Below are 112,179 nucleotides of genomic sequence, written 5' to 3' on the forward strand. Positions count from 1 at the left end.
TGGCTTGGCTTGGCTTGGCTTGGCTTGGCTTGGCTTGGCTTGGCTTGGCTTGGCTTGGCTTGGCTTGGCTTGGCTTGGCTTGGCTTGGCTTGGCTGGGGTGATGCTGCCCCGACGCGATCAGCCTTCACCTCATAGATCTCCATCTCTGTCTTTGTGCCCACCTGCGGCACCGCCCTCTTCCATGTTCGCTGTTTGCCAAGCGGGCATGAAAAAGCCCTCCGTAGAGGGCTGGGTTGCTAGGCTGCTTTTTGCCTTCTGCTGAAGACGCCAGCAACGCCTATCGTCAGCATCGACAGCAGCCCCAGGCCCCAGCCTGCCAGGCCTGGGACGGGGGTGGCCACTCCCGGCTCGGGTGGGATGACCTTGGCAGGGATGTGCAGGGTCACGGTGACGGGCTGGTCGGTGCAGGCGGGTGTCGGGGTCGAGGTGTCGCAGACCGAATACTGGAAGGACACATCGCCAAAGTAGACGCCATCAGGGGTGTAGAGGATCAACTCGGGGTGGCTGGGATCGGGGATGCTCAGCGTCCCATACTGGGGAGCGCTCAGCAATTGGACGGATGCCTTGTTGATTGATGTGCCGCCACCTTGCACGTAGTCGTTGGTGGTGATATCAGGAATGGCGAACGCGTCCGAGATCGTGGGCAGCGTGTGTTCGTCATCCACCCCCTTGACCACCTCGGTCGCGGGAACCTGGGAGGCGGTCACCAAAATGTTGTCGAAGGCTGCATACGAGTTGTCCGAATCGAGCGCCCACACCACGCCCAGGCGCTGGGAGGGGCTGTTAAAGCCCATCGCGCCCATGTCCAGCACATACTGCATGGCATGCCAGTCAAAGGACAGGCCTGTCGCCGAGGTGGTCGAAAACGGAAACACCTCAGTGCGAACGGCAGTGGCTGGCACCCCATTGACTTGCACCACGGCTTCCGCTGCGCCGCCGTCCACCAAGCTCAGGCTGTCACTGGCTTCCAGCTTGAAGAAGCGGAACTTGACGGCGTAGTCTTTGTTGGGGCGATTGACCCACAGCTTGTTGTAGAAGCCGGTGGGATTCGTCGGGTCTTCGCCTGCCAGCTGCATGGCAAGTCCCGACCAATCCATGGACAGGTTCATGAACTGCTGGCCTTGGGTCGGAAAAACCAGGCCCACGGTTTCGATGTACCGGTGGTCGCCGGATTGGCGCACTATGCCGCCCGCGAACTTGTTGGCTGGCCTCAGGTCGTCGGCATAGCCTGTCCCCTGCCAGGCGGGTGTATGCGTCGGGTTGGCGCTGGCGTTATTGATCGACTTGGTGCACAAGCGATCGGCCGTATTGATTTGCTGGAAGATGAAGCCGTTGGCCGCATCGTCATAGTTCTGGGAGAGAGTTCCGTAGGAACTGTTCGTTGGTGTACCCCCGCCATCCCGACAGATTTCAACCGCCAGTTGGGCCGCGTTGGGCGTTTCAAAATCGTTTTGGTACACCGTGATGAGGCCCTGAGCAAAGATGCCCGAAGTGGCGAGCAACATGGCCGAGGAAACCAGGAGGTTTCGGGCACTTCGCTGACGAGTCATATAACGTCCTTGGCAATGGTATGAGGCATGATCAATACAAATGATCGAGTCAATAAAGCAAAAGTCAGAGTCTATTTTGCAATTCGTCAAGAAGCCCAAAACGAAGGTCAAACAAGGTGAATCACCTGGGGCCGCTGACTGTCGAACCGACAGTAATATAGTGTAAATGTATTTTTTTTGTTTCGTTCACAAGGCCTGTGATCTGGAGCGCTGGGGATACGACTTCGGTCCCGGCCTATGGCGCAGACACACCGAACCTTTTGCAAAGCGGCTCTAATGCAACAAAAATAAATGGAAACGGCCGGCCGCCTTGCTTGCCACTCGCCTGCTGCAAGCGATTCGGCCGTGCTGCTTTAGCGAATTCCCAGAAACTTGAAGGCCTGCGCAGGCTGGAACGAGGCAGTGGCATCGCCGGCAAAGGCATGGTTCTGGTTGGGCCCCAGATCGAGCTTCATCACCTTGCCGCTGTCGTGGCTGAAGTTCAGCGCATTCAGGTCCACCCAGAAGGTATTGGGCGTGAGGGCGGATTCGAAGAAGTACAGCTTGCGTTTGTGGTCAAACACCGTGCGCCAGCGGGTAGACGAGATATTGGGCTCGCCCGGCGTCGTCAGGCCATAGGGCACCGAGACATTGCGAATCACGCTGAACACGCTTGCCAACGCCAGGTTGGGCTCCTGGTCCTGGGGCACGGCATTGATGTAGAAGGCAGCGCGCGCAAAGCGGTCTGCGGCGCGGTTGGTGCCGGGCAGCATCACCGTGCCGCCAATCTGCTTCCAGTAGCTGTTCAGTGCCAGCTGCTGGTCAAAAAGCGGCGAGTTGGTCATCACCTGGTAGCTGCGGCTGTGGTGGATGACCTGGCGGCCGCCAATGTATTCCACGATGGCGCTGTCGCCACTGGCATCCGACATCGACAGGTGCAAGGTCGTGAGCCGGTCTTCGCCGGGCACGTTATCAGAAACGATGGTAAAGGGCTGCTGCTCCAACGCCTTCACGGCCTCGGCCACCGTCGCGAAGTTGTCGAGCACATACTGGGCCCAGGCGGCAATCGTCAGCCCTGGTTTGCTCTTGTCATCAAACTTGGGGTATTGCGACTCCACCAGCCACAGCAGGTTGGCGCTCAAACCCGCTTCATTGACGCCATCGGTGGTCGAGATGTCATAGCCCGAGGTCACCACGCTGCCGTAGCGCGAAGTCCAGCGCAGCGAGTTGGGCCCCGCCTCGCCACTGCGCGCCATGCCACGCGGCAGCACCCACAGATTGCTGGTGATATCGCTCTTCCAGTCCATCGAGCGCGCGGTGATCACCTGGTCATTGGCGCCCAGGTAGACCACCCGCGTGCAGGCAATGGCGCTGCTGATGGTGCTCAGGCTCAGCACGCCTGCCAGCATGGCCACCCCCAGCTGGCGCGCAGTCCGTCGATTCTTTTTATGCGTCATTGGAAATCTCCCTCCCATCGGTTGATTGGCTCTGTCAGACAAGCCAGCAGGCCGCGCCTACCGAGTCGGGCAAGTGCGAGCCGCTGCATTGTTACTGGGCGCTGGCCTTCCAGGTTCCGTTGGGCTGCTTGCAGAACCAGAACTGCCACTCCTCCTTGAGCTTGCCATGGGGCCGGCTGGCTTCCACATTCAGCAGGCGGCAGGTATCGGCCTTCTGGGTCTGGCTGGTTTGCAGGGGCGTCAGGGCCATCTGCACCTGGCGGTTGCGCGGGCCCTGGCTGCTGGTCCACTGCGTGGTGCTTTTGTCGGCAGCGTTGTTCAGCACATCGCCCACGGCTTTGCGCAGTGCCGGCACATCCTTAGTGGGCACGCTGGCGGTGATGGTCTGGTTCAAAAACGTCATCGATGCGGCAGAAGCGGCAAAGGCCAGACCGCCCAAGACAGTGGCAAGAACCACGGATGGCAGGTGGCGCGCAGCAGACTTTTTCATGGTGTCATATCCTCTCATTGAATTTTTCGGGGCGATCAGGTGCGCCGTTCCCTGTCTGCGCTGCAGACAGGCAAAGCGGACTGCGCTCCGACCGCGTTATCAGCAAGTTGATCATATTCCATATAGCCTGATCAACCCACTCTATGACATCGACCTCCACCACCGGCCAGACGCCCCACGCAGGACCTTTCCATGCCGCGCGAAAACATCAATGACTTGCTGGCCTTTGTCGCGGTAGCGCGGGAAGGCAGCTTCACCAAGGCCGCCGCGCAGCTGGGCGTGTCGCAATCGGCGCTCAGCCATACCATCCGGGGTTTGGAGACGCACATGGGCCTGCGCCTGCTCAGCCGCACCACGCGCAGCGTCTCGCCCACCGAGGCGGGCAGCTACCTGCTGGCCCGCATTGGCCCGGGGTTTGACGAGATTGAATCGGGCGTCGCAGCGCTGAGCGATTTTCGGGACACACCACGCGGCCATGTCCGGATCACCACTGCCGAGCATGCGGCCAACACCGTGCTGTGGCCCAAGCTGTCGGCCGTTATGCAGCGCTACCCGGATATCGCCATCGAGATCCATGTCGACTATGGCCTGGGCGACATCGTCGCGCAGCGTTTTGACATGGGGGTGCGCCTGGGCGAGCAGGTGGCCAAGGACATGGTCGCGGTGCGCATCGGGCCCGACTGGCGCATGGCCGTGGTCGCAGCGCCTTCGTACCTGGAGCGCATGCCCGCGCCGCAAACGCCGCAGGATTTGGCGGCCCACCAGTGCATCACCCTGCGCCTGCCCACCCATGGCGGCCTGATGGCCTGGGAGCTGGAGAAAGACGGCAATGCGGTACAGGTGCGGGTGCAGGGGCAATGGGTGTTCAACGGCAGCCGGCCCATGCTGCGCGCCGCGCTGGCCGGTTACGGCCTCACCTATGTGCCCGAGGACATGGCAGCGCCCCACCTGGCGCAGGGCGAGTTGCTGCGGGTGCTGGATGACTGGTGCCCGCCCTTCAGCGGCTACCACCTCTACTACCCGCACCGGCGCGGCATGTCGCCCGCGATGCGGGTGGTAGTAGATGCGCTGCGCCACCACGAACACTGACACCGCCAGTGCCAGTGCAGCCTTAGAGAGCGTTCTCCCAAAATGGCTACGCCTGAAAACAATCGTAAATGATAATCATTTTCATATAGAATGGCATTTTTCAAGCGCCAGCAATAACAACACCTTGCCTTGAGCCTGCATCATCCGCATGCAGCACGGGTCAGTAGCCAGCCGTCTTTCCTTCCCTTCTCGCTTTATCTGGCTAGACCCTATGGCTTCTCGCACCGCTTCCAAGGCGCAGCATCTCCCTGCGCGCGCCACTGCTACTTTCCAACCCCGTTACCTTGCCGCCGCTGTAGCGGCACTGGCATCAGCCGGTGCCATGGGGCAGCAGGTTGCCCCGGAACCGTCTGTGCAACTGGCACAGGCCGAATCGACGATGCCGCAAGTGACGGTGCTGGGCAAAGCTGAAAAGGCCCCCGGCACGATCACGGTGATCACCGGCGAGGAGCTGGAAAAAGCCAACAGCATGGCGGACATTGCGCGCTACCAGCCCCTGGTGTCGGCCCCCGGCACGGCATCGGGCACCAGCCGCAACCGCAGCAGCTTTGACCGCTCGGGCACCACGGGCTACAACATTCGCGGTATCGAGGGCAACCGCATCGGCATGGATGTGGACGGCATTGAAATGCCCGATGCCAGCACCCGCCCCTATGTGAGCCGCGCCGGCAGCAACAGCTTTGGCATTGGCCGCGACTTTATTGACCCGGAGATGTTCTCCTCGGTCGGCATCCAGTCGGGCACCACCACGGCCCGGCGCGCAGCGGGCGGCATTGGTGGCGCCGTCAGCTTCAAGACCAAGTCGGCCAGCGACTTCTTGCGCAATGGCAACACCCGCTACTTCGGCGGCAAGCTCGGCTTTGATTCGGCCGACCATTCCTGGAATGAGAGCTTCACCGCAGCCGGCAAATCGGGCAGCCTGGATGGCCTGATCGCCTTCTCGCGCCGCGATGGCAAGGAGACGCAGAACAACAGTGCCCTGGGCATCAAGGCATCGCCGGAAGATTGGCATTCCAACGCACTGCTGATGAAAGGCGGCCTGCAGATCGATGCGGAGAACCGCCTGGAGCTGTCGGCCGACCTGTACCGCCGCAGCAACCGCAACCAGTTCTATGGCTGGAGCAGCGACAACAGCACTATCACGCAAAGCAATAGGCAAGACAGCGACACCAGCCGCAACACGCTGCAGCTGTCGCACCTGTGGACACCTGCCAGCGCCTTGGTCGATCAGCTGGACACACGCCTGTTCTTCCAGAACACCGATACCAAGGACCTGACCGACACCACCACCCTGGCTAGCGGCGCCGTCACGCACAACCAGTCGCAAAACAAGACCAAGGCCTGGGGCATCTCAACAACGGGCGACAAGCGCATCGACCGCCACCGCATCAGCTTTGGCTTGAACGCGCAGACGCAGAGCCAGGAGCGCCCCTGGAACGTGCCAGGCTACATGAAGCCGCAGCCCGACACCGACACCATGCGCCTGGGGGCCTTTATTCAGGATGACATCGGTTTTGATGTGGGCGGCAAGCGCCTGGGCGTGATCCCGGCGCTGCGCGTTGACCGGGTCAAGGTGGAGCCCAAGCACCTGGGCGATTTTGCCGAAGGCGCGTTGACCGAAGACGCGGCCGCCAAGCTGTACAGCAACCTCAGCAGCACCATCTGGAGCCCGAGCCTGGGCCTGACCTATGCGCTGACGCCCAAGTTCACCGCCTACGCCCAGTACAAGCGCAGTGGCCGTGCACCGACGGCCGGTGAAGTGTTCGGCTCGTGGAACATGGACCAGAACTATGCGGGCTCTGCCCAGTACGCGCTGATCGGCAACAGCAACCTCAAGCAGGAAACCAGCAACGCCTTGGAGCTGGGGGTCAAGGGATCGCCCGCCGACGGCGTGCTGTTCAATGCATCGACCTTCTACACGCGCTACAAGGATTTCATCGGCTACACCCGCTACACCCGCGCGACGGCGCCTGACAAGTTCAGCAATGTGCCTGCGCACATCGGCACCATCTACCAGGCCGAGAACCGCGACCAGGCGACGATCTATGGCCTGGAGATGAGCGCCCGTCTGGACCATGGCCAGTGGGCACCTGCCGTCAAGGGCCTGTACTCGACCTGGGCGCTGGGCCTGGCCCATGGCACCTCCAAATCCAACTACGCGGGTGACAAGGATGTGGCGCTGGATACCGTCCAGCCACGCAAGGCCGTCATCGGCGTGGGCTATGACGCGCCCATGCGCGCCTGGGGCTTGAACATGACCGGCACCTTTGTCGCCGGCAAACAGGCCCAGGCCACCAACCGCGAAAGCTATACCAATGCCGGCAGCAATATTGCCGACGCCAGCATCGAGCAGTTCCGCGTGCCCGGCTATGCGCTGCTCGATCTGTCGGGCTACTGGCAGATCAACAAGAACGCCCGCCTGAACGTCGGCATCTACAACCTGACGGACAAGCGCTACTGGGACTACGCCAGCAGCCGCAGCCTGCAGCCGGCCGTGGCCAAGGACCAGCGAGACATCCAACTGCTGACCAACCCGGGCCGCACCTACGCTGTTTCTCTAAACGTCAATTTCTAACCCGATCTCCATCCACGAAAGGACCCCAGCATGAGCCGAATCTCCGCCGCCATGACCGCCGTTGCAGTAGCCGCGTTGCTCGCCGCCTGCGCCAGCCAGGACACCAAGACCGCAGCGCCCGGAGCTGCCGCCAGCACGGAAGCCAAAGGCCCGACCACCCCCGTTGGCGGCCACGGCCACCATGCCTTCATCGGCGGCTACGACGCCAACCGCGACGGCGTCGTCACCCGTGAGGAATACGACACCGTGCGCAAGCAGCGCTTCGTCGCAGCCGACACCAACCAAGATGGCTGGCTGAGCGAGGCCGAATACGTGGCCGAGTTCGAGGCACGCCTCAAGGCCCAATACGCGGCCGCAGGCAAGCAGCCCGACCAGCAATACCAAGGCAGCATCAAGCAGGCCCATGTGCGCTTCGGCATTCTCGATAGCAACAAGGATGGCAAGCTGGGCATCGAAGAAGAAATCGATATCGCGAACAAGACCTTCAAGAACGCCGACCGCAACGGCGACGGCGTGGTCAACGCTGCCGATATCGCCGGCCAGTAAACCATTCAAGCGCGCCACCTGTTTGCAGCGCTTGCGGCGGCGTTCAGCCTGAACGTCGCCCAGGCCCGCATGCCCTGTCTGCTGCCCAGTGTGTTGGATGTGCCGCCCACATCCCCCATCAGTGTGAACGCGGGCTTTGCGGAAAAACTGTTGCTGTCCGAGGTCCCATTCGGCGCTACGCAGTTCAGCGTCACCACGCCGTCGGGCACCGTACTGCCCTTTAGCGAGGTGCAGCAGTTCAAGACACGAACGGTGGCAGCGCAAAAGGTCAGCATCTCTGTGGGGCTTGCTCAATCCCTTGCAAGTTCCCCGCGAGGCCATCGCTCGCCTGACTTGACCAATCACCAGCTGGCATCCGCCCTTCCCGGTGGGCGCTGGGGCGCAAACACATCGACCAGATGGTCCACCAGCGCCTTGGTCTTGGCGGGCAGATGGGCGCCACCATGGAACTGCACATAGATGTCGGCGGGAGGCAGCCGCCATTCCGGCAGCACCCGCTGGAGCTGACCCGCGCGCACGAGTGGGCCGACCTCCCACTCTGAGCGCATGAGGATGCCGTGCCCCGCCATCGCCCAGGCCGTGGCTGCCTCTCCATCGTTGGCGCTCAGCGGCCCCCGGACTTTCACGGTTTCTGTCTGCGTTCCATGCCGGAGATGCCAAGTCCCAAATGCCTCGTCGCCCTCGCGGATGAAGAGGCAGGCGTGGCGCGTCAGCTCCTGCGGTGTGGATGGCGCCCCCGCCTCTTGCAGATAGCGCGGAGCGGCACAGAGCACGCGGCGGTTGCGTGCCAGCACTCTGGCCGTCCAGCGGGAATCCGGCATATCGCCCATGCGGATGACCACGTCAAAACGGTCCTCCAGGAGGTTGGCAGGACGGTCGCTTAGCTGGAGCTGCACCTCCACTTGCGGAAAGCGGCGTGCAAACATTCCCAGCGCAGGCGCAATGTGCCGACGGCCAAAGCCGAAGGTGGCATTGACACGTACCAGGCCCTGCGGCACGGCGGCCGCCCCACCAATGGCGCGCTCCAGCGAACCGAGTTCCAAGAGCAGACGCGCGCCCTCCACAAGGTAGCGCTCGCCCTCAGGCGTGAGGCTCATGCGGCGGGTGGTTCTCTGCATAAGCCGAGCGCCGAGCCGTGCTTCGAGCGCCGCAAGACGCTTGCTGACAGCCGGACCCGTGACACCCAGCTGCTGGGCGGCGCTGCGCATGCTGCCCTCTTTGCTGAGCAGCGCAAAAAAGGCGATGTCAGAAAATCCATCCATTCGTAACTCCAACGACCGAAAGTCGTTCTCTGCCACGCATTGTATATTTTCACTTCACCTGTGAGACTGGGGGCAAGTAACGACACAGAGCACCCACATGCACCGCACCCTTTACCGCAAGCTGGTCGACACCCATACCGTCGCCCAGCTCGACGCGCAGAACGTCTTGCTGTTCTGTGATCTGCATTTGATGAACGAGTACACCAGCCCCCAGGCCTTCGCCGGCCTGGACACGCAAGGGCGTCAGGTGCTGATGCCGGGCCAGAACATGGCCGTCGTCAGCCACGTCATTCCGACAGACCCGGGGGTGATCCGCGTCATCCGAGATACCGCGCCAGCGCTGCAGGCCAGCAACCTGCGCAAGAACTGCGAGCAGCATGGCATCCCCTTGTTCGACACCCAGGATGCGCTGCAAGGCATCGAGCACGTCGTAGCGCCTGAGCACGGCATGGTCCGGCCCGGCATGGTGGTCATTTGCGGCGACTCGCACACCACCACCTATGGTGCGCTGGGCGCGCTGGGCTTTGGCATCGGCACGTCGGAGGTCGAGCATGTGCTGGCCACGCAGACCTTGGTGTACCGGCTGGCCAAGGATATGCGCATCCACATCGATGGCGTACTGCCGGTAGGCACCACCGCCAAAGACCTGATTCTCATGGTCATCGGGCATATCGGTGCCCAAGGTGCCCGGGGCCACGTCATCGAGTTCTGCGGCACGGCGTTCGACGCCATGTCCATCGAAGCACGCTTTACCGTGTGCAACATGGCCGTGGAGGCGGGAGCGCGTGGCGCCTTGATCGCGCCCGACCAGAAGGCCGCAGACTATGTGCTTGCACGTTCTGCGGACCTGGGCGGCGCCATGCAGGAAGCCGCCCTGCAGCACTGGGCCAGCCTGCGCAGCGATGCAGGCGCGGTGTTCGATGTGGAGCACCGTTTTGACGCCAGCGACGTGCCCCCGCACGTCACCTGGGGCACCAGCCCTGACCAGGTGGCGCCCATTGGCGGCGCGGTGCCTGACCCCGCGATGCAGGCCTCTGGGCCGATGCGCCGCAGTACCGAGCAGGCGCTGCGCTACACCGGGCTGGCAGCAGGCACGCCGCTGGAAGGCATCGCCATCCAGCATGTCTTCATCGGCTCCTGCACCAACGCCCGCATGGAAGACCTGCGGGCCGTCGCCGAGGTGGTGCGCGGGCGCCAGGTCGCCAAAGGGGTCCGTGCCATGGTGGTGCCGGGCTCGGGCGCGGTCAAGCAGCAAGCAGAAGCAGAAGGCATCGCCAGGCTGCTGCTGGATGCCGGCTTCGAATGGCGAGAGCCGGGTTGTTCCATGTGCCTGGCGATGAATGGCGACATCCTGGCCGACGGTGTGCGCTGCGCCTCCACCACCAATCGCAATTTCGAGGGGCGCCAGGGACGCGGCGCCATCACCCACTTGATGAGCCCTGCGATGGCCGCCGCCGCTGCCGTCACCGGCACCATTACCGACGTTCGACGTCTGGAGACCCTGCATGCGTGAGCAACATATCCTGAGCGGCAAGATGGCCGCTCTGGCCATCGAGAACCTGGACACCGACCAGATCATGCCCAAGCAGTTTCTGCACGGCATCGACAAGGCCGGGCTGGACAAAGGCCTGCTGTATGACCTGCGCTTTGATGCCGAAGGCCAGCAGCGCCCAGGCTTTGTGCTGAACCAGCCCGAGCGCGCCGATGTTGAAATCCTGGTGGCCGGCGCCAACTTTGGCTGCGGCTCCAGCCGAGAGCACGCCGTCTGGGGGCTGCAGCAGTACGGCATCCAAGCCATCATCGCGCCCAGCTTCGGAGAAATTTTCTACTCCAATGCGATGAACAACCAGTTGCTGCTGGTCATGCTGCCTGAGCCGGACATCGCCCAGCTCATGGCCGATGCCCATAGCCTGGAGACCGCGCATGTCCATATCGACCTCCAGACGCTCCGGGTCAAGAGCCAGAGCGTGGATGCCGCCTTCAGCCTGTCAGAGCGCCACCACCGTATGCAGCTGGAGCGCAGAGACCTGATCGGCATGTCGCTGACGTACCAGGCAGAGATCCGGCATTTTGCGCAGCGCCACTGGGAGGCCTATCCTTGGCTCAAAGACGTGGCCCTGCGCACCCGCCAGCACCTGGGCGCTACGCCACGCGCACAGCAACCGGCAAGCTTTGGAGGAAAAGCCTGATGTTCGACAGTTTTGACACCCGCGATGTACCCGTCAATGGCACCGTGCTGCGTTGCCGCATCGGCGGCTCCGGCCCCGCGCTGCTGCTGCTGCACGGCCACCCGCAAACCCATGTGATGTGGCACCGCGTGGCACCGACGCTGGCCGAGACATTCACGGTCGTCTGCGCCGACCTGCGAGGCTATGGCGACTCGGCACGCCCCGGGGCCAGCCCGCAAAACGAGGCCTACAGCAAGCGCACCATGGCCCAGGACATGGCCGAGCTGATGTCCAACCTGGGCTTCCCGCAGTTCCGCCTCGCCGCGCATGACCGGGGCGCCCGTGTAGCCCACCGACTGCTGCTGGACCATCCTGACCGGGTGCAACGCGCCATGCTGCTGGACATTGCACCGACCTTGGCCATGTACGAGCAAACGACGGAAGCCTTTGCCAAGGCCTACTGGCACTGGTTCTTTCTGATCCAGCCAGCACCACTGCCCGAGCGGCTGATTGATGCCGACCCCGCCGCCTACCTTCGCGATGTGATGGGACGCCGCCACGCGGGCCTGGGCGCCTTCACGCCCGAGGCGCTGCAAGAGTACCTGCGCTGCATTGCCATCCCGGGCACCGCCACCGCCATCTGCGAGGACTACCGCGCATCCGCAGGCATCGACCTGGAGCACGACCGCGCCGACAGGGCCAAGCGCCACCAGGTGACGGCCCCGCTGCGCGTGCTCTGGGGCGCGGAAGGCGCTGTGGGGCGCTGCTTCCCGGTGCTGGACCTGTGGCGCGAGGCGGCCTCCGACGTCAGCGGCAAAGCGCTCGACTGCGGCCACTACATCGCCGAAGAGCAGCCGGCGCAGTTGCTGGCGGAGATGCGGGAGTTCTTTGCCGTCTGATGCGGTGGGAACTGCGAAGCCCGCTGAGGCCATCAGCGGGCTTTTCTTTGGGTGGGTGCTATCGACAAGCGGTTGGCTCTGGGATGGTTGAACCGGGTGCACGAGTGACAGCTTCTGGCCGACTGCAGTCTCTAACCCTTGCAATGCGGGCGCTGCTTTTTGGCGGCGAGCACGCGCTTCGCGCACCCTGTTCCTGAAGCCCGTCACCACATGTCTTTTCTGCAGCTCCATCCCACATGCAGGGGCGACCATGGATACCGGGCTTCATGCCCATCTCCTTAAATTGATCCAGCACGCCCTCCACAAACCGATCCGGGCAATAGAAGGTACGGCCGCTGGATAATTCACTTCCCATCAACAGCTTCCAGCCGCCCAGCGGAACGAAGCAGTTCCGACCAAAGTACCAGAACCGTGTGGAGACCAGCGCGTTCTTGCCGCTGGTGTCATGAAGTGCTTCATCGCACCTGTGCGAGTTGTTAGGGATCTGTCGGTACAGCCCATCTGCATCTCGCCAATAGATGTTGTCACCCGATCGAACCTCAGGGTCGGGCGAGTCCAGAACCGGTCGCTTCTTGAGAAAGCGTGCATCGTTGAAATACTCTGATAACTCCAGAGGCTCCTCGGTGAGCTGCATCAGGTACACGAGTCCGCCATAGGGGATGGACACGCCGTGTGCGCGGGCGTTCTGAACCAGCGCCTTGGAGGCGAATCCTGCCACCCAATCGTCCTTGACGCGTGTGCGGCGTATAGCGGGCTTGCAGGTGGCCAGAGTGATGGCGCCATGAAACGGATTAGGAGCAAATCCAGTGTCGTGGGTCATCTTGTAGCCGATTGCTTTGTTCATCTTTCAAGTGCTCTCTATCAGGTTGTTACTGCATCAACGACACCAGCCAGTCTTGCGCGGCAGCACTGGTGGCGGTGTCCATGACGAATTCCTGCCCCTTGCCAACTGTCTGAAGGTGCAAAGTACCGTCTAGCCGCGACCAGCGGCTTGCAGCGTTATGGTATGAGAGCTTCAATCCGGAGGTATCCGGGTCCATCCAGTCAGGCACACGCCACAGGGAGCGAGAACGGCCCGGCACAGTCAACTGCAGGCGCTCAGTCCAGTGGGCAAATACGCCGGCGCCCGGAAACCGGCCACCAAGCATGGACTTCGCCCCAACGTAGATCGTATTGCTCTTGCCGATGGTGTCGGAAAACGCAACATGCGGATGGTCCTCCAACCAGGGATAGCGTTGCGCGCAATCAGGCGCGCAAGCGTCTATCACCGCAGCGATCTGCAACCACCCGAAAAGGCTGTGAATGTCGGGCGATCCCGGCACATACCGCCACCGCCCACCGATAACTTCAGCCTGTCGGTACCAGCCGAAGAAAAGGAACAGATCCCCCTCGCCCACACCTTGTCGGGCCAGATGACCTTGAGCCGCCGCCACCTGCCCCAACGATGGTTGCCAACCAGCCAACCTGGGAATCGCAGGGCTCTGAAGATCAGGGTCCAGATGGACCAGGGTGTCCGGTCCGATCTTGCCGCCCGTAAGGTCCGAGACCAGCATGTGCAGAGGGCCGGCTGAACTCTGGATGTCCCCAAGCGGTCGACCTTGCGTTGAAGGGATCGGCAGCGGCAGCAAGGTGCCATCCGGCAATATGGGGCTGGGCACACCCCCATATTGCGAGTCAAAGCCTTTGCGGCTGAAGATGATTTTCATGAGAGGTGGTGTCAGTCGATCGTTTGCGCGCGCCCGGCTGCGATGGTACCTCGGCATTACGACGCTCAGATTATTAGCTGTCAGCTGTCAGTCAACACAACGCCCCCATTCATGAGCCCTGCTCATGGCGGCATGCGCCCTAAAGGGCTCAATCAAAAGCCGCTAAATCTCTAGCATGCAAGCCATGGATCACCCGGCCGCGCCAGCGGCCCTACCCTGGAGTTGACTATGCAGACTTACGGCTATGCCGCCCACAGCCGAGGCACGTTCGTGCCCACCCAAAACTTTGACAACGGCCAGCACTGCGCCGAGCAGGAGGCCCAATGGGCAAACGCTTGATAGCAGCAGGCGCCTCGGTGCTGATCAGCACCAGCATGGCCCAAGCCCAGGGCATCCCCATCAGCCCGGCCGGCACGCCCACCACGATGATCGGCGCGGCGCAGAACTTCAGCGGCCATGTCGCGGTCGACATCAAGGCTGCGGGTGACAGCGCGCAGCAAGGCAGCGTGGGCATGGTGGACTTTGCACCGGGGGCCCGCACGGCCTGGCACACCCACCCCGCCGGGCAGCTGCTGGTGGTGACGGATGGCAAGGGCTGGATTCAGCAGGACGGCCAGCCCCGGCAAAACATCCAGGCCGGTGATGTTGTCTGGATCGATGCCGATGTGCGCCACTGGCATGGCGCTGCCACCACCACCGGCATGCGCCATTTGGCGGTGACCTATCTCAAAAACGGCAAGAACGCCGACTGGAAGGAGCTTGTCAGCGATGCGCAATACAACCCCCACTAAATACCTGCAGCAGCTGATGTGTGCGGCCGGGATGGTGGTGATGGCGGGAGAATCATTGGCACAGAGCACGGCGGCCAGCCCGGCGCTGGCCAAGACCTTGGCAGCGTCAGCCAGCCCGGGGCGCTAACGCCCTACTTCCCCTGCGCCTGCTGCTCCTGCTCCTGTCCCCAGCCTCCACCCAGCGCCTTGTACAAGGCCACGCTGGCGCGCAGCCGCTCCTGGTGCAGCTGCACCGCCAGGTCCTGGGCCTGGTAGAGCGAGCGCTGGGTATCGAGCAGCACCAGCTGCGTCTCGGCGCCTGCGCGGTAGCGGGCCTCCGCCAAGGCCAGCGCCCTGCGGGCCTGGCGCAGTTCCTCTTCTTGCGCCAGTGCCTGCTGCTGCACACCAGCAACGGCGTTCAAGGCGGTCTGCACATCGCTGAAGGCCTGGACAATGCTCTGGCGGTAGGCCAGCAACAGCTCCTCGCGCTGGGCCATCACCAAGTCACGGTTGGCGGCCAGGCGGCCGGCATCAAAAATGGGCGCAGCCAAGCCTGCAGCCAGCGCGTACAGCGGGTTGTCCAGCACGCGGTGCAGCTGCCGGCCCTGCGCGCCCAGCTCGGCGGTCAAGGTCAGGCGCGGCAGCATGGCAGCGCGCGCGGCCTCCAAGTCGCCATCTGCTGCCTGCAAGCGCGCCTCGGCACGGGCAATGTCGGGCCTGCGGGTGACCAGCGCGATGGGTTCGCCCTGGTCGATGCGCGGCACCTGCAAGGCCAGCACACTGCTTTGCGCAATGGCAGGGCCTTGCACCCGGCCCAGCAGCAAGGCCAGGCTGCGCTGGGCATCGGCCTGCTGCTGGGCCAGCGCGGCCAGCGCACGGCGCTGCGCCGCCACCAGGCCGCGCTGCTGCGCCAGCTCCAGCGCCGTGGCAGCCCCCAAGCTGGCCTTGGATTGCACCAGCACCAGCAGGCGCTCGGCCGTTTGCAGATTGCGCTGGGCAATGTCGCCGCGCTCGCGCAGGCCCACATTCAGCAGCCAGGCATCGGCCACAGCGGCGGTGACCGACAAGCGCACCGTGTCGTGGTCAAAACTGCTGGCGCGCAAGCTGGCCCCTGCCGCATCGCGCTGCGACTGCAGTCGGCCCCACAGGTCGAGCTCATAGCTGGCCGCCAGGCCGACGGACAGGTTGCGGCCCGTCGTATCGGCATGGCCACCCAGCCGGCCCTGGTGCCCGGCCTGCGCCGAGGCGTTGACCGTGGGCAGCAGGTCGGCCCCGGCATAGCGGGCGCTGGCCTGCGCTTGCTGCACCCGCGCCATCGCTGCGGCCACCTCCAGGCTTTGCTGCTGGGCATCGGCCACCAGGGCATCGAGCTCGGCGCTGCCAAAGCTGCGCCACCAGCCCTGGTTGACCGGGTCGCCCTGGCCACCCGCGCTGTCACTGCCTGCTGCGCCCGCAGCGCCCTGCCACTGGGCCGGCATATCCAGCGCCTGCAGCGGCGACGGCTGCACCAACGGCGGGGCAGACACACAGCCGGCCAGCACCAAGGCCGCTGCCAGCACGCCGGCTGTTTTGAAGATCTGCATACTCACTCTCCTGCCAGGGCCCGAACCGGGTCCAGGCGCGCAGCCGTCTTGGCCGGCATATAACCAAAGACCAGACCGGTGACCACCGCGCAGGCAAAGGCACCGGCCATGGCCCGGATTGAAAACACCACCGGCACGCCGGCCAACACCAGCACGGCGCCCACCAGCGCACCCACCACCAGCCCCACGGTGCCGCCCGACAGGGTCACCAGGCTGGCCTCGGTCAAAAACTGGCGCAGGATATCGCTCTGCCGCGCACCCACGGCCATGCGGATGCCAATCTCGCGCGTGCGCTCGCGCACCGTCATCAGCATCACATTCATCACGCCAATGCCGCCCACCACCAGTGACACGGCAGCAATCAGCCCCAGCATCACCGCCATGCTCTGGCGCGTGGCCGCCTCGGCCTGGATGCGCGCGGCGGCATTGCCAATGCCAAAGTCCTCGCGGCCGCCATGGCGCGCCAGCAGCACCCGGTGCATGGCGGCCTCGGCCTCGTTGACCACCTCGGAGGACATGGCCTCCACCACCACATAATCCGGCTGGGTCTGCGCCTGGTAGACCCGCGCCCGGCCCGATTGGTAGGGGATGAAGACCATGTCGTCATAGTTCTGCGCGCCCGAGTCCGCACCGCGCTCGCTCATCACGCCAATCACCTCGAAGGCCGAGGTGCCAATGATCAGTTGCCGCCCCAGCGGGTTGGGGGTGTCGGGGAAGAAGTGCTGGTGCGCCTTGTGGCCCAGCACCACCAAGGGTGCCAGGTCGCGGTCCTCGGCCTCCGTGTAGTAGCGGCCCAGTTTGGGCTTCCAGTGGTGCACCAGCGGCATCTCTTCGCTGGCGGCAAACACATAGATCTGCTTGTCGGCACTGCCGTAGCGCACGGTGATCGGGTCGCCAATCACCGGCATCACGCGCCGTATCTCGGGCAGCTCGCGCACGGCGGCCAGGTCTTCTTCGGTGATCTGGCCTGCGGGCCCACCGGTCGCAGGCGGCTTGCTGCCCATGTAGAGAATCGCCGTGCCCATGGTGCCCATCTGCTCGACCACCTTGCGCCTTGCGCCCTCACCAATAGCCAGCATCACAATCACCGAGACCACGCCAATCACAATGCCCAGCAGGGTCAAACTGGTGCGCACGCGGTTCAAGCGCATGCCCCGCCAGGCCGAGCGCGCGGCCTCCAGCAGCTCAGCCACCAGCGGCGCGGCCGAGGCACTGCCGCCTTGGGGCACCGGTGCCAGCTGGCCAGGCGCAGCTGTGGTCGCAGCACGCGGTGCAGCGGGCTGTGCCGTGCCGCCGCCATCGCGCGCACTGTCGCCCACAATGCGGCCGTCGCTGATCTCGATCACCCGCTCGGCCTGCGCGGCCACATCGCGGTCGTGCGTGATGAGGATGATGGTGTGGCCAGCGGCGGCCAGCTCGCGCAGCAGCACCATCACCTCGGCGCCGCTGTGCGAATCGAGCGCGCCCGTGGGCTCGTCGGCCAGGATGATCTGGCCGCCATTCATCAGCGCACGGGCAATCGACACCCGCTGCTGCTGCCCGCCCGAGAGCTGGTTGGGCCGGTTGCCCAGGCGCTCGCCCAGGCCCAGGCGCTGCAGCAAGGCATGGGCGCGCTGCACCCGCGCGTCCTTGGGCAGGCCCGCGTAGATGGCCGGCATCTCCACGTTCTCACTGGCGCTTTCGCTGGCGATCAGGTGGTAGCCCTGGAAGACAAAGCCAAAGGCCTCGCGCCGCAGCCAGGCCAGCGCGTCCGAATCGAACTGCGCTACATCCTGGCCCTGGAAGTGGTAGCTACCGGCGCTGGGCCGGTCCAGGCAGCCGAGGATGTTCATCAAGGTGGACTTGCCCGAGCCCGAGCTGCCCACCACGGCCACAAATTCGCCGGCGTAGATGTCCAGGTCAATGCCATGCAGCACGGTCACCAGGGGCTGGCCGCTGGCCGGGTCGCCATAGTGTTTGCGGATGCCCCGCAGTGCGATCAGTGGCGGGCTTGGTTCAGCCGGGCCGCTCACCATTGCAGCCACCTGGGGCCGCGCTCCAGCGGGGTCTCGCCGATGACGACCTTCTCCCCTTCGGCCAGGCCTTCCAGCACCTCCACCTGGTGGCGGCTGCGTATGCCTAGCCTCACCTTGCGGGTCTGCGGTTGGCCGCCCGCATCCAGCACGCGGGCCACATGCGCGCCGTCGCCGGCCTTGTCCTCTTCTACCGCTGTCAGCGCCACCGTCAGCGCCTGGCTGGCACTGGCGCTGACAAACACCACCTGCGCCGTCATCTGCGGCATCAGCTCGGCGTCGTCGTTGTCCACATCAAACAGCACGGTGTAGGCCACGGCCTTGGTAGCGGCCGCCGGGGCCTGCCCGCTGCTGGCCGGCTGGGCCGGGTTGGCGGCAGGTGCGGGCAGCACTTGGCGTACCTGGCCCTTCCAGCGCCGGGGCTTGGTCTGGCCGGCGCCCCCCAAGGTGGTGAAGTACACCGCCATGCCCTCCTTGACCCGGCGCACATCGGCCTCGGACACCTCGGTCCAGACCGTCATCGCCGACAGATCGGCAATGCGCAGAATATTGGGCGTCTGGTAGGTGGCATTCAAGGTCTGGCCCGCACGCGCCTCGACCGACACCACGGTGCCCGCCATCGGCGCATAGATGCGGGTGTAGCCCAGGCGCGCCTCATCGGCTTGCAGCGATGCCTGGGTCTGGCTGATCTGGGCCTTGAGGTGGTCCATGCGCGCCACGGCCATCGCCAGGTTGGCCTGCGCCGTTTGCAGGTCTTCCTCGCGCGTGGCCTCGTGCGCGCTCAGCTGCTGCTGGCGCTGCAGCTGCTGGCCCGCCAGCCGGTGCTGGGCCTGCTGCTCGGCCAGCTGGGCCCGCAGGCCCGCCAACGATGCACGGCCGGCATCCACGGTGGCCCGTTGCACGCTGGGGTCAATCTCCACCAGCAAATCGCCCTTGGCCACCTGGGCACCGGGCTCCACCCGCAGCTTCAGGATCTGGCCCGACACCTGGGCGCCCACATCCACATAGCTGCGCGGCTGCAAGGTGCCAATGGCCGTCACCGTGGCCTCGATATCGTGGCGCGCCACCGGCTCGCTCTGGTAGGCCATGGCCGGGCGGCCCGACCACCACAGCACCGCCGCTGCCACCACCGCCGCCACAGCGACCGCTGCCACTCCCACACGCGAGGCCTTCATGAGCGTTCCCCCGCGGCCACGTCCACCCACTGCTTGTGCACACCCGTCATTGCTTCCCCCACCATAGCGCCCTCACTTATTCGTTAGCAGGCCATCAGGCCCACCGCCACATCAAACCCAACAAGGCCAGCGGCGCCAGCGCAGCCGCTGCACGCGCCGCCCAGCGCGGCGCAGCCGCAATCCACAACACGGCGACCAAGGCCCCGGCCGATATCCAGCCCAGCCAGGCGACCACCCCCACGGTGGCACCCCAGCCGCCCACGCTGGGCAGCAGGGCGGCTGCCAACAGCGCCGCGCCCAGCAGGCGCAGCAGCCTGCTGCGCCGTCGCGGTATTGCACGCTCACCCGTCAACTGCTCATGGTGGCGTTCCATGGCAAAAGCCAGCGCCGTCATCCCGGCAAAAGCCAGAGCCAGCGCATACCACGATGCTTGCCAACTGCTCATGCGCCCACCTGTACGTTGTTGGTTGACGATGCTGCCTTGTCGGCCACCAAGGCGCGGCGCCGCCACAGCACACGGCAGGCCCAGGCAGCGGCCAGGCCAAAGGCCCAGGCGCCCAGCTCCACGCCAGCGCTTTCCCAGTCGCCGCGCAGCAGCTGCGCGGGCCAGTGGTCGCCCACGGTCACGGCATTGAGCACCGGCAGCAGCAGGCACAGCGCGGCCAGCAGCGCCATCTGCTCCAGCCAGGCCTTGGCGGGAGCACGCAGCAGGCCATGCAGCAAGGCGGCAAACCACAGGCCAAAGAAAACGCCCAGCTCCCACTCCACCCGATGTGCGATGCCCAGCGGCACCAAACGGTTGGCCCAAAAGTAGCCCATGCAGGCGACGCCCAGGCCGGCAATGGCCGCCACGTTCAGCCCCTCGATCAAGCGGTAGACGGCAGCGGTGGCGCTGCCAAACTCGCCCAGGTGTTTGCTGCGGCGCTTGACGACAAACAAGATGGCGCCGGTGGCCATCATGGCGGTGCCGGCCAGCCCGCAGAGAAAGTAGACCCACTTCATCGGCCAGCCGCCAAACTTGACCATGTGCAGCCCGCCCATCACCGATTGGGCGAGCGACGCACCACCGCCCTCGGCCTGGCCGGGCATGCGCAGCTGCAGCAGCTCGCCGCTGGCAGCCGAGAACATGGCCATGCCGGTGTTGGGGCTCAGGCGCTTGTTGGCATCGGCATCGCTGTTCCAGCCATAGATGCCAACGCGGGCCGCCGCATCGCCGGGGTGGTCCACCACCACCGCACGCACGGGCTGGCCCATCAGCGCCTGGCCGCGCGCGGCAAAGGGCTCCAGATCGGGCACCGCCATGGCCTGGCCGGAGCGCGGAGGTTTGCCCGGATCGCCCAGCTCGGCGGCATAGGTCTGGCGCGCGGCAGGCTCCATGCCGTACTGGCTCCAGATGCCCGCCGGCATAAAGCTCATCGCCGATATCGCAATGCCGGTATAGGCAATCATCAGCTGGAACGGCAGGGTCAATACCGCCACGGCATTGTGCGCATCCAGCCAGCTGCGCTGGCCCTTGCGCGCGCGGAAGGTGAAAAAGTCCTGAAATATCCGCTTGTGCGTGATCACGCCACTGATCAGCGCCACCAGCATGGCCATGCCGGCAACACCCACCACCCACAGCCCTGCCTGGCCCGCATGCAGCTGGTAGTGGAAGTCGACAAAATGGTTTCCGCCTTCGGTGGCACGGCCCACGCCGTGGTGGTCAGCAGCCATGGGCTCGCCGGTGGCGGTGTCCAGCTCGGCATCGGCGTACTCGCGCTGTTTGTCGAACCAGAACACCTTCAGCTCGCCGCCGCCCTTGGCATCGGTGGGCCAGATCTCCCACATCTCGGCGCCCTGGTGGTATTTCTCCATAAAGGCCGCGCCCCAAGCCAAGCGCTGGCCCCGGCTGGACGCCTGGCCAGTGGCCTGCGCAGCTGCTTGCGCCGCCTCCTGGGCCGCTTCTTCGGCATGGTGCTCGGGCGTCATCCAGTGGCTGATAGCCTCCTGGAACACCGCCAAGGTGCCCGTCAAAAACACCGCATACAGCAGCCAGGAGAACCACAGCCCGCACCAGGTGTGCAGCCAGGCCTGCGCCTGGCGCAAACCGCCACGGCCCGCGCCGCTGCCCGGCCTTTTATCGATTGCTGTCGTGCCCATGTCAGTGCCCCAGCAGTGCCGCGCCCGCTGCCAGCAGCAGCGTGGGCAGCGCAATGCCCAGCCAGACCTTGCCCGGCGAGACGGGTGCAAACGCCCACACTGCCGCCAGCGCATGCAGCGCAAAGCTCCACTGCATGCCGGCCAGCACGGCCTCGGCACGGGCAGCAGGCAGCACAGCGGCCAAAAAGACAGCCAAGGCGCTCGCCAGCAGGTAACCGCCCACAACGGCGGCCAGCAAGCGGCTTAAAACAGACAGGCCCGGGTGGGCAGTAGGTAAAGGATTCATGGACAGTGGCATCGTGGTGGTGCTAGGGCTCATAACAATTCTTCTGTGGCTAGCGGCGCTTTCAGGGCCCCTCCCCTTACATGACAAACGAGACGCGAAAAAGGGCCATCTGGTTTGTAAGCACCTGTCGGGAGCCCTCCCCGCGCCGGTGGCGCCGGCGGGGCTCCCGACAGGTTGTGTCTCGCACCAGCGGCTTCGCTGGTTTAGAAAGTCCCCCGCAAAGTGAGCATCGCGCTGCGCGGGCTGCCGTAGTAGTTGCTGCCGCTCGCGTAACCCACCGACTGGTAGTAGGTCTTGTCGAACAGGTTGTTGACGTTCAGGGTCACGGTCCAACGCGGGTCGACTTTGTACTGCAGCATGGCATTCCACACTGCGTAGCCGCCCTGGCTGAATGCATAGCTGCGCACCGGGTTCCAGTCCGCGTCGTACAAGCTGTCCTTCACATAGTGCTTGCTCTGGATGTGGGCGCTCGCCCCCACACGCCAGGCAGACAGCTCGCCGGGCAAGGTGTAGGCCGTGCTCAGCTTGAGCAAATGGCGCGGCGTGATGCTGCTGAACGGCGCGCCTTCGGTTTGGTCGCGGGTGGAGACATAGGTGTAGCCCGCAGAAGTCTGCCAGCCCGGGCGCAGCTCGCCGCCCACCTCGACATCAAAGCCCCGGCTGGTGACCCGGCCCTGCGGCAGGTAGCAGCAGTTGCCCGACCACTCTTCGTGGTTGTTGGGGTAGCGCGTATCGACCACGGCCGTGCCGGTGCGCTCCACATTGAAGAGGCTGAAGGTGGCATTGAGCTTGCCCTCCATCAGCTCGCCCTTGAGGCCTGCCTCATAGCTTTTGCCCTTGACGGGCGCCAGCGAGTCGCCCGGCGGCGGGCCGGCTTTGGACAGCGCCTGCGGCTTGAGAATGGACGAGTAGCTGACATAGGCAGACCACTGGCCATTGAGGTCATAGATCAGCCCGCCATAGGGGCTGAACTTGGCTGGCTCGCTAAACCGGCTGCCTGATGCCAACTCCCAATTGCCGCTCGTATCCAGCGACTCGTAGATCTGGTTGAACTTGTACTTGGCATAGCGCCCGCCCAGGATGACATGCAGCCGGTCCGTGGGGTGCAGGCGCAGCACGCCGTAGCCACCCATCTGCTTTTGGCCCCAGGGGTTGTAGCGGCGCGAGACGGGGCCGGCCGCTGATGGCTGCCAGCTGCCGGGGTTGAACACATCGATGGGCACGACACCCGAGGGGTCGCTGGAGTAGCCCACATTCCAGAAGCTCTCAACGCTTTGGCGGTCCACGCCCAGCACCAGTTCATGCGTACGGCCCAGCAGCGAGAAATTGCCCGACAGGCTGGCATCGGCCACCGTCTGGGTGTTCTGGTACACGTAGTGGCCGCCGCCGTTCCAGGTCACGCCAGTGCCGGTATCACGGTCCAGCGCACCATAGCCAAAGGCCGTGGTGCCGTCATAGTCCGAGGTGCTGCGCGTCACATTCAGCTTGGCGCGCCAGTTCTGGTTCAGCCGGTGCTCCAGCGCGGCAAACAGCTCGTCCTTCTTGGTGTGGCCCCTGGCCCAGGGCTGGGTCAAGCTGGTGTTGCGCGGCAGGCCGATGTCGCTGCCATCGTTGTAGCGCGGCACATCGCCCCCGCCCTCTCCGCGCGTGCGGGTGTTGGCGCGGCTCATGCCGGCGGTCAGCAAAGTGTCGGGCGTCAGATCGGCCTCGATGATGCCGTAGAACTGCGGCGAGCGCTTGTGCTTGATGTCGATGTAGGAATCACTGTCGATATAGGACAGCACCGCGCGGCCACGGACCCGGCCTTCCAGCGCCAGCGGGCCGGTCACATCGAGCATGCTGCGGTAGTTGTTCCAGCTGCCCAGCGATTGCTGCACCGTGATGCGCGGCTGTGCCAAAGGCTTTTTGCGCACCACATTGATGATGCCGCCCGGATCACCCACACCGCCGAGCAGACCCGATGCACCGCGCATCACCTCGACCCGGTCGTAGAAGTCCAGATTCTGGGTGGCACTGTAGGTATAGCTGGCAATGTTCAGCGGCGCGCCGCCATCCACCTGCATGCTGTCGATCTGGAAACCGCGCGAGAAAAAATTGGTGGACTCGAAATTGGTCTGTGATGTGGTGATGCCCGGCGTCGCGGCCAGCGCATCGCGCACTTCGACCAGGCGGCGGTCATCGAGCTGGGCACGCGTGACCACCGACACCGATTGCGGAATCTCGCGGAACGCCAGGTCCGACTTGGACGCGATGCTGGTCACCCGGCTGGTGTAGGAGCCCGTGTCCTCGGTGGTGCCATCCATCGCGCGGCGGGCCTGCACGCGCACCTCGGCCAAGGTGCTTTCGCGCGTGGGCGCCGTCTCTACCGTCAAGGTGCCATCCTGCATGCGGCCATGCAGGCCGCTGTTTTTGAGCAGCGCATCCAGCGCCTCGCGCAGCGGCAGCCGGCCATGCAGCGCAGGGGCCTGGCGGCCGGCGGCCAGCTCGGGGGCAAACACCAGTTGCAGGCCCGCCTGGCGGGCAAACTGGTCCAGCGCGGCGGCCAGCGGTTGGGCGGCCATGTCAAAGCGCTGGGTCTGGGCGGGGGCGCCCGTTTGCGCCTGCGCGCTCTGCAGCGGCAGCGCCAGGCCCAGCAAGAGCGCAGCATGGGCCAGCGGCGAGCGCCGGGCACGGAAAAGCAATGAATGCATGAAAATCGTCCTTGTGATGAGGGGGTGAAAGCAAAGGCTCACCACAAGGACGACTGGGCCCGAAAGTTCCTGAAAAATAAGGGGATCGCGGCTGCCGCAGCCCGCGTAGTGCAGTGCCATAGGTCCGCCCTGCACCATCAAGACCGGTTGCGGCGGCTGAGCACCAGGCTGCCATCGCTTTGCTGCTGCACCTGCACCGGCAAGGCCCGGGGCAGTGCCTGTAACCATGCCTGCGCCTCGCCAATGCGCACCCGGCCGCTGAGCGGCAGGCGTGCCGCATCAGGCGTGACCTCGATCGCAAACGGCGCATAGCGCGCCAGCCGCTCCAGCGCCTGGCCCAGGGTGCTGTGCCTGAACACCAGCTCGCCATGGCGCCAGGAGGCGGCCGATTCCACCGGCGACAGCTCGGGGCTGCGGTCGCCCGCCGCCCACTGCAGCGCCTGGCCGGCCTCCAGCGTCTGCACAAAACCACCACCTTGCGCTTGCAGCACGGCTTCGCCCTCGGCGACCAACGGCTCCACCCGCACCCGGCCCGATTCGACCTGCACACTGACCTGGCTGGGCCCCCGGCCCATGGGCGTGATCTCCACCCCAAAGCGCGTGCCCAGCACGGTAATGCGCAGGCCTGCGGCCTGCACTTCAAAGGGCCGACTCTCATCACGCGCCACCTCAAAAAAGGCCGCGCCCTGCAGCAGCTGCACCGATCGGCGCGCCGCAAAATACTGCAACTGCGCCTGGCTGAGCGCATCGAGCAGCAGGCTGGAGCCATCGGGCAACGCATGTCGCACCTGCTGGCCGCGCGGGCTGTGCCAGCGAGCCTGCCACTGCACATGCTGCTGGCGGTACTGCTGCCACTGCTGCCAGCCCAGATGGCCCCCGACGCCCACACCGGCCAGGCTCAGCAACGCCGCCAGGCTGCGGCGCCGGCCAGCACGCCGGGCTGTGGCCAGGCTATTGCCGCGCCAGCGCTGCAGCGCGTCTTCGACACAGGCACTGGCCTGGATCAGATCGCGCTCCACGGTGTTCAGGGAGACGCCCAGCTGCTGGGCAATCACGGGCTGCTTATCGCCATGGATGCGGTGGGCCACAAAGGCGGCACGGCTACGCGCGGGCAGGCCTGCCAGTGCGGCCTCCAGCACCGCCAGCGCCTGGCGGTACATGACGGAATCGGCCACATCGGGCGCATGGCTGGGCGCCAGCTGCTCGTGCAGCACGGCTGCATCCAGATAGCGCCCATGGCGCTGGCGGCGGCGGTGTGCATCCAGCGCCATATGCTGGGTCATCACCGCCAGGTAGGCGGTGGTGTCATCCGGCTGCTCGCCGGGCGCATCCACCTGGCCGCACACCGGTTTGGCTGCCTGCGCATGCTCGGCCAGTTTCAGCCAGGTCTCATGCACCAGCTCGCCCGCCTTCTCGCGGCTGCCGGTGCTGCGCGTGGCCGCCCGCACCAGGTCGGCATAGGCCCGGTCAAAGCCGGACAACAGCGCGCGGGTGAAGGAGGCTGACAATTGCATGGGGCTGGATCATAAGTCATGTAAAGAGAATCATTCTCAATATCCATACTGATTTTCTGTCCTCTTCCCCAGGAGCGCGCTTTTCTACCAACGCGCACTTAGAAGTAGTACTTGACGCTCACAGTCGCCTCGCGGTCCACGCCCCGGAAAATGCCTGCGTAGTAGGTCTTGTTAAAGAGGTTGTTGACGTTGAGCGCCACGCGGTACTTGGGCGTCTCATAGGCCAGCGCCAGATCGGCCACGGTGACTGAATCGTTGTAGTTCAGGCTGCCGTTCGCGGCCAGGTTATAGGGCGAGCGGCCCTTGTAGCGCAGGCCGCCGCCCACCATCACGCCCGGCAGGCTGCGGGGGCGGTAGTCCAGCCACAGGCTGGCCATGTGGCGGGAGGTCTGCAGGGTCTGCCGGCCGATTTCTGCCGGGCGGCTGCTTTGGGTGGTGCGCGGGTCCAGGTAGGTGTAGCCCAGCATGCCCTGGATCTCGGCCGTCAGCGCGACCTGGGCTTCGAGCTCCAAGCCCGTCGAGCGCACCTCACCGGTCTGCACGCTAAAGCGCGGGTGGTCCGGGTCCTGGGTGGTCACATTGGTCTGGCGCAGGTCAAAGACCGAGGCGGTGATGACGCTCTTGCTGCCCGGCGGCTGGTACTTGATGCCGACCTCGTACTGCTTGCCCTTGCGCGGCGCAAAGGCGCTGCCGTCAAAGGCCAGGCCGGTGGTCGGGTCGAACGAGGTGGCGTAGCTGGCATACGGTGCCAGGCCGTTGGCCATCTGGTAGAGCAGCCCAACGCTACCGGTGGTGGCGCTGTCGCGCATGCGTGGCTGGGTGGCACTGTTCTGCGTGGTGCGGGCCGCATCGTGGCGCAGGCTGAGGTTGGCAATCCAGGGCCCACTCTTGAATTGGTTGAGCGTGTAGATGCCAGTCTGGCGCAGGTCGCTGTTGCTGTCTTCCAGCTCAGGCATGGGAATGGACTGGCCATAGACCGGCGCGCTCAGGCTGAGGTTGGGAACATCCCAGCCAAAACCCAGGCCGCCGCGCTCTTTGTATTTGCTGACGTCCACGCCCCAGGCCATGCGGTGCTCCACATCGCCCCAGCGCAGGTCTTTTTGCGCCCGGCTGTCCATCGCCAGGGTCTTGCCCTTGGTGCGCTGGGCCAGGCTGGCGCGGGTGATGCTGTCGCCATCGGCCAGCACGTCCATCGCATAGATGTGGCGGTAGTCGATGTCGATCGTGGAGTAGCGCAGGTTTTGCGTGAAGGTCCAGCCGTTGTCGCTCTGGTGCGAGAAGGCATAGCCCAGCGAGCGGGTGTCGCGGTCAAAGCGGTCAAAGTCCGGGTCGCCCGCCGTCAGCTTGGGCGATACCTGCTTGATCTGCGGGTAGGCAAACAGGCTGGGCCACCAGGGCTTGGGCGTGCTGCGCTCACGCGAGTAGTTGGCCAGCACCGTCAGCTGGGTCTGGCTGGAAATATTCCACTGCAGCGATGGCGCAATGGCCAGGCGGTCATCGCGCGAGCCCATGGCGCGGCCATCGCTGTCGCGGCCCTTGAGGTTCAGGCGGTAGAGCAGCTTGCCATCGGCATCCAGCGCGCCGCCCAAATCGGCCGTGAGCTGGGCGCGGTGGTAGCGCCCATAGGAGGCGCCCACGCTGTTGACATGGTCCGCCTCCGGCCGTTTGGACAGCACATGGATGACGCCGCCAGGCCGGCCCTGGCCAAACAGCATGGAGGCGGGGCCCTTGATGACTTCCAGGCTCTCGATCTCGTCGATCTCGTCGTTCCAGGAGCCGTAGGTGCCGGCGGCAAACTGCCGCAGCCCATCCTTGTAGTAGGAGCTGCCATCGCTAAAGCCCCGGATGATGGCGCCGGTCATGCGTACATCGGCGCCCGTCACTTCGGTGGCCACGCCGGGTGTATAGGACAGCGCCTGCTCAATGCTCTTGGGCGCCTGGGCTTGCAGCTGCGCCTGGCTCACGACCGAGATGCTGCGCGGCGTCTCCATCAGCGAGGTGCCCAGCTTGGTGGCAGCTACGGGGCCGGGGCTGGCATAGGCTGGCTGCGCCTGGCCGCGCTGCGAGGTCACGGTGACCGCCGGCAAGGTGGTATCGGCCGCGCTGCCGGCGCTGGCCGGTGCCACTGCAGGGCGCGGCGCGGCTTGCAGAATATAGGCGCCGCCGGCCGTGTGCTGCAGCGCCAGGCCCGTGCCGGCCAGCAGGCGCTGCAGGGCCTCATCGGGCGCGTAGCTGCCTTGCAGACCTGCGCTGCGCAAGCCCTGCACTTGCGCCTGGGTGAAGGACAGCAGCAGGCCCGATTCGCGCCCAAAGCGGTTGAGCGCATCTTCCAGCGTGCCCGCCGGGATCTGGTAGCTGCGGCTGGCCCCCACGGCCTGCGATGCCGCTGGTTGCTGGGCATGGCTGCTAGCCATGCCCGCACAGGCCAGCGCCAGCACCAGGCTGCGGCAGGCCCAGGCGTGGGTGGCAGAAGGAGCGCTAAACGAGGGCAGCCCGGCAAGGGGGCGCAGATGGGCAGAGGACTTGGCCATGGTGATCACACAGAAAAGAGGACGGGTGGCAGGAGCGCCGTGCAAGGCGGCGCCATGCCGCTTTCCTTAGACATGTCCCGCGAGAACTTAAAACAGACCAGGGCGACCAAAAAATGTTTGAAAATTTTTCGCCATGCCTTCGATCTGTCTCAGCCAGCCCTCTCCACCACCACCTCGCGCTGCCCCCACCAGCGCACCAGGGCGCGCACCTGCAAGCCCGGCAAGGCATCGAGCGTGGCCAGCACCCGCGCCACATCGGCCAGCGGATAGGTGCCCGACATGCGCAGTGCCGCCACCGCCGGGTCGCAGACCAGGCGCTCGGCACTGTAGGGCTGCAGCGCGGCCAGCATGTCGGCCAGCGGCATGCCGCGTGCCACCAGCATGCCGTCGGTCCAGGCCAGGCTGTCTTCGACCACCGCTTGCGGCGCAGACACCGACGCTGGCTGCAGCGTGGCGCTAAAACCAGCCTGCAGCACCGGGCCGGCTGCCCCTGCTTGCGCAGGGCTCAGGCGCACGGCGCCCTCAAACACACTGACCAGGCTGCCGCCGCCCGCCAGGCTGCGCACCGAAAAGCGCGTGCCCAGCGCCTGGGCCAGGCCCTCACGGGTCTGTACGACAAAATCACGCGCAGGCATCTGGCCATCCGGTGCGGTGGTGATCAGCACCTCCCCCTCAACCAATCGCAGGCGGCGCAGGCCGGCGCTGTAGTCGATGTTGAGGGCCGTGGCACCGTTGAGCACGATCTGGGTGCCGTCCTGCAAGCGCATGTGTTTGCGCTCGGCTCGGGCCGTGCGCACATCGGCATTCCAGCGCCGCCAAGGCCATTGCTGCTCGGCCTGCCAGGCCACACCTGCGCCAAACACCAGCACAGCCAAGGTCTGCACCACCCGGCGGCGGCGGGCGGAACCCCGGGGCGCCAAGGCCGCCCGTGCCACCTCGGCAGCGCCAGCGCTGCCAGGCGCTGCCAATGCGCCGAGTTTGTCGTTGACCCGGGCCAGGTGCTGCCAAGCTGTTTCATGCAAGGGGTCCGCATCGCGCCAGGCCTGCCAGGCTTGGCGCTGGCCCTCGCTCAGCGCGCCCTCTTGCTGCTGCAGCCACCATTCCACGGCGCTGCGCGCCACCTCGGGCGGTAGGGCCAAGGCGCCGGGCCCCGTCATGGCGCCACCGCAAAAAAGCAGCGCATGCCCGCCTGCACCAGGTAGCGCTTGACGGTGGTGAGCGACACGCCCAGCGCCTGCGCAATTTCGGCCTGCTTCATGCCTTCGAGCTGGGCCATCAAAAAAGCCCGGCGCACGGGCGCGGGCAGGCCATCGAGCAGGCGGTCGACCTCGTCGAGCGCCTCCAAGAGCAGCGCCCGCTCTTCGGGCGAGATGGCCGTGGCCTGCGGCACCTGGGCCAGCGCCTCCAGATAGGCGCGTTCGAGCTGCTGGCGCCGGTAGTGGTTGGCCAGCACGCGCTGGGCCACCGTCGTCAAAAACGCCCGGGGCTCGCGCGCCTGTACGGGCTCCTCGCGGGTCAGCAGCCGCATAAAGGTGTCCTGCGCCAGATCGGCCGCCTGGTGCACATCGCCCAGCTTGCGGCGCAACCAGCCCTGCAGCCAGCCATGGTGGTCGGCATAGAGCGTGGCAACTTCTGAATGCACAGGGGGTTCGGCGGTGGACATAGGGCTGGGAGCATGCAAGCACGCCCAAAGACAATGCAAATAGGAATTAATCGCATTGTAACGATGCGTGTTTGACCCCTTTGGCATCTGCACCACGGCGGCGCTCCCCACAGAGACCTCAGCCCATACCCGCAACGCAGCACGGGGAAGCCAGGGTCGCCACAATATCAGCCAAACATGGCTAGCTGAAGATTGTGATAAGCATGCGAGATATCAAGAAAATGGACCTCAACCTGCTCAAGGCGCTGGATGCACTGCTGGATGAGCGCAGCGTGACCCGTGCGGCCGGCAGGCTGGGGCTGACCCAGCCGGCGATGAGCGGCATGCTGCAGCGCCTGCGCGAGAGTTTTGCCGACCCCTTGTTTGCCCGGGCGCAGCGCGGCATGGTGCCCACCCAGCGCGCACTGGATTTGGCGCTGCCCATCAAGCAGATGCTGTGCGAGATCGATGCGCTGCTGCAGCCGCCGGTGTTCGACCCCAGCACGGCTCGGCTCACCTTCCGCATCGCCGCCACCGACTATGCGCTGCGCGCCATTGCCGTGCCTTTTCTGGCAGCGCTAAAGCGCCAGGCGCCGCACATCCGCGTCTCGCTGATCCCGCTGGAGCCTCGCCTGGTGCAGGGCCAGCTGGAACGCGGCGATATCGACCTGGCGTTTTTGACCGGCGAGAACACCCCCCAGGACATGCATGCGCGCGAGCTGTTCCAGGAGCACTATGTCTGCGTGATGCGCGAAGGTCACCCGGCCGCGGGCCGCAAGCTCAGCATCAAACAGTTCTGCGCGCTGGACCATGCGCTGGTCTCGTACGAGGGCGGCGGCTTTCATGGCGTGGTGGACGAAGCGCTGGAGAAACTGGGCCAGCGCCGCGATGTCACCTTGTCGCTCAAATGCTTTGTGGTGCTGCCCGATATCCTGCGCTCCAGCGACCTGGTCGCCGTGCTGCCCAGCCGCCTGGTGGCGGGTATGGAGGGCTTGTCGGTCTGCGAGCCGCCGGTAGAGGTGCCCGGCTTTGGCAAGCTGGCCGTATGGCACGAGCGCAGCCACCACGACCCGGCGCAGCGCTGGTTGCGCGAGTTGCTGTTTGCATCGACGCTGCCATAAGCGGGGCCGATGGGCCGGGAAGGGATAGTCTGATATCAGCCAGGCAAATGGCCGCCATAAAAAACCCGCATTTGATTTATGGCCCAGCCGCCTCAACTGCCATGGATGGACGGCCCGGTCAGCGGCCGCGCCATTCTTGTTTCCCTTATCCAAAAGCATTTCCATGTCCGCCCTGTTTACCCCCTTTACCCTCAAAGACGTCACCCTGCGCAACCGCATTGCCGTGCCCCCAATGTGCCAGTACAGCGCCACCGATGGCTTTACCAATGACTGGCACCAGGTGCACTACCCATCGATCGCCCGGGGCGGCGCAGGCCTGGTGATTGTCGAAGCCACCGGCGTCTCGGCGGACGGGCGCATCAGCCCCTCTTGCCTGGGCCTGTGGGATGACGCCCATGTGCCCGGCCTGGCACGGATTGCCGCCGGCATCGAGGCCGCAGGCGCCGTGCCCGGCATCCAGATTGCGCATGCAGGCCGCAAGGCCAGCGCCAACAGCCCTTGGGAAGGCGACGACCATATCCCCGAGAGCGACCCGCGCGCCTGGCAGCCCATTGCGCCGTCGGCCATCGCCTTTGGCGGCGACCTGGGCCGCGTGCCCCGCGAGATGAGCCTGGCCGATATCGAACGTGTGAAGGCCGACTTTGTCGCCGCTGCCCGCCGTGCGCTGGCCGCAGGCTTCAAGTGGCTGGAGCTGCACTTTGCCCATGGCTACCTGGCCCAGAGCTTTTTCTCGGCCCACGCCAACCAGCGCAGCGATGCCTATGGCGGCAGCTTTGACAACCGCGCCCGCTTTGCGCTGGAGACCCTGGCCGCCGTGCGCGCCGTCTGGCCCGAGAACCTGCCGCTGACCGCCCGTTTTGGCGTGATTGAATACGATGGCCGCGATGAAGAGACCCTGGCTGAATCCATCGAGCTGGTGCGCCGCATGCGCGAAGGCGGCCTGGATCTGCTCAACGTCAGCGTGAACTTTGTCATCCCCGGCGTGCAGATCCCTTGGGGCGAGCCGGCCTTTCTGGCGCCGATTGCCGCGCGTGTCAGCCGCGAGGCAGGCCTGCCCGTCGCATCGAGCTGGGGCATTGACGATGCCGAGCTGGCCGAACGCGTGGTGGCCGACGGACAAATGTCGCTGGTGATGATGGGCCGCTCGATGCTGGCCAACCCGCACTACCCCTACGCCCTGGCCCAGCAACTCAAAGCCGCCCGGCCAGACTGGGTGCTGCCGGCCCCCTACGCCCATTGGTTGGAGCGCTACCGAGGTGCGGGCAAGCAGGCGGCGGTGGCGGCCTAAGCGGCCCTCACCCTCCAAGACCGGCCAAGCCTCTCCCGGCCGGTCCGCGCTACCGTTTTGTAGAACGCGTAGCGCGCCCTGCAGCCCGCCAGCGGGCGCAGGCGAGGGAGGCACCGGGCAGCGGCTAGCTGGTCCGGTGCATGGAGGACCGGCGCGGTGCAACCCCAGCGCAGCGGCATGCACACCAGCAGCCGGCTTTCTTCATCCAAGCCAATCCCCCTTGTACCCATCGGCCAGATCTATAAGCATGCTCTGTACTGTGGCAAGAACACATCAGCACGGCCAGCTTCCCCGCCCGTAAAAATCAGCAACGACCAGCCCGTTTGCGGCGCCCAAGCGGGGTTTGGATCGCCCTGTTGCGGGTGTTCACTCACTGATGCGCCAGCGCAGAGCAAGCACCAAACACCGGCTCTGCACCTGCGATAGGCCATGCTAAATCCTTGAAAAAGTTCAATTTCTGATCTACGACAAGCGCAGCGCATTCAGCGGCTTTGTCAGCCCCCTCCTACATGCAGATTTTCGCGTACTCGGTTAATGTGGCAGCACCCCATTGCAAACAATTCCTAACAAGCTGTACACCGGGCGACTTTGGAGATAGCCGGTAGAGCAGCCCTTCTTTTGACCTGAAAGGCTCTTATGGATTGGCTCAGAGGTATCTTGCACCAGGCGCCCGAGATCGCGCTGTTTGCATCACTGGCACTTGGCTACGGGGTCGGCAAGCTGCGTTTTGGCTCGTTCCAACTGGGAGGCGTGGCGGGCTCGCTGCTGGCAGCGGTGCTGATCAGCCAGGTGGGGGTGCAGATCGATTCCGGCATCAAGGCGGTGCTGTTTGCGCTGTTTATCTATGCCGTGGGTTTTGAGAGCGGGCCGCAGTTCTTTCGCTCGCTGGGCCGGCAATCGATCAAAGAGATTTTGATGGCCGCCGTGGTGGCCATCTCCGGCCTGGTCACCGTGGTGGTGCTGGCGCGGGTGTTCCACCTGGACAAGGGCCTGGCAGCGGGCTTGGCCGCCGGCGGTATGACGCAGTCGGCCATCATCGGCACGGCAGGCTCGGCCATCGAGAAGCTGGGCCTGGCGGCCGATGAGGTGCAGCGCATGCAGGCCAATGTGGCGATTGGCTATGCGGTGACCTATATCTTTGGCTCCTTTGGTGCCATCTTGCTGTGCGTGAATGTGCTGCAGTGGCTGACCGGCCGCAAAATCCATGACGATGCCATCCAGGCCGAGCAGGAAATGCTCAAGGGTGTGCATGTCTATGGCGCGGGTGAGTTTCCGGCGGTGCCGGACCTGGTGGGCCGCATTTTCAAGGTCAGGCAGTCGGGCCGCACAGTGGCCGAGCTGGAGGCCAGCGCGCCCAAAGGCTCGGCTACGGTCGAGCGGATCCGCCGCAAAAATGCGCTGGTCGGGGTGGATCCGCAGCTGGTGCTGGAGGCGGGCGACATTGTGTTGCTGGTTGGCCGGCGCGCGGCGGTGGTGGCGCTGGGCGCAACCGTTGGCGATGAGCTGCAAAGCGCCGAAGACATGGACGTGGTCATGGTGCGCCGTGATGTGTCCATCACCAACAGCCAGTACCTCAACCGCAGCGTCAAGGACATCCTGGACAGCCTTACGCCCGAGTTCAAGCACGGCGTTTATGCGGTGGCGCTGACGCGCTCGGGCTCGCCCTTGCCGATCACGCCCACCACCTTGATCATCCCCGGCGATGTGGTGACCCTGTTTGGCACACCCCAGGATGTGCAGAATGCCGCGCAGTCGGTGGGTCCCATCCTCATCCCCAGCGACAAGACGGATTTTGTCTTCCACGGCTTGGGCATCACGGTGGGGCTGCTGATTGGCCTGCTGGTGATTCGCCTCGGCTCGATCCCCATTACCTTGGGCAGCGGCGGCGGCGCCTTGCTGTCGGGCCTGCTGTTTGGCTGGTGGCGCAGCCGCAAGCACACCTTGGGCAATATGCCCACCGCTGCCTCTGCCCTGCTGCGCGACCTGGGCCTGGCCGGCTTTGTGGCCATGGTGGGCCTGCAGTCGGGCCAGCAGGCGGTGAGCACGGTGATGGAGCAGGGCCTGAGCCTGTTTTTGATGGGCATGGTGGTGACTATCGTGCCGCTGCTGATCGCCATGCTGTTTGGCAAATACGTGCTGCGCTACGACAACGTCGCCATCTTTGCCGGGGCCCTGTCGGGCGCGCGCAGTGCCAACCCGGCCTTTGGCGAGGTACTGGACAAAGCGGGCAACACCATCCCCACCGTGCCGTTTGCGATCACCTATGCGCTGGCCAATGTGTTTTTGACCCTGTTGGGCCCGCTGGTCATCGCCTTTGCCTGAGCGGCGCTGCTGCGCCCTCTTTGCTATGGACATTCAGGCGGCGCTGCGCCGCCTCCCCCCTCTTTCCGTTTATCCCGTTTATCAACGACTGCAAGGAGTTGCACCATGTCTCAGGACTACCAGCGTCTGGCCCATTTGAGCCCGTTCGAGCTCAAGGATGAATTGATCAAGGTGGCATCGGGCAAGGCCAATCGGCTGATGCTCAATGCCGGTCGCGGCAACCCGAACTTTCTGGCGACCACGCCCCGTCGTGCGTTCTTTCGCCTGGGGCTGTTTGCGGCGGCCGAGTCCGAGCTGTCGTATTCGTACATGACGGTAGGGGTCGGCGGCCTGGCCAAGATTGAAGGCATTGAGAGCCGTTTTGAGCGCTACACGGCCGAGCACCGCGACCAGGAAGGCGTGCGTTTTCTGGCCAAGTCACTCAGCTATGTGCGCGACCAGCTGGGCCTGGACCCGGCCGCCTTCCTGCACGAGATGGTGGAGGGCATTCTGGGCTGCAACTACCCGGTGCCCCCGCGCATGCTGACCGTGAGCGAGAAAATTGTGCGCCAGTACATCGTGCGCGAGATGGCGGGCGGCGCGGTGCCGGTGGAGTCGGTGGATCTGTTTGCCGTAGAAGGCGGCACCGCCGCCATGGCCTATATCTTCGAGAGCCTGCGCATCAGCGGCCTGCTCAAGGCGGGCGACAAGGTGGCCATCGGCATGCCGGTGTTCACGCCCTATATCGAGATCCCGGAGCTGGCCCAGTACGCGCTGCAAGAGGTGCCCATCCATGCCGACCCGGACAATGGCTGGCAGTATTCCGATGCCGAGCTGGACAAGCTCAAGGACCCGGCCGTCAAGATCTTCTTCTGCGTCAACCCCAGCAACCCGCCATCGGTCAAGATGGACCAGCGCAGCCTGGACCGCATCAACGCCATCATTGCCGATCACCGGCCCGATCTGATGGTGCTGACTGACGATGTCTACGGCACCTTTGCCGACGACTTCCAGTCGCTGTTCTCGGTCTGCCCGCACAACACCTTGCTGGTCTATTCCTTCTCCAAGTACTTTGGCGCTACCGGCTGGCGCCTGGGCGTGATTGCCGCGCACAAGGAGAACATCTTTGACAAGGCCCTGGCCCAGCTGCCCGAAAGCGCCAAGGTCGAGCTGGACCACCGCTACCGCTCGCTGCTGCCCGATGTGCGCTCGCTCAAGTTCATCGACCGGCTGGTGGCCGACAGCCGGGTGGTGGCGCTGAACCACACGGCCGGCCTGTCGACCCCGCAGCAGGTGCAGATGGTGCTGTTCTCGCTGTTTGCGCTGATCGATGAAGCCGATGCCTACAAGCAGGCGCTCAAGCAGCTCATCCGCCGCCGCGAAGCCACCTTGTACCGCGAGCTGGGCATGCCTCCAGTGCACAACCCCAACTCCGTCAACTACTACAGTTTGATTGACCTGCAAAGCGTGACCTGCCGGCTCTATGGCCAGGCGTTTTCGGACTGGGCGGTGCAGCAGTCGTCGACCGGCGACATGCTGTTCCGCATTGCCGACGAGACCGGCATTGTGCTGCTGCCGGGCCGGGGCTTTGGCTCGGACAGACCCTCGGGCCGGGCGTCGCTGGCCAACCTGAACGAGTACGAGTACGCCGCCATTGGCCGCGCCCTGCGCAAGCTGGTGGACGAGTTGTACGCGCAGTTCCAGGCCCAGTCAGGGGGCAAGCCCTGAGCGCTCCAATCCCTGCGGCAAGCCCCGCCGCAGGCCGCTAGAACAGCGCCTGCTGCAAGGAGGTGAGGCTGTTGAAATCCTCACCCAGGGGCTGCAGGATGGCATCGGCAATCGGCTGCAGCTGCTTGCTCAGGTAGTGCTCGTAGTCGATGGGGGACTGGCGCACCTCCAAGGGTTCGGGCCCGTTCTTGCCCATCACATAGCGAATCCAGCCACCGCTTTGGTACTGCAGCGGCCGGCCCAGGCGCCGGTTGTAGTCATCGGCCATGCGGGCGGCGCGCACCTGGGGCGGCAGGTTGGCCACATAGGCATCCAGCCGGTGGCGCAGGCGCTTGCGGTAGATGAGCAAGTCATCCTTCTTGCCTGCCAAGGTGGCCTGCGCGTAGTCGATCACAAAGTCACGGTAAGGCTCGCCCTGGAACACGCGCGAGAGCAGGCCTTCCTGGAACTGGCGCGCCAGCGGCGTCCAGTCGCTGCGTGCCATCTCCAGGCCCCGGTAGACCATGGCCTCCTTGCCATCCGCATCCACACTCAGACCCGCGTAGCGCTTTTTGCTGCCCACATCCGAGCCCCGGATGGTGGGCATGAAGAACTTCTTGTAGTGCGTGTCAAACTCGATTTCGAGAAAGCTCTCCAGGTTCTGCTGCTGGCGCAGGCCCTGGGTCCACCAGGCATTGATATCGCCGGCCAGCGACGCGGCAACCGCATGGGCCTCCTGGTTGCTGTGGGCGCGCCCCAGCCAGATGAAGATGGAATCCGTATCGCCGTAGATAACCTCGTAGCCGCGCTGCTGCACCAGCTCCTTGGTGCGCTTGACCATCTCATGGCCGCGCAAGGTGATCGAGGAGATCAGCGCCGGGTTGAAAAAGCGGCACTCCGTTGCACCCAGCACCCCGGCAAAGGAGTTCATCACCAGCTTGAGCGCCTGGGACAAGGGCTCGTTGCGGGCGCGCTTGGCCTCATCCCGGGCACGCCAGAGCGTGGTGACAATTTCGGGCAGGCAGTGCTTGTCGCGCGAGAAGCGCGTGTCCATCGGCCCGCGAATCAGGGACGCGGTATCGCTGGCGTGCAGGCCTTCTGCCAGGCCCACCGGGTCGACCAGGTAGGTGCGGATGATCGAGGGGTAGAGGCTTTTGTAATCGAGCACCACCACCGAGTCATAAAAGCCCGGCCGCGAGTCCAGCACATAGCCACCGGGTGAGGACTTGCCCCGCACATCGCCCACATTGGGCGCCACATACCCCTGGCGGTGCATGCGCGGCAGGTAGTGGTGGCTGAACGCGGCAATGGAGCCGCCAAACTGGTCCAGCTGCAGGCCGGTGGCATGGGCCCGCTCCATCGCAAACTGCAGCAGCTTGGCCTTGTCAAAAATGCGCAGCACCAGCGCGCAATCGCGGATGTTGTACGCCGCCAGCGCGGGCTTGTCTTCTTGGTAGCGGCGCTCGATCTCGGCCATCTTGTCGTACTCGTCGCCGATGTCCTTGCCTTCCCCCAGCATGGCCTGGGCCACGTTCTCCAGGCTGAACGACGGAAAGCTCCACACCGCCGCCCGCAAGGCCTCGATGCCATCGATCACCGCCCGCCCCGGCATGGGCGCGAACCAATAGTCTTGCTTGCCCGGGTGCGCCCGCCAGGCAATGGGCCGGCCCTCACGTCCCAGCAGCAGCGGGGTGGCGCAATCGTCCGCCGTCTTTTGCAGCACCCGCAGGTCAAACTGGATCACATTCCAGCCGACGATGACATCCGGGTCATGGCACGCAAACCAGCCGTTGAGCTGCTCGATCATGGCCTTGCGGCTAGCGCAGTAGATGAGGGTGAAATCACGGGCCTGGTCTGCTTGCGCTGCTTGTTCTGCTTGTTCTGCTTGTTTTGCTTGTTTTGCTTGTTTTGCTTGTTTTGCTTGCTCTGCTTGCTCTGCTTGTTCTGCTTGTTCTGCTTGTGCAGCTTGTGCAGCTGGCGCAGGTGCTTCGCCCAGCATGAACACCACGCGCTCGCCCACGCCATCCAGCGCTATCGAGTACAGATCCTGGTGTTGGCTGGTTTCAATATCGAGCGACACGACTTTGAGCGCAGGCCGGTAGGCTGGCGCGGGCAACAGCTTGCAGTCCACCACGGCCCCGCCCTGCAGCTGCCCGCCCTCGATCTGAACCCCAGCGGTGATAAAGCGCTCCATCAAATAGCGCTCATGGGGCCGCACATCGGCTTCGAGCAGCGATACATCGAGCTGCTTCAAGCCACGCGCGAGTTTGCCCAACTGCCGGTAGTGCTTGGCATAGACGCCCAGCACCGGCTCTTGCTGAAAGCTTTTCAGGGCCAGCTCCCGCAACTCCATTCCGGGCATGGCCAGCAGCTGGGTTTGCACAGTGACCCGGTGCCGGGCCTCGACGAAGGCCACCGACACCTGCTTTGTCAGCACCACCTTCAGCGGGCCGGCTTCACTTGCTAGCCAGTACTCAATCTCGGTGCCCGCAGCTGTGTCCCGCCAGTGGCGGGTCAGGATGAATCCTTGGCGGGGGGTGGTGGGCACGGTAGAGGGGGCGAAGCAGAAGGGCGCTGACGGCAGCTCCTTCTATTGTCGTCGCTCGGTGCAGCCATCGTGCCTGGCTAGCTGAATTCTGCGATGGCGCTGGTCCTTCTTGGTTCCTCAAAGAAAGGGAGTTGCTGAACCTATCCTGCAGGGGCCGCTGGGATAAGAAATTTTTCAACAAAAGCGGAATTCGCTCGCTTTCGAGAAAATAAAAATGCATAAACCAGAAATCGCTTGCAATTCAAAAAATGCATTCATCCAAATTTTTGTCAACGCATATTACCTCCGCAACACGAATGCGTTTCGATGCACTTGGGTTGAATGCTAATCCCCAGCACATTAAAATAATAATTATCAACTGCTGTTGAATCTGACTTTCGTGGTGAATTAATATATTCAATCTTTACTTTTCCCTCAACTAAAGGAGCAAGCAACCTCGACACATTATTTAAACGTTCATCAGAAATACTTTTACTCATTTCACTTTAGTCATCATAATAAACATAAACCAAAATCGAACTAATTCCATCAATATCTCGCCAATCAATAAACCACAAGGCAATATTCTTTGCAGTGGAAGCACCTATGGTTGTATTACCCTTCTCGTACTCAATATACTTCTCAAGGCCAAATGGCTTGCATGCCATTGCAGAAAAACTCATCACCAACAATAAATTAAACAGCATTAACCTTATAGCATTCATTTCCCACCCCTCAAATAACCAAAACTATAAAATTGCACAAAAATATAGAAAGCTAATTTTCACATAAGAGAATTTTGAAAAAATCAGAAATTTCTCGCAATTAAAAATACACCCATCTAAATTCTCCGTCAGCGCATATTACCTCCGCAACACGAATGCGTTTCGATGCACTTGGGTTGAATGCTAATTCCCAGCGTATTGAAATAATAATTATCAACTACTTTTGAATCTGGCTTCTTGGGCCAATTAAGATATTCAATTTTTACCTTTTGCGCCACAAGTGGAGCAAGCAATTCAGAGACATTGCTTAAGCGCATATTTGAAATATTGTGACTTGCATTATTATCTTCATTGTAATGAGTAACAACCAAAACCGAACTAATACCATCAATATCTCGCCAATCAATAACCACAATGCAATATCTCTCGCTCTTGAGGCTCCTATAGTTGTACTGTCCTTCTCAAATTCAATGAACTTCTCGAGATTTCCAAGCTTACATGCTACGGCATTGGAATTAGCAATCAAGAAAACAATCATCAACACATATTTAATAACACCCATTTCACCTCCTTGTGAATAGTGAACATTCAAGCTATCGCCAAAATATATGCCGCCAAGTTATCAGCATTCATCCTCGCTTTGACATTCGCAACGTTTCTAGTCGCATTGTTAACACCATAAAAATCATCAATAGAACTTGCAACATCATGAAAATGCGTCACTTCATGAATAAGTGTCAGCAACTGCGAATCTCTAAATCCAAAACTGTGACTTTCATATAGATAACCCATTTTCGGCGCTTCAAAAAACCCCATATTTATAGCTATGCGATGCTCTACGATATCGACTGCGCATACCGAAGCAAGAACTCCAGTCAAGACCATGCCTTGCCCAGGCAAGCAACCTGCTTGAACGTTGTTTTCCGCTGTGTCGTAAACAAAATTCTCAGGGGCAAGAGACTTCAGGACTCTTATCACTGAATCAAGAATAGGAAGCAGGTAGTCGCGGATTTCATCGTCTGAACTATTGAACCATCTTTTGGTTCGTGCTTTACTGATTTCATCCCAACGCGATAGCTCAGCGCGCCTGTCTTGTGTATAGCTTATCGCAGAGTCTCGCAAACTCATCATCAACTCACCAAACCGCTGCCCTTTGACGTCATAGCAAATATTAACGACCCCATCCCACTCAGGAGCATCTAAAGGAGACTGCTTGTGCGCCATGTAATGAGGCTGCATCGCATGGTAGGGATCGCAGCCGCCATTAGAACCACAACTAGGTGCTTGGTGTATTCCGTTGATATTAAATGGACCTCTTCCGAGACTCCCTGCCCCTGGAACATCCACACCTAAAGGACCAGGCACCCTAAATATTGGCATAACTCCTCCATTGATAATACATCAAGCATATGAAAATCATCAAAAAACTCAACCTAAAGGAAATAGCAATTTATCAATATATGCATAACGCAATAGACCAATGAATTAGCACATCACCTCAATGTCAAGATAATTTTCAATCAACCTAATGATATGCAATTCATGGCAGCCATTTAAAGACAAAATGTAAAATTCAAAAAAATATGCTTTGATATAGCCCTAGTAATTATAGATAGATATTTAGAATAACTCGCAAAAAATACAAGCCTTTATATCTTTTATTTATAATAATATCGCTCACTCTATCCAATGTGAAATTAACAAAAACTTTGTGACCAAGAACAGACTTGGTAACATATTTCACAATGAGTATGGCAAGAGTCATTTACCATCGAAGACTTCATGGAAATTTTTACCCAGACAATTTCATTTGTAAACATGTGCGTGTATAGCAATCGCTATCATACTGAACGAACCCAAGTTTTCACTTGGCTATGAAAGAAAATATCCAGAACTTATCTGACTCAAGAGAATTCGGGCAAATACATATTAAAAAACTATTTAATTTACTACCTAAACCAAGAATCAGCATAAATTAAAAAGCCATACCATTTGGAATTAATTTTTTGAAAAGTTATGAAAATTTTAAAATCCATCATTTTTAGCATTTCCTTCGTCATCACATTTTCAGCTAAAGGATGCGTGATACCCGACTTGCAACACTATATTAATTTTGACCCTACAGATACAACGATAGGAAGCAAAAAGGCTAAAGAGATTGCTAAGTGGTTAATATTTTGGAGAGAAGGAGAAGGAATTAAATATATTATCATCTTCTCAGAATCAATAGAAAATAACCAGCATTTCAACGCCATTTCCAACCAAAGGGTTCAAAATATTACTTCTTTAATTACACCGTTGCTTGAAGAACAAACAGAAATAAAATATGGCCAAACATCTCATGATCCGTCTGCATCACTAGAAAAAACCAAAACCATAAATGAAATTCAAATATCTATTCAACCTCAGTGCAAAAGGAGTGGAAATTGCTGCGGAGGCAACAGCAGGTGAGTAGAAGATTGGTCAGATCCCAAAAATTAAAAAATCACACTTTGGATCGTTGTTAAAATCAGACTTATCTTTATGCATTGGATTAAGCTTTCCTAACATTAACTTAGAGCAAGGAAAGAGATATGACTGCACTCCTCAGCAGCCGGGAAAATCATCGGATCCAGACAAATGACATCGATAGCGTCGTCAATGGCAAAGTGCTTTATTCACCAGCCAAGTCTCTGTGGCTTAGCTTCATGCTGGTCGCTGCGCTGTTGGGAGGCATCCTCACATTTAGCTGGGGTGCGTTCGTCGTTTTCCTAGTGACGACAGCCACTGTCCTTCTTCTTGGGCATTCTCTTGGCAGCCATCGCAAGCTAATCCATGACAGCTATCAGTGTCCCAAGTGGCTGGAATATGCATTTGTGTATTGCGGCGTACAAGTTGGCCTCGCCGGCCCACTGGGTTTACTAAGCCAGCATGACTTACGCGACTTTGCCCAGCGATTGCCAAAATGCCACGAATACCTTCGCCACGGTAGCTCCTTTTGGCGTGATGCATGGTGGCAGTTCCACTGCGATTTGCATTTGAGTAACCCGCCGCAGTTAAAGATTGAGTCAAGGATTGCTAGCGACCGGTTTTACCAATTTCTCGAACGCACTTGGATGCTGCAACAACTACCTTTAGCATTGCTGTTTTACGCATTAGGCGGGTGGGGATTTGTGTTCTGGGGAAGTTGCGCCCGCGTCACTGCAGGCGTCATTGGCCACTGGATGATTGGATACTTTGCTCACAACCATGGCTCAATGCACTATGAAGTTCATGGCGCAGCGGTACAGGGGCGCAACATCCGCTTCACATCGCTGCTCACCATGGGCGAGTCATGGCATAACAACCACCATGCCTTTCCGGCGTCAGCTCGCCTTGGATTATTCCCAGGGGAATGGGATCCCGGCTGGTGGGCGTTAGTGGTGCTACAAAAGCTTGGTCTGGTTTGGGAGATACGACTGCCGGCTGCACTTCCCGAACGAGCTGAATTGCGAGCCTACGATGGTATCGGCGCTATTGAACTGGATCGCCGCCGGAGATCAGCTACCGCGGAGGACCTATAAGCGGAACCGAATAATTGCCTTACCCCTTGCCTGTGGCTTAAGGAAGCCGTGGGGCATTGACGCTGACGGGACAAGGTCACGGTCTCCAGCAATGGTATGCGCCAATTTCGACCGATTTACCCTATACAGATCCCAAGGTCCGGACAAAAGAAAAAGGACTTAGCTCTTTCGAGCTAAGTCCTTGTCTTTTTGGTCGGAATGGCGGGATTCGAACTCGCGACCCCTTGCACCCCATGCAAGTGCGCTACCAGGCTGCGCTACATTCCGAAGACTTGAATTATATACCTAGTTTTCGGGGTCTCCGGAAAGAATGCGACGAATTTCTTGCAACTCCAGCGCGGCTTGCTGCCAGTTGATGGGTTCGATGGATTCTCGCGTGCCATCGGCCAGGGTGGCAGCGCCCTCTTCCTGCAGTGCGAACATGTTGTCGTCTTCCAGCGCATCGAACATAGCCTGGCCTCTTGGCAGCGACTGGAGCTGGTTGCGCGCGCCACTGATGGTGAAGCCGCGCTCATAGAGCAGCTCACGGATGCGGCGGATCATAAGCACCTCATGGTGCTGGTAGTAGCGGCGGTTGCCCCGGCGCTTGACCGGGCGCAGCTGCGTGAACTCCTGCTCCCAGTAGCGCAGCACATGCGGCTTGACGTCGCACAGCACAGCCACCTCACCGATGGTGAAATAGCGCTTGGCAGGAATGGGGGGCAGCTGTTTTTCCATGGACAAATTGTAAACAGCCGCGAAAGCGGCCGTGTTGCATATAGGCGAAAGCGGGCGACGGTTTGACTGGCAGCACGTTAGCACTGCCATTCGCGGTGCCTGCAGGCTGGCCTTATGCCATGTCTGCAGGCGCCTGCACCGAGTCCTTGAGCTTGCCGCTGGCATGGAAGGTCACCACGCGGCGCGCCTCGATCGGCACCTCTTCACCGGTGCGCGGGTTGCGGCCGGGGCGGGCTTTTTTCATGCGCACCTGAAAATTGCCAAAGCTCGACAATTTCACATCTTCGCCTTTGATCAAGCTCTCCGAGATCAGGTCGAAAAAGGCGTCGACCATGTCCTTGGCTTCGCGCTTGTTCAGGCCAATGTTGTCAAACAGCATATCGGCCAGCTGCGCCTTGGTCAGCGCAGGTTGTTCCAGGCTCTCGACGGTGAATTCCATATAGCAATCCTCGCGTGTGGGATCAGCGCAGACGCGCGCCCAGGCTTTGTTGGAGTTGTTCAACCACGGCCTGCACGGCCGCTTCGATCTCGGTGTCTTCCAGCGCGCGCTCGTCATGGCCGAGGCTCAGACGCACGGCCAGGCTCTTCTCGTCCTGGGCCAGGCTGCCGGCAGCGGCTTCTTCGCCGGCCTTGAGCTTCTTGGGCCGGAACACGTCAAACAGCACAGCACTGCGCAGGATAGCAGCTGCGCTGGCTGCCGTGATGGCCTGCATGATCTGGGCATGGGTGACGGCCTCTTTGACCACGACGGCGATATCGCGCTCGACCATCTGGTGCTTGGCCACGGGTGCGAACACCGGCACCTGGCGTGCCAGCACGGCATCCAGGGCCAGCTCAAACATCACGGGCGCTTGTGCCAGATCCCATTCCTGGCGCCATTGGGGATGCAGCTCGCCGACAAAGCCGATGGCCTTGCCGTCCAGCAGCACACGGGCGCAGCGGCCGGGGTGCAATGCGGGGTGTTCGGCGGCTTCAAACACGGGCTTGAGCGGGGCGAGCAGCGCCTCGACATCGCCCTTGACGTCGTAGAAATCGACCTTGGCCTCGCTCTGGCCCCATTGCAGCTGGTCAGCTGCGCCATAGGCCAGGCCGGCCACGCGCATGGGCTGGTGGAAGCCCTTGACGGTGGTATCGGATTCGACCACCGCGTCGTCCTTGAAGAACACGCGACCCAGCTCGAACACGCGCACACGCTGAGCTTTCCGGTCCACATTGAACTTGAGCACTTGCAGCAGCGAGCCCAGCAACGAAGAGCGCATCACGCTCAGGTGGCTGGCGATGGGGTTGAGCAGCTTGATGGCCTGGTGGTTACCAGCCAGCTCCTGCTCCCACTTCTCTTCGACAAAGCTGAAGTTGATCGTCTCTTGGTAGCCCAGGCCTGCCAGCGCATGGCGCACGGCGTAGGGGCTGCGAGAGTTCTCGGCACGCAGCTTGGGCGAGATGGGCGCGAGGGGCTTGCTGGTGGGCAGGTTCTCGTAGCCAACCATCCGCGCAATTTCTTCAACCAGGTCTTCTTCCAGATTGATGTCAAAGCGGAAGGTCGGCGCGGTCACGCTGATCACGCCCTCCTGCGCCACAGTGGCAGGCAGGCCCAGGCCATTGAGGGCGTCGAGGCACTGCTGCTGGGTCACCGGCATGCCGATGACCTTGGCCGCACGTGCCACGCGCAATTGCACCGTCTTGGGCGCAGGCATGTTGGGCTGCTGGTCGTCCATCACGGCGACCTGGGTCTCGGGGGTGCCGCAGATCTCCAGCACCAGCTGGGTGATGCGCTCGATGTGCTCGGTGGTGAACTGGGGATCGACACCGCGCTCGAAGCGGTGGCCCGCGTCGGTCGAGAAGTTGAAGTGGCGCGAGCGACCGGCGACGGCCTTGGGGTACCAGAAGGCCGCTTCGATATAGATGTTCTTGGTGTCGTCCGACACAGCCGTTGCGTCGCCACCCATGATGCCGGCCAGCGATTCGAGGCCGTGTGCATCGGCGATCACGCCGACTTGGAGCACATCAGCAATTTCGATGGTGTTGCCATTGAGCAGCTTGAGGCTCTCGCCCTGCTTGCCCCAGCGCACGCTCAAACCGCCGCTGATCTTGTCCAGATCGAAGATGTGGCTGGGGCGACCCAGCTCAAACATCACATAGTTGGAGATGTCCACCAGAGGGCTGACAGCGCGCTGGCCACAGCGGGCCAGGCGGTCGACCATCCACTGCGGGGTCTTGACCTGGGTGTTGACGTTGCGCACGATGCGGCCGGAGAAACGACCGCAGAGATCCGTCGCCTCAATCTTGACCGGCAGCTTGTCTTGCGAAGCCACAGCAGCGGCCGGGAAGGACAGCGCCTTGAGCGGCGTGCCGGTCAGCGCCGACAGCTCGCGCGCCACGCCGTAGACCGACAAGCAGTGCGCCAGGTTGGGCGTGAGCTTGAGGGTGAACAAGGTGTCGTCGAGGTTCAGGTACTCGCGCACATTCTGGCCCAGCGGCGCATCAGCAGGCAGCTCCAGCAGGCCGCCGTGGTCGTCGGCAATGCCCAGCTCCTTGGCCGAGCACAGCATGCCAAAGCTTTGCACGCCGCGCAGCTTGCCGATCTTGATCTTGAAGGGCTTGCCATCCGCACCGGGTGGCAGCTCGGCGCCCACCGTGGCGCAAGGGATGCGAATGCCCACGCGCGCATTGGGCGCGCCGCAGACGATGCTCAGCAGCTCGGTGCCACCGACATCGACCTGGCAGATGCGCAGGCGGTCGGCATCGGGGTGCTGCACGGCTTCTTTGATCTCACCGACCACGATGCCGGTGAAGGGAGGGGCCACGGGGTCGAGCTCTTCGACCTCGAGACCAGCCATGGTCAAGGTATCGGCCAGCTCTTGGGTGGTCAGCGACGGGTTGCAGTATTGGCGCAACCAGGATTCAGGAAATTGCATAGTCGGACTCTTTGGCGTTCAGGCCTGCTGCGCCATTTAGGGCATCGGCGGGCCGGGCGTTCTGGCTTTTCAATAGGGAGCGGTTGGCGGTGCGAGCCGCCGGGTGGCTGGGGATTGCTTCGCAGATCTGCAGCACCGTCCGCTCCGTTTTCATGACTGAAACTGCGAGAGGAAACGGATGTCACCGTCAAAGAACAGGCGCAGGTCGTTGACGCCATAGCGCAGCATGGTCAGGCGATCAGGGCCCATGCCAAAGGCAAAGCCAATGTATTTCTCGGGGTCCAGGCCCATGTTGCGCACCACGTTGGGGTGCACCTGTCCGGCGCCCGATACTTCCAGCCAGCGGCCGGCCAGCGGCCCGCTTTGGAACTGGATGTCGATCTCGGCGGAGGGCTCGGTGAACGGGAAGAAGCTGGGGCGGAAGCGCAGCACCAGGTCTTCCTGCTCGAAGAAGGTCTTGCAGAAATCAGTGAACACGACCTTCAAGTCCTTGAAGCTCACGTTCTCGCCGATCCACAGGCCTTCGCACTGGTGGAACATCGGCGAGTGGGTGGCGTCCGAATCGACGCGGTAGGTACGGCCCGGCGCAATCACCCGGATCTCGGGCATGGTCTGGCCGGCATCGAGCAGGTTGCGGTAGCGCTTGACGTGCTGGACTGCGTGGCGCACCTGCATGGGGCTGGTGTGCGTGCGCAGCAGATTGGGCGCCTGCGCTGTGCCGCCTTCTACATAGAAGGTGTCGTGCATGGAACGCGCAGGATGGTCTTCCGGCGTGTTGAGCGCGGTGAAGTTGAACCAGTCGGACTCGATCTCGGGGCCTTCGGCCACATCGAAACCCATGGAGCCGAAGATGCCTTCGATGCGTTCCATCGTGATCGACACCGGGTGCAGACCACCGCTGCCTCGGCGACGGCCGGGCAAGGTCACATCCAGCACTTCGGCCTTCAGGTGGGCTTGCAGCTCGGCATCGGCCAGCGCCTTGCGGCGGGCGGTCAGTGCCGCTTCAATCGCCTGCTTGGCCACGTTGATGGCAGCGCCGCGCGATTTTTTCTCTTCGACGGAAAGCTGCGCCATGCCCTTCATGAGCTCGGTCATCTTGCCCGACTTGCCCAAAAACTGCGCCTTGGCGTTTTCGAGATCAGCAGGGGTATGGGCCTGCGCAAACAGTTGCTGCGCGCTTTCGACCAGAGAATCCAACTCGTTCATATCGACTCTTATCGGCTTTAATGCCGAGGCCGCCAAAAGCAGCCTGGCGATAAAAAAACAAGGGCTAGCGCCTTTTCAAGCCCTAGCCCTTGCTGTGTGTGCACCAGCAGCTACTAAATCAACAGTAACTACCGATCGTGACCTTAGGCAGCCAGCTTGGCCTTGACTTGGTCGACGATAGCTGCAAAAGCAGCCTTGTCGTGCACGGCGATATCGGCCAGCATCTTGCGGTCGATCTCAATGGCAGCCTTCTTCAGGCCGTTGGCGAACTGGCTGTAGGTCAGGCCCAGTTCACGGGAAGCGGCATTGATACGGGCGATCCACAATTGGCGGAACACGCGCTTCTTGGTACGACGGTCACGGTAGGCGTACTGGCCTGCCTTCATTACCGCTTGCTTAGCAACGCGGAAGACGTTACCACGGCGACCGCGGAAACCCTTAGCAAGGGCCAGAACTTTTTTGTGACGGGCGCGTGCCGTTACACCACGTTTGACGCGAGGCATGTGTTTTCTCCTAGTTCGTCAGTGAATTACAAGCCCATGCCGGGCAACATTTGTGCCATGTGACCCATATTGGTCTCATGCACAGCGGTTGCACCACGCAGATGGCGCTTGTTCTTGGTGCTCTTCTTGGTCAAGATGTGACGCTTGAAGGCTTGACCGCGCTTGACGGTACCACCTGGACGAACGCGAAAACGCTTCTTCGCGCTGCTTTTGGTCTTCATTTTGGGCATATTAATGCTCCTTATGTTTGTGCTCGTGAGGCGTTCCATCCACATGACAGAACTTGTTTTGGCCCCGAGCCACTTCTGTGACAGACCTAGATCAGATCTACTCTATCAATGCGCAAGGTGTTGGCTGCACTGCTGGAAGCCCTAAAGCCCCACCATTGCTGCCGCTGCCCTGCTAAAAACCGAAAGCGGCCTAAGCCGCTTGTCGGTAATCCGGTATTCTAACCGCTTCTTTAAGCCGTGGCTACTGGCGAGGAATTCCCCTCACCCATAGGCTTGCTCGCCACAGGGGCGCCAGGCTTCTTGCGCGCCGGGGCGATCATCATGATCATCTGGCGGCCTTCGAGCTTGGGAAACTGCTCAACCTGGATCAGGTCGACCAATTCGTCACGAATGCGGTTGAGCAAATCCATGCCCAGATTCTGGTGGGTGATTTCACGACCACGGAAACGCAGGGTCACCTTGACCTTGTCGCCTTCGGCCAGGAAGCGGCGGATGTTGCGCATCTTGACGTTGTAGTCGCCATCATCGGTGCCTGGGCGGAATTTGACTTCCTTGATTTCGATGACGGTCTGCTTGGCCTTGGCCTCAGCCGCCTTCTTTTGCTCCAGGTACTTGAACTTGCCGTAGTCCATCAAGCGGCACACGGGAGGCGTGGCCGTGGCGACAATTTCCACCAGGTCAACGTCCATCTCACCGGCCATGCGCAGCGCTTCCATCAGCGGCACGATACCCATTGGTTCATTTTCAGGACCGGACAGACGCACTTCAGAGGCTTGAATCTCACGGTTCAAGCGGTGTTTGCGTTCTTCACGGTGGCGACGATCACGGAATTCAGTAGCTATGGCTTTCACCCTAATAATTTAAAAGCTACGACAGCGTAGCTGCTAATGACGCAGTCCACGCTGTCCAAAGCTTCAAGTGCCTCAAAAGGCCTATTACGCTTTAGCGGCAATGTCCTTGGCAATCAATTCGACGAATGCATCGACGGACATCACACCGAGGTCTTTTCCGCCTCGGGCGCGCACTGCTACGGCTCCGGCTACCTTTTCCTTATCGCCAGCGACAAGGATATAGGGCAGCTTTTGCAACGAATGCTCCCGTATTTTATACGTAATCTTCTCGTTGCGCAGATCGGTAACCACACGCAACCCTTGGAATGGCAAGGCCTTACGCAGTTTGTCGGCCACTTCCTGCACATAAGCGCCTTGCGCATCGGTGATGTTGAGCACCGCAATCTGCGTGGGCGCCAGCCAGGCGGGCAGCGCGCCAGCGTGCTGCTCGATCAGGATGCCGATGAAGCGCTCCAGCGAGCCAACGATGGCACGGTGCAGCATGATGGGGCGGTGGCGTTCGCCATCTTCACCGACAAACTCCGCATCCAGACGCTCGGGCAGGTTCGGGTCGACCTGGATGGTGCCGCACTGCCATTCGCGGCCCAGTGCGTCCTTCAAGGTGTACTCGATCTTGGGACCGTAGAACGCACCCTCACCCGGCAGGTATTCAAACTCGCAACCCGAGGCGCGCAGGCCTTCGGCCAGTGCCGCTTCGGCCGCGTCCCAGCTCTCATCGGAGCCAATGCGCTTTTCAGGGCGGGTCGACAAGCGGTAGAGAATGTTGTGGAAGCCAAAGTCGGCATAGACCTTTTGCAGCAGCGCGGTGAACGCAGTCACCTCGGCCTGGATCTGGTCGGGCATGCAGAAAATGTGGCCATCATCTTGCGTAAAGGCGCGCACACGCATGATGCCGTGCAGCGAGCCCGTGGGTTCGTTGCGGTGGCAGGCGCCAAACTCACCAAAGCGCAGCGGCAGATCGCGGTAGCTCTTGATGCCTTGCTTGTAGATGAGGATGTGGCCGGGGCAGTTCATCGGCTTGAGCGCGTATTCGCGCTTTTCCGACTCGGTGGTGAACATGTTCTCGCGGTACTTGTCCCAGTGGCCCGTCTTCTCCCACAGGCTCTTGTCCAGAATCTGGGGGCCCTTGACCTCCTGGTAACCGTTGTCGCGGTAGACCTGGCGCATGTACTGCTCCACCTCTTGCCAGATGCTCCAGCCCTTGGGGTGCCAGAACACGGTGCCGGGCGAATGCTCGTCGATGTGGAACAGGTCCAATTCGCGGCCCAGCTTGCGGTGGTCGCGCTTTTCGGCCTCTTCCAGCATGGTCAGGTACTGCTGCAGCTCATCTTTGCTGGTCCAGGCCGTGCCGTAGATGCGTTGCAGCATCTCGTTGTTGTGGTCGCCGCGCCAGTAAGCGCCGGCCACCTTCATCAGCTTGAAGTGCTTGAGCTTGCCGGTGCTGGGCACGTGGGGGCCACGGCAGAGGTCTTCAAACGCGCCTTCACGGTACAGGCTCACATCTTCATTGCTCGGGATCGACGCAATGATTTCGGCCTTGTAGTTCTCGCCCAGGCCCTTGAAGTAAGCCACGGCTTCATCACGCGGCAGCACGCGGCGCACAATGGCCTCGTCCTTGCTGGCCAGTTCGGACATGCGCTTTTCGATGGCGACCAGGTCTTCCGGCGTGAAGGGACGCTTGTAGGCGAAGTCGTAGTAGAAGCCGTTTTCAATCACCGGGCCAATGGTGACCTGGGCTTCAGGGAACAGCTCCTTGACCGCGTAGGCCAGCAAGTGGGCGGTGGAGTGGCGGATCACTTCCAGGCCATCGGCATCCTTGGCCGTCACGATGGCCAGTGGCATGTCGCGGTCAATGACAAAGCTGGTGTCTACCACCTTGGCGTTGTCACCCAGACCCACCTTGCCCGCCAGCGCGGCCTTGGCCAGGCCAGCGCCAATCGATGCAGCGACCTCTGCCACCGACACGGGGCCGGGATAGTCGCGCTTGGAACCATCGGGAAGCGTAATTTGAACCATGAGAAATCCTAAATATTCGTGAGCGGAGACCCAACCGCGCCGCCAAAAAAGCAAAAAGCGCGGAACTTGTCCGCGCTTTGGTGTGAGGAGACGAAATCGTCGTACAGGCGCGAACCACCGGCCTTACTGGCCAGTCAAACCCCAAGTGGTTGTAGTTCGCGGTGTCATAACCGATCTTGCCTTTCTCGCTCTTACCAGTGGATGTAATCTAAAACGACTGTCATTTTCCCACATTCTGATGCAATCTGCTGGTCTTCCCGCAATCGATGCGCTACCAGGCTTGCCATAATCAAAACGATAGCAGTCCTTGACGATTTGATATGCCCTATCGCTACGCCCGATCTGTTGGAATGTCCGCCTGCCTGGCTGCGTTATTGCTGCAAGGGGGCTGCTCCAGCACCCCCGCCACCCGTGGCAAAGTCCCCGAGCGCGACATGCAGGCCCAGGAATGGGGCCAGTCCGATGTGAACCGCATGGCCACCTTGAGCATGCGCGCCAACCTGCAAAGCCTCTATGTGCTGATGGACAAGCTTTACCGCCGCAATCCGCAGGAATGGCGCAAAGGCGGCTTTGACAACCGCGAGGCGGCGATGAAAGCCGTGCGCGAAGCGATAGAAAACCAGCAGCCCTGGCCGGAACTGTTGGATCAACGCGACATTGCCGGCATGAGCATGGCCTTGGCACCCGAGTTTGCCGGCGACCGGGTCGCTGCCTTCACCTGGGCCACCGCCGACATGCTGATCACCGCCTATGGCGGCCGCACCACCTTTTACATGATCCATGGGCTCGATGCCCAGTCGGTCTACAACGCCTCGCGCAATCTGGAGATTGCCAACTGGATGCTGGCCCACCGCAAGCTGGGCAATGGGCAGGCCATGCTGCTGAGCAACGAGCTCAACACCAGCGAGCGCAACCTGAGCTTTGAGCGCGAGTTTGGCAAGATGATTGCCCGCAATGACCTGATGGCCGATGTTGTGTCTGAAAAATACCGGCGTGCAGTGATTGGCTATGTGCAGGGGCTCGCCGGTGGCAGTTTGCTGCAGTTTCTGCCGGTGCAGGCCGTGGCGCGCTAAGCGCCCTGCCCTTCCCCCAAAAAATTTCAGCGCACCGGCAGCGGCAAATGCAGGCTGCGCTTGAGCGTGGCCAGCGCGATCGAGGTGGTAAAGCGCTGGACGTTCTGGTCCCCGTCAAACAGCCGCTGGGTGATGGCCTGGTACTCCTGCATGTCACGGGCGGTCACCACCAGCAGGTAGTCGGTCTGGCCGGTGACCGCATAGCACTGCTGCACCGCCGCTTCGGCCGCCACCCGGGCGCGGAAGCCCTGGGTCAGCGCATCGAGCTCATTGACCAGTTGCACCTCGATAAAGATGGTCAGCGGCCGGCCAACGGCCTCGGGGCTCAGTTGCGCCGTGTTGGCCGCAATCACGCCGCTGTCTTGCAGGCGGCGAATACGGCGCTGCACAGCGGCCGGTGACAGGTTGACCAGCTCGGCCACCTCGCGCTGGGGGCGCAGGTTGTCGCGCTGCAGGATGGCCAAAATGGCCAGGTCGAAGGCATCGAGTTCAGCATTCATCACAGGGTCCTGAGGGAGCGCTGCACGGCAAGAGTGAAACTTGCATTTGGCAGTGATTTTTCGCGCAATTTACTTGGTGCATCTGCAATATTATCTCGGCCATGCAAGATTCTCTTTGGCAGCGCCTGCTGCCCTCCTTGGCCGTGTTGGGCTCGGTCAGTGCGCTGTGCCTGGGCACCAGCTTTGCCAAACACCTGTTCCCCGTCGTGGGTGCGCAGGGCACCACCGCCCTGCGTGTGGGCTTTTCTGCGCTGCTGCTGCTGCTCATCTGGCGCCCATGGCGCTTTGGCCCTAGCAAGGCAAACCTGGGGCAGATCGCGATTTTTGGCGTGGTGCTGGGGCTCATGAACCTGCTGTTCTACATGGCGATCAAGCGCCTGCCCTTTGGCGTAACGGTGGCTATCGAATTTGTCGGCCCGCTGTCGGTGGCGGTGTGGACCTCGCGCCGGCTGCTCGATCTGGTCTGGCTGGGCCTGGCGGCCTTGGGCCTGTTCTTGCTGCTGGTGCTGCCGATGTTTGGCGTGCAAACCAGCACGCTCGATCCGGTAGGCCTGTGCTACGCCATCATGGCCTCGGCCTGCTGGGCTGGCTATATTGTGCTGGGCAAGCGCGCTGGCCATATGCATGGCGGCATGGTGGTGTCGCTGGCCTTGCTGACCGCCGCCGTGGTCGTGGTGCCCTTTGGCATTGCCGAGGCGGGCGCCAAACTGCTGCAGCCCTCCATCTTGCTCTATGGCCTGGCGGTGGCGGCCATCTCCAGCGCCCTTCCCTATACCTTGGAGATGTTTGCGCTCAAACGGCTGAGCTCAGGTGCCTTTTCGACCATGCTGGCGACGGAGCCGGCCATTGCGGCGATTGCCGGCATGCTGGTGCTGGGCGAGCTGCTCAGCGCCACCCAGTGGTCGGCGATTGGGCTGATCATGTTTGCGGCCATGGGCAGCGCACTGACGGCCAAGCCTTCTACACCGCAACCGGCGGCGGCCAAGGCCGAGGGGCCGGCGGTCGCCTGACCGGTTCTTGACGCGATAAAAAAGCGCCTGCCGTCTACACGGCAAGCGCTTTTTTGTTGGCTACAGGCTGCTAGCTTAGTTCTCGCCCGCCCACTCCACCTTGGCGCCCAGGCTCTGCAGGTTCTCCACAAAGCGCGGGTGTGCGCGCTTGATGGGCGCGGCATTGCGGATTTCGGAGCGGCCTTCAATGCTGGCGGCCACCATGAACAAGGCAATGGCCACGCGGATGATGTAGGGGCTCTCGACCACGGCAGGGCTCAGCGGGTTGCCGCCCAGCGTGACGATGCGGTGAGGGTCAGACGAGAACACATGGGCGCCGAACTTGGACAGCTCGCCGGTCCAGCCCAGCGCGCCGTCATAGACCTTGTTCCAGAACATGGCATTGCCCTCAGCGCGCACGCCCAGCGCGATGAAGATCGGCAGCAGATCGACCGGGAAATAAGGCCAGGGAGCGGCCTCCACCTTAGTCAGCACATTGCGGGTGAAAGGCGTCTCGACCTTGAGCGGGCCCTTGCGGATGGCACGCGACCAGCCGTCCTTGTGCTCGATCTGCACGCCAAACTTGGCAAAGGTGCGGTCGATCAGCGGGAAGTTGTCAGGCGTGCGGTTGCGCACCTGCACATCGCCACCGGTGATGGCGCCCAGCGCCAGGAAGGTGGTGATCTCGTGGAAGTCTTCCTCGAAGTGGAATTCACCCCCGCCCAGCTGCGCCACGCCATGCACGGTCAGACGCGAGGTGCCGATGCCCTCGATCTGGGCACCCAGCATGGCCATGAAACGGCAGAACTCCTGCACATGCGGCTCGCAGGCGGCATTGGTCAGCACCGAGCTGCCCTGGCCGGTGGCTGCGCACAGCACAAAATTCTCAGTGGTGGTGACCGAGGCATAGTCCAGCCAATGCTGGGTGGCCTGCAGCGGGCCATCGCAGCGCACGATCAGCGAGCCCTCGCCATGCTCGACCCGGCCCCCAAAGCGGCGGAACACCTCGATGTGCGGATCGATCTCGCGCACACCCAGGGTGCAGCCCTTGACGTTGTCCTCCAGCCGCGCCACGCCAAAGCGGGCCAGCAGCGGCGGCACCAGCATGATGGACGATCGCATCTCCTCGGGCAGGTGGTGCTTGCAGGCATCAAAATGCGTATCGCGGTGGTGCAGTTGGAGCACGCCGCTGGCGTAGTCCATCTCCACACTGGACCCGAGCTTGCCGAAAATGTCCAGGATCTTGCGCACATCGGTGATGTCGGGCACGCCGTGGAGCACCAGGGGCTGGTCCGTCAGCAAGGTGGCACACAGCACGGGCAAGACTGCATTCTTGTTGGACGAGGGAATGATGCGGCCCTGCAAAGGGGTGCCGCCGTGCACGATGAGTTTGGACATGGATGGGGGGAGGTCGCGAATTCTGGAGTGGCCCGTGGCAGTGTGCGCTATCCGGGCCGACCCTGCATGGTACAGCGTCCAAAACAACAAAAGGCACTCGGTTAGAGTGCCTTTTGTAAATAGCCGTCAACAAAGTGTTTTGTCTGGTGCCATGCCCTGGCTGGGCAAGTCCTTACCTGCTTAGAACGCAGGCACGACAGCGCCCTTGTACTTTTCCAGGATGAACTTCTTCACATCCTCGCCATGCAAGGCGCGGGTCAGCTTGGCAATGGCTTCGTCATTGGCGCGGTCAGCACGTGCAGCAATGATGTTGGTGTAGGGCGAATCAGCGCCTTCGATGAACAGCGCATCCTTGGTCGGATTGAGCTTGGCTTCAATCGCGTAGTTGGTGTTGATCAGGGCCAGATCCACATCACCCAGCGCGCGGGGCAGCAGGGGCGCTTCGAGTTCCTTGAACTTGAGCTTCTTGGGGTTCTTGGCGATATCCAGCGGGGTGGAGGTCAGCTTGGACGCGTCCTTGAGCTCGATCAGGCCGTGCTTTTGCAGCAGCAGCAAGGCCCGGCCGCCATTGGACGGGTCATTGGGAATGGCCACCGTCGCGCCATCCTTCAGATCCTTGATGTTCTTGATTTTTTTGGAGTAGGCACCAAAGGGCTCCACATGCACCTTGCCGTTGGGCACTTGCACCAGCGAGCTCTTGCGGTCCTTGTTGTAGCTGTCCAGGTAAGGCTGGTGCTGGAAGAAGTTGGCATCGAGCTGCTTGTCTTCCACGGCGGCATTGGGCTGGATGTAGTCGCTGAATTCGCGCACTTGCAGATCCACACCCTCGGCCTTCAGCTTGGGCTTGATGAAATTGAGAATCTCGGCATGTGGCACCGGCGAGGCCGCCACTTTCAGCACCACATCAGCAGCATGGGCAGACACGGCCAGGGCCGCGATGGCAAGAACGGAAAGCGTTTTTTTGAACATGGTTTTTTTGACAAATGAGAAAGACCAGCCCGGCTATGACACGAGATTTTTCTTGATGGGACTGAATCAAGACAACACAAGTCTAGCCCTAATCAGCATATCGATCAAAGAATATAAAGAGATTTGGTTATAAAGAATTTGATCTTTATACCCACCCAACGCAGTCAGCGGGCGGTGTGATCGCGCTATGCTTTCGCCCATGTCTACCCCGTTTGACCCCGAGCAGCTGCTGCGCCTGCTCACCACCCCCATGCCCTTTGGCAAGTACCAGGGCCGTGCGATTGCCGACTTGCCGGGCAACTACCTCAACTGGTTTGCGCGTGAAGGCTTTCCCAAAGGGGACCTGGGCCGGCTGCTGGCGCTGATGCACGAGATCGACCACAACGGCCTGGGCGAGCTGCTGCAGCCTTTGCGCGCCAGCCTGCCTCCCCCCGCCACGCCACCGCGCCATTAAAAAACCCGCAGGCTGCAAGCAGCTGCGGGTCGTTTGGTGCAGGCCTGGCTGGAACAGCACAGGCCTGGGACGGCTGGTTTACTTGACGGCAGAGCGGGCTGCGTCGGCCTTGGCCTTGGCTTCATCTGCTTTTTTCTGCAGATCGGCGGCTTCGGTTTCAGCCTTCTTGGCTTCGGCTTCCTTGGCTGCGGTTTCTTCCTTGCTCTTGTCACCGCCCATGGCGCCCGCCATGGCACTGCCGGCCATGGTGCCAGCAACGGCGCCCACGGCAGCCGCGCCCATGGTGCCCATCATGCCGGAGCCGCCGGCGGCCGGTGCCGCAGCCGCTGGTGCTGCCGCAGCGGGGGCAGCCGCTGCAGGTGCAGCCGCTGCTGGCGTTGCAGGCTTGGCGGCAGGGGCTGGTGCCGCCTTTTGCGTGGCTGCGGGGCGCTTGACACCGCCACCCATGCGCTTGGCGTGGGCCAGACCTGGCAAAACCAGGCCGGCGATGGTCAAAGCAAGAACGGATGCAGAGGTGCGAAAAGAGGGGTTCACGACGAATTTTCCAAATAAAAGGCCAGGGCTGCAGGCGTGGTGCCTGCGTGCCTACCAGGGGTACATGAGGGGAAGCGCTGAGAATTCAAGTGCTTGGAAGCACCTGCCGGCAGCGGTATGGCTCGGCTTTGGTTATTCGTTATGCGTAGCGCGCAGCTACAAATATTGTAGAGCAAGCGCACGGCAGGGGGCGATCTGCAAGGCTTTCGCCGCCGCCTGCCTGCGCTTTGGTCAGGCGCCCCCCGTGCTCTCCAGGCCGCTGTACACCCACCAGGCCAGCGCCAACATCATCACGCCGGTAAAGCCATCCATCACGCGCCAGGCCAGAGGCTTGGCAAACAGGGTTTGCAGGCGTCGGCCGGCACTGGCCAGCATCACAAACCAGGCCAGGCTGGCGCAGGCCGCACCCAGCACAAAGATCCATTTCAGGCTGCCATCCTGGCGCGCACCGATCGTGCCCACCAGCACCACCGTGTCCAGGTAGACATGGGGGTTGAACAAGGTGATGACCACCAAGGCACCGAGCACGCGCCACAAACCGCGCCGCGCTGCCGCAGTGGGCGCCGCCGGGCCATCGGTTGCAGATGCAGCGCCAGCCGGCACGGCCATGCGCCACAGGGCCATCAGGCCGTAGGCCAGCAAAAAGATCGCACCGCCCAAAGTCAGGTAGTAGGCCAGGGTGGGCGATTCGCCCAGCACCTGGGCCATGCCGGCCACGCCGATGCCGATCAGCAGCGCATCACTGACCACGCACCAGGCGACGCAGGCGCGCACATGCTCGCCGCTCACTGCCTGGCGCAGCACATACAGGTTTTGCGCACCGATCGAGACGATCAAGGACAGGCAAACCGTAAAGCCTGCCAGCCAAGTTGAAGCCATTGTTGTTGTCCACATGGCAGCCATTGTGCGGCGCGTCATTAAATAAGTAAAATTAAAGAATCTTAGTCAAATGAAGCAAAACTAAATGCTGGATTATCTTGGACTGGCGGCTCTGGCGGCCGTGGTGCGCGAAGGCAGCTTTGAGCGCGCAGCCAAAAAACTCCATGTCACGCCGTCGGCGGTGTCGCAGCGCATCAAGCAATTGGAGGAGCGCACCGGCCAGGTGCTGGTGCAGCGCGGCAACCCCTGCACGGGCACCGAGGCGGGCCTGCGCCTGTGCCTGCACCTGGAGCAGGTCGCGCTGCTGGAGAACGCCTTGCGCCGCAGCAACCCCGATCTGCTGCCCGACGCGCCGGTCGCCCCCACCATCAAGCTGGCCGTCAATGCCGATTCGCTCTCGACCTGGTTCATGGAGGCGATGGCCGAGTTCACCGCCGCCGGCAACGAGCTGTTGGACCTGCGCGTCGACGACCAGGACCACACCGCGCAGGCACTGCGCGAAGGCGCCGTGCTGGGTGCCGTCACCGGCACCAGCGGCCAGATCCCCGGCTGCAACAGCTGGCCGCTGGGCACCATGCGCTATGTGGCAGCGGCCAGCCCTGGGTTCATGGCGCGTTATTTTGCGCAGGGCGTCAACACCCAGAGTTTGGCGCAGGCCCCGATCATGACCTTTGACCGCAAGGACCGGCTCCAGGACCAGTGGCTGCAAGCCCATGGCCTGGCATCGCGGGGCAGCGGGCCCCGGCATTTTCTGCCCTCCAACCAGGGCTATGTGCGCGCCTGCGAGATTGGCATGGGCTGGGGCATGCACCCCACGGTGCTGATTGCCGACCAGCTTGCACGCGGCATCTTGGTGCCGCTGGTGCCCGATAACCCGCTTGATGTGCCGCTGTACTGGGCCTTGCCGCGCAGCGCGCAAGCCAGCCTGGCACGCCTGACCGACTGCGTCATGCGGGCTGCCAGCCGGGTGCTCACGCCCGCGCCTTGATCTTCAGCACCCGTCTGTCAGCCTGGTGCAGGCCGCTGCACCTATGATGCGAACAGGCGCAGCGGCTGCGCTGCCGCAGAGGGAGGCATTCATGGTTTTCATTGGAAAGAGCACAGCATGATTGAGGTGCAGGATCTCATCGTCGACTACCCCGGCCACCGCGCGCTGCATGGCGTGAGCCTGCAGATCGAGGCGGGCACCGTCACCGCCTTGGTGGGCCCCAACGGCGCGGGAAAATCCACCCTGCTGCGCTGTATCACCGGGCTGGAATCCCCGCTGAGCGGCAGCACCCGGGTGGCGGGCATCGATGTGCAGCAAGCGCCCCGCCGCGCCCACGAGCACATGGGCTATCTGTCCGATTTCTTCGGGCTCTACGAGACCCTGAGCGTGGCCCAGTGCCTGCAATACGCGGCCGAAAGCCAGGGCCTGAGCCGCAAGGCCGCCACCGCGCGCGTGCATGCCGTGGCCGAGCAATTGGCGCTGACTGCCAAGCTGGGCAATGCCACGCGCAACCTCTCGCGCGGCCAGCGCCAGCGCGTGGCCATTGGCCAGGCCATCATCCATGAGCCCCAGGTGCTGCTGCTCGATGAGCCGGCCAGCGGGCTCGATCCGGAGGCGCGCAGCAGCCTCTCCAGCCTGTTCCGCCAGCTGCAGGCGCAAGGCATGACCTTGGTGGTCTCCAGCCACATCCTGAGCGAGCTGGACGAGTACTGCAGCCATATTCTGTCGATCCGCGAAGGCCGCATCACCAGCCATGGCCCCTTGAATGGCATGGCGGGCACTGGCGGCACAGGCGCCCTGCCCGCCGAGCTGGTGATGCAAGTGGCGCTGGCCGCGCCGCTGGCCCAGCCCGATGCGGCGCTGGCCGGCTACCGCCTGGTCGACATGCGTGCGGGCCGCGATGGCAGCGCCTCTCATATCTTGTGGATTGGCATGCCCGCACAAGACACCGCTGCCCGGGTGCAGCTGCTGCAGCAATTGGTGGGCCACGGCGCGCAGGTGCTGGGCTACCAAGAGGCGCGTACCAGCCTGCAGGAGCGCTACCAGCAAAGCCTGCAAGCCCCCGTCGATCCCCAAGCGCTGTTTGCCAAGGAGTGGCCATGAATCCGGAATTTCGCCGCCAGCTCAGCCTGGAGCTGAGCCCTGCGCGCCTGGTGCTGATGCCCGCCATCTTGCTGATGCTGGCCATCTGCGTCTTCGTGATCGAGGGCCAGCAGCCCCTGGTGTATGTACACAAAGGCGCGCTGACCCTGGTCGGCCTGCTGGCCGCCTGCGTGGGCACCTTCACCGCGCTGTCTAGCATCAATGACGAGCTGAGCGAGCGCACCTGGGACCAGCAGCGCATGAGCGCCATGGGCCCCTGGCGCATGGCCTGGGGCAAGTTGCTGGGCGGCCCCAGCTATGCCTGGTACGGGGCCTTGCTGTGCGCGGCCGCTGCATTGCTGAGCGGCATCTGGTTGGGCGAGACGGCCGATACCCTGCTGGTGCTCTTCCTGACCCTGGTCGGCGCCTGCGCGCTGCACAGCGCCATGATGGCCAGCCGCCTCTACAGCATGGACCCCAACAAACCGGCCTCCAGCCGCAGCATCTGGGTACTGGTGGTGCTGGTGTTCTTGCTGCTGCAGCTGGTCAGCAGCCTGGTGGTGGGGCTGGACGCGCTGCTGGGCGGCCAGCACGGCGGCGCTTGGTGGGGCTTGCCCCTGAACGCTGCCAGCTTGCTGCTGATTTTTGCCATCGCCAGTTTGCTGCTGGGCCTGTTGGCGCTGTGGCGGGCGATGTCCATGCAGCTGTCGGTGCCCACCACGCCCTGGGCCTGGGCGCTGGGCAATGCTGCGGTCTGCCTGCTGCTGGTGGGCCTGGTGCCCAGTGGCACCGGCCGGGCACTCACCGGCATGCTGCTGCTGGCCCTGGCCACCTACTACGCCGCAGCGCTGGAGAGCCAGGTCGCCCAGCGCTGGCGCACCCTGCTGTACAGCGCGCAGCACGGCCAGTGGCGGCGCTTTTGGCAGAACATGCCGCTGTGGCCCATCAGCTGGTGCATGGCCTTTGCCGTGCTGCTGCCCGCCTATTTGGTCTGGAACGCGGATCCGCTGTCCAACCGCTCGCAGCTGGGTCCGCTGGCGCTGATGGTGCTGCTGCATGTGCTGCGCGACTGCGGCATCTACCTGGTCTTCTCACTGCGCAAAAGCAGCCGCTCGCCGCTGGGCATGACCTTGCTGGTGGTGTTTGTGCTCAGCGCCATCTTGCCGGCCATGTTCTGGTCGCTGGGCCTGGCACCGCTGTTCGAGCCCTTGTTTGGTGCCTTTGATGCGCGCCTGTCCTCCAACTTCCAGCATGCCCCGGCGCTGGGCTGGCTGGCCTGGAGCGGCATGCTGCTGCAGCTGGCCGTGCTGGCCGTGGCGCTGGTGTGGCGGCTCAAGGCCATCACGCCGCGCAGTGGGGGCAAGGACGATATCTTTGCGCTGTAAGGCGCTCACAAGCCGTGGCTAGCAGCTGTCAGCGGTGGCTAGTGGCTGCAAATGATTGCAAATGGCTGCCAGCTGCTGCCAGCGGCCGCTGGGCGCCTCATGCCTGGGGCACAAACCCATCCTGGCGTGCGGCTTCCAGCGCCGTCTTGCGCTGCGGGGCAGCGGCAGGGCTTGCGGTGCTGCCGGGCACCTGGGCTGCCGCACTGCATGCGACGCTGGCCGGCTGGCGCAGCGGGTGAAAGTTCAGCAGCTGCGTGGCCATCATGGTCTCGACCATAAAGCAGCACAGCGCCGAGACAAAGCTGACCACACCCAGGCCAAAGCTGAACATCGCCGCCAGCGACCAGCTATTGGCATCGATCTCGGTCTTGGTGGTTTGGCCGATGAACAGCAAGATGATGGTCAGCGCGATCAGCGCACCACACAGGGTCAGCAGGCCAATGCAGAGGTTGGCCAGGCGCCCACGCCGGCGCAGAAAGTTCAGCTCCAGCAAGGAGCGCTGCACATACTCCTCGTCCTTGGAGGCCATCATGCGGTCCTCCAGCACGCGGCCCCGGTCGATGATGCGCGCCAGCCGGCCGGCGACGGCGCCGATCATGCCCGCCACCCCGGTGAGAAAGAAAACGGGAGCCACAGCCAGCTGGATGCTGTGGGTGATGTTGCTGACGTCGATGGACATGGTGTTAGGGCAGAGATGGTGGACAAACTGCGCTGCAGCACACGCCTTGTGCAGGCTGCAACGCCTGCAATGAACACTGCAAAATTCAAGCCAACATTCTCGCACCAAATAGGTGCAAACCCTAATACCCTTCTTGCCCCGTTTCTGGGCTGATTTGAAGCAAATTGTGTTTTCAGTAGTGCGGCGGCAGTTCGTCGCGTGCACCTGACGCAACACCACCGCCCTCGGGCATGCGCTGCTGCAGGTCTTTGACCAGGTGCAGCAGGCGGTCGATCTGCTGCTGTTGCTTGTAGATCGTCAGGTTCAGCTCTTCGAGCAGGTCATCGGCATAGGCGGCCTTGATCTCCAAGGCTTCAAGGCGCTGCTGCAGGGGTTCGAGGGTCGACATGGCGGCTCCTGGCATGGGGGTGGGGAATCAAAGAATAACGCCGGCATGTGACAGCGCACATGCCGGCGTTGGGGTGTCAGAAAGACTAAAAGACTTACAGCGCCTTGGCCAGGCGGGCAATGCCCTCTTCGATGCGGGCAATGTCCGCCGTGGCAAACGATAGACGCAGGGTCGAGGGATCGGGGTTCTGCGCAAAGAACGGGGTGCCGGGCACAAAGGCCACGCCCTGCTCGATGGCACGCTTGGCCAGCGCATTGCCGTCCTTTTCCTGGCCACGGGCACCCGTCAGCTGCACCCAGATGAACATGCCGCCTTGCGGCTGCACAAAGCGCACGGCATCGCCCAGCTGGCTGCGCAGGCCATCGCCCATGGCCTTGCTGCGTGCGGCGTAGGTGCTGCGCACGCGGGCCAAGGTGGCGGGCATGCGGCCGGCTTTCAGGTACTGGGCGGCAGTGGCTTGGCTGAAGGTGCTGGTGTGGGCATCGCTGAACTGCTTGCACATGACGCACTTGCCCAGCAGCTCGGCCGGCGCAATCAGCCAGCCCAGGCGCAGGCCGGGGCTGAGCACCTTGCTCATGCTGCCGCAGTGGGCCAGGTAGTCGCGGCTGCCCGGCACCTCGTCCGACAGCGCCAGCATGCTGGGTGGTGGCGGCACGTCGAAATACAGGTCGCCATAGGGGTCGTCCTCGACCACCAGGGTCTGGTGGCGCACGGCCATTTCCAGAATCTGGCGGCGGCGCTCCAGGCTCAGCAGCACGCCGCTGGGGTTGCCAAAGGTGGGAATCAGGTAGACCAGCTTGGGCTGGTGCTCGGCAATCAGCTGCTCCAGCGCTTCGGGGATGACGCCGTTCTCATCGGTGGGCGCACTGATGACTTCAGCGCCATAGAGGCGGAAGCACTGGATGGTGGCCAAAAAGGTCGGGCCTTCGACGATCACCTTGTCGCCGGGAGAGATCATCGTCTTGCCCAGCAGGTCCAGCGCCTGCTGGCTGCCGGTGGTGACGATCAGCTGCTCTGGCGTCAGCGACTGCACGCCCTTGGCCGCCATCAGGCCGACGATCTGCTCGCGAAACGGCTGGTAGCCCTCGGTGGCACCGTACTGCAGCGCAGCGCCCGGCTCTTCGGTCAGCGCCGCATTGGCGGCCTCACGCACCCCTTCCACATCAAACATGGCCGCATCCGGAAAGCCCCCGGCAAAACTGATGATGCCGGGCTTGCCCAGCAGCTTGAACAGTTCACGGATGGCGGACGTCTCGACATTGTCGAGGCGGGAGGCAAAGCGCAGTGTCATGGAGTGTTCTCTCAAATCAAAAAAAGCGCAGCCAGATCGCTATCAACCGGCTGCTCTGGCATTTTGCTACTTTTTACCGGCCCCATGCGTCGCTGTGGCATCCCTGAGGGCCCTTAGGGATCCTCTGCAAAACCCTCGCCCAAAGGGATGGACGCGGATCGGGATGAGCCGCAAGGCGTCTTTTGCAGTCAATAGCAGGCTATTGACAAGAAAGACAACGTAGCGGATCGCCCGAAACCGCGTTCAGACCACGGCAGGGAGTTTTGCAGAGGGCCCTTAGTCCTTTATCGCCGCCGCCTATCGACTATGCTTGCGCTCCAAAGGATTTTGTCACCATGCGCATTGCCGCTTTCTTTATTGTTCTGCTCAAGCTGCTGGCCTCGCTGCTCATGCTGCTGGGTGTGGTCTGGGCCTGTGGCGCCCTGTGGTTTCAGCTGGCGCAGTCGGTCAAATCGGGCTCGGCCCGGGGTCTGCTGCTGGGGGTTTGGGTGGGGGTGGGCCTGTACTGCGTCTACCTGCTGTGGCAGCAGCGCGCGCCTCGGGGCCTGCTGATCTATGGGCTGCTGTTTGCGGCCATTCTGGCCTGGTGGGCCAGCATCCAGCCCTCCAACACCCGCCGGTGGGCGCCGGATGTGGCGCAGCAGCTGTCGGGCACCGTGCAGGGCGACCTGGTGAGCCTGCACAATGTACGCAATTTTGACTGGCAAACGGCAGACAAGGCCAGCGCCCGCTGGGAAGACCGCGACTATGACCTGCGCCAGCTCGTCTCCGTGGACATGGCCACCTCGTACTGGATGGGGCCGGCCATTGCCCACACCCTGGTGTCCTTTGGCTTTGACGACGGCAAGGGCCCGCGCCGCTATGTGACCTTCTCGGTGGAGATTCGCAAGGAACAGGGCGAACAGTTCTCCGCCGTGGGCGGCTTCTTCAAGCAGTTTGAGCTCAGCCTGGTGGCCGCTGAAGAGCGCGACATCCTGCGTGTGCGCAGCAATATGCGCGGGGAAGAGGTCTACCTCTACAGCGTGGCCATGCCGCGCGCTGCCATGCGCTCGCTGTTTATCGCCTATGTGGACAAAGCCAATGCGCTGGTCGAAACGCCGCAGTTCTACCACACGCTGTTTGCCAACTGCACCACCATCGTTTTCGACATGGTGCGCCGCATTGTGCCGGGCCTGCCGATGGACTGGCGCCTGCTGGCCAGCGGCTACCTGCCCCAGTATGTGGACAGCCTGGGCGCCCTCGCCCAGCCGAATGACTTCGATGCCATCCAGGCGGCGGCGCATATCAATGCCCGCGCCAAGGCGCTGCGCCCGGATGCGGATTTCTCGGCCGCCATCCGCCAAGGCGTGCCGCAGGCGCCGCTGCCCCCGCCTTGATGGAACGCGCGGTACCACCCGGCCGCCGTGCCAGATAATGGCCGGCGAGCCTGCACAAAAACACGATGAAAACCGCTGATATCCAACCCTTCTTCGCCACCTTGAAGGCGGCCAACCCCTCGCCCCAGACCGAGCTGGAGTACACCTCCGTGTTCGAGCTGCTCGCTGCCGTGCTGCTGTCGGCCCAGGCCACCGATGTGGGGGTGAACAAGGCCACCCGCAAGCTGTTCCCGGTCGCCAACACCCCGCAGGCCATCTTGGCGCTGGGGCTCGAAGGCCTGGAGGGCTATATCAAGACCATCGGGCTGTTTCGCAGCAAGGCCAAGCACCTGATGGAGACCTGCCGCATCCTGGTCGAGCAGCATGGCGGCCGGGTGCCCGACACCCGCGAAGCCCTGGAAGCCCTGCCCGGCGTGGGCCGCAAGACCGCCAATGTGGTGCTGAATGTGGCCTTTGGCCAGCCCACGATGGCGGTGGACACCCACATCTTCCGCGTCAGCAACCGCACCGGCCTGGCGCCCGGCAAGAACCCGCTGGAAGTGGAAAAGCAGCTGATGCAGCGCGTGCCGGGCGACTATGCCGTCGACTCGCACCACTGGCTGATTCTGCTGGGCCGCTATTTCTGCCAGGCGCGCAAGCCGCGCTGCTGGGAATGCCTGGTCAGCAGCTACTGCGATTTCACGCCCAAGACACCGCCGCCCCAAGGCAGCTTGCGCTGACAGGTCTGCGGCGGTTCAAGAAGCGCTCTGGGTGCTGACACCGGCCGATGCAAAACTGGCCATGTCACGCAGCACCGCGCAGGCCGATTCCAGCAAGGGCCAGGCCAGTGCCGCCCCTGAGCCTTCGCCCAGGCGCAACTGCCAATCCAGCAAGGGCTGGGCTTGCAGGGCCGCCAGCAAATGGCTATGGCCCGGCTCACCGGAGCGGTGGGCATACACACAGCGCTCCAACACCGCCGGCTGCAGGCGCGATGCCACCAGCACCGCCGCGCTGGTGATAAAGCCATCGACCACAATCACGCGGCGCTCCAGCGCGGCCTGCAGCACGGCGCCCACCATGGTGGCCACTTCCAGCCCGCCCATCGCCGCCAGCACGTCCAAAGGCTCGTGCACATCGGCATGGCGCGCCAGCACCCGGCGCAGCACCGCAGCCTTGCGGGCCACGCCCTCACCGCTCAGCCCCGTGCCTGCGCCGGTGACGGTTTCCACATCCAGGTTGCACAGCCGCGCCAGCAACAGCGATGCGCTGGAGGTATTGCCAATGCCCATCTCGCCCAGCAGCAAGGCATTGCCCGGCAAGGCCTGCAGCAGCGCGCGGCCATTGGCAATCGCGGCTTCGCACTGCGCCATGGTCATCGCCGGGCCCTGGCTGCTGTCCTGGGTGCCGGGGGCCACCTTGCGCAGCCACAGGCGGGGGGCGCCCACAGGCAGCGCATCGGTCTGGGGTTCAAAATCGCGGGCCACGCCGCAGTCCACCACATGCAGTGCCACGCCATGCTGGCGCGACAGCACACTCACCGCTGCCCCGCCGGCCAGAAAATTGCCCACCATCTGCCAGGTCACATCAGCGGGGTAGGCCGACACACCCTGCGCCACCAGGCCGTGGTCCGCCGCAAACACCAGCATCTGAGGATCTGCCAAACGTGGCTGGGTGCTGCCCAGGATGCAGGCGATGCGCAGCGCCACCGCTTCCAGCAGGCCCAGCGAGCCCAGCGGCTTGGTCTTGTTGTCCAGCAGTTGCTGCACTTGCTGGCGAAAGGCGGCGTCCTCGATCGAGGCAATGGGAGGGATGAGCGGGGAGAACAGGGATTCGGACATGGTCAAGGTACTGAACGGGGCACGGCGTTGCGCCAAGCCGCCAGTATCGCGCTGCCCGCCCCGGTTTGCAGCCGCATGCGCGCAAACCAATCAAAAACGCTCTGCGCAGCAAAAGCTGGGCAGAGCGTGTTCAGGAAATGGATGCGGCCGTCGCCAGTTGGCTTACTTGGCAGGCACCGTGTAGGTGTACTCACGCAAAATGCCACCGCCTTGTACCGAGCCGCTGTCCTGGCCCTGGGCCACGCGGCCTACACAGGCGCGGCGGTCTTCCTCGGTTTTGAAGACGCCGCAGCGTGCGGTAGCGTTGTCGCGGAAGCCCTGGCCGGGATCCGTCAACTGGCCCTGGCGGGAAGCCTGGCGCGCAGCAGCCGCTTCGCGGGCATTGGAGCTGCCTTCGGCCACATCGGCATTGGCGCGGGCATCGCCACGCGCTTCACCGCGCTTATGGTGGTGAGCACCGTGCGGGCCATGGGGCATGGGCTTCATGTGCTTGGCAGGGGGTGGCGGAGGTGGCGGTGCAGATTGGGCGCTGGCAAAGCCGGCGGTGCCCAACGCAAGGGCCATCGCGGCCATTTGCAGAGACTGGCGGAACATGTTTTTCATAGCGATCATCCTTATCGGTGATGAGAAGCAACACGAACAGCATGCCTGCGCTGCAAGCGGGCCCCTATCGGCCCAATCCGCCAGTGCTTGCCATATTTGGCCTACAGCAGCCACCATGCCCACTCAGGGCAGCCGGTCCCCAAACCACTCAGCGACGCCCTTGGCCATGCGCGCAAACACCTCGTCCAAACTGGGCGCATCCTGGCCAAACAGCGCATGGATGACGGCGGCATTCTCGAACAGGCCATGCACATAGCTGCCCAGCACCTGCGGCGCACCGCCCTGCCACAGCAGGCCAGGCAGCAGCTCCTGCGCGGGCTGGGCGGCACCGGCCTGCATATCGGCGCGCAGCTGGGTCTGGCCATGGTGGATTTCGTAACCGCTCACCTCCAGGCCGCTCAGCGCCTGCCAGGGTGCTTGCACCTCAGGCAGCACCAGGCGCGTGGGTTGCACATTTTTTTGCTGCGCAAACAAGGTCACCAAGGGCAGCAGCCCCAGGCCGGCGGCATTGCCATCCACGCCATGCAGATCGACCAGCGCCTCGCCCAGCATCTGCAGGCCGCCGCAAATACCCAGCACCCGTTTGCCGGCCTGGGCATGGCGGGCCACGGCCGCATCCAGCCCCTGCTGGCGCATCCAGGCCAGGTCGGCGGCGGTGGCCTTGCTGCCCGGCAGAATCACCCAGTCCGCATCGCTCAGCTGCGCGGGCGTGCGGGCCCAGACCACGCGCACACCAGGCAGCTGCAGCAGCGGCTGGAACTCGTCCAAGTTGCTGATGCGCGGGTAGGCCACGATGGCAATGCAGGTGTGCACCGCCTGGCCCATGCCGCCGCTGCCTCGGTCATCAAACACGCCGTCTTCTTCCGGCAGGCCGTGCTGGAACTGCATCGGAATGCAGGCCACCGTGGGCACACCAGTCATATCTTGGAGCATCTGCGGCGCAGGCGCCAGCAAGGCGGCATCGCCCCGAAACTTGTTGAGCACAAAGCCCTTGATGAGGCTTTGCTCATCGGGCGGCAGCAGCGCCCAGGTGCCGTAGAGGTGGGCAAAGGCGCCGCCCCGGTCGATATCGGCCACCAGCAGGCAGTGGGCATCGCAGTGGCGCGCCACGCGCATATTGACCACATCGCTGCTGTGCAGGTTGATCTCGGCGGGCGAGCCTGCCCCCTCGATCACCACCACATCGTTCTCGGCACGCAGCGCATCGAGCGCCTGCGCAATCTGCGGCCAGACCTTGAGGCTGCGGCCGCGCCAGGGCATTTGCGACAGCGCCTCGTCCACCTGGCCAAACAGCACCACCTGGCTGCGCGTGTCGGCCTCGGGCTTGAGCAGCAGCGGGTTCATGCGCACATCGGGCACGGCCCCCGCAGCCAGCGCCTGCAGGTACTGGGCGGTGCCGATCTCGCCCCACTGGCCATCAGGCGTGGCGACCACGCGGGCGTTGTTGCTCATGTTCTGCGCCTTGAAGGGCGCCACCTTGTAGCCCTGGGCCCGGTACCAGGCGCACAGCGCCGTGGCCACCCAGCTTTTGCCAGCGCCACTGCTGGTGCCCAGCACCATGATGCAGCGCGCGCTCATGGCTGCACGCTGCCCGCCAGTGGCAACACCATGCGCGCCATGATGCGCTCCAGCGCCGAGCCCGCATCGCTGCACAGCCCCGTGTGTACCGGCGAGGTCTGGATCATGCTGCTGCGCTTGGCCGTTAGCCAGTGAAAGCGCGCACGGTACGGCAGCTGGCCGATGGGCCCGGCCTCGGGCACACCGGCGCAGATCGCCACAATGCTGCCCAGGTGGCGGTAGACCAGCTGCAGATCGACCTGCGGATCGAGCGCCAGCAGGCGCGCTTCATCAAGCGCCATCGCTGCTTGCAGGTAGCCGCTGCGCTGGCAGGACACAATCACCCCCGCGTTGATAAACTCCTCACGCTCGACCCGGGGCATCACACGCACGATCGCGTAGTCATACACATCATGCGCGTGCATCGATGGCTCCTTGCAACCAACGGCCACGCGCTTGCAGGCGGGCCAGAAAATAATTCACATAAGCGGCGCGGTGCGCCTGCGGATCGGCCAGCAGCGGGCTGCTGAGGTCTTCGGCCGCCTGGGCCAAAAAGCAGTCGGGCACCTGGGCCAAAATCGCTTCGAGCACGGCTTGGGTCAGCGTTGCGGCCATGCCCGCATCCACCTCGGCCAGCGCGCTGGCCTGGGCCAGCAGCACATGGTCGGCAATCGGGGCAAAGGGCTTGGCCGGGTCTGCCACCGTGCCATCCCAGGCATGGTGGAAGGTCAGGGTCGCGCCATGGTCAATCAACCAGGGCTTGCGCTGCCACATCAGCATATTGGTGTTGCGGGCCGTGCGGTCCACATTGCTGACCAGCGCATCGAACCAGACCAGGCGCGAGGCGAAATCGTCGCTGACCGCATCGACGGCCGGGTCAAAGTTGATGGAGCCCGGCAGGTAGTCCAGCCCCACATTGAGGCCATCGCTGGCCCGGATCAGGTCCTGGATCTCCGGATCGGGCTCGGTCTGCGCCAGTTTGGCGTGGAGCATGGCCAGCACCAGCTCGGGCAGCGGCAGGCCCAGCGCACGGGCGATGCCGCCGCAAATGAGCTCGCCCATCAGTGCGCGCACGCCCTGGCCGGCGCCCCGGAACTTGAGCACATACATGCCCAAATCGTCGGCCTCGATGACGGCCGGCATCGAGCCGCCCTCGCGCAGCGGCGTCACATAGCGCTCCACCAAAACGGTGCGCAGTTGGAAAGTTTGTAAATCCATACCAAATGGTAGCGGTTGCGGCATGTCCTCGGCCTTTAGAACGTGTTTATGCGCCCGCTTTATGCCTCTGCAGCCAGCGACAGCCAAGCCCGCTCCAAAGCCGCCTGTGCCACCGGCGCCATCACGCCCAGGCGCACATGGCCGGGCAGGCCAAAGCTGCGTGCATCGCGCAGCTTGATGCCCTGGCTGCGCAGCGCAGCCAGGCGCGCGGGCATATCTGCCTCAGCCAATGGCAAGCGCGCCACAAAGTAGTTGGCCTGGTGGCCGGGCAGCACCGCCCAGCCCAGGCGCTCGCACAGGTCCAGCTGCCGCGCCTTCCACTGGCGCAAGGTCTCCAGGCTGCGTGCCAGCCAGGCCTGCACCTCGGGCGTGACCCAGGCTTGCAGCATGGCCACGCCATGGGCACCCACCACCCACGAAGGCGCCAGTGCGCGCAGCGCATCCAGCTGCGCCTCGCCGGTCCCCAGCGGCGCAATCGCATAGGCGGCCCGCACCCCCGTCATGCCCAGCGCCTTGTTGGGCGTCCACAGCTGCCACAGCGCGGCCATATCGCGCTGCGGCGCTTCGCCCTCCAGCCACAGCGGCCGGTAGGCGCAATCCAGCACCAGGCCGTGGTGGCTGGCGTCTGCAGGCAGCGCTTGCCACATATCCTCGGCGCGGCCCAGCGGGCTCGATGGCTCGCAGGCCCAGTGCAGGCCTTCGCCCCAAGCCGGGTGGCGCGCGCTGCTGCGCAGGCCCCAAACTTCTGCCGCCTGGCCATAGTCGCCATAGCAATGGCGCGGCAGACTGACGCGGGTGGCCCCCTGGCGCAGCGCATGCTGGGTCAGCCGGTGGATCAGCTCACTGCTGCTGCCGCCGATCAGCAAGCGCTCGGGCGCAACCGCATGGAAGGCCGCCAGCTGCAGGCGCAGGGCCGTGTACTGCGGATCGGGGTACTGCGCCAGATGCGCGGCCTGCAAAGCCGCCACCGCCTCCGGGCAGGGGCCGCAGGCATTGCGGTTGGTGGAAAAATCATGCGCCGGCACGCCCAGCGCGTCGCTGCCACCATGTTCTACATCAGCCATGGGCAAAGTCTCCTTGCCCCATCGAGGCGATTCCTAGGATCACGGCCAGGCCCAGGGCCAGCAGCAAGGCGCACAGTGCCTGCGCCCCCACCACCCGGCCCGCCAAGGCCAGGGCACGCTGCATATCGCCCGCCTGTGGCGGCCTGCCTTGCGGGTTGAGCTGGTAGACGCCGGGTTTGGAAAGCCGAACACCCAGCGCCCGCGCCATGGCACCCATCGGCCAGCCGCCATTGGGCGATGGCGTTACCGCCGCATCGCGCCGCAAACCGGGCCAGGACAGGCCCCCGGCTAGCAGCGCCAGCCAGGCGGCCGTGATGCGGGCCGGCAGCCAGTTCAGCACATCATCGGCACGCGCAGCCCATTTGCCCGCCCACTGCCAGTGGCGGCGCTGCGCCCCCTGGCCGCGCCAGCCCGGGTAGCCCCACATGGCATCGGCCGTGTTGGCCAGCCGGTACAGTGCCGCACCCGGCAGGCCAGCCACGGCAAACCAGAACAGCGGCGCCAGCACCGAGTCACTCAGGTTCTCGGCCAGGGTCTCGATGGCGCTCTCACGCACCGTGGCAGCATCGAGCTGCGCGGTATCGCGGCTCACCAGCCAGGACAGGCGGGCCCGGCCCGCGTCCAGCGATTCACCCAGCGCGGCCTCCACCGCCAGCACCTCACGCTGCAGCATGCGCCAGGACAGCAGCGGTTTGAGCAGCAGTCCAGCCACAAGGCCATTCAGCCACCAAGGCGCTGCCTGCAGCAGATACACGAGAGCTGCATAAACCAACCAAGCACCGCCAGCCAGTGCGCACCAGGCCAGTGCCGTCAGCACAAAGCGCCCATAAGCGCGCTCCTGCGCCTGGCGCGGCGCAATCGCCTGGCCCAGCAGGCCCAGCAACTTACCCATATAGACAACCGGGTGCAGCCGCAGCGGTGGCTCGCCCCAGAGCCGGTCCACCAGCAACGCCACCAACACGGCCAGCAAGGCCGCCATTGGCGCCTGCCAGGGCATGTCCAGGCCAGCCTGCGACAGGGCGCGGGCCAGCTGCAGCACAGGGCTGCCACCGGCCAGTGCCAGCTCCCACAGCCCATCTGCATTCATGGCTGCGGCCTCTTCGCTTCAGCCGTGTCCGCCCCAGCGTCATGCCAGTGCTCGTCCATCAGCATGTCCTCCAAGGGTGCGCGGTTGGCCCAGCGCTCTTGCTGCAGCATGGGCTCGGCATAAAAGGCCTCCACAGGGCCCAGGCACAACACCGCCAACGGATGGGCGCCTGCAGGCATGGCCAGCAGCTGGGCCAGCGCCTGGGGCTCAAACAGCGATACCCAGCCCATCCCCAGCCCTTCCGCGCGCGCCGCCAGCCACAGGTTCTGGATCGCGCAGGCGGTGCTGGCCACATCCATCTCGGGCAAGGTGCGGCGGCCAAACACATGGGCCTCCCGCCCCGGCGGCATGGCCACCACCAGCACCTCGGCCGCCTGCAGCACGCCCTGCACCTTGAGCCGCATAAAGTCCGCCTGCCTCTCCCCCATCGCCTGGGCGGTGCGCAGGCGCTCGTCTTCGACCAGCGCATGGATGCGGCCGCGCATCTGCGCATCGCGCACGCGGATAAAGCGCCAGGGCTGCATAAAGCCGACGCTGGGCGCATGGTGCGCCGCCCGCAGCAGGCGCAGCAACACGGCATCGTCGACCTGGCCACCGGCAAAGTGGCGCATGTCGCGCCGCTCATGGATGACACGGTAGACGGCGGCGCGCTCGGCCTCGCTAAAGGCCGTAGCGGCAATGGTGGGGGCGTTGATAGGGGCGGAGTGGGTGTCGCGCATACCAGCCATCAGCTGCGGGGGCTCAGTCTTCAATGCCGCGCTGCGCAGGGATGCCAGCCTTGAACGCATGCTTGACCATCGTCATCTCGGTGACCGTGTCGGCCACATCGATGATCTCCTGCGGGCAGCGCCGGCCGGTGATGCAGACATGCACCTCCTTGGGGCGCGCGGCCAGGGTGTCCAGCACCTCCTGCAAGGGCAGCCAGCCGTAGATCAGCGGGTAAGTCACCTCATCGAGCACCACCAGGAAATACTCACCCGAGAGGATGGCGGCCTTGGCCTTTTCCCAGCCTTCGCGCGCCAGCTGGCCGCTGTGGTCGAGATCGCGGCTCTTCCAGCTGAAGCCATCCCCCAGGCCTTCGACCGGCAGGCCCACCTGCTCGGACAGGCGGTGCTCGCCAAACCGGGCCGTGGGCACCTTCATGAACTGGTAGACCTTCACCGCCTTGCCCCGGCCGGTGGCGCGGAAGGCCAGGCCAAAGGCCGCCGTGGTCTTGCCCTTGCCATCGCCGGTGTTGACGATCACCAGGCCACGGCGCTCGCCCTCGGGCTTTTCATAAGGCTTTTCGCTGGGGGGCGTTTCAATCTGCATCGGAAGTCTTTCGTTGAGTCGTTGTGTCTTTGGAAACTGGGCCAGGCCCCGTTTCACAGGGGTTCAGCGGGGGCGCCTATCGCGCCTGCGCCGCAGTGGCGGTGCGTGGCAAGGCCATCCAGACGCCATCAATGGCACGCACCTGGATGCGGTGGTCAAACACCGCCTCCAGCGCGGCATGCGTGGCCGGGTCGTCGCAGCGGCCCTGGTGCAGCACCCGGCCGGCATGCAGCACCAGCATATGGTCGGCCAGCAGCGCCACCGATATTTCATGGAGCACGCTGACCACGGTGGTGCCCTGCGCCGCCAAGGCGCGCATGCTGTCCACCCAGTCAGTCTGGTGCGGCGGGTCGAGGTTGGCCAGCGGTTCATCCAGCAGCAGCACCTGGGCCTGCACGGCCATGGCCCGGGCCAGCATCACCCGCTGGCGCTCGCCGCCCGATAGTTCGGCCACCGGCCGGTGGCGCCAGTCCCAGGCATGCGCTGCGCGCAGGCATTGCTCCACCACCGCATGGTCTTGGCTGCTGGGTGCGGCAAACCAGGCCTGGTGCGGCAAGCGGCCCAGCATGGCCACATCCATAACGGTCAGCTCCTGCGTCACCACCTCGCCCTGGCCCAGCCAGGCCAAGGCCTGGGCGCGCTGCTTGCGCGGCCAGCGCTGCACATCCTTGCCCAGCAGCGTTACCTGGCCGTGGCACTGCGCAGCCGGCCACAGCCCGCCCAGCACCTTGAGCAGGCTGGATTTGCCCGCGCCATTGGGGCCGACGATGCTGGTCCAGCAGCCCTTTGCAAACGCGGCGTTGACCCCGTGCAGAATCGGCCGCGCATGCACCCCGGCATGGATATCGGTAGCGGCCAATGCGGCGCCAGTGGGTGTGCTTTGCATCAGATGCCCCCCACCGACCGCGTGCTGCGGTGCATGCGCCATAGCAGATAGGTACCGCCCAGCGCGGCGGTGAGCACGCCCACCGGCAACTCCTGCGGCGCTACCAGCCAGCGCGCCAAAATATCAGCCGCCAGCAACAGCACACCGCCCATGGCGGCGGCCAGCACCGTGCTGCGGCCATGGCCCACCTGCACCAGGCTGCGTACCAGGTGCGGGGCGGCCAGGCCCACAAAAGCAATCAGCCCGGTCTGCGCAACGGAGGTGCCGGTGGCCAAGGCCAGCACCGCCACCAGGCCATAGCGCAGCGGTGCCAGCGGCAGGCCCAGACTGGCAGCGGTGGCCTCGCCCAAAGTCAGGCCGTCCAGCACCCGGGCGCAGCACCAGGTGGCCAGCACGCAGGCCAGCAGCACAGCGGCCATCAGCGCGCAGCCCTCCCAACCAACAAAGGCCGAGGTGCCCAAGGTAAAGGCCTGCATGGCCTGCAGAATATCGGGGTGGCGCAGCTCCAGCAGATCGCGCATGGCACCCAGCACCACGCCCACAATCACGCCGGCCAGCAGCAGGCGCAAGGTGTTTTGCACATTGCGTGCCAGCACCACCGTCAGCGCCACCGCGCAGGCAGCACCGACAAAGGCCATGCCCGTCATGCCCAGGCGGTAAAACAGATTGAGGCTGGTGACCGAGCCACCCAGCAGCACCAGGCCCAGCGCACTGCCCAAGGAGGCGCCCGAGGCACTGCCCAGCAAATAGGGATCGGCCAGCGGGTTGCGAAACAGGCCCTGGGCCACGGCCCCTGCCAGGCCCAGCAGGCCACCGGCCAGCCAGGCGCCCAGCGAGCGCGGCAAACGGATATCGACGACGATCTGCCAGGAGGTCGGGTCATCGCGCATGCGCAGCACGCTCTCCCAGCCGGTGCTGCCCACACTGGCGCCCACCAGCAGCAACAAGACGCTGAGCACCAGCAGCACCAGCGCCAGCCAGGCACTGCGGCGCAGGCCGGGTGCGGCATCGCGCAGCGCTGCGGATGCAGCTGTGGGCAAAGCGGCCATCAGCGCGCCACCGCCGCCTTGCCCGGCGCCTTGTCGGCCAGGCAGCGTGCCATCAGCGCCGCCGCCTGGGCCATGCGCGGGCCGGGTCGCACGATCGCGAAGGACTCTTCATCCGTGAACACACAGACCCGCCCGGCCTTCACGGCCTGGAGGTTGTTCCAGCCCGGGTAGCTGGTGGCAGCCTGCATGCTGCGGTTGCCCAGCATGATCACATCGGGTTGGGCGCGCAGCAAAAACTCCGGGCTCAGCCGGGGGAAGGGGCCCAGTTCAGCGGGCACCACATTGTCCACGCCCAGCTGGGTCAGGGTCTCGCCAATAAAGGACTGCGGGCCGGCGGCATAAGGGCCACGGCTGACTTCAAAGTACACCCGGGTATGGCGCGTGCGCTCGGGCAGCCCGCGCACAACGGCATCAATGCCCGATTCCAAGTCACGCCAGACCCGGTCTGCGCCCTGCGCCTGCGGCACACCCAGCAACCGGCCCAGAGTGCCCAGCACCCGGTGGATGTCGGCCTTGGACTTCACATCCAGCGCCACCACCTTCAGGCCCAGGGCCTGCAGCCGCTCGGCCGCTTTGGAGGCATCCGACAGCAGCACCACATCGGGCTTGAGCGCCACGACCGATTCCACACTCGGGTCCAGCCCCCCGCCCACGATGGGCAGTTTTTTGACCGAGGCGGGCCAGTCCGAATAGCGGTCCACCCCCACCAGGCGCTCACACAGGCCCAGCGCGCAGGTGCTCTCAGTGAGGGATGGCAACAGGCTGACAATGCGCTGGGGCGGCTTGTCCAGCTGCACCTTGCGGCCCCGGTCATCGACGATGCCAGCGGGGGCGACCAGGTCCTGGTCCTTCCAGACCGGTGCATGGGCAAAGGGTTGGAGCCGCAGTTCATCGACACTGGCGGATGGCGCGGCATGCGCCAGGGGCAGCCCGACTGCCAGCGCCATGCCGGCAATGCCAGCCCATGCCTGCGCTTTCCGCAGGATGCTTGCCGGGATAAGAGAAAAAGCCATCATTTCATCTGCAGCGGCAAGCCCGCTGCCATCAGTTGAACCCGGTTGCACACCGCCGCCGCCTGTTGGTTGAGCAGGCCCAGCGCATCGACAAAGGCGCGCACCTCGCGGCCCATCGGAATGACGCCCAGGCCAATCTCATTGCTGACCAGAATGACGGGGCCTGGCGCGGTCTGCAAGGCGGCGATAAAAGCATTGCACTGTGCTTGCCAATCCTCCAGCAGTGATGGCGCCTGCTCCGGTTCGACAGGTGCTATCGGCATCAGCCAGTTGGTGAGCCACAAGGTCAGGCAATCGACCACCAGCAGGTGCTCTGGCCGGCTGATGGCTTGCAGCTGCTGGGCGACCTCGCGAGGGGCTTCCAAGGTCGCCAATTGGGGCACGCGGGCCAGCCGATCGCGCTGGTGGCGCGCAATGCGCTCCTGCATCTCGGCGTCATACGCGGTGCCGGTGGCGACCAGGCTGGCGCTGCGGCCGGCATCGGCCTGCAGCCATTGGCGCGCCAGCAGCTCAGCCTGGCGCGATTTGCCCGATTTTTGCCCGCCCAGCAGCAGCAGCTTCAGCGGTGCGCCATCGACTTGGAAAATAGATGCATCCATGCCGCGCATCTTAGGCGTTCAACGCCAAGGTCTGCCAGGCTTGCGGATCGACCACGGGCATGCCCACCCCCAGCAAGGCGGCCACCGCCTGCGGGCAAGAAGGAAACCAGGCATGGAAGTAGCTGGCATGGATGCTGCCCTGCCGGTAGACGGCCTCGCCCTTGCCGCTGTCGGCCACCTGGCCGGGGCGGCTGCTGCGTGCCACTTCCAGGGCCTCACTCTGCAGCTTGGAGTAGTGGAAGGTGTGGCCGCGCAGCATGCCCCAGGGCGTCAGCAACTGCTGCATGCCCAGGCCCGCCAAACGTTGCTGCATCACAGCCTGCGCCGGTAGCAAACCCCATAGGCTGTGCCAACGGCTTTCCAGATCGGTGAGGCCTTCGGCCAGCGCCACCATGCCGCCGCACTCGGCCCAGACGGGCTTGCGCTGCTCCAGGTGGGCCTGCAGATCGAGCTGCAGGCCGGCATTGGCTTTGAGCGCATGCAGGTGCAGCTCCGGGTAGCCGCCGGGCAACCACAGCGCATCACAGGCGGGCAGGCGCTCCCCTGCAATCGGCGCGAAAAAGGCCAGCTCGGCGCCCATGGCCTGCAGGCATTCCAGGTTGGCGGTGTAGATAAAGCTGAAGGCGGCATCGCGCGCCACGGCAATGCGCCGGCCGGCCAGCCAGGCGGGCAGCGCAGGGGCTTGGGCTGGCGCATCAAATGCCACGCTCCAGCGCTGCTGCCACTGCGCCCAGTCCAGCTGGCCCAGCGGCGTTTGGGCCAGTACATCGGCGGCGGCATCCAGGCGCTCGGCGGCATCGTGCAGCTCGTGGGCGGCTACCAGTCCCAGGTGGCGTTCGGGCAGCAGGTTGGCGCGGGGCTTGGCGGCATCCAGGCTGATCTGGTGCATGGCACCCAGCCACAGGGCCGGGTCGCGCAGGCCGCCCCGCAGCATCTCGCCATGGTGGGCGGTGGCCACACGGTTGGCCAGCACACCGGCCAGCTTCAGGCCCGGGTCGTAGTGCTGCAAGCCATGGGCAATGGCACCAAAGGTGGCGGCCATGGCCGATGCATCTACCACCACCACAGCAGATATGCCCAGCGACTTGGCCAGCTCGGCGGCGCTGTTGGCGCCGTCAAACAAGCCCATCACGCCTTCGATCAGCAGCACATCATTGCTTTGCGCAGCCTGGAACAGGCGGGCACGCACGTCGGCTTCGCCATTCATCCAGCGGTCCAGCGCATGCACCGGCTGGCCACTGGCCAAGCGCAGCCACTGCGGGTCGAGAAAATCCGGGCCGCACTTGAACACCTGCACCCGCCGCCCCTGGCGGGCATGCAAACGCGCCAGGGCCGCAGTCACCGTGGTCTTGCCCTGGCCCGAGGCGGGCGCTGCAATCAACAGCGCTACACAGTGGGCCACGGGGCTGTTCTGAACTGTCATGTCGGTCATGCTTGCACTACCTGGTTGGCACTCATTGCGGCATCCACTTGACGCCCACATACACGCTGCGCCCTTCGCTGGCATAGGTGCGCGCCGTCTGGTAGCGCTTGTCCGCCAGGTTGTTGATCCGGGCGATCAGGTTGACATCCTTGGCCAACTCGGTCTGCGCCGACAGGTTGAACAAGGTATAGCCGCCCAGCAAGTTGGTGTTGGCGGCATTGTCAAAGCGCTTGGCGCTGGTCTGCAGGTCGGCGGCCCAGGTCCATCCTGCTGCACGGGTCTCGGCGCCCAAAGTGGCATAGCGCTTGGCGCGGCGCGCCAGCAGCTTGTCGTTTTCGGTATCGCGCGGGTTCTGGAAATCTACCGAGCCATGCAGGTTGAAGGCACCCAGCTTGGTGGTGCCCGCCAAGGTAATGCCTTCCAGCCGCGCCTTGCCCACATTGGCATAGCAGCCGAATGCGCTGTCGCAGCTACCCGGAGACGAGAAATTGATCAGGTTGGTGATCCGGTTGCGGTAAGCCGTGGCCGAGAAGCTGTCGGCACCTTGCGCCCAGCGCAGGCCCAGCTCAGCATTGCGGCTTTTCTCGGGTTGCAAGGAGGCATCGCCGTATTCGCTAAAGCGCTGGTAGAGCGTGGGCACACGGAAGGCGGTACCCACCGTCGCCGTGGCGCGCCAGTGCGTCGCAAAAGCGTAGCCGTAGGCGGCGCTGCCGGTGGTCTTGCCGCCAAACTCGCTGTCGTCATCCCGGCGCAGGTTCAGCTGCACCGTGTGCGGGCCGGTGTTCAGGCCATAGCCCAGCGCCAGCGCATTCTGGTGGCGGTCACGGTCAATGCCGCCATTGGTCAGCGCGTCGTCGCGGCGCTCCAAGGCGGCGGTCGCAGTGTGGATGCCCAGGCGCCATTCGTTCTGGAACAGGACGTTGTGCAGGCGGGTATCGGTCTTGTAGGGCGCGGGCCGGGTCTCGTAAAAATCACGCGATTCGCTGATCTGCAGCTTGGTGCTGTAGTGATCCGTCCATTGCGCATGCCAGTTCAGGCCCAGCGCATGCATTTTGTTGAGACTGCGGTCGTCCTCGGTCAGGCTGTTGTCATAGCCGGAGTTCACATCGCTGGCCAGCAAGGTGGCTTCCAGCCGGTGCTGGCGGTTGATCTGGTAGCCCAGTCGCCCGCTGATGGCATTGCTGCGGTAGTCGTCCTTGTCCGGGTTGGCAGTCGCCACAGTGCGCGCATTGAAGCCGTCGGTCTGCGAGCGGTTGAGGCCCAGCGCGTAATCCCAGCCGTTTGCGCCGCCAGAGATACCGGCCTCGGCCGTGAACGTGCCCCGGTTGCCAAAGCCCAGGCCCACATAGGGCTGGGCGGGGCCTTCGCCTTTTTTGGTGAAGATCTGCACCACGCCACCCATGGCATCTGAGCCATACACGGCAGCAGCCGAGCCACGCAACACCTCGATGCGGTCGATCAAGGCCAAGGGGATGGATTGCCAGGAGGCGCCGCCGGTCGACTGCGAATCCATGCGTACGCCGTCAACATAGACGGCGGTAAAGCGCGAGTCCGCACCGCGCAGAAACACACTGGTGGTGCTGCCCGGCCCGCCATTGCGTGTGATCTGAATACCGGGCACCCGCGCCAGCACATCGGCCACGCTGCCCGGGCCCTGGCGCGCAATGGTCTGCGCATCGATGATGGACATGTCGGCCACCAGATCGGACAGCGGCTGCGCAATGCGGTTGGCAGTCACTACCATCTCTTTCAGGTTTTTACCCTCTGTTTCTGCGCCCGGCTGGCTTGGCTGCGCCTGCGCGGTCAGCGCAAAGAACGGCAGCACCGAGGCCAGGGCCAAAGCCGTGACGGATGGGGATGGAACAAGGGTGTGACCGGGCGTGAAAGCGAGACCCGCGCAAGGGCGTGTCAAAGGCATCGAGGACAACATGGACTGAGCTGGCGATAAACCACCCCGCGCCAGCCTCCCCGCCGGCAATGGGGAACACAGAAGCTGCAGCAGCCCTTGGGCCGCGCGCCTCCACTATGTTGGCCGGTATCCGGGCTGGCGATGACACAGCGCGCGCCTTCCCAAACACTTGTTCAAGGTATTCAGTGGCATAGTTGCGGCTGTGGATGGCGCAAAAGCCAACCATCGCTTACCGTTGCGGGGGCAGCGCAGGTTGCGAGAGAACCTGTTTACGATCTCTGCGCAGCCGCTTTGGAGGAGATCGCAAACAGGTTCCTGGGCTTGTAGGGCACAAGCCCCGCTCCTGCTTCCCGTTGAACTGCCCCCATGTGAACCACCAGGGCGAGCACCAACGGGTACAATTTTAGCGTTAAACCCATTGCGCACTTACGAAGACTGTCTCTCTATGGCCACTACGCCTTCTATGGATCTGATGCTTGAGCGGGTGGAGGCACTGCTGAGCCAGCATGAGGCTTTGCAACGCTCCCATGCCCAATTGCAAGAGCAAGTCACCACCCTGACCCAGGAGCGTGACTCCCTCCAATCGCGCCTGACAGCGGCCCGCGCCCGCGTGGATGCGCTGATCGAACGCCTGCCCAAGACCTTTGACCAGGACGAATGATGAAGCAGCTTGAAGTACACATCATGCAGCAAAGCTATATGCTGGGCTGCCCCGAAGGCCAGGAAGCACGCCTGCTGGCCGCCGTCAAGCATGTGGATGGGGCCATGAGCGGCATCCGCGACGCAGGCAAGATCCGTGGCCGCGAGCGTATCGCCGTATTGGCGGCACTCAATGTGGCCTTTGATCTGCTGGACCTGCAGGTACAGAACAGCGAATTGAGCCAGACTACCGATGCCTTGCAGGCGCAATCTGCGGCCATGGCCGAGGCGCAATCAGCCCCCGGCCCGCAAGCGACGCTGGACTGGGATGAGCCACGACTGCAATCCGTCATGCAGCGGCTCGATGCCGCGCTGGCACCAGCGCAGGCCCAGACCGCAGCAGCGACCCCAACCAGCGCTTGATGGACAGCGGCAGGCGAGCGCTAACACCAGATTGCGACGCCCTGCAATGCCCTGGCTAAAAATACCGCTTCACACATTCCTCAGTCTGTGTAGTCCGCTATCTTTTTTGACCAATCTGAGCGCATTGAATTGCAGTTTTCACAAGCGCGGCGGGCATGAGCCATTACAATGGAGACGTTCGCAGCCCCTCTGGGCTTTATAGTTCCTTGAACCAATGCTCTTTGAGCAGGGCTTGGTATATCACCTATTGAGCGTGATCGTCTCGCGTCAGATGAACCCAACGATAGGTTGCCCTCGCCCACCTGAACCCCCGGTTCAGGATGCCGGTCCAGGGGATCCGCTGCGAACACCTTATTTTTTCGGGCAGGCTGCTCGCTCTGTCTTCTCCTCTCCGCGACAGCGGGGTTTCAGGCCACCTGTTTCAGGTGGCCTTTTTACTGTGCACCATGACTGATCCCCTCGTTTTGCTGCCGCTGTCTTTTCTGGGCCTGATTGGCGGTTTTCTCGCTGGCCTGCTGGGCATCGGCGGCGGCATGGTGCTGGTGCCCTTCATCACCTACATCCTAGGCACCCAGGGCGTGGCGCCCGAGCTGGCGATCAAGATGGCGATTGCCACCTCGATGGCGACCATCGTCTTCACCTCCCTATCCAGCGTGCGGGCCCACCACCAGCATGGCGCCGTGCGCTGGGATCTTGTCAAACGCCTGGCGCCGGGCATTGTGCTGGGCGGCCTGATTGCCAGTCTGGGCATTTTTGCGGTGCTCAAAGGCAGCTACCTGGGCCTGTTCTTTGGCCTGTTCATCGGTTACTCGGCGCTGCGCATGTTCCGTAAATCCACCGGCAAGGCCATGCGCGCCATGCCAGGCACTGCCGGGCAGTTGGCCGCCGGCGGTGTGATTGGCGGCCTCTCGGGCTTGGTGGGCGCGGGCGGCGCCTTTATCAGCGTGCCCTTTATGACCTGGTGCAGCGTGCCGATGCACAATGCCGTCGCCACCAGCTCGGCGCTGGGCTTTCCGATTGCAGTCACCAATGTGCTGGGCTTTATGGTGGCGGGCCTGCATCTGCAAGGCCTGCCTCCCCATTCGCTGGGCTACATCTGGCTGCCGGGCCTGGCCGCCATTGCCACTTGCAGCGTGCTGACCGCGCCGCTGGGCGCCCGCGCCGCGCACCGGCTGCCGGTGGGCCAGCTCAAGAAGATTTTTGGCGGCATCTTGCTGTGCCTGGCGGTTTACATGCTCTACAAGAGCCTGGCGGCCTGGCAGGGCTGAGCACCTGTTCTCAGCCTGCCCGCCGCTTAGATGATGCGCGAAAAGCGCGCCCGGTTGCGGTCGGCCTGCAGGTTCTTGTCGAACACCATGGCCACGCCGCGCACAAAATACCAGCCTAGCTCCGTCACGCAGATGGACTCGTCGCTCAGCTGCACCAGGCCTTGGTCCTGCAGCTCGCGCAGCTGGGCCAGCTCGGCGGCAAAGTACTGCGCAAAATCAATCAGCCAGGCCTGTTCTATCGACTCAATCGCCAGGCTGCCCTGGCACATCAGGCCCATGATGACTGAGCGGCGCAGCAGGTCGTCGCGCGTCAATGCCAAGCCGCGCACCACAGGGATCTGGCCCTGGTCGATCAGGTCGTAGTACTCCTCCAGGGTCTTGGCATTTTGGCTATAGGTGGTGCCAATGCGGCCGATCGCCGACACCCCCAGGGCCATCAGGTCGCAATCGGGCTGGGTGCTATAGCCCTGAAAATTGCGGTGCAGGCGCCCCTGGCGCTTGGCCACCGCCAAGGCGTCTTCAGGCAAGGCGAAATGGTCCATGCCTACATACACATAACCGGCACCTTCCAGCGCGGACAGCGCCTGCGCCAGCATGGCCAGCTTGTCGCCCGGGCTGGGCAGATCCTCCGCCTGGATGCGGCGTTGCGGCTTGAAGCGCTCGGGCAGGTGGGCGTAGGCATACAGCGCAATGCGGTCGGGCCGCAGCGTATTGACCTGCTCCATCGTGCGGGCAAAGCTCTGCGGGCTTTGCAGGGGCAGACCATAGATCAGATCGATATTGATAGATTCAAAGCCAATTTCGCGCGCCTGTGCCACCAGCGCAAACACCTGGTCAGCGGGCTGCTCGCGGTGCACGGCCTTTTGCACCAGCGGGTCAAAATCCTGCACACCAAAGCTCAGGCGGTTAAAGCCCAGCAGGTACAGGTGCTGCAGGCGCTCACGGCTGACGGTGCGCGGATCGACCTCGATCGAATACTCGCCACCGGGCTGCAGCACAAAGCGCTGTTTGACCATGTCCATCAGGCGGCTGAGGCCCTGGTCGGTCAAGAAAGTGGGCGATCCACCGCCCAAGTGCAACTGGCTGATGGTGGGGCGGGCGCTGACATGGGCCAGTTGCAGGTCCAGCTCGCGCTTCAGGTAATCCAGGTACTCATCGGCCCGCTCGGCATGCTTGGTGATGATCTTGTTGCAGGCGCAGTAGTAGCACAGCGACGCGCAGAACGGCACATGCACATACAAGGACAGCGGCGCCAGCCTGCCCGCCAGGCCGGTGCCGCGTTGTGCCAGCGCCTGTTTGTAGGCATCCGCAGCAAAGGCTTCAACAAATCGGTCTGCGGTAGGATACGAGGTGTAACGGGGGCCGGGAACGTCAAAGCGGCGCAGCAGTTCAGGGGTCAGGGAAATCATGTTTCTTCTTCCTAGCGGACGCCCCAATGTGCCCCAAGGCCCGCCACGCGTCCTTGATGTACATCAAGAAGCCTATTGGCGCCTGCACGCACAATAGGCGCATCCAAGGAACGTCGTTCCTATCTGAATAGTTGTTCACGGGTATTGATACATGACATCCAACTCCATCAAAGTAGCGTGCTCCAGCTGCAATTTGCGCGAGCTGTGCATGCCCGTGGGACTGTCGTCCGAACAGATGGAGCGCATCGACGAGATCGTGGCCACGCGGCGCAAGATCAAGCGCGGCAGTGCGCTGTTCCGCAATGGCGAAACTTTCACATCCTTGTATGCGATACGCACCGGTTTCTTCAAAACCAGCATCGCCACCGAAGACGGCCGCGACCAGGTCACCGGTTTTCAAATGGCCGGCGAGATCATCGGGCTGGACGGCATCGTCAGCGACCGCCACTCCTGTGACGCGATTGCGCTGGAAGATGCCGAAGTCTGCGTGATGCCCTACTCCTCGCTCGAAGAGCTGTCGCGTGAAGTGACCGCCCTGCAGCACCATGTGCACAAGGTGATGAGCCGCGAGATCGTGCGCGAGCACGGCGTCATGCTGCTGCTGGGCAGCATGCGCGCCGAAGAGCGCCTGGCCGCCTTCTTGCTGAACCTGGTGCAGCGCCTGCATGCCCGGGGCTTTTCGCAGCATGAGCTGATCCTGCGCATGACCCGCGAGGAAATCGGCAGCTATCTCGGCCTGAAGTTGGAAACCGTCAGCCGCACCTTCTCCAAGTTTGCCGAGGAGAACATCATCGAGGTCAAGCAACGCCATGTGCGTATTCTGGACACCGACAAGCTCCAAGGGCTGATCAACACCCAGGCCTGCACGGCCTGAGCGCTGTACCGCGCGGCGGCGGCACAAACGCGGTCTGATCTGACATCCACGGCCGCCGCAAGGGGCGATGCTCGGTGGTGAACCCCGGCAAGGCTGCACGCCCTGCCCCATCTGTCATGAAAGGAGCCTGCCATGTACCAACATATTCTGCTTGCCACCGATGGCTCTGCGCTGTCCGAGAAGGCCGTGCAACATGCGCTGGCGCTGGCCAAACTGAGCCACGCCCAAGTCACCGCCGTCAACATCTCGCCCAACTACCCGCGCAGCTACTTCGAGGGCAGCACCATGCAAAACCCCGATGACATTGCCCGCATCGAGCAAGGCTGGGAGCGCGCCGCCCAAGGCGTCGTCGACAAGGTGGTGGCCGAAGGCGCTGCAGCCGGTGTACCCATCAAGACCTTGGTGATCAAGTCCGACCTGATCGCCGAAGCGTTGCTGGAGACGGCACAAAAGGAAAACTGCGACCTGATCGTCATGGCCTCACACGGCTACCGGGGCTTGAAGCGCCTGCTGCTGGGCAGTGAGACCCAGCATGTGCTGACCCATGCGACGATACCGGTTTTGGTACTGCGCTGAACGCAGCCTCCACCCGACGCCCATCACCCCAAACCCTCGCCTCTGTCGCAGCCAAACCGCTGCCACAGCGCGAGGGTTTTGCCATGGCGGCCAGGCCGCGCCATCGCCCGGGCATCAGCCCTTGAACAGGTCCTGGTACTGGTCGCGCAGCAGGTTCTTTTGCACCTTGCCCATGGTGTTGCGCGGCAGCTCCGCCACAACAAAACAGCGCTTGGGGATCTTGAAGTTGGCCAGTTGCTTTTTGAGTGTGGCGACAATGCCATCGGCATCGAGGGGCTGGCCCGGCTTGGCAATGATGACGGCCACGCCCACCTCACCAAAATCGGGGTGCGGCACCCCTACCAAGGCGCTTTCAGCCACGCCGGGCAGGTCATTGATAAAGCCCTCGATCTCTGCCGGGTAGACGTTGTAGCCGCCGGAGATGATCAGGTCCTTGCTGCGGCCGACAATGGTCACATAGCCGCGCGCGTCGATCTTGCCCACATCCCCGGTCTTGAACCAGCCGTCGGCGGTGAACTCCTGCGCGGTCTTCTCGGGCATGCGCCAGTAGCCGCTGAACACATTGGCGCCTTGCACCTGGATATGGCCGATCTCGTCGGCACCCAGCGCCTGGCCGTCATCACCCTGCACCCGCACGCCCACGCCCGGCAGCGCAAAGCCCACCGTGCCGCCCCGGCGCTCATCCTGGCCGCCATGGCGGGCATCGGCCTGGTAAGGGTTGGAGACCAGCATGATGGTCTCGCTCATGCCATAGCGCTCCAAAATAGTGTGGCCGGTGCGGGTCTGCCAGTCGCGGAAGGTCTCGATCAGCAACGGGGCCGAGCCCGAGATGAACAAACGCATATGCTGCGCGGCCGCCTTGGTTAGCCCCGGCTCGGCCAGCAGGCGCACATACAAGGTCGGCACCCCCATAAACACCGTTGCCCGCGCCATGGCAGCGATCACCGCCTTGGGCTCGAACTTGGCAAACCAGACCATCTTGCTGCCATTGAGCAAGGCCGCATGGATGGCGACAAACAGCCCATGCACATGGAAGATCGGCAGCGCATGGATCAGCACATCGCCTTCTTTCCAGCCCCAATAGTCCTTGAGCATGACGGCATTGCTCAGCAGGTTGCCATGGCTCAGCATCGCGCCCTTGCTGCGCCCGGTGGTGCCACTGGTGTACAAGATCGCCGCCATGTCGTCCGCGCTCTTGTGCGCCGGCGTGTGCGTATCGGCGCAGTGCACCGCGCGCTCCAGCAAGGTGCCACTGCGGTCATCGCCCAAGGTGAACACGCTTTGCGTGCCGCACTGGAAAGCGATCTTGGAGACCCAGCCAAAGTTGGCGGGCGCGCAAACGACCACGGCCGGCTCGGCATTGGTGACAAAGTACGCGATCTCGGCACTTTGGTAGGCGGTGTTCAGCGGCAGAAACACATGGCCGGCCCGCAAGGTGGCCAGGTACAGGGCCATGGCTTCGACCGACTTTTCCACCTGCACCGCCACGCGGCTGCCAGGCGGAATGTTCAGCGAGTCCAGCAGGTTGGCGATGCGCGCACTCATGCGGTCCAGGTCGCGCCAGCTGTAGTTCAGCGGCTCGCCGCTGGCCGTGGTGGTTTCAACGGCGATGGCATCCAGATCCTGGGGGAAGGCCGCGCGCAGTGCGCAGAACAGGTTGTCGTTGGTCATGTTTGTCTACTTGGTTGGTGGTTTCCCTGGGCGCCTGCGGCCTGGGCGGAGGCCAGCGCAGGCGCCGTCAAAACTGGGGGCTTCTTTTGGCGATAAAGGCGGCAATGCCCTCGCGGTGTTCTGCCGAATCGGCATAGGCATAGGGCTGCTGCAGCACCGGGGCGTTCTGGTCGCCTTCGGCCAGTGCGCGCAGCAGCTGCTTGGTCATGCGGGCCGCCTGGGGCGCCAGGCTGCAGATGCGCGCTACCGTGCGCTCCAACTGCGCCTGCAGATGGGCAGCGGGGTGAACCTGGCTCAGAAAGCCCGAGGCCAGCATCTGGTCCGCGCCAAACACGGCCGCCTCCAGCAGCATCTGCCGCGTCTTGGCAGGCCCCAGCTGGCTCAGCACCAAGGCCGCCTCCTTGGGGGCCATCGGAAAGCCCAGCTTGGCAATCGGTGCGCCAAACTGGGCGGTGTCTGCCGCCAGGCGGGTGTCGCAGCAGCTGGCCAGCTCCATGCCGGCGCCCATGCAAGCGCCTTCAATGGCGGCGACCAGGGGCACATCGCATTGCAGCATGGCATGCAGCGCCGGCCAGACCTCGCCCTCGTGAAAGGCGGCCAGGCTGTCTTCTGCAAAACGGAAGGCCGCGTATTCCGAGATATCACCGCCCGCGCAAAAGGCCTCGCCCTCGCCTTGCAGCACGATGCAGCGCAGCTGGGGCTGGCGCTGCAAGTCCTCAAACACGCTGCGCAGCTGCCGCCACATGGCGCGTGACATGGCATTGCGCTTGCCCGGATGGGCTAGCACCACGCGCAGCACCTGCGCGCGGTCCACCGGCTCGCCTGCCGTCCATGCATCCACCCGAACCTGGCCCGTCATCTGTTCACTCCTGCTGTCATTCAATCTTGGCGCCCGAGGCCTTGACCACCTCGGCCCAGCGCTTGACCTCGTCCGCGACAAAGGCCGCAAACTGCGACTGCGTCATGCTGCCATATTCCGCGCCATTCTTGGCCCAGATGGCCTTGATTTCTTCAGAGGCACCCATGCGCTTGGCCTCGTCAAACATGCGCGCCTGCAGCTCTGGCGAGGTGCCCTTGATGGCCCAGAGGCCGTACCAGGTGGTCACGTTGTAATCGGGCAGGCCCACCTCGGCGGCGCAGGGCACATCGGGCAGCGAAGGGTTGCGCTGGCTGCCCGAGACCATCAGGCACTTGATGCGCCCAGCTGCAATGTGCGCAGCCGACGAGCCCAGGCCGTCGAAGAGCATGTCCACATTGCCGGCAATCAGGTCCTGCAGCGCCGGGCCCGCGCCTTTGTAGGGCACATGCAGGATGTCGGTCTGGCTCTGGATCTTGAACAACTCGCCGGCCAGGTGGTGGCTGGTGCCGGCACCGGCCGAGGCAAAGCTCATCTTGCCCGGGTTGGCCTTGAGCTGGGCCAGCAACTGCTGCATGTTGGCAGCGGTCACCCGCTTGGGATTGACCACCAACACCTGCGGCACCGTGGCCAGCAAGGCCAGCGGCACCAGGTCCTTCTGAATGTCGTAATCGAGCCGGGGATAGACCGAGGGGGCAATCACATGGTGGGTGCCGCCCATGAAGAAATGGTAGCCATCGGCCGACTGGCGCGCCGCAAAGCTGGCCCCCAGGGTGCCGCCTGCACCGCCCTTGTTGTCGATCACCAGCGTCTTGCCGGTGGTTTTCGAGAACTGCGAGGACAGCGGCCGCGCAAAGGCATCGGTGCCGCCACCGGCCGGAAAGGGCACCACCCAGGTCACCGGTTTGGCCGGCCAGTCGCGCGCGGCAGCGGCACTGGCCCAGCTCCAGGCGGGCAGCGCCGTGCCGGCCATGCCGGCGGCCAGGCCTACCAGCGTTCGTCTTCTGGATGAGGACGGTGTATTGCTCTTGGTCATCTTGTCTCCTTGCGATTGTTTTTTAAGATCCACGCACACCCGCCTGCACGCGCTGATAGCTACGCGCAGGCCCTGGATGGCAGGCCTGTTATGCCCAGCACCCAGGCTGCGGCCCCTTCAGGAGCCGTCAGCTCTCACCAGGGCAGCCCAGCGCTTTGGAGCGCCGCCCTGCCCTGCCTCATCCACCAATCCAAAACTCAAACCTTGGCCAGCGCCTCGATACCCGATGACACGGGAATCTTGCCCTGGGCCAGCAAATTGCGGTGCTTGTCCAGGCGCTTGAGGTCGTACAGGTAGTTCACCATCAAGCCGTAGGACTGCTTGATGCCCTTGACGGAGGTGTCACCGGCCCAGTTCAGGCGCTCGACCCGCGAGCCGTTGCCCAGATGAAAGCGCGCCACGGGGTCCACCGGCTTGTCCTGCACCAGGCTCTTGCCCAGGTAGCGGGCAGCGGCATACAGCAGCAGCTTGGCCACGGCGTCATCGGCTTTCAGCTTGGCCGGTTGCTCCAGCGCGGCCAGCCAGTCGGCGACCGCCGGCTCGGCCTTGTCCAGCGCCTTGCCCACATCGGCACGCAAGCGTTTGTCAGCAGCGTCCCACACCTCGGCTGCATGCTTGCCCAGCCAGCTGCGAAAGCCGGGAATCGGCGACAAGGTGGCAAACTGGCGCAGCTTGGGAAACTCCTGCAGCAGCTGCTCCACCACAGTCTTGATCAACGAATCGCCAAAGCTCACACCGCGCAAGCCTGTCTGGGTGTTGCTGATCGAGTAGAAGATCGCGGTGCTGGCCTTGTTCACATCGGTGGCGGCGGCGGCTTCGTCCAGCAGCGGCGCAATGCTGTCGGACATCTTGTCCACCAACGCGACTTCAACAAAGATCAGCGGCTCATTGGGCAGGCGCGGGTGGAAGAAGCCATAGCAGCGGCGGTCGCTGTCCAGGCGGTTTTTCAGGTCGGTCCAGCTGCGGATGTCGTGCACTGCCTCGTACTTGATAAGCTTTTCGAGCAAGGACGCGGGCGAATCCCAGCTGAGGCTGCGCAGCTCCAAAAAGGCGATGTCAAACCAGGTCGAGAACAGGTACTCCAGGTCGGCATCGACGGCGACCAGCCAGTCATGGCCCTTGAGCTGGGGCAGCATCTGCGCGCGCAGATCGAGCAAAAACCGCATGCCCTGCGCGGGCACCGCAAAGCGCTGCAGCAGGCGCATGCGCGGTGTCTGCAAGGCCTTGCGCAACTGGCGCTCGGCAGCGGCCATGCCTGCAGTGCCCACTGCGTCCTCATAGCGCTGGCGGGCCTGGCCAATCTTGGCCACGTCGGGCACAAACTGCTCGCACAGCAGGCGCCAGCAGTCCATGCGCTGCTCGGGCTGGGCGGCGGCATACCACTGCATCACCGGCTCGGCCAGGCGGCCCCCTTCGGCGTCGCTCACTTCGCTGGCAGCCACGGCCTGCAGATCAGCCAGCAAGCGGCGCAGCTCGCGCGGCGACAGCACTTCGTTGCCCCGGCGCAAGGTGGCCTTGAGGCGCTCGGTGGTGCTGCGCTCGCCCTCTGGCGGGCTGCTGCTGCCCAACTCGGTAGGAATGCCGACCGAGCGCAGCCAGGCCGCGCTTTTTTGCAGCCAGCTGTTGGCGGCGCTGTCCACCGCAGTGGCTGGCGAAGTGTCGGTAGCGGAGGTCATAAAGCGATCCTTGACAGTGAGAGAGGGGTCATGCGCAGCAGGGCCTTGCGCTGCTGCAGCAAATGGTTGCGCATGGTGTGTTCTGCGGCATCGGCATCGCCGCTGAGCATCACCGCATAGAGATCGAGGTGCTCCTGCAAGCTGGCCTGCAGGCGGCCCGGCGCGCGCAGCTGCTGCAGCCGGGCCAGGCGCAGAATGCGGCGCAGATCGGCAATCGCCTGGGCCAGCCAGCGGTTGTCGGCCAGGGTGATGAAGGCCTCGTGGATCTGGTAGTTCATGCGGTAGTAGCCGGCAATATCGCCAGCCTGCGCGTACTGGCTGAGCTGCTCGTGCATCACATCGAGCACGGCCCGGTCGGCGCTGCTGAGCTTTTTGGTGGCTTCATAGGCGGCACGGCCCTCCAGCAGCGCAATCACCGGAAAGATGTCGTCCAGATCACGGTCGGTGATCGTCTCGACAAAGCAGCCCCGGCGGGGCTCGTGGCGCAGCAGGCCTTCAGACACCAGCAATTTGAGCGCCTCGCGCAAGGGGGTGCGCGATACGGCCAGCTGCTCGCACAAGGCCTTCTCGTCCAGCAACTCACCGCCCGCCAGGGTGCCGGCAAAAATCAAATCCCGCACCTGGGTCGCTACGGTGTCATGCAAAGGCTGTGCGGCAAGCGCCATCCATTCACTCCTTGATTCGCTAAAGGGACCTGACAGACACCCGGCTGAAGCAGGCGGGGTGCGAAGGGCCAGAGATACCGTGCCAAGCCCTTGGACCCTTGGACCCTTAGGCCCATGCGTCCCTGCGCCCATGCCATGCATCTGGCTGTAATTATGAGAAATTACAGAGAATTTCGACACCCGTGTTAATACTCAGTCACCAGTGGATAGCTGCGACAGCCTGCCCTGGTTGCTACCGCAGACGCAAAAAAGCAGGCACAAGGCCTGCATTGGGGGCGCAACGCTGGGGCTTTCGCCCCAGGACTCAATCCTTGCCGTAGGGGTCAAAGTCAAAGTACTTGTCGGCAATCTGCTTGTAGCGGCCATCGGCGCGGATGGCGGCAATGGCGTCGTTGAGCGACTTCTTCAGCTCGGGCTGGCCCTTGCGCATGGCAATGCTGGCGCCTTCGCCAAAGATCTTCTTGTCCACCAGGGTGTCGCTGACAAATTCAAACTTCTGGCCTTCGGGCTTCTTCAAAAAGCCGTAGGCAATTTCCACGCTGTCAGCCACCGAACCATCCAGGCGGCCGGAGTTGATGTCCAGGTAGACGGGGTCACGGCCGGGGTAGGAGACGACATCGGCGCCTGCGGGCTTGAGGTAAGCCAGCGCCCATTTCTCCTGGATGCTGGCCTTGAGCACGCCGATCTTCTTGCCCTTGAGCGATTCGGGAACGCTGTACTGGAAGCCTTTGGGCATCACGATGCGCGAACCGGTGTGGTAGTACTTGTTCGTGAAGTCCACCACGCGGGCCCGGTCCTCGTTCTTGGCCATCGAGCTGATGATCACGTCGTACTTCTTGGCCTGCAGGCCGGGGATCATGCCGTCCCAGACCTGCTCGACAAACACGCACTTGCGCTTGATCTGTGCGCACAGTGCAGTGGCGATGTCGACGTCGAAACCGGCAGGCTGGCCCGTGGACAGCTTGTAGGTAAAGGGCTCGTAGCTCAGGTCCACCGCCACTTTCAAATCCGGCAAGGCCTGCTGCGCAGACACCGCTGCACTGCCCAGCATCCACACACCGGCCACCAGGCCCAGAACCATTTTTCTTGTCATATCGTCCAATCTCCGCTCAGGCAAAAAACAAAGCCGCTGTGCTGGAGAAACCCGGCACAGCGGCTGATCAGTATAGCCCTATAAACCCAGAGGATTTGGTGTTTAGCGCGCCTGCAGCAGCGGCTGGTTGCGGCCCCGGTTCCAGAGGTAGATACCCAGCAACACCATCGGCAGGCTGAGCCACTGACCCATGCTCAGGTTCAGCGACAGCAGGCCCAAAAAGTCATCGGGCTCGCGGAAGTACTCGGCAATAAAGCGCAGCAAGCCATAGCCGATCAGGAAAACGCCGGCCACCTGGCCTTCGCCGCGCTGCTTGCGCGAGTACAACCACATGACGACGAAGAGCAGCACGCCTTCGAGCAGAAACTGGTAAATCTGCGAGGGGTGGCGCGGCAGCATCGAGCCGCTTTGCGGAAACACCATGCCCCAGGGCAAATCAGGGCTGGAAAAGCGCCCCCACAGCTCACCATTGATAAAGTTGCCAACGCGCCCCGATGCCAGGCCCAGCGGAATGCAGGGCGCGACAAAGTCGGCCACCTGCAGCCAAGGCCGACCCTTGAGCTTGGCAAACAGCACCATGGACAGGATCACGCCGACCAGGCCGCCATGAAAGCTCATGCCGCCCTGCCAGACCGCCAGTATCTCCAGCGGGTGGCTGAGGTAGTAACCGGGCTTGTAGAACAGGCAGTAGCCGAGGCGGCCACCGACGATGACGCCCAGCACGCCATAGAACAGAATGTCTTCGACGTCCTTGCGCTGCCAGCGCGAAGGCTCGGTGATCGAGGCAAAGGGCTGGTCCTTGAGGCGGCGTATGCCCAGGAACAGAAACAGGCCAAAGGCGACCAGATAGGTCAGGCCATACCAGTGCACAGCCAGCGGGCCGAGCTTGATGGCAATCGGGTCAAATTGGGGATACATCAGCATGGCAGGCATTGTGCCGCAGTTCGCAGCGGGCAGCGGCATGCCCAGACTGGGGCCACAGGACTTACCCGGGTCTATGCGCAATCGATTACACAATCGATATCAAGCAATCATTCAAAAATTTACGTCAAATTAACCAAATAATTACGACATAACATTCAATATGACCAAACATCAAAGTCATTTACGATCAATGTGACAGCGACTGCCTCTGGCCGCGCTATACTGCCTGCGGCGGTCGCAGTCCAGCCCCCGCTAGAATCTTCCATCCAGCTTCCATTCCACGCTATGACTTCCACCAGTGTTCCATTGACCGGTAGTATTGTTGCCCTGATTACCCCCCTGCATGCCGACGGCAGCGTGGACTATGCAAGCCTGCGAAAACTGATCGACTGGCATATCGCCGAAGGCACCAACTGCATCGGCGTGGTCGGCACCACGGGCGAGTCGCCCACGGTCACCGTCGAAGAGCACATGGAGATCATCCGCGTCTCGGTCGAGCAGTCCAACAAGCGCGTGCCCATCATGGCCGGCTGCGGCGCCAACTCCACCCATGAGGCGATCATCTTGGCCAAGTACGCCAAGAGCGTGGGCGCAGACAGCCAACTGCAGGTGGTGCCCTACTACAACAAGCCGACCCAGGAAGGCCAGTTCCAGCACTTCAAGGCGATTGCCGAAGCGGTGGGTGACCTGCCGATCTTCCTGTACAACGTCCCGGGCCGCAGCGTGGCCGACATGCAGCACGATACGGTGCTGCGCCTGGCCGAAGTGCCCGGCATCGTCGGCATCAAAGAAGCGACCGGCAACATCGAACGCGCCCAGTGGCTCATCAAGGATGCACCGGCCGGTTTCGGCATCTACTCGGGGGATGACCCCACTGCCGTAGCCCTGATGCTGTGCGGCGGACATGGCAATGTCAGCGTCACCGCCAACATCGCGCCACGCATGATGAGCCAGCTCTGCCAGGCGGCAATTGCCAAGGACGTTGGTCGGGCTATGGAAATTCAGAATAAACTGCTGCCGCTGCATAAGGCTCTGTTCTTGGAGGCCAACCCAATTCCGGTAAAGTGGGCGGCTCACAAGATGGGGCTGTGTGGCCCAACCCTGCGCCTGCCGATGACCGAACTTTCCTCCGGTCTGCATGGCACGGTGGAAGCTGCGATGCGCGGAGCCGCTCTGATTTAGAGCTTATTTTTCCGCGTGTTGCCTCTGTTAAGGATTTGAACGTGAATTCCCTCGCAAAACTCAGCATGCTGAGCCTGTCTGTCACTTTGGCCGCTTGCAGTACCGGCAACATTCTCGAAGGCGACAAGATCGACTACAAAGGGGCCACCAAGGGCCCCACCTTGGAGGTGCCTCCAGATCTGACGCAGCTGTCCAAGGACTCACGCTATGTCGTGCCTGGCGGCACGGTATCGGCTGCGGCCTACCAGGTGCAAAAAGATGCAGCGCCCAAGGGCACGGCCAACACCGCTGCCTCGCAGATTGGCGATGTGCAGATCGAGCGCGACGGCAACCAACGCTGGCTGGTCGTCGACCGCTCGGCAGACAAGCTCTGGGAGCCGGTCAAGGATTTCTGGCAGGAAAGCGGCTTTGCGCTGACCATTGAGCGCCCCGACATCGGCATCATGGAAACCGACTGGGCAGAAAACCGCGCCAAGCTGCCGCAGGATTTCATCCGCCGCTCCATCGGCAAGGTGTTTGACTCGATCTACTCGACCGGCGAGCAGGACAAGTTCCGCACCCGCATCGAGCGCCGTCCCGACGGCAAGAGCGAAATCTATGTCAGCCACCGCGGCATGGAAGAGGTCTATTCCAACAAGGAAAAAGACAGCACCATCTGGCAACCCCGCAAGGCCGATCCCGAGCTGGAAACCGAATTCCTGCGCCGCATCATGGTCAAGCTGGGCGTGAGCGAAGAGCAATCCAAGGCGATTGCTGCAGCGCCGCTGGCGCCTGTGAGCACCTCCAAGATCGCGTCGGCCGCCGATGGCTCGCCGGTGCTGCAGGTCAGCGACCCGTTTGACCGCACCTGGCGCCGCGTGGGCCTGGCCCTGGACCGCACCGGCTTCACCGTCGAAGACCGCGACCGCAGCCAAGGCGTCTACTTTGTGCGCTATATCGATCCGACCGATCTCAACAAGAAGCCCGATGGCTTCTTTGCCAAAATCTTCAACCGCAACCCGGATGCACCAGACCCGATCAAGTACCGCATCCAGGTCAAGAGCGAAGCCAACACCAGCAATGTCACCGTGCTCAACGAGAGCGGCAAGGCCGACACCTCCGCCAATGCACAGCGCATTCTCAAGGTGCTGTCGGACGACATGAAGTGATGCCAGGCTAAGCCTGCCGGGGCAAGCTCCGCACCACCCCAAGCCACTGCGTACGCGCAGTGGCTTTTTTCATGGCCGCTGTGATGGGCCGGCTGATGGGCCACTGACGGGCCGTACCAGACCGGGCCACAGAGTGCGCATGCGTCTGGCGCAACGCATCCAGCGGCGCATTCGACGCACTGAACGCCCAAATAAAAAGCCCGTGCAAAGCACGGGCTCGTTCAGGCAAGTCTGCAAAAAAGCAGGCCCGGTATACCCGGGCCGGCCATTCGGCGCTTACTTGCTCACCGATTCCTTGGCAGCGGTAGCAGCGTTGGAAGCAGCATCCGCTGCGGACTTGGCAGCATCAGCGGCAGCAGCGCCTGCGTCCTTGGCGGCATCAGCAGCGTTGTGGACAGCGTCCTTGGTGGCGTCGGCAGCAGCAGAGCCAGCATCCTTGGCGGCATCCACGGCCTTCGAGGCAGCAGCGCTGGCATCGGCAGCAGCGTCCTTGGCGGCATCGGCAGCAGCGTTGGCGGCATCCTTGGCAGCTTCAACAGCAGGTGCTGCGGCAGGTGCTGGCGCTTCCACAGGTGCGGGTGCTGGTGCAGGTACTGCAGCTTCTTCCTTCTTGCCGCAAGCAGCCAGCGCAACAGCAGCGATCATCGATGCGAGAACAAGGGACTTCTTCATTTGGATATTCCTAACGACGGTGGATTCTTGTGAAACGGACCAGGGCAAACCATCTGCCCAGGCCAAGAGTGCGCAGCACAAAGTATTTAACGCGTGAGCGTCTGAAATGAATTATAGGGATTACCCGGGCCGACTGCCTATGACCAGCGCGTCTCAGGCGTTGCCGTTCAGCAACGAATGACCTGCTTAGCGACGATGGCCTACAAGCCCAGCACCGTCGCCGCAAAGGCGGGGGTGCTGGCAGAGCGGATCCACTCCTGCAATTGTTCGCCCAAGGGCACGACCGCGCTGCGCTCGGCACTGGCCACCCCCACACAGCGCGCCACATCGATGCGCTGCACAGCCCATGGGGGCGACCACAGCGCGCTCGGTACCTGTGAGACATCGCGGCTGAGCAGCCTGCGGCACTGCAGCCGGTGGTCCCAGGTCTTGCGCCATTGCACCCAGCGAGGGTGGCGCTGTACCAGGCTGTCAAAGCGGTGAGCCAGCACCGTCATTTGCCCGCCATGGCGCGCCCATTGGTGCAGCAGCTCCACGGCAGCGGCGCTGCCCCAGGGCCAGTCGGCAAAGTCGGGGTCGGCCACGATGATCTGCGACCAGCCCTGCGCGGCCGCCTGCTGCAGAAAATGCAGCACCTGCGCCTCAAAGGCAGCCCGGCCTTCAAAGCGGCCGCTCAGGCCGTCGGCGGGCTGCCATGCGGCAGGTGCGGGGCTGGCGCCGGTCATCACTGCGGCACCGCGTGGGCCCAGCCATCCTCGCACCACTGCGACAGCAGCTCCAGCGCATCGTCGCTGGCCTCGCTGACATCGCGGCGATCCAGGTGGCGGCCATCGGCCAGCTTCTTCATCAGGCTGAAGTCGGCCCCCGCAGCGCGGTAGCTTTCGCCATTGATGAAGAGATGCTGCTCGTCGTACATCATGCGGGTCTTGCGGTCCAGCGCCACGGCCTCCAGCATCGCCGGGAAGTCCTCGGGTTCAAACCAGACATTGGCCTTGGGCTCGGTCAGCGCCTCACCCAGCGCGCGCGCCAGGGCCAGCGGCTCGGCCAAGCGCTTTTCTATGGCGGCACGGGCAAAGTCCAGCATGGCAGGCGGGATGGCGCCCGGGGCCTGCACCGCTGTCTGCTTGGGGTCCTGGTAGATCGGCGAGGCGGCTTTGGCGTTGACCTCGTCCATCTCATCGCTCTCGGACATGCGCATCAGCAGCTCGCCGGCCAGCTCTTGCTGCGCCGGGGAGCGGAAGCCGATGGAATAGGTCATGCACTCGCCTTCTGCCACGCCATCGTGGGCGTAGCGCGGCGGCAGGTACAGCATGTCGCCGCGCTCCAGCACAAACTCTTCTTCGGCCTCGAACTCGGCCAGGATCTTGAGCGGTATGCCCTCCTTCAAGCCCAGGTTTTTTTGCTTGCCGATGCGCCAGCGGCGCTTGCCATGGGCCTGCAGCAAGAACACGTCATAGCTGTCAAAATGCGGGCCCACGCCGCCGCCATCGCTAGCGTAGCTCACCATCAAGTCATCCAGGCGCGCAGCCGGCACAAAGGCAAAGCGCTGCAGCAGCGCATGGGCGGCATCGCTGTGCAGGTCCAGGCCCTGCAGCAGCAAGGTCCATTCCGGGGTTTTGAGCGAGGGGATGGCGCGGCGGCTGAAGGGGCCGTGCTTGACACTCCAGGCTCCCGCTTTGTGCTGGATCAGGCGCGACTCCACGCCCTCCTCGCCCGCCAGCGCAAACAGCTCGCTGCGCGGCAGCGGCAGCTGCAGGTCTTTCCAGTCGCTGACGGCGCCGCGCACCAGCAGCGGTTTTTTCTGCCAGTAACGGCGCATGAACTGGGCCGGAGAGATGCCCCCCAGCAGAGGCAGTGCTTGTTCGATTTGCATGGCTTTCTCAGTAATCCTCTGGGCGCCCGGGCCCAAACTGCGACAATTGTCCTATGGAAATCATTGATCAATGCGTGGTCGCACTGACCTGGACGCTGAAAGACACCTTGGGCGAGACCCTGGACGTACTCGACGAGCCCGTGGAATTCCTGGTCGGAGGCCAGGATTTGCTGGCCCGCGTGGAGCAGGCACTGCAAGGCCACACCGTGGGTGACCGGGTGCAGCTGCATCTGGAGCCCGAAGATGCCTTTGGCGATTACGACGAAGAAAAAGTCTTTCTGGAAGCGCGGGCGCTGTTCCCCGCCGATCTGGAAGAAGGCATGACTATCGAAGGCCATGCACTGCCCGAAGGCACCAACCCCGATGCCCCGCGCGACATGATCTACACCGTCACCGAGCTGTACCCCGAGCATGTGGTGCTCGATGGCAACCATCCGCTGGCCGGCATCGCCATTCGCCTGGATATCCAGGTGGCTGCCGTGCGCGAGGCGACCGAGCAAGAAATCGGCACCGGCAGCTGCGGCACCGGCTTCTTCCGCGTGCAGCCCCAGGCGCCAGGCAACAACCTGCTGCACTGAGCACCCGGCAAGACGTCCATTCCAAGGCCATCCTTTGCGATGGCCTTTTTCATGGTTTTTAATTTCTCTATTGACAGAAATAAATGAAACCCTAGAATTCACAGCATGCAAATGACCGACATCCAACAACAATTTGTGCTGCACTGGGGCGAGATGGGATCGCTGTGGGGCGTCAACCGCACGGTCTCCCAAATCCATGCGCTGCTGTTTGTGCATGGCAAGCCGCTCAATGCCGAGCAGCTGAGCGAGACCCTGAACGTGGCGCGCTCCAATGTCAGCAACAGCTTGAAGGAGCTGCAATCCTGGCAGCTGGTGCGAGTGACGCATGTGCTGGGCGACCGGCGCGATTACTTCGAGACCAGTGTCGATGTTTGGGAGCTGTTTCGCACCATCGTGCGTGAGCGCAAGGAGCGTGAGTTCGACCCCACCACCCGGCTCTTGCAGTCGCTGGTGAACAGCCCCGACTTTGCCCGCGAAAGCGCCGATGGCCAGGACCGCATCCTGGCCACCTTGGAGCTGATGCAAAAGCTGGGCGCCTGGAGCGACGAGATGCTGCGCCTATCGCCCGCGACCTTGGACAAGATCTTGACCTTGGGCGCAACGGTACAGCGTTTTGTGCGCGGCAGCCCTGCGGCGCAAGCGCCCGCCGAGGCACTGACCAAGCCCTGAGACCACGCAAGCCGTGCCCTGCAAGGACCGGCCTTTTTTTAGCGCAATTATTTCTGTTTTGACAGAAACATCGAAAGGAACGCATATGCCTCGCCGTGACACCGCTGCCACCCCGTTTCCGCTGACCATCTACTACGACGCCAGCTGCCGCATGTGCAACGCCGAGATGCGCCACCTGATGCTGCGCAACCACGCGGGCAAGCTGGTCTTCATCGATGCCAGCACGGCCGACCTGAGCCAGGCCCCCGCCGACAAGGCCACGCTGATGCAGTCCATCCACGGCGTGGGCGCCGATGGCCAGGTCTACATCGGGGTGGACTGCCTGACCCGCGCCTACCTGGGCGTGGGCTGGGCCTGGGTGCCCCGGCTCGCGGGGCTGCCGCTGGTGGCGGACGCGCTGGACAAGCTCTACCCCATGCTGGCACGCAACCGCTACCGCCTGCCGCTGGCCCCCATAGCCTGGGTGCTGGAGCAGGGCTTGCAATGCACCGTTCGCCGCCAGGCCGCACAGGCCGCCAAGCGCAGTGCGGCCTGTGCGCGCGGCAGCGATGCCTGCGATCTCAAGCAGCCTCGTTAACCCCCGCTGGAAAACGCCAAAAAGCCACTGGCAGTCAAGGAGACACCATGCACACCCCCAACACCCCCCAACCCACCGTGCTGCTCTGCGGCGGCCAGGGCTTTATCGGCCAGGCACTCACGCGCCAGTTGCGCGCCCAGGGCCTGCGCGTCATCGCAGTCAGCAGGCGCTCCCAGCCGCCACTGCAATTTGGCAAGATGCGCCAACCTGCCGACTGGCTGCCCTATCTGCAAGGGGTGGACATGGTCATCAACGCCGTGGGCAGCCTGCGCGACCAGCCGGGGCCCGACGGTGCCAACTTGGAAGCCCTGCACCAGACCAGCCCGCAAGCGCTGTTCGATGCCTGTGCCCAGGCAGGGGTGCGGCGCGTGATGCAGCTCTCGGCGCTGGGGGTGGAGAGCAACGAGACGGCCTATGCCCGCACCAAGCGCGCAGCCGACGCCCTTCTGCTGGCATTGACCGCGCAGGGCCAGCTCGATGGCATCGTGGTCCGCCCCAGCATAGTGATGGGCGCGCAAGGCGCCAGCACCCAGCTTTTCATGCAGCTGGCACAACTGCCTGTGCTGGTGCTGCCGGCGGTGATGCAGCAGCGCCTGATCCAGCCGGTGGCCGTCGACGAGCTGGCCGAGGTGATGGCTCGACTGCTGCAGTCGCCCACCACCGGCATCGTGCTACTCGGTGGGCCGCAGCGGCTCAGCATGGCGCAGATGATTGGCAGCCTGCGCCAGCAAGCCGGCCGCAGCCAGGCCCTGCAGCTGCGCCTGCCCGACTGGGCGACCCGGGCCAGTGCGCGCCTGGGCGATGCCGTGCCCACCAGCCCCTGGTGCAGCGCATCGCTGGAGCTGGCATCGCTGGACAACTGCTGCGACCCGGCGCCGATGGCGCAGTGGCTGGGGCGTGCGCCCACCGATCCCGCCCAGATGCTGGCGCTGATCCGTGGCCAGCAAGCGACGCCATCGTCCGAAGGCAGCGCATGACAACACCCAGCGCGCCGCGCACACCGCCGCTGCATCAGCCCTTGCAACTGCTGCGCCTGAGCCTGGTCGCCGTCTGGCTATGGACGGCCTCCGCCAGCCTGCTGCAGTGGCAGGGCGAGAGCACCGCCTTGCTGCAGGCGGGCGGCATCGATGCCCCCAGCACCCAGGCCTGGCTGATTGCGGGCGGTGCCGCACTCGATCTGCTGTTGGGCCTGTGGCTGCTGTGCCGACCCGGTCGCAACGCCTATGCGACCGCGCTGGTGGCGATGCTGGTCATGACGGTGGCTGCGACCGCCCTGCTACCGGCGCTGTGGCTGCACCCGCTGGGGCCCTTGTCCAAAAACCTGCCCATTGCCGCTGCGCTGTGGCTGCTGTGGCAGAGCGATACCCGTGCCATGGAGAGTCGATGATGAACACGTATTTGCTGCTCAAAACCCTGCATATCCTGTCGAGCGTCTTGATGGTCGGCACCGGCTTTGGCTCGGCCTTTTATATGTTCTTTGCCAACCGCAGCGGCAATGTGGCCGCCCAGGCCGTCGTCAGCCGCCTGGTGGTGCGGGCCGATTGGTGGTTCACGACGCCAGCCGTCATCATCCAGCCGCTGAGCGGCTGGGCGCTGATGGCCCTGGCCGGCTGGCCCTGGCACACGCCCTGGCTGCTGCTGTCGATGGCGCTGTATGTGCTGGCAGGGCTGTGTTGGTTGCCCGTGGTGGCCATGCAAATCCGCATGGCCCAAATGGCCGCAAGCGCCGACGCACAAGGCCAGCCGCTGCCCGACGAATACCGGCGCCTGGCCGGGCGCTGGGAGGCGCTGGGCTACCCGGCCTTTGTGGCGATGCTCGGCGTGTACTACCTGATGGTCAACAAGCCCGCACTCTGGGGTTAAGAACGGGTTCTAGGCGCTCACAGACCCAGCGCGCGCAGATCAACACGGCCGTCCCGCATCGGTGGGCACCAGTAGTAGGCATTGGTCACCGGGTTGGACATCAGGAACAGGCCATCGCTGATGCCATCTTCCTCACCGGCCATGCGGCGCATCTGCGCCTCGAAGGCCTCAAAACTGCGGCCAAAGCCGGCAAAGACGGCACCCACGGCATCGCTGCCATCGGCCTGCACCTTCCACCAGGGCATGTTGCGGCGCAGGATAAAGGCCTCGGGGCTGAAGCTTTCTTGCGCGGTGCGCTTGACGTGGGCCGATTCGGGCGCATCGTCCAGCTCTTCGTTGTCGCTCAGGCGCCGGCCAATCATGTGGTCTTTTTGCAGCGCGCTCATACGGGCAAAGGCATCCATGTCGTGCAGCCACTGCTGCACGGCAAAGTAGCTGCCACCGTCCAGGCCCGGGCCCATGCCATCGGCAATGGCAGCATGCACAGCGTCGTCGTCCTGGGGGTTTTCGGTGCCGTCTTCGTAACCGGTCAGATCGCGCACCGCATCCTTGCCGTTCCAGCCATGGCGGAAGCAGTCGACCACCTTCTCGCGGCTGAAGGCCGGCGCCAGCAGTGCAGCCGCCTCGCGCGACAGGCGCAGCACATCGCCCTGGTCCTGGCCGCGCAGCCACAGGCACAGCGCATGGGGTGTTAGCGGCAGCGGGCCCTTGGGGCCGGTGATGGCCGGGAAATTGCGCAAGCCCGGCACGGGCGTGCCCAGCAGATCAGCCACCGGCTGGCCGATGCAAACGACGGCCTGCTCGCCATCGGCCCATTGCTGCAAGCGCGCCAGCGCGGCCCGCACGGCCGGGGCGTCGCCCGAGAGGTTCCAGAGTTGGTAGCGGCTGGCGGCTGGCAGATCCAGCAGGATTCCGGGTTGGTTCAAGGCGGTCATCGTGTGGGGGACGCGCAGCTGTGCCGCTGCGTCTGGCTAAGGATTGCAATCTTCTATTGTCGCGCAGCCTCCCAGCAAACCAAGCTGCCTGGCATTCGCATTCGCCAATCACCGCCATAGCTGTTGCGCTTTGGCTGCAGCTTGGCAGAATCTGTGCGATCAATGTCATTGCTGCCAAATGGCCCTGCATGCACACTCTTCGCATGCCCCCATCCCGCACCACCGCCGCCCACAGCGCCCAGCCCGGCCACCATGTCATCTGCATCGCCTACCCGCGTGCGATGAGCCTGGACATCACCGGGCCCATGCAGGTGTTCGCCACCGCCAACGATGTGCGCCAGCGCCAGGGTCTGCCCACTTTCTACCAGCTGGTCTTTGCCGGGCTGGAGGCCGGCCCGGTAACCCTGTCCTGCGGTTTGCAGACCATCGCCACCCAGGGCCTGGGCCAGCTGCGCCCCGGCGCCAACAGCACGGTGCTGGTGCCGGGGGGCGATGGCGTGGTCGATGTGCAGCACCACAGCGGTCTGCGCCAATGGCTGCAGCGCACGGCGCCCAAGGTGCAGCGCCTGGGCTCGGTCTGCTCGGGCGCACTTATTTTGGCGCGCGCCGGCCTGCTCGATGGCCTGCCCGCGACCACCCACTGGTGCCGGCTGCAAGAGCTGGCCGCGATGGAGCGCCCCATCCAGGTCGATGGCGACCGCCTGCACACCTTTGATGCCAACCACCCGCTGCAGCGCCATATCTTCACATCGGCGGGGGTGACCTCGGGCATTGACCTGGCGCTCAGCCTCATCGAGGCCGACCTGGGCCGCAGCATGGCGCTGGCCGTGGCCCGGCACCTGGTGATGTTTGTGCGCCGCCCCGGCGGCCAGGCGCAGTTCAGCCCGCTGCTGGCGGCCGAGACCACGCAGGCGCCGCGCCTGGCCCGGCTGTTGGAGTGGATTCCCGGCCACCTGGGCGAGCGCCTGGGCGTGGAGCAACTCGCCGCGCAGGCCTGCCTGCCGCCGCGCACCCTCGCCCGCGTGTTCCAGCAAGAGCTGGCCACCACGCCCGCACGCTATGTGGAGCGCGTGCGGCTGCAGGCCGCCACCACCTTGCTCAGCCAGCGCCAAGCCTCCGTATCCACCGTGGCGCGGATCTGCGGCTTTGGCCACCCGGAAAACCTGCGCCGCAGCTTTCACAAAACCCTGGCCGTCAGCCCCCAGGCCTTTGCCGAACGCTTTGGCACGGGTTGATAGCCTGCGCCGATCAACGGCTGAGCACTCACCCATGTACCACCGGCAAGCATCCGCTGCCCGTTCGCGCAAGCACGCCCTTCCATCCCTGCACCACCGCCCATGCTGCTCAAACACCATCCCCAACTGCTCACCCTCAGCATCGCGCAAGCGCTGTACTGGTCCTGCTCGATCATCGGCATTGCCTTGACGGGCTTGGTCGGCCAGCGCCTTACCCCCTGGCCGGTACTGGCCACGGTGCCGCTGACCTTGCTGGTAGCGGGTAACCTGCTGTCGATTGGCGCGCTCGCCCGCTGGATGCAGCGCCACGGCCGTGCCCGGGGACTGCAATGCGGCGCGCTGCTGGGGGTGCTGGCTGGGCTGCTAGCTACCTGGGCAGTGGTGCAGGCGAGCTTTGGGCTGTTTTGCCTGGCGATGCTGCTGCTGGGCGGCTACCAGGCATCGGCCGGCTTCTACCGCTTTACCGCGCTGGATGGCATGCCGACAGAACACAGCGGCCGTGCCGCAGCCTGGGTGCTGGCGGGAGGTATCGCAGCCGCGCTGCTGGCGCCCACGCTGGCCATCCACGCCGCAGAGGCCCTGGCCACACCGCTGGCCGGCGCCTACCTGGCGATTGCGGTGCTGGCCTTGCTGGCCTGCGCGTTGCTGCAATGCCTGCCGGCGCGCCTGCACCTGCCCATGCAGGCCAGGTCCGCTGCCGAGCCCACTGCCACGCGCCGCCAGCTGTGGCAGCGCCCTGCGCTGCGCCAGGCCATCTTGCTCAGCGCCTGCGGCCATGGGCTGATGGTGCTGGTGATGAATGCCACCCCGCTGGCCATGCATGGCGCGGGCCATTCGCTGGCCAGCTCCACCCAGGTGATCCAGTGGCATGTGCTGGGCATGTTTGCACCCTCGCTGTTCGCTGGCCGCGCGGTGGACCGCTTTGGCGCGCGGCGCCTGGCCTGGCTGGGCGCGGCCCTGCTGGCCGCCAGCGCTGGTGTGGCACTGATCGGCATGCAGTTCATGCCGTTTCTGCTCAGCTCCTTGCTGCTGGGTGCCGGCTGGAACCTAATGATCCTCGCCGGCACCAGCTTGCTGAACCAGGCCAGCACGCCCCAAGAGCGGGCGCAGGCCCAGCCCATGATGGAGTGGAGCAACAACGGCAGCGCGGCGCTGATGTCGCTCAGCTGCGGTGTGCTGATCCAGACCCTGGGCTGGCAGGCCGTGAATGCAGCGATGCTGCTGACCTTGGCGCTGCTGGTTTGGCAAGGCAGCCGCTCGGCATGGACTGCGCGGGCGCGGGCCTAGATCCAAGAATGCTTCAAGCAGGCCTGCGTGCCAGGCGCTCGCGCCAGATGCGCTCTACCCAGGGCGCAAATCCGCCATCCACAGCGGTAAGCAAGGGCAGGCGCGTGGCCGCTACGGCCTCTGCCAGTGCCGGGGCCCAACTGGGGCTGCCCCACGATGCTTGCAAAGGCGCAGCCAGCACCCACTCCTGGCCCCAAAAGTACAGCTGTGTCGCCTGCACATGGGCCTGCATCTGCTGCACCTCGGCCAGCGCCTGCGGCTCGGCCAGTCGCAGCCAGATATCGGCATACAGCCAGTCCACAACTTGCTGCGGCGCCGGGCGCCACTGCAGCGCATCGGCTTGCTCGATGTGAATTTTGGCGGCGGCCTCGGGCGGCAAACCCTCCAGCACCTGCATGTGCTGGAACAGCGCGATCACCTCCGGGTCACGCTCGACCACGGTGACCCGCTCCACGGCCGGGTTCAGCGCAATATTGGCCGTCACCCAGCCCATCCCCAGGCCCATCACCACCGTGTGGCCATGCGCATGGCGGCAGGCCAGCTCCTGGCTCTCGATCTCAAAAGGCGACAGCGACATCCACGTGTCCCAGCCGCCTTGTGCGTTCTTGCGCAGCAGCGCCGTGGAGCCGCCATACACACAGCCGCCGCTGTAGTAGCCCCTGTCCAACCCCATGCCGCCGCGCATCAGCCGCCAGGCGCCCTGCTCGCCCAGCTGGTACTGGGGCATGTGCCAGGGCGTCTCGAACACTGGCACGCCCAGCGCCTGCGCCAGCATATGGATATCCACACCGCCCACCAAAAAGCCTTCGCTAGGCTGGAAGCTGGCGGTCAAGGTCTGCAGGGGATCAGATGGCATGAATGGTCCAAAGGAGGGAAATTCAAAAACGGCCAGTGTAGATGCACAGAGCCCGCAGCGATGCGGGCCCTGGAACGCTGCAGCGCTTGAAACGCGCTTACAGATTGCCCACCATGTGCTCGGGCACGACCCACTGGTCAAACTGCTCGGCCGTCACATGGCCGCTGGCCACGGCCGCATCGCGCAGGCTGCTGCCCTCTTTATGCGCCTTCTTGGCGATATAAGCCGCCTTGTCGTAGCCAATATGGGTATTGAGCGCGGTCACCAGCATCAGCGAGCGGCTGACCAGCTCGGTGATGCGCTCGCGGTTGGGCTCAATGCCCACGGCGCAGTGGTCGTTAAAGCTCACCATGCCATCGGCCAGCAGGCGCACGCTTTGCAGGAAGTTGTGCGCCACCATGGGGCGGAACACATTCAGCTCGAAGTTGCCCGAGGCACCGCCGATATTGATAGCGGCATCGTTGCCAAACACCTGGGCGCAGAGCATGGTCATTGCTTCGCACTGCGTGGGGTTGACCTTGCCCGGCATGATGGACGAGCCCGGCTCGTTCTCGGGGATGGAGATCTCGCCCAGGCCGCTGCGCGGGCCCGATGCCAGCCAGCGCACATCGTTGGCAATCTTCATCAGGCTGGCCGCCAAGGTCTTGAGGGCACCATGGCCAAACACCAGTGCATCGCAAGAGCCCAGCGATTCGAACTTGTTGGGCGAGGTGATAAACGGGTAGCCGGTCAGCTTGGCCAGCTCTTGGGCTACACCTTCGGCGTAACCCTTGGGAGCGTTCAGGCCCGTGCCCACGGCCGTGCCGCCCAGCGCCAGCTCATACAGATGGGGCAAAGCCGACTTGGTGTGCTTGGCGCCGTGTTCGAGCTGGGCCACCCAGCCGGAGATCTCCTGGCCCAGGGTCAGCGGCGTGGCATCTTGCAAGTGGGTACGGCCAATTTTGACGATGTCGTTGAAGGCCTCGCTCTTGGCCTGCAGGGTGCGGCGCAGCTTTTCCAGCGCGGGCAGCAGCTTGCGCTCAATGGCGGTAACGGCCGCCACATGCATGGCGGTGGGGTAGACGTCATTGCTGGACTGGCTTTTGTTCACCTCGTCATTGGGGTGGACCAGGCGCGATTCGCCGCGCTCCCCGCCCAGCAGCTCGCTGGCACGGTTGGCCAGCACTTCGTTGACGTTCATATTCGTCTGCGTGCCCGAGCCGGTCTGCCAGACCACCAGCGGGAACTCATCGGGGTGCTGGCCGGAAATCACCTCGTCGGCCGCCGCATTGATGGCCTTGGCCTTCTTCTCATCGAGCAGGCCCAGCGCGTGGTTGACGGTGGCGCTGGCCTTTTTCACCTGCGCCAGCGCATGGATGATTTCACCGGGCTGCTTCTCACCGCTGATGTCAAAGTTCTGCAGCGAGCGCTGCGTCTGGGCGCCCCAGAGTTTGTCGGCCGGCACATCGATGGGGCCGAAGGTGTCTTTTTCCTGGCGGGTAGCTGTCATGCTTGGATCACTCCTGGTATCTCAACAATTGCAACGCGGCTCGTCTGGCTGGTAAGCGTTTGGCTGGTGGGCCGCAGGATTCGAAAATATGACGCCGCCCGCCTGGGTGCAGAGCGGACGCGGCATCGCATCCTAACGCAGTCAATAACAGCCGTTCTCATCTGCGATGAGCAGCCATGCTGGGAGCATGCTCTTGCGCTGTCTCGACACTTGCGCGACACCTGAGTCTTCTAGAAGACTTATCGGGCATTTACCACCACCCGGCCGGCGAAACGCCGATAATTGCCCCCGTGATCCCGAGCGCCATCGGCAGCATAGCCTTGCGCAACCCCAAACCCACCCACAAGCACGATGACCACCTCCATCCGTCAGCAGGACCTGATCGACTCGATCGCGGGCGCCCTGCAGTACATCAGCTACTACCACACCCCGGATTTCATCCAGCACCTGGCACGGGCCTACGAGCGTGAGCAAAGCCCGGCAGCCAAGGATGCGATGGCCCAGATCCTGACCAACTCCAAGATGAGCGCCACCGGCCAGCGTCCCATCTGCCAGGACACCGGCATCGTCAACGTGTTCCTCAAGGTGGGCATGGACGTGAAGTGGGAAGACTTCACGATGGGCCTGGAAGATGCGATCAACGAAGGCGTGCGCCGTGGCTACAACCACCCCGACAACACCTTGCGCGCCTCGGTGGTGGCCGATCCCCACTTTGCCCGCAAGAACACCAAGGACAACACGCCTGCCGTCATCAATGTGCAGATCGTCCCCGGGGACAAGCTGGACGTGACCGTGGCCGCCAAGGGCGGCGGCTCGGAGAACAAGTCCAAGATGATCATGATGAACCCCAGCGACAGCATTGTGGACTGGGTGCTCAAGACCGTTCCCACGATGGGCGCAGGCTGGTGCCCACCGGGCATGCTGGGCATCGGCATTGGCGGCACCGCTGAAAAGGCTGTGCTGCTGGCCAAGGAAAGCCTGATGGAAGACCTGGACATGTACCAGCTGCAGCAAAAGGCGGCCAGCGGTGCCGAGCTGGACCAGGTGGAAAAGCTGCGCCTGGAGCTGTTTGAGAAGGTCAACGCCCTGGGCATTGGCGCCCAGGGCCTGGGCGGCCTGACCACGGTGCTGGATGTGAAGATCAACATGTACCCCACGCACGCGGCCTCCAAGCCCGTGGCGATGATCCCCAACTGCGCTGCTACCCGCCACGCCCACTTTGTGATGGACGGCTCCGGCCCCGTGTACCTGGACCCGCCATCGCTGGACACCTGGCCCAAGATCGAATGGGCGCCGGACTACAACAAGTCCAAGCGCGTGAACCTGAACACCTTGACCAAGGAAGAAGTCGCCAGCTGGAAGCCGGGCGACACCATCTTGCTCAACGGCAAGATGCTGACCGGCCGCGACGCCGCCCACAAGCGCATCCAGGACATGCTGGCCAAGGGCGAGCCGCTGCCGGTGGATTTCACCAACCGCGTGATCTACTACGTGGGCCCGGTGGACCCTGTGCGTGACGAAGTCGTTGGCCCTGCCGGCCCAACCACCGCCACCCGCATGGACAAGTTCACCGACATGATGCTGTCGCAGACCGGCCTGATCGCGATGATCGGCAAGTCCGAGCGCGGCCCGGTCGCCATCGAGGCCATCAAGAACCACAAATCGGCCTACCTGATGGCCGTCGGCGGCGCTGCCTACCTGGTCTCCAAGGCCATCAAGCATGCCAAGGTGGTGGGTTTTGCCGATCTGGGCATGGAAGCCATCTATGAATTCGACGTGGTCGACATGCCCGTGACCGTGGCCGTGGATGCCGGCGGCACCAGCGCCCACATCACCGGCCCGGCGATCTGGAAGGAAAAGATCGCGACGGGCGAGTTCAAGGGCATCGAAGTCGCAGGCGCTTGATTGCCTGGGCCTTCATCAGCCAACCGCCTTCGGGCGGTTTTTTTGCTGCAGCAAGGCCTGAAAAAGCGCCTTGCTTTACGGTTTCCCCCCTGCAAACATTACTATGGTCTCCCCCCCAGGTACGGCGCATGCTGTATCGTGGAGGCTGAACACCGCTAAGGAACAAAAATATGGCCAAGCCGAATTACCAGTACGAGAAGCGCCAGCGTGAGCTGGAAAAAAAGAAGAAAAAAGCAGAAAAAGCCCAGCGCAAAGCCAACGGACAGCCTGATTCGGACACCCCGGATGGCAACGAGGACGCGACTGAATCGCAGCCAGACGCAAACGCTGCTCCCGCTGACGCCAGCGACGCAGCAGCCGAGCAAGCCAAGCCTGCCGACTGATCAGACGTCCCTCACAGGGCAAAAAATGGGCCGCCAGCATCGCTGCTGCGGCCCATTCGCTTTTTTTAAAGGCTGCTACCCACCGAGCGCCGGCAAGGTATTGAACAGCAGCACCATCAGCAGACCCACGAACGAGACGATGGACTGCACCACGGTGATCGTGCGGGTGGCCTCCCCCATGGTCATGCCAAAGGATTCCTTGACCATCCAGAAGCCCGCATGGTTGGCGTAGTTGAAGAACAAGGAGCCGCAGCCGATCGACAAGGCCAGCAAAGGCAGGTTCAGGCTGGGGTCAGCCGCTGCCAGCGGTGCCAGCAAACCGGCTGCGCCCACGATGCCCACGGTGGCCGATCCGGTCGACACCGACAGCAGCATGGCAATCAGCCAGCCCAGCACCAGCGGCGGAAACGCAAACTGCTGCGTCATGTGCACGATGGCATCACCCACCTTGGCGCTGGTCAGCACCTGCTGGAAGGCGCCGCCGCCGGCAATGATCATGATGATCCCGGCAATTGGCTTGAGGCTGGCGCCCAAGGTATCGCGCAGCTTTTCGGCGTCGCCGCTGCGCAGGTAGACCAAGGTGAAAGCCGCAAACAGCACGCCCAGCAGCATCGCAATCAGCGGATTGCCCAAAAAGCTGGCCACCTGCAGCAGGCCCGAGCCCTTGGGCAAGGCCATCTCGGCCAGCGCATGGGCCAGCATCAGCAGCGCGGGCAGCAAGGCAGACAGCACACCCATCGCAATGCCGGGCTGGTCCTTGCCGGCTTCGGTCTGGGTCTCGGTGAACTGGTCCAGCAGCGCCTGCTCCGGCCGGGTCGTCATGCGCGGGGTGATAAAGGCGCCATACAGCGGCCCGCCCAGCACCATCGCCGGCAAGGCCGCGAGGAAGCCATACAGCATCGTCGGGCCTACCGTGGTTTTCAGGGTGGCAATGGCAGTCAAGGGGCCAGGATGCGGCGGCACCATGCCGTGCATGGCCGCCAACGCGGCAATCACCGGCACGCCCACGTAAACATAGGCGGAGCCCTTGAAGTTCTCGCGGCTTTCCAGCTTGCGCGCCACGCTGAAGATCAGCGGCAGCATCACCACCAGGCCCACTTCGAAAAACATCGGAATCCCGATGATGAAGGCCACCAGGGTCATCGCCCAGGGAATCATCCGGTCAGAGGTATGGCGCAAGAT

Annotated in this window: 106 protein-coding genes, 1 tRNA gene and 1 riboswitch (1 of these 108 only partly in view); of the genes, 39 read left to right on the forward strand and 68 right to left on the reverse strand. The window is 63.5% G+C overall.

Annotated elements, in window-relative coordinates:
- Nucleotides 1-237 precede the first annotated feature (237 nt).
- The 3 genes from M2375_RS00005 to M2375_RS00015 form a co-directional block, all read right to left on the reverse strand.
- Entirely contained in the window at nt 238-1,506 is a 1,269-nt protein-coding gene (locus M2375_RS00005; protein WP_259163139.1) for an Ig-like domain-containing protein, read from the reverse strand.
- Between the two features lie 398 nt (nt 1,507-1,904).
- Complete coding sequence (locus M2375_RS00010) at nt 1,905-2,939, reverse strand: linear amide C-N hydrolase (protein WP_259163934.1); 1,035 nt, start codon at nt 2,937-2,939, stop codon at nt 1,905-1,907.
- Between the two features lie 139 nt (nt 2,940-3,078).
- Nucleotides 3,079-3,477, reverse strand: a complete 399-nt coding sequence (locus M2375_RS00015; RefSeq protein WP_259163140.1) for a hypothetical protein — start codon at nt 3,475-3,477, stop codon at nt 3,079-3,081.
- Nucleotides 3,478-3,669: 192 nt separating this feature from the next.
- On the opposite strand from M2375_RS00015, the gene M2375_RS00020 reads away from it, so the two are divergent.
- The 3 genes from M2375_RS00020 to M2375_RS00030 all read left to right on the forward strand — a co-directional run bounded on the left by M2375_RS00020 (nt 3,670) and on the right by M2375_RS00030 (nt 7,687).
- Nucleotides 3,670-4,566 carry a LysR family transcriptional regulator gene (locus M2375_RS00020; RefSeq protein WP_259163141.1) on the forward strand — a complete coding sequence of 299 codons (897 nt, stop codon included), beginning with the start codon at nt 3,670-3,672 and terminating at the stop codon, nt 4,564-4,566.
- Between the two features lie 211 nt (nt 4,567-4,777).
- Entirely contained in the window at nt 4,778-7,141 is a 2,364-nt protein-coding gene (locus M2375_RS00025; protein ID WP_259163144.1) for a TonB-dependent hemoglobin/transferrin/lactoferrin family receptor, read from the forward strand.
- A gap of 30 nt (nt 7,142-7,171) precedes the next feature.
- The gene (locus tag M2375_RS00030; protein WP_259163145.1) at nt 7,172-7,687 is read left to right on the forward strand and encodes a hypothetical protein; all 516 of its coding nucleotides are present in this window, start codon (nt 7,172-7,174) and stop codon (nt 7,685-7,687) included.
- 341 nt (nt 7,688-8,028) lie between these two features.
- On the opposite strand, the gene M2375_RS00035 is transcribed toward M2375_RS00030, so the two are convergent.
- A complete protein-coding gene (locus M2375_RS00035) occupies nt 8,029-8,949 on the reverse strand; it encodes a LysR family transcriptional regulator (RefSeq protein ID WP_259163146.1) in 921 nt (306 codons plus the stop codon).
- A gap of 97 nt (nt 8,950-9,046) precedes the next feature.
- Here M2375_RS00035 and leuC point away from each other — a divergent pair, with 97 nt between their 5' ends.
- The 3 genes from leuC to M2375_RS00050 are packed head-to-tail and all read left to right on the forward strand — an operon-like array spanning nt 9,047 to nt 12,016.
- The gene (leuC, locus tag M2375_RS00040) at nt 9,047-10,462 is read left to right on the forward strand and encodes a 3-isopropylmalate dehydratase large subunit (protein ID WP_259163147.1); all 1,416 of its coding nucleotides are present in this window, start codon (nt 9,047-9,049) and stop codon (nt 10,460-10,462) included.
- Nucleotides 10,455-11,138 carry a 3-isopropylmalate dehydratase small subunit gene (leuD, locus tag M2375_RS00045; protein WP_259163148.1) on the forward strand — a complete coding sequence of 228 codons (684 nt, stop codon included), beginning with the start codon at nt 10,455-10,457 and terminating at the stop codon, nt 11,136-11,138. The genes leuC and leuD overlap by 8 nt, the downstream gene beginning before the upstream one ends.
- Nucleotides 11,138-12,016 (forward strand): alpha/beta fold hydrolase, encoded by an 879-nt coding sequence (locus tag M2375_RS00050; RefSeq protein WP_259163149.1) that lies wholly within the window; start codon nt 11,138-11,140, stop codon nt 12,014-12,016. Before leuD ends, M2375_RS00050 begins: the two co-directional genes overlap by 1 nt.
- A gap of 58 nt (nt 12,017-12,074) precedes the next feature.
- On the opposite strand, the gene M2375_RS00055 is transcribed toward M2375_RS00050, so the two are convergent.
- Both M2375_RS00055 and M2375_RS00060 read right to left on the reverse strand, forming a co-directional pair.
- Nucleotides 12,075-12,860 carry a hypothetical protein gene (locus tag M2375_RS00055; RefSeq protein WP_259163150.1) on the reverse strand — a complete coding sequence of 262 codons (786 nt, stop codon included), beginning with the start codon at nt 12,858-12,860 and terminating at the stop codon, nt 12,075-12,077.
- 25 nt (nt 12,861-12,885) lie between these two features.
- The gene (locus tag M2375_RS00060) at nt 12,886-13,722 is read right to left on the reverse strand and encodes a hypothetical protein (protein WP_259163151.1); all 837 of its coding nucleotides are present in this window, start codon (nt 13,720-13,722) and stop codon (nt 12,886-12,888) included.
- Nucleotides 13,723-14,045: 323 nt separating this feature from the next.
- On the opposite strand from M2375_RS00060, the gene M2375_RS00065 reads away from it, so the two are divergent.
- Together M2375_RS00065 and M2375_RS00070 are read left to right on the forward strand one after the other, a co-directional pair.
- Nucleotides 14,046-14,513, forward strand: a complete 468-nt coding sequence (locus M2375_RS00065; RefSeq protein ID WP_259163153.1) for a cupin domain-containing protein — start codon at nt 14,046-14,048, stop codon at nt 14,511-14,513.
- A complete protein-coding gene (locus M2375_RS00070) occupies nt 14,491-14,640 on the forward strand; it encodes a hypothetical protein (protein ID WP_259163155.1) in 150 nt (49 codons plus the stop codon). Before M2375_RS00065 ends, M2375_RS00070 begins: the two co-directional genes overlap by 23 nt.
- 4 nt (nt 14,641-14,644) lie before the next feature.
- On the opposite strand, the gene M2375_RS00075 is transcribed toward M2375_RS00070, so the two are convergent.
- The 11 genes from M2375_RS00075 to M2375_RS00125 all read right to left on the reverse strand — a co-directional run bounded on the left by M2375_RS00075 (nt 14,645) and on the right by M2375_RS00125 (nt 30,085).
- A complete protein-coding gene (locus tag M2375_RS00075) occupies nt 14,645-16,075 on the reverse strand; it encodes an efflux transporter outer membrane subunit (RefSeq protein ID WP_259163156.1) in 1,431 nt (476 codons plus the stop codon).
- Nucleotides 16,076-16,077: 2 nt separating this feature from the next.
- On the reverse strand, nt 16,078-18,090 hold the full coding sequence (locus tag M2375_RS00080) for an ABC transporter permease (protein WP_259163935.1): 2,013 nt from the start codon (nt 18,088-18,090) through the stop codon (nt 16,078-16,080).
- Nucleotides 18,084-19,262: an efflux RND transporter periplasmic adaptor subunit gene (locus M2375_RS00085; RefSeq protein WP_259163158.1), complete on the reverse strand. Its 1,179-nt coding sequence runs from the start codon at nt 19,260-19,262 to the stop codon at nt 18,084-18,086. The genes M2375_RS00080 and M2375_RS00085 overlap by 7 nt, the downstream gene beginning before the upstream one ends.
- Nucleotides 19,263-19,356: 94 nt before the next feature.
- The gene (locus M2375_RS00090) at nt 19,357-19,707 is read right to left on the reverse strand and encodes a DUF3325 domain-containing protein (protein ID WP_259163160.1); all 351 of its coding nucleotides are present in this window, start codon (nt 19,705-19,707) and stop codon (nt 19,357-19,359) included.
- The gene (locus tag M2375_RS00095) at nt 19,704-21,401 is read right to left on the reverse strand and encodes a PepSY domain-containing protein (protein WP_259163161.1); all 1,698 of its coding nucleotides are present in this window, start codon (nt 21,399-21,401) and stop codon (nt 19,704-19,706) included. The genes M2375_RS00090 and M2375_RS00095 overlap by 4 nt, the downstream gene beginning before the upstream one ends.
- 1 nt (nt 21,402) lies before the next feature.
- Nucleotides 21,403-21,687 carry a DUF3649 domain-containing protein gene (locus M2375_RS00100; RefSeq protein ID WP_259163162.1) on the reverse strand — a complete coding sequence of 95 codons (285 nt, stop codon included), beginning with the start codon at nt 21,685-21,687 and terminating at the stop codon, nt 21,403-21,405.
- Between the two features lie 203 nt (nt 21,688-21,890).
- Nucleotides 21,891-24,377, reverse strand: coding sequence for a TonB-dependent siderophore receptor (locus tag M2375_RS00105; RefSeq protein WP_259163163.1), 2,487 nt, complete (start codon nt 24,375-24,377; stop codon nt 21,891-21,893).
- 137 nt (nt 24,378-24,514) lie between these two features.
- Entirely contained in the window at nt 24,515-25,891 is a 1,377-nt protein-coding gene (locus tag M2375_RS00110) for a sigma-70 family RNA polymerase sigma factor (protein ID WP_259163164.1), read from the reverse strand.
- Nucleotides 25,892-25,989: 98 nt separating this feature from the next.
- Nucleotides 25,990-28,305 carry a TonB-dependent siderophore receptor gene (locus M2375_RS00115; RefSeq protein ID WP_310473158.1) on the reverse strand — a complete coding sequence of 772 codons (2,316 nt, stop codon included), beginning with the start codon at nt 28,303-28,305 and terminating at the stop codon, nt 25,990-25,992.
- A 266-nt stretch (nt 28,306-28,571) separates the two neighbouring features.
- Nucleotides 28,572-29,579, reverse strand: coding sequence for a FecR domain-containing protein (locus tag M2375_RS00120; RefSeq protein WP_259163166.1), 1,008 nt, complete (start codon nt 29,577-29,579; stop codon nt 28,572-28,574).
- The gene (locus tag M2375_RS00125; protein ID WP_259163167.1) at nt 29,576-30,085 is read right to left on the reverse strand and encodes a sigma-70 family RNA polymerase sigma factor; all 510 of its coding nucleotides are present in this window, start codon (nt 30,083-30,085) and stop codon (nt 29,576-29,578) included. The genes M2375_RS00120 and M2375_RS00125 overlap by 4 nt, the downstream gene beginning before the upstream one ends.
- Before the next feature lie 203 nt (nt 30,086-30,288).
- On the opposite strand from M2375_RS00125, the gene M2375_RS00130 reads away from it, so the two are divergent.
- The 4 genes from M2375_RS00130 to M2375_RS00145 all read left to right on the forward strand — a co-directional run bounded on the left by M2375_RS00130 (nt 30,289) and on the right by M2375_RS00145 (nt 36,502).
- The gene (locus M2375_RS00130; RefSeq protein ID WP_259163168.1) at nt 30,289-31,185 is read left to right on the forward strand and encodes a LysR family transcriptional regulator; all 897 of its coding nucleotides are present in this window, start codon (nt 30,289-30,291) and stop codon (nt 31,183-31,185) included.
- 163 nt (nt 31,186-31,348) lie between these two features.
- Nucleotides 31,349-32,473: an NADH:flavin oxidoreductase/NADH oxidase gene (locus M2375_RS00135; protein ID WP_259163169.1), complete on the forward strand. Its 1,125-nt coding sequence runs from the start codon at nt 31,349-31,351 to the stop codon at nt 32,471-32,473.
- Between the two features lie 636 nt (nt 32,474-33,109).
- Nucleotides 33,110-34,795, forward strand: a complete 1,686-nt coding sequence (gene aspT, locus M2375_RS00140; protein WP_259163171.1) for an aspartate-alanine antiporter — start codon at nt 33,110-33,112, stop codon at nt 34,793-34,795.
- A gap of 105 nt (nt 34,796-34,900) precedes the next feature.
- The gene (locus tag M2375_RS00145) at nt 34,901-36,502 is read left to right on the forward strand and encodes a bifunctional aspartate transaminase/aspartate 4-decarboxylase (RefSeq protein ID WP_259163172.1); all 1,602 of its coding nucleotides are present in this window, start codon (nt 34,901-34,903) and stop codon (nt 36,500-36,502) included.
- A 37-nt stretch (nt 36,503-36,539) separates the two neighbouring features.
- On the opposite strand, the gene M2375_RS00150 is transcribed toward M2375_RS00145, so the two are convergent.
- The 4 genes from M2375_RS00150 to M2375_RS00165 form a co-directional block, all read right to left on the reverse strand.
- Nucleotides 36,540-39,029, reverse strand: coding sequence for a DNA polymerase II (locus M2375_RS00150; protein WP_259163175.1), 2,490 nt, complete (start codon nt 39,027-39,029; stop codon nt 36,540-36,542).
- Between the two features lie 485 nt (nt 39,030-39,514).
- Nucleotides 39,515-39,691, reverse strand: a complete 177-nt coding sequence (locus M2375_RS00155; RefSeq protein ID WP_259163176.1) for a hypothetical protein — start codon at nt 39,689-39,691, stop codon at nt 39,515-39,517.
- Nucleotides 39,692-39,861: 170 nt separating this feature from the next.
- On the reverse strand, nt 39,862-40,146 hold the full coding sequence (locus M2375_RS00160) for a hypothetical protein (protein ID WP_259163178.1): 285 nt from the start codon (nt 40,144-40,146) through the stop codon (nt 39,862-39,864).
- Nucleotides 40,147-40,321: 175 nt separating this feature from the next.
- Nucleotides 40,322-40,957: a M35 family metallo-endopeptidase gene (locus M2375_RS00165; protein WP_259163180.1), complete on the reverse strand. Its 636-nt coding sequence runs from the start codon at nt 40,955-40,957 to the stop codon at nt 40,322-40,324.
- A gap of 792 nt (nt 40,958-41,749) precedes the next feature.
- Here M2375_RS00165 and M2375_RS00170 point away from each other — a divergent pair.
- Together M2375_RS00170 and M2375_RS00175 are read left to right on the forward strand one after the other, a co-directional pair.
- Nucleotides 41,750-42,184: a hypothetical protein gene (locus M2375_RS00170; protein ID WP_259163182.1), complete on the forward strand. Its 435-nt coding sequence runs from the start codon at nt 41,750-41,752 to the stop codon at nt 42,182-42,184.
- A gap of 122 nt (nt 42,185-42,306) precedes the next feature.
- Complete coding sequence (locus M2375_RS00175) at nt 42,307-43,275, forward strand: acyl-CoA desaturase (protein WP_259163184.1); 969 nt, start codon at nt 42,307-42,309, stop codon at nt 43,273-43,275.
- A gap of 190 nt (nt 43,276-43,465) precedes the next feature.
- Here the strand turns inward: M2375_RS00175 and M2375_RS00180 are convergent.
- From M2375_RS00180 to thrS, 9 genes are all read right to left on the reverse strand, one after another.
- Nucleotides 43,466-43,542: transfer RNA gene (locus tag M2375_RS00180), tRNA-Pro, on the reverse strand.
- Nucleotides 43,543-43,560: 18 nt separating this feature from the next.
- Nucleotides 43,561-43,992 (reverse strand): MerR family transcriptional regulator, encoded by a 432-nt coding sequence (locus M2375_RS00185; protein ID WP_259163185.1) that lies wholly within the window; start codon nt 43,990-43,992, stop codon nt 43,561-43,563.
- A 112-nt stretch (nt 43,993-44,104) separates the two neighbouring features.
- Complete coding sequence (locus M2375_RS00190) at nt 44,105-44,431, reverse strand: integration host factor subunit alpha (RefSeq protein WP_182324515.1); 327 nt, start codon at nt 44,429-44,431, stop codon at nt 44,105-44,107.
- Nucleotides 44,432-44,453: 22 nt separating this feature from the next.
- On the reverse strand, nt 44,454-46,907 hold the full coding sequence (pheT, locus tag M2375_RS00195) for a phenylalanine--tRNA ligase subunit beta (protein ID WP_259163187.1): 2,454 nt from the start codon (nt 46,905-46,907) through the stop codon (nt 44,454-44,456).
- Nucleotides 46,908-47,057: 150 nt separating this feature from the next.
- Entirely contained in the window at nt 47,058-48,113 is a 1,056-nt protein-coding gene (gene pheS, locus M2375_RS00200; protein ID WP_259163188.1) for a phenylalanine--tRNA ligase subunit alpha, read from the reverse strand.
- A gap of 143 nt (nt 48,114-48,256) precedes the next feature.
- Entirely contained in the window at nt 48,257-48,616 is a 360-nt protein-coding gene (rplT, locus tag M2375_RS00205) for a 50S ribosomal protein L20 (protein ID WP_021025157.1), read from the reverse strand.
- Between the two features lie 26 nt (nt 48,617-48,642).
- Nucleotides 48,643-48,846, reverse strand: a complete 204-nt coding sequence (rpmI, locus tag M2375_RS00210) for a 50S ribosomal protein L35 (protein WP_259163194.1) — start codon at nt 48,844-48,846, stop codon at nt 48,643-48,645.
- Between the two features lie 230 nt (nt 48,847-49,076).
- Entirely contained in the window at nt 49,077-49,697 is a 621-nt protein-coding gene (gene infC / locus M2375_RS00215; RefSeq protein ID WP_259163195.1) for a translation initiation factor IF-3, read from the reverse strand.
- Nucleotides 49,698-49,781: 84 nt separating this feature from the next.
- The gene (gene thrS, locus M2375_RS00220) at nt 49,782-51,713 is read right to left on the reverse strand and encodes a threonine--tRNA ligase (RefSeq protein ID WP_259163196.1); all 1,932 of its coding nucleotides are present in this window, start codon (nt 51,711-51,713) and stop codon (nt 49,782-49,784) included.
- Nucleotides 51,714-52,033: 320 nt separating this feature from the next.
- Between thrS and M2375_RS00225 the strand changes: the two genes are divergently transcribed.
- The gene (locus M2375_RS00225) at nt 52,034-52,786 is read left to right on the forward strand and encodes a hypothetical protein (RefSeq protein ID WP_259163198.1); all 753 of its coding nucleotides are present in this window, start codon (nt 52,034-52,036) and stop codon (nt 52,784-52,786) included.
- Nucleotides 52,787-52,812: 26 nt separating this feature from the next.
- On the opposite strand, the gene M2375_RS00230 is transcribed toward M2375_RS00225, so the two are convergent.
- Nucleotides 52,813-53,286 (reverse strand): Lrp/AsnC family transcriptional regulator, encoded by a 474-nt coding sequence (locus tag M2375_RS00230; RefSeq protein WP_259163199.1) that lies wholly within the window; start codon nt 53,284-53,286, stop codon nt 52,813-52,815.
- A 101-nt stretch (nt 53,287-53,387) separates the two neighbouring features.
- Between M2375_RS00230 and M2375_RS00235 the strand changes: the two genes are divergently transcribed.
- Nucleotides 53,388-54,296, forward strand: coding sequence for a DMT family transporter (locus M2375_RS00235; RefSeq protein ID WP_259163200.1), 909 nt, complete (start codon nt 53,388-53,390; stop codon nt 54,294-54,296).
- A gap of 75 nt (nt 54,297-54,371) precedes the next feature.
- On the opposite strand, the gene M2375_RS00240 is transcribed toward M2375_RS00235, so the two are convergent.
- Both M2375_RS00240 and M2375_RS00245 read right to left on the reverse strand, forming a co-directional pair.
- The gene (locus M2375_RS00240; RefSeq protein WP_259163201.1) at nt 54,372-55,673 is read right to left on the reverse strand and encodes a UDP-N-acetylglucosamine 1-carboxyvinyltransferase; all 1,302 of its coding nucleotides are present in this window, start codon (nt 55,671-55,673) and stop codon (nt 54,372-54,374) included.
- Nucleotides 55,674-55,853: 180 nt separating this feature from the next.
- The gene (locus M2375_RS00245; RefSeq protein WP_259163202.1) at nt 55,854-56,642 is read right to left on the reverse strand and encodes a MetQ/NlpA family ABC transporter substrate-binding protein; all 789 of its coding nucleotides are present in this window, start codon (nt 56,640-56,642) and stop codon (nt 55,854-55,856) included.
- Nucleotides 56,643-56,841: 199 nt separating this feature from the next.
- On the opposite strand from M2375_RS00245, the gene M2375_RS00250 reads away from it, so the two are divergent.
- Nucleotides 56,842-57,096 (forward strand): DUF3820 family protein, encoded by a 255-nt coding sequence (locus M2375_RS00250; protein WP_259163203.1) that lies wholly within the window; start codon nt 56,842-56,844, stop codon nt 57,094-57,096.
- A 78-nt stretch (nt 57,097-57,174) separates the two neighbouring features.
- On the opposite strand, the gene M2375_RS00255 is transcribed toward M2375_RS00250, so the two are convergent.
- Nucleotides 57,175-57,630 carry an ABC transporter substrate-binding protein gene (locus M2375_RS00255; protein WP_259163204.1) on the reverse strand — a complete coding sequence of 152 codons (456 nt, stop codon included), beginning with the start codon at nt 57,628-57,630 and terminating at the stop codon, nt 57,175-57,177.
- 231 nt (nt 57,631-57,861) lie between these two features.
- Complete coding sequence (locus M2375_RS00260; RefSeq protein WP_259163206.1) at nt 57,862-58,524, reverse strand: LysE/ArgO family amino acid transporter; 663 nt, start codon at nt 58,522-58,524, stop codon at nt 57,862-57,864.
- A gap of 70 nt (nt 58,525-58,594) precedes the next feature.
- On the opposite strand from M2375_RS00260, the gene M2375_RS00265 reads away from it, so the two are divergent.
- From M2375_RS00265 to M2375_RS00275, 3 genes are all read left to right on the forward strand, one after another.
- Nucleotides 58,595-59,497 carry an HTH-type transcriptional regulator ArgP gene (locus M2375_RS00265; protein WP_259163208.1) on the forward strand — a complete coding sequence of 301 codons (903 nt, stop codon included), beginning with the start codon at nt 58,595-58,597 and terminating at the stop codon, nt 59,495-59,497.
- Between the two features lie 117 nt (nt 59,498-59,614).
- Complete coding sequence (locus tag M2375_RS00270) at nt 59,615-60,601, forward strand: ABC transporter ATP-binding protein (protein ID WP_259163209.1); 987 nt, start codon at nt 59,615-59,617, stop codon at nt 60,599-60,601.
- On the forward strand, nt 60,598-61,965 hold the full coding sequence (locus tag M2375_RS00275; protein ID WP_259163210.1) for a hypothetical protein: 1,368 nt from the start codon (nt 60,598-60,600) through the stop codon (nt 61,963-61,965). Before M2375_RS00270 ends, M2375_RS00275 begins: the two co-directional genes overlap by 4 nt.
- 97 nt (nt 61,966-62,062) lie before the next feature.
- Here the strand turns inward: M2375_RS00275 and M2375_RS00280 are convergent, their stop codons facing one another.
- The 3 genes from M2375_RS00280 to M2375_RS00290 form a co-directional block, all read right to left on the reverse strand.
- The gene (locus tag M2375_RS00280) at nt 62,063-62,644 is read right to left on the reverse strand and encodes a DUF2721 domain-containing protein (protein WP_259163211.1); all 582 of its coding nucleotides are present in this window, start codon (nt 62,642-62,644) and stop codon (nt 62,063-62,065) included.
- A gap of 172 nt (nt 62,645-62,816) precedes the next feature.
- Nucleotides 62,817-63,032, reverse strand: a complete 216-nt coding sequence (locus M2375_RS00285; RefSeq protein WP_259163212.1) for a SlyX family protein — start codon at nt 63,030-63,032, stop codon at nt 62,817-62,819.
- A gap of 94 nt (nt 63,033-63,126) precedes the next feature.
- Entirely contained in the window at nt 63,127-64,317 is a 1,191-nt protein-coding gene (locus tag M2375_RS00290) for a PLP-dependent aminotransferase family protein (protein WP_259163936.1), read from the reverse strand.
- 341 nt (nt 64,318-64,658) lie between these two features.
- Between M2375_RS00290 and M2375_RS00295 the strand changes: the two genes are divergently transcribed.
- The gene (locus tag M2375_RS00295) at nt 64,659-65,699 is read left to right on the forward strand and encodes a DUF4105 domain-containing protein (RefSeq protein ID WP_259163213.1); all 1,041 of its coding nucleotides are present in this window, start codon (nt 64,659-64,661) and stop codon (nt 65,697-65,699) included.
- A gap of 65 nt (nt 65,700-65,764) precedes the next feature.
- A complete protein-coding gene (gene nth / locus M2375_RS00300; protein WP_259163215.1) occupies nt 65,765-66,418 on the forward strand; it encodes an endonuclease III in 654 nt (217 codons plus the stop codon).
- 15 nt (nt 66,419-66,433) lie between these two features.
- Here nth and cobT read toward each other — a convergent pair whose 3' ends face one another.
- The 15 genes from cobT to M2375_RS00375 all read right to left on the reverse strand — a co-directional run bounded on the left by cobT (nt 66,434) and on the right by M2375_RS00375 (nt 81,244).
- Nucleotides 66,434-67,516 carry a nicotinate-nucleotide--dimethylbenzimidazole phosphoribosyltransferase gene (cobT, locus tag M2375_RS00305; RefSeq protein ID WP_259163218.1) on the reverse strand — a complete coding sequence of 361 codons (1,083 nt, stop codon included), beginning with the start codon at nt 67,514-67,516 and terminating at the stop codon, nt 66,434-66,436.
- A gap of 162 nt (nt 67,517-67,678) precedes the next feature.
- Nucleotides 67,679-68,119, reverse strand: coding sequence for a hypothetical protein (locus M2375_RS00310; RefSeq protein ID WP_259163219.1), 441 nt, complete (start codon nt 68,117-68,119; stop codon nt 67,679-67,681).
- A 123-nt stretch (nt 68,120-68,242) separates the two neighbouring features.
- Entirely contained in the window at nt 68,243-69,697 is a 1,455-nt protein-coding gene (locus tag M2375_RS00315; protein ID WP_259163220.1) for a cobyric acid synthase, read from the reverse strand.
- On the reverse strand, nt 69,694-70,101 hold the full coding sequence (locus tag M2375_RS00320; RefSeq protein WP_259163223.1) for a DUF3037 domain-containing protein: 408 nt from the start codon (nt 70,099-70,101) through the stop codon (nt 69,694-69,696). Before M2375_RS00320 ends, M2375_RS00315 begins: the two co-directional genes overlap by 4 nt.
- The gene (locus M2375_RS00325) at nt 70,088-70,873 is read right to left on the reverse strand and encodes a HipA family kinase (RefSeq protein WP_259163937.1); all 786 of its coding nucleotides are present in this window, start codon (nt 70,871-70,873) and stop codon (nt 70,088-70,090) included. Before M2375_RS00325 ends, M2375_RS00320 begins: the two co-directional genes overlap by 14 nt.
- An 80-nt stretch (nt 70,874-70,953) precedes the next feature.
- The gene (locus M2375_RS00330; protein WP_259163224.1) at nt 70,954-71,958 is read right to left on the reverse strand and encodes an aminotransferase class I/II-fold pyridoxal phosphate-dependent enzyme; all 1,005 of its coding nucleotides are present in this window, start codon (nt 71,956-71,958) and stop codon (nt 70,954-70,956) included.
- Nucleotides 71,951-73,045 carry an adenosylcobinamide-phosphate synthase CbiB gene (gene cbiB, locus M2375_RS00335; RefSeq protein ID WP_259163225.1) on the reverse strand — a complete coding sequence of 365 codons (1,095 nt, stop codon included), beginning with the start codon at nt 73,043-73,045 and terminating at the stop codon, nt 71,951-71,953. Before cbiB ends, M2375_RS00330 begins: the two co-directional genes overlap by 8 nt.
- A complete protein-coding gene (gene bluB, locus M2375_RS00340) occupies nt 73,042-73,764 on the reverse strand; it encodes a 5,6-dimethylbenzimidazole synthase (RefSeq protein WP_259163226.1) in 723 nt (240 codons plus the stop codon). The genes cbiB and bluB overlap by 4 nt, the downstream gene beginning before the upstream one ends.
- A gap of 22 nt (nt 73,765-73,786) precedes the next feature.
- Nucleotides 73,787-74,356, reverse strand: coding sequence for a cob(I)yrinic acid a,c-diamide adenosyltransferase (cobO, locus tag M2375_RS00345; protein ID WP_259163227.1), 570 nt, complete (start codon nt 74,354-74,356; stop codon nt 73,787-73,789).
- 76 nt (nt 74,357-74,432) lie between these two features.
- Nucleotides 74,433-75,242, reverse strand: a complete 810-nt coding sequence (locus tag M2375_RS00350) for an ABC transporter ATP-binding protein (RefSeq protein ID WP_259163228.1) — start codon at nt 75,240-75,242, stop codon at nt 74,433-74,435.
- Nucleotides 75,242-76,219 (reverse strand): iron ABC transporter permease, encoded by a 978-nt coding sequence (locus tag M2375_RS00355; RefSeq protein ID WP_259163938.1) that lies wholly within the window; start codon nt 76,217-76,219, stop codon nt 75,242-75,244. The genes M2375_RS00350 and M2375_RS00355 overlap by 1 nt, the downstream gene beginning before the upstream one ends.
- Nucleotides 76,220-76,290: 71 nt before the next feature.
- Entirely contained in the window at nt 76,291-77,304 is a 1,014-nt protein-coding gene (locus M2375_RS00360; protein ID WP_259163229.1) for an ABC transporter substrate-binding protein, read from the reverse strand.
- The gene (locus tag M2375_RS00365) at nt 77,304-77,903 is read right to left on the reverse strand and encodes a bifunctional adenosylcobinamide kinase/adenosylcobinamide-phosphate guanylyltransferase (protein ID WP_259163230.1); all 600 of its coding nucleotides are present in this window, start codon (nt 77,901-77,903) and stop codon (nt 77,304-77,306) included. The genes M2375_RS00360 and M2375_RS00365 overlap by 1 nt, the downstream gene beginning before the upstream one ends.
- A gap of 10 nt (nt 77,904-77,913) precedes the next feature.
- On the reverse strand, nt 77,914-79,326 hold the full coding sequence (locus M2375_RS00370) for a cobyrinate a,c-diamide synthase (protein WP_259163939.1): 1,413 nt from the start codon (nt 79,324-79,326) through the stop codon (nt 77,914-77,916).
- Nucleotides 79,327-79,357: 31 nt separating this feature from the next.
- Nucleotides 79,358-81,244: a TonB-dependent receptor domain-containing protein gene (locus M2375_RS00375; RefSeq protein WP_404979252.1), complete on the reverse strand. Its 1,887-nt coding sequence runs from the start codon at nt 81,242-81,244 to the stop codon at nt 79,358-79,360.
- A 94-nt stretch (nt 81,245-81,338) separates the two neighbouring features.
- Nucleotides 81,339-81,643: riboswitch (cobalamin riboswitch) on the reverse strand.
- Between the two features lie 37 nt (nt 81,644-81,680).
- On the opposite strand from M2375_RS00375, the gene M2375_RS00380 reads away from it, so the two are divergent.
- From M2375_RS00380 to M2375_RS00390, 3 genes are all read left to right on the forward strand, one after another.
- A complete protein-coding gene (locus M2375_RS00380; RefSeq protein WP_259163232.1) occupies nt 81,681-81,896 on the forward strand; it encodes a DUF904 domain-containing protein in 216 nt (71 codons plus the stop codon).
- Nucleotides 81,896-82,297 (forward strand): cell division protein ZapA, encoded by a 402-nt coding sequence (locus M2375_RS00385; protein WP_259163233.1) that lies wholly within the window; start codon nt 81,896-81,898, stop codon nt 82,295-82,297. Before M2375_RS00380 ends, M2375_RS00385 begins: the two co-directional genes overlap by 1 nt.
- Before the next feature lie 446 nt (nt 82,298-82,743).
- Nucleotides 82,744-83,565: a sulfite exporter TauE/SafE family protein gene (locus M2375_RS00390; protein WP_259163235.1), complete on the forward strand. Its 822-nt coding sequence runs from the start codon at nt 82,744-82,746 to the stop codon at nt 83,563-83,565.
- Nucleotides 83,566-83,591: 26 nt separating this feature from the next.
- Here the strand turns inward: M2375_RS00390 and hemN are convergent, their stop codons facing one another.
- Nucleotides 83,592-84,974: an oxygen-independent coproporphyrinogen III oxidase gene (hemN, locus tag M2375_RS00395; protein WP_259163240.1), complete on the reverse strand. Its 1,383-nt coding sequence runs from the start codon at nt 84,972-84,974 to the stop codon at nt 83,592-83,594.
- 151 nt (nt 84,975-85,125) lie between these two features.
- On the opposite strand from hemN, the gene fnr reads away from it, so the two are divergent.
- Together fnr and M2375_RS00405 are read left to right on the forward strand one after the other, a co-directional pair.
- Nucleotides 85,126-85,848, forward strand: a complete 723-nt coding sequence (gene fnr / locus M2375_RS00400; RefSeq protein ID WP_259163242.1) for a fumarate/nitrate reduction transcriptional regulator Fnr — start codon at nt 85,126-85,128, stop codon at nt 85,846-85,848.
- A gap of 132 nt (nt 85,849-85,980) precedes the next feature.
- A complete protein-coding gene (locus tag M2375_RS00405; protein ID WP_259163244.1) occupies nt 85,981-86,424 on the forward strand; it encodes a universal stress protein in 444 nt (147 codons plus the stop codon).
- A gap of 114 nt (nt 86,425-86,538) precedes the next feature.
- On the opposite strand, the gene M2375_RS00410 is transcribed toward M2375_RS00405, so the two are convergent.
- From M2375_RS00410 to lgt, 7 genes are all read right to left on the reverse strand, one after another.
- On the reverse strand, nt 86,539-88,095 hold the full coding sequence (locus tag M2375_RS00410; RefSeq protein WP_259163245.1) for a malonyl-CoA synthase: 1,557 nt from the start codon (nt 88,093-88,095) through the stop codon (nt 86,539-86,541).
- A 67-nt stretch (nt 88,096-88,162) separates the two neighbouring features.
- Complete coding sequence (locus M2375_RS00415; RefSeq protein ID WP_259163246.1) at nt 88,163-88,954, reverse strand: enoyl-CoA hydratase/isomerase family protein; 792 nt, start codon at nt 88,952-88,954, stop codon at nt 88,163-88,165.
- Between the two features lie 16 nt (nt 88,955-88,970).
- A complete protein-coding gene (locus M2375_RS00420) occupies nt 88,971-89,987 on the reverse strand; it encodes a Bug family tripartite tricarboxylate transporter substrate binding protein (RefSeq protein WP_404979253.1) in 1,017 nt (338 codons plus the stop codon).
- Nucleotides 89,988-90,184: 197 nt separating this feature from the next.
- Nucleotides 90,185-91,663: a malonyl-CoA decarboxylase gene (locus tag M2375_RS00425; RefSeq protein ID WP_259163247.1), complete on the reverse strand. Its 1,479-nt coding sequence runs from the start codon at nt 91,661-91,663 to the stop codon at nt 90,185-90,187.
- On the reverse strand, nt 91,660-92,328 hold the full coding sequence (locus M2375_RS00430; protein WP_259163248.1) for a GntR family transcriptional regulator: 669 nt from the start codon (nt 92,326-92,328) through the stop codon (nt 91,660-91,662). The genes M2375_RS00425 and M2375_RS00430 overlap by 4 nt, the downstream gene beginning before the upstream one ends.
- 304 nt (nt 92,329-92,632) lie before the next feature.
- Nucleotides 92,633-93,421 carry a transporter substrate-binding domain-containing protein gene (locus M2375_RS00435; RefSeq protein ID WP_259163249.1) on the reverse strand — a complete coding sequence of 263 codons (789 nt, stop codon included), beginning with the start codon at nt 93,419-93,421 and terminating at the stop codon, nt 92,633-92,635.
- A 102-nt stretch (nt 93,422-93,523) separates the two neighbouring features.
- Nucleotides 93,524-94,354: a prolipoprotein diacylglyceryl transferase gene (gene lgt / locus M2375_RS00440; RefSeq protein ID WP_259163250.1), complete on the reverse strand. Its 831-nt coding sequence runs from the start codon at nt 94,352-94,354 to the stop codon at nt 93,524-93,526.
- Between the two features lie 276 nt (nt 94,355-94,630).
- On the opposite strand from lgt, the gene dapA reads away from it, so the two are divergent.
- Both dapA and bamC read left to right on the forward strand, forming a co-directional pair.
- The gene (gene dapA / locus M2375_RS00445) at nt 94,631-95,527 is read left to right on the forward strand and encodes a 4-hydroxy-tetrahydrodipicolinate synthase (RefSeq protein ID WP_259163251.1); all 897 of its coding nucleotides are present in this window, start codon (nt 94,631-94,633) and stop codon (nt 95,525-95,527) included.
- 41 nt (nt 95,528-95,568) lie between these two features.
- Entirely contained in the window at nt 95,569-96,675 is a 1,107-nt protein-coding gene (bamC, locus tag M2375_RS00450; protein WP_259163252.1) for an outer membrane protein assembly factor BamC, read from the forward strand.
- Nucleotides 96,676-96,951: 276 nt separating this feature from the next.
- Here bamC and M2375_RS00455 read toward each other — a convergent pair whose 3' ends face one another.
- From M2375_RS00455 to M2375_RS00465, 3 genes are all read right to left on the reverse strand, one after another.
- A complete protein-coding gene (locus M2375_RS00455; protein WP_259163253.1) occupies nt 96,952-97,347 on the reverse strand; it encodes a hypothetical protein in 396 nt (131 codons plus the stop codon).
- Nucleotides 97,348-97,547: 200 nt separating this feature from the next.
- Nucleotides 97,548-98,072, reverse strand: a complete 525-nt coding sequence (locus M2375_RS00460; protein ID WP_259163257.1) for a hypothetical protein — start codon at nt 98,070-98,072, stop codon at nt 97,548-97,550.
- The gene (locus M2375_RS00465; protein ID WP_259163258.1) at nt 98,072-99,220 is read right to left on the reverse strand and encodes a JmjC domain-containing protein; all 1,149 of its coding nucleotides are present in this window, start codon (nt 99,218-99,220) and stop codon (nt 98,072-98,074) included. The genes M2375_RS00460 and M2375_RS00465 overlap by 1 nt, the downstream gene beginning before the upstream one ends.
- Nucleotides 99,221-99,273: 53 nt before the next feature.
- Between M2375_RS00465 and M2375_RS00470 the strand changes: the two genes are divergently transcribed.
- The 6 genes from M2375_RS00470 (at nt 99,274) to M2375_RS00495 (ending at nt 102,907) form a co-directional block, all read left to right on the forward strand.
- On the forward strand, nt 99,274-99,798 hold the full coding sequence (locus M2375_RS00470; RefSeq protein ID WP_259163259.1) for a peptidylprolyl isomerase: 525 nt from the start codon (nt 99,274-99,276) through the stop codon (nt 99,796-99,798).
- 105 nt (nt 99,799-99,903) lie between these two features.
- Complete coding sequence (locus M2375_RS00475; protein ID WP_259163260.1) at nt 99,904-100,467, forward strand: GbsR/MarR family transcriptional regulator; 564 nt, start codon at nt 99,904-99,906, stop codon at nt 100,465-100,467.
- An 85-nt stretch (nt 100,468-100,552) separates the two neighbouring features.
- Nucleotides 100,553-101,044 carry a thiol-disulfide oxidoreductase DCC family protein gene (locus M2375_RS00480; RefSeq protein ID WP_259163261.1) on the forward strand — a complete coding sequence of 164 codons (492 nt, stop codon included), beginning with the start codon at nt 100,553-100,555 and terminating at the stop codon, nt 101,042-101,044.
- A 47-nt stretch (nt 101,045-101,091) separates the two neighbouring features.
- Complete coding sequence (locus M2375_RS00485) at nt 101,092-102,021, forward strand: NAD-dependent epimerase/dehydratase family protein (protein ID WP_259163262.1); 930 nt, start codon at nt 101,092-101,094, stop codon at nt 102,019-102,021.
- Complete coding sequence (locus tag M2375_RS00490; protein ID WP_259163263.1) at nt 102,018-102,431, forward strand: DoxX-like family protein; 414 nt, start codon at nt 102,018-102,020, stop codon at nt 102,429-102,431. The genes M2375_RS00485 and M2375_RS00490 overlap by 4 nt, the downstream gene beginning before the upstream one ends.
- Entirely contained in the window at nt 102,431-102,907 is a 477-nt protein-coding gene (locus M2375_RS00495; protein ID WP_259163264.1) for a DUF2269 domain-containing protein, read from the forward strand. The genes M2375_RS00490 and M2375_RS00495 overlap by 1 nt, the downstream gene beginning before the upstream one ends.
- 17 nt (nt 102,908-102,924) lie before the next feature.
- On the opposite strand, the gene M2375_RS00500 is transcribed toward M2375_RS00495, so the two are convergent.
- Complete coding sequence (locus M2375_RS00500) at nt 102,925-103,842, reverse strand: Dyp-type peroxidase (protein ID WP_259163266.1); 918 nt, start codon at nt 103,840-103,842, stop codon at nt 102,925-102,927.
- Nucleotides 103,843-104,045: 203 nt separating this feature from the next.
- On the opposite strand from M2375_RS00500, the gene M2375_RS00505 reads away from it, so the two are divergent.
- Together M2375_RS00505 and M2375_RS00510 are read left to right on the forward strand one after the other, a co-directional pair.
- Complete coding sequence (locus M2375_RS00505) at nt 104,046-105,077, forward strand: GlxA family transcriptional regulator (RefSeq protein ID WP_259163267.1); 1,032 nt, start codon at nt 104,046-104,048, stop codon at nt 105,075-105,077.
- A gap of 102 nt (nt 105,078-105,179) precedes the next feature.
- A complete protein-coding gene (locus tag M2375_RS00510) occupies nt 105,180-106,364 on the forward strand; it encodes an MFS transporter (RefSeq protein WP_259163268.1) in 1,185 nt (394 codons plus the stop codon).
- A 13-nt stretch (nt 106,365-106,377) separates the two neighbouring features.
- Here the strand turns inward: M2375_RS00510 and M2375_RS00515 are convergent, their stop codons facing one another.
- Nucleotides 106,378-107,220, reverse strand: coding sequence for a hypothetical protein (locus tag M2375_RS00515; protein ID WP_259163269.1), 843 nt, complete (start codon nt 107,218-107,220; stop codon nt 106,378-106,380).
- 97 nt (nt 107,221-107,317) lie between these two features.
- A complete protein-coding gene (gene fumC, locus M2375_RS00520) occupies nt 107,318-108,709 on the reverse strand; it encodes a class II fumarate hydratase (protein ID WP_259163271.1) in 1,392 nt (463 codons plus the stop codon).
- A gap of 351 nt (nt 108,710-109,060) precedes the next feature.
- On the opposite strand from fumC, the gene M2375_RS00525 reads away from it, so the two are divergent.
- Both M2375_RS00525 and M2375_RS00530 read left to right on the forward strand, forming a co-directional pair.
- Nucleotides 109,061-110,614 carry a fumarate hydratase gene (locus M2375_RS00525; RefSeq protein WP_259163272.1) on the forward strand — a complete coding sequence of 518 codons (1,554 nt, stop codon included), beginning with the start codon at nt 109,061-109,063 and terminating at the stop codon, nt 110,612-110,614.
- Nucleotides 110,615-110,784: 170 nt separating this feature from the next.
- Nucleotides 110,785-110,997 carry a hypothetical protein gene (locus tag M2375_RS00530; RefSeq protein WP_259163276.1) on the forward strand — a complete coding sequence of 71 codons (213 nt, stop codon included), beginning with the start codon at nt 110,785-110,787 and terminating at the stop codon, nt 110,995-110,997.
- 75 nt (nt 110,998-111,072) lie between these two features.
- Here M2375_RS00530 and M2375_RS00535 read toward each other — a convergent pair whose 3' ends face one another.
- A protein-coding gene (locus M2375_RS00535; protein ID WP_259163278.1) for a GntP family permease crosses the window boundary here: on the reverse strand, nt 111,073-112,179 show its 3' portion. Its footprint extends 282 nt past the window's final position; only the last 1,107 of its 1,389 coding nucleotides appear in the window; its start codon lies beyond the right edge, outside the window; the stop codon is at nt 111,073-111,075.

It is taken from the genome of Comamonas sp. BIGb0152 (assembly GCF_024809975.1).
In the GTDB taxonomy this organism is placed as follows: Bacteria; Pseudomonadota; Gammaproteobacteria; order Burkholderiales; family Burkholderiaceae_C; genus Comamonas.

Bases quoted from the DNA above. Each gene is read 5' to 3' on its own strand.
- cobT (WP_259163218.1), bottom strand. From the start codon at position 67,516: ATGTCCGAATCCCTGTTCTCCCCGCTCATCCCTCCCATTGCCTCGATC.
- M2375_RS00385 (WP_259163233.1), top strand. From the start codon at position 81,896: ATGAAGCAGCTTGAAGTACACATCATGCAGCAAAGCTATATGCTGGGC.
- leuC (WP_259163147.1), top strand. From the start codon at position 9,047: ATGCACCGCACCCTTTACCGCAAGCTGGTCGACACCCATACCGTCGCC.
- M2375_RS00500 (WP_259163266.1), bottom strand. From the start codon at position 103,842: ATGACCGCCTTGAACCAACCCGGAATCCTGCTGGATCTGCCAGCCGCC.
- M2375_RS00085 (WP_259163158.1), bottom strand. From the start codon at position 19,262: ATGAAGGCCTCGCGTGTGGGAGTGGCAGCGGTCGCTGTGGCGGCGGTG.
- M2375_RS00135 (WP_259163169.1), top strand. From the start codon at position 31,349: ATGTCCGCCCTGTTTACCCCCTTTACCCTCAAAGACGTCACCCTGCGC.
- fnr (WP_259163242.1), top strand. From the start codon at position 85,126: ATGACATCCAACTCCATCAAAGTAGCGTGCTCCAGCTGCAATTTGCGC.
- nth (WP_259163215.1), top strand. From the start codon at position 65,765: ATGAAAACCGCTGATATCCAACCCTTCTTCGCCACCTTGAAGGCGGCC.
- M2375_RS00510 (WP_259163268.1), top strand. From the start codon at position 105,180: ATGCTGCTCAAACACCATCCCCAACTGCTCACCCTCAGCATCGCGCAA.
- M2375_RS00495 (WP_259163264.1), top strand. From the start codon at position 102,431: ATGAACACGTATTTGCTGCTCAAAACCCTGCATATCCTGTCGAGCGTC.
- M2375_RS00295 (WP_259163213.1), top strand. From the start codon at position 64,659: ATGCGCATTGCCGCTTTCTTTATTGTTCTGCTCAAGCTGCTGGCCTCG.
- M2375_RS00240 (WP_259163201.1), bottom strand. From the start codon at position 55,673: ATGTCCAAACTCATCGTGCACGGCGGCACCCCTTTGCAGGGCCGCATC.
- M2375_RS00515 (WP_259163269.1), bottom strand. From the start codon at position 107,220: ATGCCATCTGATCCCCTGCAGACCTTGACCGCCAGCTTCCAGCCTAGC.
- M2375_RS00375 (WP_404979252.1), bottom strand. From the start codon at position 81,244: ATGCCTTTGACACGCCCTTGCGCGGGTCTCGCTTTCACGCCCGGTCAC.
- M2375_RS00365 (WP_259163230.1), bottom strand. From the start codon at position 77,903: ATGGATGCATCTATTTTCCAAGTCGATGGCGCACCGCTGAAGCTGCTG.
- pheT (WP_259163187.1), bottom strand. From the start codon at position 46,907: ATGCAATTTCCTGAATCCTGGTTGCGCCAATACTGCAACCCGTCGCTG.
- M2375_RS00125 (WP_259163167.1), bottom strand. From the start codon at position 30,085: ATGTCCACCGCCGAACCCCCTGTGCATTCAGAAGTTGCCACGCTCTAT.
- thrS (WP_259163196.1), bottom strand. From the start codon at position 51,713: ATGGTTCAAATTACGCTTCCCGATGGTTCCAAGCGCGACTATCCCGGC.
- M2375_RS00015 (WP_259163140.1), bottom strand. From the start codon at position 3,477: ATGAAAAAGTCTGCTGCGCGCCACCTGCCATCCGTGGTTCTTGCCACT.
- M2375_RS00465 (WP_259163258.1), bottom strand. From the start codon at position 99,220: ATGCAAATCGAACAAGCACTGCCTCTGCTGGGGGGCATCTCTCCGGCC.
- M2375_RS00005 (WP_259163139.1), bottom strand. From the start codon at position 1,506: ATGTTGCTCGCCACTTCGGGCATCTTTGCTCAGGGCCTCATCACGGTG.
- M2375_RS00025 (WP_259163144.1), top strand. From the start codon at position 4,778: ATGGCTTCTCGCACCGCTTCCAAGGCGCAGCATCTCCCTGCGCGCGCC.
- M2375_RS00460 (WP_259163257.1), bottom strand. From the start codon at position 98,072: ATGACCGGCGCCAGCCCCGCACCTGCCGCATGGCAGCCCGCCGACGGC.
- M2375_RS00310 (WP_259163219.1), bottom strand. From the start codon at position 68,119: ATGAAAAACATGTTCCGCCAGTCTCTGCAAATGGCCGCGATGGCCCTT.
- M2375_RS00525 (WP_259163272.1), top strand. From the start codon at position 109,061: ATGACCACCTCCATCCGTCAGCAGGACCTGATCGACTCGATCGCGGGC.
- M2375_RS00010 (WP_259163934.1), bottom strand. From the start codon at position 2,939: ATGCTGGCAGGCGTGCTGAGCCTGAGCACCATCAGCAGCGCCATTGCC.
- M2375_RS00110 (WP_259163164.1), bottom strand. From the start codon at position 25,891: ATGCAATTGTCAGCCTCCTTCACCCGCGCGCTGTTGTCCGGCTTTGAC.
- M2375_RS00250 (WP_259163203.1), top strand. From the start codon at position 56,842: ATGTCTACCCCGTTTGACCCCGAGCAGCTGCTGCGCCTGCTCACCACC.
- M2375_RS00380 (WP_259163232.1), top strand. From the start codon at position 81,681: ATGGCCACTACGCCTTCTATGGATCTGATGCTTGAGCGGGTGGAGGCA.
- M2375_RS00145 (WP_259163172.1), top strand. From the start codon at position 34,901: ATGTCTCAGGACTACCAGCGTCTGGCCCATTTGAGCCCGTTCGAGCTC.
- M2375_RS00320 (WP_259163223.1), bottom strand. From the start codon at position 70,101: ATGCACGCGCATGATGTGTATGACTACGCGATCGTGCGTGTGATGCCC.
- pheS (WP_259163188.1), bottom strand. From the start codon at position 48,113: ATGAACGAGTTGGATTCTCTGGTCGAAAGCGCGCAGCAACTGTTTGCG.
- M2375_RS00225 (WP_259163198.1), top strand. From the start codon at position 52,034: ATGCCCTATCGCTACGCCCGATCTGTTGGAATGTCCGCCTGCCTGGCT.
- M2375_RS00175 (WP_259163184.1), top strand. From the start codon at position 42,307: ATGACTGCACTCCTCAGCAGCCGGGAAAATCATCGGATCCAGACAAAT.
- M2375_RS00470 (WP_259163259.1), top strand. From the start codon at position 99,274: ATGGAAATCATTGATCAATGCGTGGTCGCACTGACCTGGACGCTGAAA.
- M2375_RS00080 (WP_259163935.1), bottom strand. From the start codon at position 18,090: ATGGTGAGCGGCCCGGCTGAACCAAGCCCGCCACTGATCGCACTGCGG.
- lgt (WP_259163250.1), bottom strand. From the start codon at position 94,354: ATGCCTGCCATGCTGATGTATCCCCAATTTGACCCGATTGCCATCAAG.
- cbiB (WP_259163225.1), bottom strand. From the start codon at position 73,045: ATGAATGCAGATGGGCTGTGGGAGCTGGCACTGGCCGGTGGCAGCCCT.
- M2375_RS00070 (WP_259163155.1), top strand. From the start codon at position 14,491: ATGCGCAATACAACCCCCACTAAATACCTGCAGCAGCTGATGTGTGCG.
- M2375_RS00265 (WP_259163208.1), top strand. From the start codon at position 58,595: ATGCTGGATTATCTTGGACTGGCGGCTCTGGCGGCCGTGGTGCGCGAA.
- M2375_RS00065 (WP_259163153.1), top strand. From the start codon at position 14,046: ATGGGCAAACGCTTGATAGCAGCAGGCGCCTCGGTGCTGATCAGCACC.
- M2375_RS00055 (WP_259163150.1), bottom strand. From the start codon at position 12,860: ATGAACAAAGCAATCGGCTACAAGATGACCCACGACACTGGATTTGCT.
- M2375_RS00370 (WP_259163939.1), bottom strand. From the start codon at position 79,326: ATGACAGTTCAGAACAGCCCCGTGGCCCACTGTGTAGCGCTGTTGATT.
- M2375_RS00480 (WP_259163261.1), top strand. From the start codon at position 100,553: ATGCCTCGCCGTGACACCGCTGCCACCCCGTTTCCGCTGACCATCTAC.
- M2375_RS00230 (WP_259163199.1), bottom strand. From the start codon at position 53,286: ATGAATGCTGAACTCGATGCCTTCGACCTGGCCATTTTGGCCATCCTG.
- aspT (WP_259163171.1), top strand. From the start codon at position 33,110: ATGGATTGGCTCAGAGGTATCTTGCACCAGGCGCCCGAGATCGCGCTG.
- M2375_RS00315 (WP_259163220.1), bottom strand. From the start codon at position 69,697: ATGAGCGCGCGCTGCATCATGGTGCTGGGCACCAGCAGTGGCGCTGGC.
- M2375_RS00165 (WP_259163180.1), bottom strand. From the start codon at position 40,957: ATGGCGCACAAGCAGTCTCCTTTAGATGCTCCTGAGTGGGATGGGGTC.
- M2375_RS00360 (WP_259163229.1), bottom strand. From the start codon at position 77,304: ATGGCTTTTTCTCTTATCCCGGCAAGCATCCTGCGGAAAGCGCAGGCA.
- M2375_RS00245 (WP_259163202.1), bottom strand. From the start codon at position 56,642: ATGTTCAAAAAAACGCTTTCCGTTCTTGCCATCGCGGCCCTGGCCGTG.
- M2375_RS00090 (WP_259163160.1), bottom strand. From the start codon at position 19,707: ATGAGCAGTTGGCAAGCATCGTGGTATGCGCTGGCTCTGGCTTTTGCC.
- M2375_RS00270 (WP_259163209.1), top strand. From the start codon at position 59,615: ATGATTGAGGTGCAGGATCTCATCGTCGACTACCCCGGCCACCGCGCG.
- M2375_RS00405 (WP_259163244.1), top strand. From the start codon at position 85,981: ATGTACCAACATATTCTGCTTGCCACCGATGGCTCTGCGCTGTCCGAG.
- M2375_RS00120 (WP_259163166.1), bottom strand. From the start codon at position 29,579: ATGACGGGGCCCGGCGCCTTGGCCCTACCGCCCGAGGTGGCGCGCAGC.
- M2375_RS00170 (WP_259163182.1), top strand. From the start codon at position 41,750: ATGAAAATTTTAAAATCCATCATTTTTAGCATTTCCTTCGTCATCACA.
- M2375_RS00185 (WP_259163185.1), bottom strand. From the start codon at position 43,992: ATGGAAAAACAGCTGCCCCCCATTCCTGCCAAGCGCTATTTCACCATC.
- M2375_RS00390 (WP_259163235.1), top strand. From the start codon at position 82,744: ATGACTGATCCCCTCGTTTTGCTGCCGCTGTCTTTTCTGGGCCTGATT.
- M2375_RS00115 (WP_310473158.1), bottom strand. From the start codon at position 28,305: ATGGCTAGCAGCCATGCCCAGCAACCAGCGGCATCGCAGGCCGTGGGG.
- fumC (WP_259163271.1), bottom strand. From the start codon at position 108,709: ATGACAGCTACCCGCCAGGAAAAAGACACCTTCGGCCCCATCGATGTG.
- M2375_RS00455 (WP_259163253.1), bottom strand. From the start codon at position 97,347: ATGAAGAAGTCCCTTGTTCTCGCATCGATGATCGCTGCTGTTGCGCTG.
- M2375_RS00260 (WP_259163206.1), bottom strand. From the start codon at position 58,524: ATGTGGACAACAACAATGGCTTCAACTTGGCTGGCAGGCTTTACGGTT.
- M2375_RS00435 (WP_259163249.1), bottom strand. From the start codon at position 93,421: ATGACAAGAAAAATGGTTCTGGGCCTGGTGGCCGGTGTGTGGATGCTG.
- M2375_RS00190 (WP_182324515.1), bottom strand. From the start codon at position 44,431: ATGGAATTCACCGTCGAGAGCCTGGAACAACCTGCGCTGACCAAGGCG.
- M2375_RS00060 (WP_259163151.1), bottom strand. From the start codon at position 13,722: ATGAAAATCATCTTCAGCCGCAAAGGCTTTGACTCGCAATATGGGGGT.
- M2375_RS00105 (WP_259163163.1), bottom strand. From the start codon at position 24,377: ATGCATTCATTGCTTTTCCGTGCCCGGCGCTCGCCGCTGGCCCATGCT.
- M2375_RS00155 (WP_259163176.1), bottom strand. From the start codon at position 39,691: ATGAGTTTTTCTGCAATGGCATGCAAGCCATTTGGCCTTGAGAAGTAT.
- M2375_RS00410 (WP_259163245.1), bottom strand. From the start codon at position 88,095: ATGACCAACGACAACCTGTTCTGCGCACTGCGCGCGGCCTTCCCCCAG.
- cobO (WP_259163227.1), bottom strand. From the start codon at position 74,356: ATGCAGATTGAAACGCCCCCCAGCGAAAAGCCTTATGAAAAGCCCGAG.
- rplT (WP_021025157.1), bottom strand. From the start codon at position 48,616: ATGCCTCGCGTCAAACGTGGTGTAACGGCACGCGCCCGTCACAAAAAA.
- M2375_RS00285 (WP_259163212.1), bottom strand. From the start codon at position 63,032: ATGTCGACCCTCGAACCCCTGCAGCAGCGCCTTGAAGCCTTGGAGATC.
- M2375_RS00020 (WP_259163141.1), top strand. From the start codon at position 3,670: ATGCCGCGCGAAAACATCAATGACTTGCTGGCCTTTGTCGCGGTAGCG.
- M2375_RS00050 (WP_259163149.1), top strand. From the start codon at position 11,138: ATGTTCGACAGTTTTGACACCCGCGATGTACCCGTCAATGGCACCGTG.
- M2375_RS00420 (WP_404979253.1), bottom strand. From the start codon at position 89,987: ATGACCAAGAGCAATACACCGTCCTCATCCAGAAGACGAACGCTGGTA.
- M2375_RS00485 (WP_259163262.1), top strand. From the start codon at position 101,092: ATGCACACCCCCAACACCCCCCAACCCACCGTGCTGCTCTGCGGCGGC.
- dapA (WP_259163251.1), top strand. From the start codon at position 94,631: ATGACTTCCACCAGTGTTCCATTGACCGGTAGTATTGTTGCCCTGATT.
- M2375_RS00095 (WP_259163161.1), bottom strand. From the start codon at position 21,401: ATGGGCACGACAGCAATCGATAAAAGGCCGGGCAGCGGCGCGGGCCGT.
- M2375_RS00415 (WP_259163246.1), bottom strand. From the start codon at position 88,954: ATGACGGGCCAGGTTCGGGTGGATGCATGGACGGCAGGCGAGCCGGTG.
- leuD (WP_259163148.1), top strand. From the start codon at position 10,455: ATGCGTGAGCAACATATCCTGAGCGGCAAGATGGCCGCTCTGGCCATC.
- M2375_RS00030 (WP_259163145.1), top strand. From the start codon at position 7,172: ATGAGCCGAATCTCCGCCGCCATGACCGCCGTTGCAGTAGCCGCGTTG.
- M2375_RS00475 (WP_259163260.1), top strand. From the start codon at position 99,904: ATGCAAATGACCGACATCCAACAACAATTTGTGCTGCACTGGGGCGAG.
- M2375_RS00035 (WP_259163146.1), bottom strand. From the start codon at position 8,949: ATGGATGGATTTTCTGACATCGCCTTTTTTGCGCTGCTCAGCAAAGAG.
- M2375_RS00130 (WP_259163168.1), top strand. From the start codon at position 30,289: ATGCGAGATATCAAGAAAATGGACCTCAACCTGCTCAAGGCGCTGGAT.
- M2375_RS00490 (WP_259163263.1), top strand. From the start codon at position 102,018: ATGACAACACCCAGCGCGCCGCGCACACCGCCGCTGCATCAGCCCTTG.
- M2375_RS00330 (WP_259163224.1), bottom strand. From the start codon at position 71,958: ATGGCTGATGTAGAACATGGTGGCAGCGACGCGCTGGGCGTGCCGGCG.
- M2375_RS00430 (WP_259163248.1), bottom strand. From the start codon at position 92,328: ATGGCGCTTGCCGCACAGCCTTTGCATGACACCGTAGCGACCCAGGTG.
- M2375_RS00350 (WP_259163228.1), bottom strand. From the start codon at position 75,242: ATGCAAAGCACACCCACTGGCGCCGCATTGGCCGCTACCGATATCCAT.
- M2375_RS00505 (WP_259163267.1), top strand. From the start codon at position 104,046: ATGCCCCCATCCCGCACCACCGCCGCCCACAGCGCCCAGCCCGGCCAC.
- M2375_RS00235 (WP_259163200.1), top strand. From the start codon at position 53,388: ATGCAAGATTCTCTTTGGCAGCGCCTGCTGCCCTCCTTGGCCGTGTTG.
- M2375_RS00530 (WP_259163276.1), top strand. From the start codon at position 110,785: ATGGCCAAGCCGAATTACCAGTACGAGAAGCGCCAGCGTGAGCTGGAA.
- M2375_RS00275 (WP_259163210.1), top strand. From the start codon at position 60,598: ATGAATCCGGAATTTCGCCGCCAGCTCAGCCTGGAGCTGAGCCCTGCG.
- hemN (WP_259163240.1), bottom strand. From the start codon at position 84,974: ATGATTTCCCTGACCCCTGAACTGCTGCGCCGCTTTGACGTTCCCGGC.
- M2375_RS00100 (WP_259163162.1), bottom strand. From the start codon at position 21,687: ATGAATCCTTTACCTACTGCCCACCCGGGCCTGTCTGTTTTAAGCCGC.
- rpmI (WP_259163194.1), bottom strand. From the start codon at position 48,846: ATGCCCAAAATGAAGACCAAAAGCAGCGCGAAGAAGCGTTTTCGCGTT.
- bluB (WP_259163226.1), bottom strand. From the start codon at position 73,764: ATGCGCGACACCCACTCCGCCCCTATCAACGCCCCCACCATTGCCGCT.
- M2375_RS00425 (WP_259163247.1), bottom strand. From the start codon at position 91,663: ATGACCTCCGCTACCGACACTTCGCCAGCCACTGCGGTGGACAGCGCC.
- M2375_RS00280 (WP_259163211.1), bottom strand. From the start codon at position 62,644: ATGTCCATCGACGTCAGCAACATCACCCACAGCATCCAGCTGGCTGTG.
- M2375_RS00075 (WP_259163156.1), bottom strand. From the start codon at position 16,075: ATGCAGATCTTCAAAACAGCCGGCGTGCTGGCAGCGGCCTTGGTGCTG.